This is a genomic window from Providencia sp. wls1943 (assembly GCF_009706275.1).
GTDB classification, from domain to species: Bacteria; Pseudomonadota; Gammaproteobacteria; order Enterobacterales; family Enterobacteriaceae; genus Providencia; species Providencia zhijiangensis.
Genome location: NZ_WLTU01000007.1, coordinates 403,700 through 519,042, shown reverse-complemented (window position 1 = coordinate 519,042; position 115,343 = coordinate 403,700). Strand labels below are relative to the sequence as shown.

General features: G+C 41.9%; 113 protein-coding genes, 1 tRNA gene and 1 pseudogene (2 of these 115 running past the window's edge). 62 read left to right on the top strand and 53 right to left on the bottom strand.

What is annotated here, in order from left to right; all coding sequences use genetic code 11:
• The 11 genes from tssH to GKR48_RS04490 all read right to left on the bottom strand — a co-directional run.
• Positions 1 to 275 carry the beginning of a type VI secretion system ATPase TssH gene (gene tssH, locus GKR48_RS04540; RefSeq protein ID WP_154627181.1) on the bottom strand. The gene continues 2,389 nt to the left of window position 1, outside the view, so 275 of the gene's 2,664 nt are visible here — the first part of the coding sequence; its start codon is at positions 273 to 275; its stop codon lies off the left edge, out of view.
• 212 nt (positions 276 to 487) lie between these two features.
• Positions 488 to 979, bottom strand: coding sequence for an Hcp family type VI secretion system effector (locus GKR48_RS04535; RefSeq protein WP_006660409.1), 492 nt, complete (start codon positions 977 to 979; stop codon positions 488 to 490).
• Between the two features lie 2 nt (positions 980 to 981).
• A complete protein-coding gene (locus GKR48_RS04530; RefSeq protein WP_154627180.1) occupies positions 982 to 2,721 on the bottom strand; it encodes an OmpA family protein in 1,740 nt (579 codons plus the stop codon).
• Between the two features lie 2 nt (positions 2,722 to 2,723).
• The gene (gene tssL / locus GKR48_RS04525; protein WP_154627179.1) at positions 2,724 to 3,380 is read right to left on the bottom strand and encodes a type VI secretion system protein TssL, short form; all 657 of its coding nucleotides are present in this window, start codon (positions 3,378 to 3,380) and stop codon (positions 2,724 to 2,726) included.
• Complete coding sequence (gene tssK / locus GKR48_RS04520) at positions 3,377 to 4,714, bottom strand: type VI secretion system baseplate subunit TssK (RefSeq protein WP_154627178.1); 1,338 nt, start codon at positions 4,712 to 4,714, stop codon at positions 3,377 to 3,379. The genes tssL and tssK overlap by 4 nt, the downstream gene beginning before the upstream one ends.
• 22 nt (positions 4,715 to 4,736) lie before the next feature.
• Complete coding sequence (gene tssC / locus GKR48_RS04515; protein ID WP_154627177.1) at positions 4,737 to 6,281, bottom strand: type VI secretion system contractile sheath large subunit; 1,545 nt, start codon at positions 6,279 to 6,281, stop codon at positions 4,737 to 4,739.
• A gap of 19 nt (positions 6,282 to 6,300) precedes the next feature.
• Complete coding sequence (tssB, locus tag GKR48_RS04510) at positions 6,301 to 6,798, bottom strand: type VI secretion system contractile sheath small subunit (protein WP_036952987.1); 498 nt, start codon at positions 6,796 to 6,798, stop codon at positions 6,301 to 6,303.
• Positions 6,799 to 7,321: 523 nt separating this feature from the next.
• The gene (locus GKR48_RS04505) at positions 7,322 to 7,864 is read right to left on the bottom strand and encodes a YcxB family protein (protein ID WP_154627176.1); all 543 of its coding nucleotides are present in this window, start codon (positions 7,862 to 7,864) and stop codon (positions 7,322 to 7,324) included.
• 141 nt (positions 7,865 to 8,005) lie between these two features.
• Positions 8,006 to 8,082: transfer RNA gene (locus tag GKR48_RS04500), tRNA-Pro, on the bottom strand.
• Between the two features lie 107 nt (positions 8,083 to 8,189).
• Complete coding sequence (gene yejM, locus GKR48_RS04495; protein ID WP_154627175.1) at positions 8,190 to 9,905, bottom strand: LPS biosynthesis-modulating metalloenzyme YejM; 1,716 nt, start codon at positions 9,903 to 9,905, stop codon at positions 8,190 to 8,192.
• 21 nt (positions 9,906 to 9,926) lie between these two features.
• The gene (locus GKR48_RS04490; protein ID WP_108477939.1) at positions 9,927 to 10,154 is read right to left on the bottom strand and encodes a YejL family protein; all 228 of its coding nucleotides are present in this window, start codon (positions 10,152 to 10,154) and stop codon (positions 9,927 to 9,929) included.
• Between the two features lie 238 nt (positions 10,155 to 10,392).
• On the opposite strand from GKR48_RS04490, the gene yejK reads away from it, so the two are divergent.
• The gene (gene yejK / locus GKR48_RS04485) at positions 10,393 to 11,394 is read left to right on the top strand and encodes a nucleoid-associated protein YejK (protein ID WP_108477940.1); all 1,002 of its coding nucleotides are present in this window, start codon (positions 10,393 to 10,395) and stop codon (positions 11,392 to 11,394) included.
• Between the two features lie 153 nt (positions 11,395 to 11,547).
• Here the strand turns inward: yejK and rplY are convergent, their stop codons facing one another.
• Both rplY and GKR48_RS04475 read right to left on the bottom strand, forming a co-directional pair.
• Entirely contained in the window at positions 11,548 to 11,829 is a 282-nt protein-coding gene (rplY, locus tag GKR48_RS04480; protein WP_006660420.1) for a 50S ribosomal protein L25, read from the bottom strand.
• A gap of 209 nt (positions 11,830 to 12,038) precedes the next feature.
• Positions 12,039 to 13,811 carry a DEAD/DEAH box helicase gene (locus GKR48_RS04475; protein ID WP_154627206.1) on the bottom strand — a complete coding sequence of 591 codons (1,773 nt, stop codon included), beginning with the start codon at positions 13,809 to 13,811 and terminating at the stop codon, positions 12,039 to 12,041.
• Positions 13,812 to 14,033: 222 nt separating this feature from the next.
• Between GKR48_RS04475 and rsuA the strand changes: the two genes are divergently transcribed.
• The 3 genes from rsuA to GKR48_RS04460 all read left to right on the top strand — a co-directional run bounded on the left by rsuA (position 14,034) and on the right by GKR48_RS04460 (position 17,012).
• The gene (gene rsuA, locus GKR48_RS04470) at positions 14,034 to 14,738 is read left to right on the top strand and encodes a 16S rRNA pseudouridine(516) synthase RsuA (protein ID WP_154627174.1); all 705 of its coding nucleotides are present in this window, start codon (positions 14,034 to 14,036) and stop codon (positions 14,736 to 14,738) included.
• 24 nt (positions 14,739 to 14,762) lie between these two features.
• Positions 14,763 to 15,947 carry a Bcr/CflA family multidrug efflux MFS transporter gene (locus GKR48_RS04465; RefSeq protein WP_036953002.1) on the top strand — a complete coding sequence of 395 codons (1,185 nt, stop codon included), beginning with the start codon at positions 14,763 to 14,765 and terminating at the stop codon, positions 15,945 to 15,947.
• A gap of 723 nt (positions 15,948 to 16,670) precedes the next feature.
• Positions 16,671 to 17,012 carry a hypothetical protein gene (locus GKR48_RS04460; RefSeq protein ID WP_181477266.1) on the top strand — a complete coding sequence of 114 codons (342 nt, stop codon included), beginning with the start codon at positions 16,671 to 16,673 and terminating at the stop codon, positions 17,010 to 17,012.
• 132 nt (positions 17,013 to 17,144) lie between these two features.
• On the opposite strand, the gene mepS is transcribed toward GKR48_RS04460, so the two are convergent.
• The gene (gene mepS / locus GKR48_RS04455; protein ID WP_154603557.1) at positions 17,145 to 17,732 is read right to left on the bottom strand and encodes a bifunctional murein DD-endopeptidase/murein LD-carboxypeptidase; all 588 of its coding nucleotides are present in this window, start codon (positions 17,730 to 17,732) and stop codon (positions 17,145 to 17,147) included.
• A 1,053-nt stretch (positions 17,733 to 18,785) separates the two neighbouring features.
• Between mepS and GKR48_RS04450 the strand changes: the two genes are divergently transcribed.
• Positions 18,786 to 19,130, top strand: coding sequence for a hypothetical protein (locus GKR48_RS04450; protein WP_224057880.1), 345 nt, complete (start codon positions 18,786 to 18,788; stop codon positions 19,128 to 19,130).
• Between the two features lie 154 nt (positions 19,131 to 19,284).
• On the opposite strand, the gene yeiP is transcribed toward GKR48_RS04450, so the two are convergent.
• The 3 genes from yeiP to GKR48_RS04435 form a co-directional block, all read right to left on the bottom strand.
• Positions 19,285 to 19,857: an elongation factor P-like protein YeiP gene (gene yeiP, locus GKR48_RS04445; RefSeq protein ID WP_154603558.1), complete on the bottom strand. Its 573-nt coding sequence runs from the start codon at positions 19,855 to 19,857 to the stop codon at positions 19,285 to 19,287.
• A gap of 141 nt (positions 19,858 to 19,998) precedes the next feature.
• Positions 19,999 to 21,243: a tryptophan permease gene (mtr, locus tag GKR48_RS04440; RefSeq protein WP_154627173.1), complete on the bottom strand. Its 1,245-nt coding sequence runs from the start codon at positions 21,241 to 21,243 to the stop codon at positions 19,999 to 20,001.
• A 147-nt stretch (positions 21,244 to 21,390) separates the two neighbouring features.
• Positions 21,391 to 21,831, bottom strand: a complete 441-nt coding sequence (locus tag GKR48_RS04435) for a nucleotide triphosphate diphosphatase NUDT15 (RefSeq protein WP_154627172.1) — start codon at positions 21,829 to 21,831, stop codon at positions 21,391 to 21,393.
• Between the two features lie 182 nt (positions 21,832 to 22,013).
• On the opposite strand from GKR48_RS04435, the gene fruK reads away from it, so the two are divergent.
• Complete coding sequence (gene fruK, locus GKR48_RS04430; RefSeq protein ID WP_036953017.1) at positions 22,014 to 22,949, top strand: 1-phosphofructokinase; 936 nt, start codon at positions 22,014 to 22,016, stop codon at positions 22,947 to 22,949.
• Positions 22,950 to 23,047: 98 nt separating this feature from the next.
• Here fruK and nfo read toward each other — a convergent pair whose 3' ends face one another.
• Both nfo and GKR48_RS04420 read right to left on the bottom strand, forming a co-directional pair.
• On the bottom strand, positions 23,048 to 23,893 hold the full coding sequence (gene nfo / locus GKR48_RS04425; RefSeq protein WP_154627171.1) for a deoxyribonuclease IV: 846 nt from the start codon (positions 23,891 to 23,893) through the stop codon (positions 23,048 to 23,050).
• Positions 23,894 to 24,026: 133 nt separating this feature from the next.
• The gene (locus GKR48_RS04420; RefSeq protein ID WP_154627170.1) at positions 24,027 to 25,106 is read right to left on the bottom strand and encodes a YeiH family protein; all 1,080 of its coding nucleotides are present in this window, start codon (positions 25,104 to 25,106) and stop codon (positions 24,027 to 24,029) included.
• A 190-nt stretch (positions 25,107 to 25,296) separates the two neighbouring features.
• Between GKR48_RS04420 and yieE the strand changes: the two genes are divergently transcribed.
• Positions 25,297 to 26,160 carry a DNA-binding transcriptional regulator YeiE gene (gene yieE / locus GKR48_RS04415; RefSeq protein ID WP_154603562.1) on the top strand — a complete coding sequence of 288 codons (864 nt, stop codon included), beginning with the start codon at positions 25,297 to 25,299 and terminating at the stop codon, positions 26,158 to 26,160.
• Between the two features lie 145 nt (positions 26,161 to 26,305).
• A complete protein-coding gene (locus GKR48_RS04410) occupies positions 26,306 to 27,793 on the top strand; it encodes an amino acid permease (protein ID WP_154603563.1) in 1,488 nt (495 codons plus the stop codon).
• A gap of 76 nt (positions 27,794 to 27,869) precedes the next feature.
• Here the strand turns inward: GKR48_RS04410 and GKR48_RS04405 are convergent, their stop codons facing one another.
• Entirely contained in the window at positions 27,870 to 28,505 is a 636-nt protein-coding gene (locus GKR48_RS04405) for a TetR/AcrR family transcriptional regulator (protein ID WP_154627169.1), read from the bottom strand.
• Positions 28,506 to 28,606: 101 nt separating this feature from the next.
• Between GKR48_RS04405 and GKR48_RS04400 the strand changes: the two genes are divergently transcribed.
• The 6 genes from GKR48_RS04400 to dld all read left to right on the top strand — a co-directional run bounded on the left by GKR48_RS04400 (position 28,607) and on the right by dld (position 36,521).
• Positions 28,607 to 29,392: a DJ-1/PfpI family protein gene (locus GKR48_RS04400; RefSeq protein WP_154627168.1), complete on the top strand. Its 786-nt coding sequence runs from the start codon at positions 28,607 to 28,609 to the stop codon at positions 29,390 to 29,392.
• A gap of 383 nt (positions 29,393 to 29,775) precedes the next feature.
• Positions 29,776 to 31,755: a ligand-gated channel protein gene (locus GKR48_RS04395; RefSeq protein WP_154627167.1), complete on the top strand. Its 1,980-nt coding sequence runs from the start codon at positions 29,776 to 29,778 to the stop codon at positions 31,753 to 31,755.
• Between the two features lie 188 nt (positions 31,756 to 31,943).
• Complete coding sequence (locus tag GKR48_RS04390) at positions 31,944 to 32,501, top strand: hypothetical protein (RefSeq protein WP_154627166.1); 558 nt, start codon at positions 31,944 to 31,946, stop codon at positions 32,499 to 32,501.
• A 325-nt stretch (positions 32,502 to 32,826) separates the two neighbouring features.
• On the top strand, positions 32,827 to 33,036 hold the full coding sequence (locus GKR48_RS04385) for a hypothetical protein (RefSeq protein ID WP_154627165.1): 210 nt from the start codon (positions 32,827 to 32,829) through the stop codon (positions 33,034 to 33,036).
• Positions 33,026 to 34,408, top strand: a complete 1,383-nt coding sequence (locus GKR48_RS04380) for an APC family permease (protein ID WP_132495302.1) — start codon at positions 33,026 to 33,028, stop codon at positions 34,406 to 34,408. Before GKR48_RS04385 ends, GKR48_RS04380 begins: the two co-directional genes overlap by 11 nt.
• 385 nt (positions 34,409 to 34,793) lie before the next feature.
• Positions 34,794 to 36,521: a D-lactate dehydrogenase gene (dld, locus tag GKR48_RS04375; protein WP_154627164.1), complete on the top strand. Its 1,728-nt coding sequence runs from the start codon at positions 34,794 to 34,796 to the stop codon at positions 36,519 to 36,521.
• Between the two features lie 194 nt (positions 36,522 to 36,715).
• On the opposite strand, the gene sbcB is transcribed toward dld, so the two are convergent.
• Positions 36,716 to 38,155 (bottom strand): exodeoxyribonuclease I, encoded by a 1,440-nt coding sequence (gene sbcB, locus GKR48_RS04370; protein WP_154627163.1) that lies wholly within the window; start codon positions 38,153 to 38,155, stop codon positions 36,716 to 36,718.
• A gap of 353 nt (positions 38,156 to 38,508) precedes the next feature.
• Between sbcB and GKR48_RS04365 the strand changes: the two genes are divergently transcribed.
• From GKR48_RS04365 to GKR48_RS04350, 4 genes are all read left to right on the top strand, one after another.
• Positions 38,509 to 38,790: a type II toxin-antitoxin system ParD family antitoxin gene (locus tag GKR48_RS04365; protein ID WP_036953050.1), complete on the top strand. Its 282-nt coding sequence runs from the start codon at positions 38,509 to 38,511 to the stop codon at positions 38,788 to 38,790.
• Positions 38,756 to 39,055: a type II toxin-antitoxin system RelE/ParE family toxin gene (locus tag GKR48_RS04360; RefSeq protein ID WP_154627162.1), complete on the top strand. Its 300-nt coding sequence runs from the start codon at positions 38,756 to 38,758 to the stop codon at positions 39,053 to 39,055. The genes GKR48_RS04365 and GKR48_RS04360 overlap by 35 nt, the downstream gene beginning before the upstream one ends.
• Positions 39,056 to 39,140: 85 nt before the next feature.
• Positions 39,141 to 39,473 carry a PTS system regulator TmaR gene (gene tmaR / locus GKR48_RS04355; RefSeq protein WP_036953053.1) on the top strand — a complete coding sequence of 111 codons (333 nt, stop codon included), beginning with the start codon at positions 39,141 to 39,143 and terminating at the stop codon, positions 39,471 to 39,473.
• 241 nt (positions 39,474 to 39,714) lie between these two features.
• Positions 39,715 to 39,999, top strand: a complete 285-nt coding sequence (locus tag GKR48_RS04350; protein WP_230088583.1) for a colicin E1 family microcin immunity protein — start codon at positions 39,715 to 39,717, stop codon at positions 39,997 to 39,999.
• A 27-nt stretch (positions 40,000 to 40,026) separates the two neighbouring features.
• On the opposite strand, the gene GKR48_RS04345 is transcribed toward GKR48_RS04350, so the two are convergent.
• Both GKR48_RS04345 and rne read right to left on the bottom strand, forming a co-directional pair.
• Positions 40,027 to 40,623, bottom strand: coding sequence for a colicin-like pore-forming protein (locus GKR48_RS04345; protein ID WP_230088581.1), 597 nt, complete (start codon positions 40,621 to 40,623; stop codon positions 40,027 to 40,029).
• 490 nt (positions 40,624 to 41,113) lie between these two features.
• Positions 41,114 to 44,302: a ribonuclease E gene (gene rne / locus GKR48_RS04340; protein ID WP_154627159.1), complete on the bottom strand. Its 3,189-nt coding sequence runs from the start codon at positions 44,300 to 44,302 to the stop codon at positions 41,114 to 41,116.
• A 616-nt stretch (positions 44,303 to 44,918) separates the two neighbouring features.
• Here rne and rluC point away from each other — a divergent pair.
• Positions 44,919 to 45,875, top strand: coding sequence for a 23S rRNA pseudouridine(955/2504/2580) synthase RluC (gene rluC / locus GKR48_RS04335; RefSeq protein ID WP_036953062.1), 957 nt, complete (start codon positions 44,919 to 44,921; stop codon positions 45,873 to 45,875).
• A 50-nt stretch (positions 45,876 to 45,925) separates the two neighbouring features.
• Here the strand turns inward: rluC and GKR48_RS04330 are convergent, their stop codons facing one another.
• Positions 45,926 to 46,510: a Maf family protein gene (locus GKR48_RS04330; protein WP_154627158.1), complete on the bottom strand. Its 585-nt coding sequence runs from the start codon at positions 46,508 to 46,510 to the stop codon at positions 45,926 to 45,928.
• A 142-nt stretch (positions 46,511 to 46,652) separates the two neighbouring features.
• Here GKR48_RS04330 and yceD point away from each other — a divergent pair, with 142 nt between their 5' ends.
• The 23 genes from yceD (at position 46,653) to GKR48_RS04215 (ending at position 67,647) form a co-directional block, all read left to right on the top strand.
• Positions 46,653 to 47,177: a 23S rRNA accumulation protein YceD gene (gene yceD, locus GKR48_RS04325; protein WP_036953067.1), complete on the top strand. Its 525-nt coding sequence runs from the start codon at positions 46,653 to 46,655 to the stop codon at positions 47,175 to 47,177.
• Positions 47,178 to 47,189: 12 nt separating this feature from the next.
• Positions 47,190 to 47,360 carry a 50S ribosomal protein L32 gene (gene rpmF / locus GKR48_RS04320; RefSeq protein ID WP_006660802.1) on the top strand — a complete coding sequence of 57 codons (171 nt, stop codon included), beginning with the start codon at positions 47,190 to 47,192 and terminating at the stop codon, positions 47,358 to 47,360.
• A gap of 11 nt (positions 47,361 to 47,371) precedes the next feature.
• Entirely contained in the window at positions 47,372 to 48,412 is a 1,041-nt protein-coding gene (plsX, locus tag GKR48_RS04315) for a phosphate acyltransferase PlsX (protein WP_071992158.1), read from the top strand.
• Between the two features lie 3 nt (positions 48,413 to 48,415).
• A complete protein-coding gene (locus GKR48_RS04310; protein WP_154627157.1) occupies positions 48,416 to 49,366 on the top strand; it encodes a beta-ketoacyl-ACP synthase III in 951 nt (316 codons plus the stop codon).
• 18 nt (positions 49,367 to 49,384) lie between these two features.
• Positions 49,385 to 50,317, top strand: coding sequence for an ACP S-malonyltransferase (fabD, locus tag GKR48_RS04305; protein ID WP_154627156.1), 933 nt, complete (start codon positions 49,385 to 49,387; stop codon positions 50,315 to 50,317).
• An 8-nt stretch (positions 50,318 to 50,325) separates the two neighbouring features.
• Positions 50,326 to 51,060 (top strand): 3-oxoacyl-ACP reductase FabG, encoded by a 735-nt coding sequence (gene fabG / locus GKR48_RS04300; protein ID WP_154627155.1) that lies wholly within the window; start codon positions 50,326 to 50,328, stop codon positions 51,058 to 51,060.
• A gap of 156 nt (positions 51,061 to 51,216) precedes the next feature.
• On the top strand, positions 51,217 to 51,450 hold the full coding sequence (gene acpP, locus GKR48_RS04295; RefSeq protein ID WP_006660807.1) for an acyl carrier protein: 234 nt from the start codon (positions 51,217 to 51,219) through the stop codon (positions 51,448 to 51,450).
• A gap of 78 nt (positions 51,451 to 51,528) precedes the next feature.
• Positions 51,529 to 52,779 carry a beta-ketoacyl-ACP synthase II gene (fabF, locus tag GKR48_RS04290; protein WP_272521746.1) on the top strand — a complete coding sequence of 417 codons (1,251 nt, stop codon included), beginning with the start codon at positions 51,529 to 51,531 and terminating at the stop codon, positions 52,777 to 52,779.
• A 148-nt stretch (positions 52,780 to 52,927) separates the two neighbouring features.
• Positions 52,928 to 53,755 (top strand): aminodeoxychorismate lyase, encoded by an 828-nt coding sequence (pabC, locus tag GKR48_RS04285; RefSeq protein WP_154627154.1) that lies wholly within the window; start codon positions 52,928 to 52,930, stop codon positions 53,753 to 53,755.
• Between the two features lie 60 nt (positions 53,756 to 53,815).
• On the top strand, positions 53,816 to 54,838 hold the full coding sequence (gene mltG / locus GKR48_RS04280; RefSeq protein ID WP_154627153.1) for an endolytic transglycosylase MltG: 1,023 nt from the start codon (positions 53,816 to 53,818) through the stop codon (positions 54,836 to 54,838).
• An 8-nt stretch (positions 54,839 to 54,846) separates the two neighbouring features.
• Positions 54,847 to 55,473, top strand: a complete 627-nt coding sequence (gene tmk, locus GKR48_RS04275) for a dTMP kinase (protein WP_154627152.1) — start codon at positions 54,847 to 54,849, stop codon at positions 55,471 to 55,473.
• 10 nt (positions 55,474 to 55,483) lie between these two features.
• Positions 55,484 to 56,476, top strand: coding sequence for a DNA polymerase III subunit delta' (gene holB, locus GKR48_RS04270; protein ID WP_154627151.1), 993 nt, complete (start codon positions 55,484 to 55,486; stop codon positions 56,474 to 56,476).
• Positions 56,477 to 56,488: 12 nt separating this feature from the next.
• On the top strand, positions 56,489 to 57,271 hold the full coding sequence (locus GKR48_RS04265) for a metal-dependent hydrolase (RefSeq protein WP_154603581.1): 783 nt from the start codon (positions 56,489 to 56,491) through the stop codon (positions 57,269 to 57,271).
• Between the two features lie 33 nt (positions 57,272 to 57,304).
• Positions 57,305 to 57,655 (top strand): purine nucleoside phosphoramidase, encoded by a 351-nt coding sequence (gene hinT, locus GKR48_RS04260; RefSeq protein WP_006660814.1) that lies wholly within the window; start codon positions 57,305 to 57,307, stop codon positions 57,653 to 57,655.
• 6 nt (positions 57,656 to 57,661) lie between these two features.
• Positions 57,662 to 58,081 carry a YcfL family protein gene (locus GKR48_RS04255; RefSeq protein ID WP_154627150.1) on the top strand — a complete coding sequence of 140 codons (420 nt, stop codon included), beginning with the start codon at positions 57,662 to 57,664 and terminating at the stop codon, positions 58,079 to 58,081.
• Positions 58,078 to 58,671 carry a penicillin-binding protein activator LpoB gene (lpoB, locus tag GKR48_RS04250; RefSeq protein WP_154603583.1) on the top strand — a complete coding sequence of 198 codons (594 nt, stop codon included), beginning with the start codon at positions 58,078 to 58,080 and terminating at the stop codon, positions 58,669 to 58,671. The genes GKR48_RS04255 and lpoB overlap by 4 nt, the downstream gene beginning before the upstream one ends.
• A complete protein-coding gene (locus tag GKR48_RS04245) occupies positions 58,664 to 59,548 on the top strand; it encodes a phosphotransferase (protein ID WP_154627149.1) in 885 nt (294 codons plus the stop codon). Before lpoB ends, GKR48_RS04245 begins: the two co-directional genes overlap by 8 nt.
• A 53-nt stretch (positions 59,549 to 59,601) precedes the next feature.
• The gene (nagZ, locus tag GKR48_RS04240; protein ID WP_442959361.1) at positions 59,602 to 60,639 is read left to right on the top strand and encodes a beta-N-acetylhexosaminidase; all 1,038 of its coding nucleotides are present in this window, start codon (positions 59,602 to 59,604) and stop codon (positions 60,637 to 60,639) included.
• 931 nt (positions 60,640 to 61,570) lie between these two features.
• Positions 61,571 to 62,920, top strand: a complete 1,350-nt coding sequence (locus GKR48_RS04235; RefSeq protein WP_154627147.1) for an OprD family outer membrane porin — start codon at positions 61,571 to 61,573, stop codon at positions 62,918 to 62,920.
• Between the two features lie 17 nt (positions 62,921 to 62,937).
• Entirely contained in the window at positions 62,938 to 64,557 is a 1,620-nt protein-coding gene (locus GKR48_RS04230) for a bifunctional metallophosphatase/5'-nucleotidase (protein WP_154627146.1), read from the top strand.
• Between the two features lie 297 nt (positions 64,558 to 64,854).
• Positions 64,855 to 66,159, top strand: coding sequence for an NAD(P)/FAD-dependent oxidoreductase (locus GKR48_RS04225; protein WP_154627145.1), 1,305 nt, complete (start codon positions 64,855 to 64,857; stop codon positions 66,157 to 66,159).
• A 511-nt stretch (positions 66,160 to 66,670) separates the two neighbouring features.
• Positions 66,671 to 67,273, top strand: coding sequence for a UmoD family flagellar biogenesis regulator (gene umoD, locus GKR48_RS04220; protein WP_154627144.1), 603 nt, complete (start codon positions 66,671 to 66,673; stop codon positions 67,271 to 67,273).
• An 11-nt stretch (positions 67,274 to 67,284) separates the two neighbouring features.
• The gene (locus GKR48_RS04215) at positions 67,285 to 67,647 is read left to right on the top strand and encodes a tetratricopeptide repeat protein (RefSeq protein ID WP_154627143.1); all 363 of its coding nucleotides are present in this window, start codon (positions 67,285 to 67,287) and stop codon (positions 67,645 to 67,647) included.
• A gap of 81 nt (positions 67,648 to 67,728) precedes the next feature.
• Here GKR48_RS04215 and mfd read toward each other — a convergent pair whose 3' ends face one another.
• The gene (gene mfd, locus GKR48_RS04210; RefSeq protein WP_154627142.1) at positions 67,729 to 71,175 is read right to left on the bottom strand and encodes a transcription-repair coupling factor; all 3,447 of its coding nucleotides are present in this window, start codon (positions 71,173 to 71,175) and stop codon (positions 67,729 to 67,731) included.
• 226 nt (positions 71,176 to 71,401) lie between these two features.
• On the opposite strand from mfd, the gene lolC reads away from it, so the two are divergent.
• The 3 genes from lolC to lolE are packed head-to-tail and all read left to right on the top strand — an operon-like array spanning position 71,402 to position 74,545.
• Positions 71,402 to 72,604: a lipoprotein-releasing ABC transporter permease subunit LolC gene (lolC, locus tag GKR48_RS04205; RefSeq protein WP_154627141.1), complete on the top strand. Its 1,203-nt coding sequence runs from the start codon at positions 71,402 to 71,404 to the stop codon at positions 72,602 to 72,604.
• On the top strand, positions 72,597 to 73,298 hold the full coding sequence (lolD, locus tag GKR48_RS04200) for a lipoprotein-releasing ABC transporter ATP-binding protein LolD (protein WP_154627140.1): 702 nt from the start codon (positions 72,597 to 72,599) through the stop codon (positions 73,296 to 73,298). Before lolC ends, lolD begins: the two co-directional genes overlap by 8 nt.
• On the top strand, positions 73,298 to 74,545 hold the full coding sequence (gene lolE / locus GKR48_RS04195; RefSeq protein ID WP_154627139.1) for a lipoprotein-releasing ABC transporter permease subunit LolE: 1,248 nt from the start codon (positions 73,298 to 73,300) through the stop codon (positions 74,543 to 74,545). The genes lolD and lolE overlap by 1 nt, the downstream gene beginning before the upstream one ends.
• A 54-nt stretch (positions 74,546 to 74,599) precedes the next feature.
• Here lolE and GKR48_RS04190 read toward each other — a convergent pair whose 3' ends face one another.
• The 3 genes from GKR48_RS04190 to GKR48_RS04180 all read right to left on the bottom strand — a co-directional run bounded on the left by GKR48_RS04190 (position 74,600) and on the right by GKR48_RS04180 (position 77,137).
• Entirely contained in the window at positions 74,600 to 75,151 is a 552-nt protein-coding gene (locus GKR48_RS04190) for a class IV adenylate cyclase (RefSeq protein WP_154627138.1), read from the bottom strand.
• A 164-nt stretch (positions 75,152 to 75,315) separates the two neighbouring features.
• Complete coding sequence (locus tag GKR48_RS04185) at positions 75,316 to 76,497, bottom strand: SGNH/GDSL hydrolase family protein (protein ID WP_154627137.1); 1,182 nt, start codon at positions 76,495 to 76,497, stop codon at positions 75,316 to 75,318.
• Between the two features lie 31 nt (positions 76,498 to 76,528).
• The gene (locus tag GKR48_RS04180; RefSeq protein WP_154627136.1) at positions 76,529 to 77,137 is read right to left on the bottom strand and encodes a TetR/AcrR family transcriptional regulator; all 609 of its coding nucleotides are present in this window, start codon (positions 77,135 to 77,137) and stop codon (positions 76,529 to 76,531) included.
• Positions 77,138 to 77,324: 187 nt separating this feature from the next.
• Between GKR48_RS04180 and GKR48_RS04175 the strand changes: the two genes are divergently transcribed.
• The gene (locus tag GKR48_RS04175) at positions 77,325 to 78,302 is read left to right on the top strand and encodes an alpha/beta fold hydrolase (RefSeq protein WP_154627135.1); all 978 of its coding nucleotides are present in this window, start codon (positions 77,325 to 77,327) and stop codon (positions 78,300 to 78,302) included.
• A 73-nt stretch (positions 78,303 to 78,375) separates the two neighbouring features.
• On the opposite strand, the gene GKR48_RS04170 is transcribed toward GKR48_RS04175, so the two are convergent.
• A complete protein-coding gene (locus tag GKR48_RS04170; RefSeq protein ID WP_154603597.1) occupies positions 78,376 to 78,873 on the bottom strand; it encodes a TIGR00645 family protein in 498 nt (165 codons plus the stop codon).
• A 289-nt stretch (positions 78,874 to 79,162) separates the two neighbouring features.
• Between GKR48_RS04170 and cobB the strand changes: the two genes are divergently transcribed.
• Complete coding sequence (gene cobB / locus GKR48_RS04165; RefSeq protein WP_154627203.1) at positions 79,163 to 79,987, top strand: Sir2 family NAD+-dependent deacetylase; 825 nt, start codon at positions 79,163 to 79,165, stop codon at positions 79,985 to 79,987.
• Positions 79,988 to 80,050: 63 nt separating this feature from the next.
• Here the strand turns inward: cobB and GKR48_RS04160 are convergent, their stop codons facing one another.
• The gene (locus GKR48_RS04160; protein ID WP_154627134.1) at positions 80,051 to 80,761 is read right to left on the bottom strand and encodes an SDR family oxidoreductase; all 711 of its coding nucleotides are present in this window, start codon (positions 80,759 to 80,761) and stop codon (positions 80,051 to 80,053) included.
• A 231-nt stretch (positions 80,762 to 80,992) separates the two neighbouring features.
• Between GKR48_RS04160 and pepT the strand changes: the two genes are divergently transcribed.
• On the top strand, positions 80,993 to 82,237 hold the full coding sequence (pepT, locus tag GKR48_RS04155) for a peptidase T (protein ID WP_154627133.1): 1,245 nt from the start codon (positions 80,993 to 80,995) through the stop codon (positions 82,235 to 82,237).
• A 103-nt stretch (positions 82,238 to 82,340) separates the two neighbouring features.
• Here pepT and GKR48_RS04150 read toward each other — a convergent pair whose 3' ends face one another.
• The 9 genes from GKR48_RS04150 to GKR48_RS04110 all read right to left on the bottom strand — a co-directional run bounded on the left by GKR48_RS04150 (position 82,341) and on the right by GKR48_RS04110 (position 91,026).
• Entirely contained in the window at positions 82,341 to 83,465 is a 1,125-nt protein-coding gene (locus GKR48_RS04150; protein WP_154603600.1) for a ribosomal protein uL16 3-hydroxylase, read from the bottom strand.
• Between the two features lie 135 nt (positions 83,466 to 83,600).
• Complete coding sequence (gene phoQ / locus GKR48_RS04145; protein ID WP_154627132.1) at positions 83,601 to 85,058, bottom strand: two-component system sensor histidine kinase PhoQ; 1,458 nt, start codon at positions 85,056 to 85,058, stop codon at positions 83,601 to 83,603.
• 1 nt (position 85,059) lies between these two features.
• Positions 85,060 to 85,734: a two-component system response regulator PhoP gene (gene phoP, locus GKR48_RS04140; RefSeq protein ID WP_154627131.1), complete on the bottom strand. Its 675-nt coding sequence runs from the start codon at positions 85,732 to 85,734 to the stop codon at positions 85,060 to 85,062.
• 189 nt (positions 85,735 to 85,923) lie between these two features.
• Positions 85,924 to 87,294, bottom strand: coding sequence for an adenylosuccinate lyase (purB, locus tag GKR48_RS04135; RefSeq protein WP_154627130.1), 1,371 nt, complete (start codon positions 87,292 to 87,294; stop codon positions 85,924 to 85,926).
• Positions 87,295 to 87,311: 17 nt separating this feature from the next.
• Positions 87,312 to 87,938, bottom strand: a complete 627-nt coding sequence (gene hflD / locus GKR48_RS04130; protein ID WP_132495244.1) for a high frequency lysogenization protein HflD — start codon at positions 87,936 to 87,938, stop codon at positions 87,312 to 87,314.
• A 2-nt stretch (positions 87,939 to 87,940) separates the two neighbouring features.
• Positions 87,941 to 89,062, bottom strand: a complete 1,122-nt coding sequence (gene mnmA / locus GKR48_RS04125; RefSeq protein ID WP_154627129.1) for a tRNA 2-thiouridine(34) synthase MnmA — start codon at positions 89,060 to 89,062, stop codon at positions 87,941 to 87,943.
• An 83-nt stretch (positions 89,063 to 89,145) separates the two neighbouring features.
• Positions 89,146 to 89,595: an NUDIX hydrolase gene (locus GKR48_RS04120; RefSeq protein ID WP_154627128.1), complete on the bottom strand. Its 450-nt coding sequence runs from the start codon at positions 89,593 to 89,595 to the stop codon at positions 89,146 to 89,148.
• The gene (rluE, locus tag GKR48_RS04115; protein WP_154627202.1) at positions 89,588 to 90,238 is read right to left on the bottom strand and encodes a 23S rRNA pseudouridine(2457) synthase RluE; all 651 of its coding nucleotides are present in this window, start codon (positions 90,236 to 90,238) and stop codon (positions 89,588 to 89,590) included. Before rluE ends, GKR48_RS04120 begins: the two co-directional genes overlap by 8 nt.
• A gap of 134 nt (positions 90,239 to 90,372) precedes the next feature.
• Complete coding sequence (locus GKR48_RS04110; RefSeq protein ID WP_154627127.1) at positions 90,373 to 91,026, bottom strand: hypothetical protein; 654 nt, start codon at positions 91,024 to 91,026, stop codon at positions 90,373 to 90,375.
• A gap of 545 nt (positions 91,027 to 91,571) precedes the next feature.
• Between GKR48_RS04110 and icd the strand changes: the two genes are divergently transcribed.
• Both icd and GKR48_RS04100 read left to right on the top strand, forming a co-directional pair.
• Complete coding sequence (icd, locus tag GKR48_RS04105; RefSeq protein ID WP_154627126.1) at positions 91,572 to 92,825, top strand: NADP-dependent isocitrate dehydrogenase; 1,254 nt, start codon at positions 91,572 to 91,574, stop codon at positions 92,823 to 92,825.
• A 380-nt stretch (positions 92,826 to 93,205) separates the two neighbouring features.
• Complete coding sequence (locus GKR48_RS04100) at positions 93,206 to 93,964, top strand: YnfC family lipoprotein (protein WP_154627125.1); 759 nt, start codon at positions 93,206 to 93,208, stop codon at positions 93,962 to 93,964.
• An 81-nt stretch (positions 93,965 to 94,045) separates the two neighbouring features.
• On the opposite strand, the gene GKR48_RS04095 is transcribed toward GKR48_RS04100, so the two are convergent.
• Both GKR48_RS04095 and GKR48_RS04090 read right to left on the bottom strand, forming a co-directional pair.
• Positions 94,046 to 94,426, bottom strand: coding sequence for a DUF805 domain-containing protein (locus tag GKR48_RS04095; RefSeq protein WP_154627124.1), 381 nt, complete (start codon positions 94,424 to 94,426; stop codon positions 94,046 to 94,048).
• A gap of 395 nt (positions 94,427 to 94,821) precedes the next feature.
• Positions 94,822 to 95,391, bottom strand: a complete 570-nt coding sequence (locus tag GKR48_RS04090) for a cytochrome b/b6 domain-containing protein (protein ID WP_154627123.1) — start codon at positions 95,389 to 95,391, stop codon at positions 94,822 to 94,824.
• Positions 95,392 to 95,615: 224 nt separating this feature from the next.
• On the opposite strand from GKR48_RS04090, the gene GKR48_RS04085 reads away from it, so the two are divergent.
• Positions 95,616 to 96,005, top strand: coding sequence for a nuclear transport factor 2 family protein (locus GKR48_RS04085; RefSeq protein WP_154603612.1), 390 nt, complete (start codon positions 95,616 to 95,618; stop codon positions 96,003 to 96,005).
• A gap of 82 nt (positions 96,006 to 96,087) precedes the next feature.
• Here GKR48_RS04085 and GKR48_RS04080 read toward each other — a convergent pair.
• A pseudogene (locus GKR48_RS04080) lies at positions 96,088 to 96,931 on the bottom strand (MBL fold metallo-hydrolase).
• A 208-nt stretch (positions 96,932 to 97,139) separates the two neighbouring features.
• Between GKR48_RS04080 and GKR48_RS04075 the strand changes: the two are divergent.
• Both GKR48_RS04075 and GKR48_RS04070 read left to right on the top strand, forming a co-directional pair.
• The gene (locus tag GKR48_RS04075) at positions 97,140 to 97,478 is read left to right on the top strand and encodes a GlpM family protein (protein WP_154627122.1); all 339 of its coding nucleotides are present in this window, start codon (positions 97,140 to 97,142) and stop codon (positions 97,476 to 97,478) included.
• Positions 97,479 to 97,643: 165 nt separating this feature from the next.
• Entirely contained in the window at positions 97,644 to 98,039 is a 396-nt protein-coding gene (locus GKR48_RS04070) for a hypothetical protein (RefSeq protein ID WP_154627121.1), read from the top strand.
• A gap of 62 nt (positions 98,040 to 98,101) precedes the next feature.
• Here the strand turns inward: GKR48_RS04070 and GKR48_RS04065 are convergent, their stop codons facing one another.
• Positions 98,102 to 98,881, bottom strand: coding sequence for a class I SAM-dependent methyltransferase (locus tag GKR48_RS04065; RefSeq protein ID WP_154627120.1), 780 nt, complete (start codon positions 98,879 to 98,881; stop codon positions 98,102 to 98,104).
• A gap of 163 nt (positions 98,882 to 99,044) precedes the next feature.
• Between GKR48_RS04065 and GKR48_RS04060 the strand changes: the two genes are divergently transcribed.
• Positions 99,045 to 99,389: a DMT family protein gene (locus GKR48_RS04060; RefSeq protein WP_154627119.1), complete on the top strand. Its 345-nt coding sequence runs from the start codon at positions 99,045 to 99,047 to the stop codon at positions 99,387 to 99,389.
• A 69-nt stretch (positions 99,390 to 99,458) separates the two neighbouring features.
• Here GKR48_RS04060 and GKR48_RS04055 read toward each other — a convergent pair whose 3' ends face one another.
• Positions 99,459 to 100,610, bottom strand: a complete 1,152-nt coding sequence (locus GKR48_RS04055; RefSeq protein ID WP_154627118.1) for a pyridoxal phosphate-dependent aminotransferase — start codon at positions 100,608 to 100,610, stop codon at positions 99,459 to 99,461.
• Positions 100,611 to 100,887: 277 nt separating this feature from the next.
• Between GKR48_RS04055 and GKR48_RS04050 the strand changes: the two genes are divergently transcribed.
• Positions 100,888 to 101,397, top strand: a complete 510-nt coding sequence (locus GKR48_RS04050; RefSeq protein WP_154627117.1) for a DUF1543 domain-containing protein — start codon at positions 100,888 to 100,890, stop codon at positions 101,395 to 101,397.
• Positions 101,398 to 101,465: 68 nt separating this feature from the next.
• Here GKR48_RS04050 and GKR48_RS04045 read toward each other — a convergent pair whose 3' ends face one another.
• The gene (locus GKR48_RS04045; protein WP_154627116.1) at positions 101,466 to 101,813 is read right to left on the bottom strand and encodes a hypothetical protein; all 348 of its coding nucleotides are present in this window, start codon (positions 101,811 to 101,813) and stop codon (positions 101,466 to 101,468) included.
• A 338-nt stretch (positions 101,814 to 102,151) separates the two neighbouring features.
• Between GKR48_RS04045 and GKR48_RS04040 the strand changes: the two genes are divergently transcribed.
• Positions 102,152 to 102,523 (top strand): hypothetical protein, encoded by a 372-nt coding sequence (locus tag GKR48_RS04040; protein WP_154627115.1) that lies wholly within the window; start codon positions 102,152 to 102,154, stop codon positions 102,521 to 102,523.
• A 298-nt stretch (positions 102,524 to 102,821) separates the two neighbouring features.
• Here GKR48_RS04040 and GKR48_RS04035 read toward each other — a convergent pair whose 3' ends face one another.
• Positions 102,822 to 103,070, bottom strand: coding sequence for a DinI-like family protein (locus GKR48_RS04035; RefSeq protein ID WP_036953155.1), 249 nt, complete (start codon positions 103,068 to 103,070; stop codon positions 102,822 to 102,824).
• Positions 103,071 to 103,731: 661 nt separating this feature from the next.
• On the opposite strand from GKR48_RS04035, the gene GKR48_RS04030 reads away from it, so the two are divergent.
• Complete coding sequence (locus GKR48_RS04030) at positions 103,732 to 105,189, top strand: alanine/glycine:cation symporter family protein (RefSeq protein WP_154627114.1); 1,458 nt, start codon at positions 103,732 to 103,734, stop codon at positions 105,187 to 105,189.
• A gap of 207 nt (positions 105,190 to 105,396) precedes the next feature.
• Positions 105,397 to 106,281, top strand: a complete 885-nt coding sequence (gene yddG / locus GKR48_RS04025) for an aromatic amino acid DMT transporter YddG (protein WP_154627113.1) — start codon at positions 105,397 to 105,399, stop codon at positions 106,279 to 106,281.
• On the opposite strand, the gene GKR48_RS04020 is transcribed toward yddG, so the two are convergent.
• Both GKR48_RS04020 and GKR48_RS04015 read right to left on the bottom strand, forming a co-directional pair.
• A complete protein-coding gene (locus GKR48_RS04020) occupies positions 106,249 to 106,713 on the bottom strand; it encodes a DMT family transporter (protein ID WP_154627112.1) in 465 nt (154 codons plus the stop codon). The two genes, yddG and GKR48_RS04020, sit on opposite strands and share 33 nt — an antisense overlap.
• Before the next feature lie 3 nt (positions 106,714 to 106,716).
• Positions 106,717 to 107,169 carry a DMT family transporter gene (locus GKR48_RS04015; RefSeq protein ID WP_154627111.1) on the bottom strand — a complete coding sequence of 151 codons (453 nt, stop codon included), beginning with the start codon at positions 107,167 to 107,169 and terminating at the stop codon, positions 106,717 to 106,719.
• A 101-nt stretch (positions 107,170 to 107,270) separates the two neighbouring features.
• Here GKR48_RS04015 and GKR48_RS04010 point away from each other — a divergent pair, with 101 nt between their 5' ends.
• Entirely contained in the window at positions 107,271 to 108,197 is a 927-nt protein-coding gene (locus GKR48_RS04010) for a LysR family transcriptional regulator (protein WP_154627110.1), read from the top strand.
• Positions 108,198 to 108,274: 77 nt separating this feature from the next.
• Here GKR48_RS04010 and brnQ read toward each other — a convergent pair whose 3' ends face one another.
• The 3 genes from brnQ to GKR48_RS03995 all read right to left on the bottom strand — a co-directional run bounded on the left by brnQ (position 108,275) and on the right by GKR48_RS03995 (position 111,184).
• Complete coding sequence (gene brnQ / locus GKR48_RS04005; RefSeq protein WP_154627109.1) at positions 108,275 to 109,606, bottom strand: branched-chain amino acid transport system II carrier protein; 1,332 nt, start codon at positions 109,604 to 109,606, stop codon at positions 108,275 to 108,277.
• 219 nt (positions 109,607 to 109,825) lie between these two features.
• A complete protein-coding gene (gene yidA, locus GKR48_RS04000; RefSeq protein ID WP_154627108.1) occupies positions 109,826 to 110,635 on the bottom strand; it encodes a sugar-phosphatase in 810 nt (269 codons plus the stop codon).
• Between the two features lie 165 nt (positions 110,636 to 110,800).
• A complete protein-coding gene (locus tag GKR48_RS03995) occupies positions 110,801 to 111,184 on the bottom strand; it encodes a helix-turn-helix domain-containing protein (RefSeq protein ID WP_154627107.1) in 384 nt (127 codons plus the stop codon).
• A gap of 248 nt (positions 111,185 to 111,432) precedes the next feature.
• Here GKR48_RS03995 and mgrB point away from each other — a divergent pair, with 248 nt between their 5' ends.
• Positions 111,433 to 111,573, top strand: coding sequence for a PhoP/PhoQ regulator MgrB (mgrB, locus tag GKR48_RS17995; RefSeq protein WP_071992159.1), 141 nt, complete (start codon positions 111,433 to 111,435; stop codon positions 111,571 to 111,573).
• A gap of 186 nt (positions 111,574 to 111,759) precedes the next feature.
• Positions 111,760 to 113,124, top strand: a complete 1,365-nt coding sequence (locus tag GKR48_RS03985; RefSeq protein WP_154627106.1) for an amino acid permease — start codon at positions 111,760 to 111,762, stop codon at positions 113,122 to 113,124.
• Between the two features lie 117 nt (positions 113,125 to 113,241).
• Here the strand turns inward: GKR48_RS03985 and pagP are convergent, their stop codons facing one another.
• Positions 113,242 to 113,817 carry a lipid IV(A) palmitoyltransferase PagP gene (pagP, locus tag GKR48_RS03980; RefSeq protein WP_154627105.1) on the bottom strand — a complete coding sequence of 192 codons (576 nt, stop codon included), beginning with the start codon at positions 113,815 to 113,817 and terminating at the stop codon, positions 113,242 to 113,244.
• Positions 113,818 to 114,145: 328 nt separating this feature from the next.
• Here pagP and thiD point away from each other — a divergent pair, with 328 nt between their 5' ends.
• Positions 114,146 to 114,943 (top strand): bifunctional hydroxymethylpyrimidine kinase/phosphomethylpyrimidine kinase, encoded by a 798-nt coding sequence (thiD, locus tag GKR48_RS03975; RefSeq protein WP_154627104.1) that lies wholly within the window; start codon positions 114,146 to 114,148, stop codon positions 114,941 to 114,943.
• Positions 114,944 to 115,297: 354 nt separating this feature from the next.
• Here thiD and trhP read toward each other — a convergent pair whose 3' ends face one another.
• A protein-coding gene (trhP, locus tag GKR48_RS03970) for a prephenate-dependent tRNA uridine(34) hydroxylase TrhP (RefSeq protein ID WP_154627103.1) crosses the window boundary here: on the bottom strand, positions 115,298 to 115,343 show its end. Its footprint extends 1,331 nt past the window's final position; the window shows 46 of its 1,377 coding nt (coding positions 1,332-1,377); its start codon lies off the right edge, out of view; the stop codon is at positions 115,298 to 115,300.

Below are 115,343 nucleotides of genomic sequence, written 5' to 3'. Positions count from 1 at the left end.
AGGAGTGATTTTGAGAGGGATGGGCGGCTATGGATAGAGCGGGGCAGGTTGTCGATGTCTGTTAACAGGCTTTGCCAAAGTGCAGAAATATCCCATTCATAGCGGCGCGCTAACACAGTGATATCACTTTCTCCTAGCTCAAGTAGCTTGAGTAACCAATGTTCGATGGTCACCTCAGCATGGGCGCGTGTTTGGCACAAGGAAGCGGCTGCCTCTAGTGCATTTGCACAGAAAGGGTTTAGGCGACGCAATAACATAACTGAAGAATTTTCCATGTTCTCTCCCTAGATAATCTGGTGGATATCAATGTGTTTAGGCACGCTACCGCCCCTAACCGTTAACCGAGGTTCATAAGGTGATATTCGCGATGGGAATGCGCGGTTGAAAGCGCGTATAGCTTGTTTAATGGCAAAATGTGTTGTGTGTGAGTGAGGTTGCGCAAGGGGCGCAAGAAAAAAGCAGACGCCGAAACGCCTGCTTGTCTTAATTAAGCGGTAGCACGCTCATTCCAAGAATCGGAATGGATGATGTTGCCGTCTTTGTATGTCCAAGTGATTTTTTCATAGCGCAGCTCAATCTCTTCGAGATGGTTGTGCTTCTCTTTACCTGGATCTTTGATGTCGTGCATTTTTGGAGCGACTTTCACGACTTTGACGTTTTCAAGTTTGGTGTTGAAATATTCGACTTCTTGTCCTGCGTCATCAATGCGATACCATTTGAATTCAGCTTCTTTCAAGGTTTGACCCGTGGTCACAGCCTTGTAAAGGTAAGGGCTTGAAGCATCAATTTCTTTAACGAAAATGAATGGCGTATGGATACGAGTACCTGTTAATTTACCGGTATTGTTATCCGTTGGGATGTACAGGTTATGGTCTTGAGCAACCACTTCGATGCTGCCTTCACGGTCTTGTACGTCGACAGAACCTTTAATTTCAGCACCGCCATCATCTTTCAGCCATAAATAAACTGGAATAGCCATAACTACTTCTCCTTTCGTGTGGAATGTGTACCACCATCCATCGATGGTACGGTGTTGACGCCTAATATCTGACAAGCTTCAGCTTGCGGTATCAGGCGAATTTCTACGCGGCGATTGCGAGCTCGTCCGTCAGCGGTGTTGTTGTCGGCAACAGGATTATTTTGCCCGTATCCCTGCACGGCAAAGCAGGTTGGTGAGATATCGCTGGTTTGGATCATCCAATCACGGACAGACTCTGCGCGTTTTAAAGACAGTTTTTGGTTTTGTTCTGGATTCCCGGTGTTATCGGTATAGCCAGAAACCATAATTAACCAGCCGGGTTTGGCTTTGATATTGAGTAGCGCATCAACTAACACTTTAGTTGCACCCGTTTTGAGTGTGTATTGCCCAACATCGAATAAGGACAAACTATCTAAAGTGACGATTTGAGGTGGTGCAGCTGGCGCTTCAGGGGCGATTTCAGGTTGAGACGGCGCCCAACTTCCTAGCAGAGTATGTAAGTAAGGCAATATTCGATTACCTTGATATAACGCTAAAGAGTAAGCGCTTGGGATCCCTTCGCGCTCCCAACGTGCAAGCTCAGCGGCATCATCTTGTAGCTGCTGATAAGCGGTCAATTTGGGTGCGAGTGGAACTTCTGAAAGCTGAGAGAAACGAGCAATATCTTCACCAATATGGCGAATGAGTTGCTGGTTGTGGTGGTAGCTACCGATTAAAGCACCCACTAAGAAAACCCCAAAAATGACGCCAATTGCACCGAGGCTTTTTTCTGTTCGGCTTAAGCTAATATCATGATGTAAGCGGCGTAGCATGACATCCGGTAAAGGGAGTAAATCCGTTGTTTGTACTGAGGAGCGCAATGGCAATGTGGTTTTTTCTTGGATGAATTGCTGCCATAAATTGTTCGGTTGACTCGTGATATCAATCCACTGAATGGCCCATGCGGAAGGGATTTGCTTCGGTGCTCCTGCTTGAGGCGTTGTGAACTGAGGGACTAAAACCTGATTTAACCAACTCTGTAAGGTATCTAGCCACAGGGAAAATTGCAGGCTTTGTTCTGACTGTCCGAAATGTGTAGGTAGCCACACGGAGTAAGGGACTGACATCGCCCCTTCTTGCTCTACTTGAAATTCAGTTTGGTGGCTGAGTAATGTCATCCAAGGGGTATGTTCATCATCAACATGCATAGTGGTCTCAGCATGATGAGGTTTAGAAAGGTATACCGTTACCCAAAATGGCAATTTAGCACCGATTTTTTGACGGCCTTCCCCAATCGCTCGACGCCAGTTGAGTAGCGCTTGTGTCAGGGCTTCTTGCTGGGTAAGTTGCTCGGGTAATACAACGTAAAGTAAGGATAAGTGCCCAGATAGTGAAGGGGCATATTCCACCAATGCGGCAATCAGTTTAACAAGCTCAGTGGGTGCGGATACACGAATATACCAACCTTGATTTGTTTCTCTGTGTAATTGGTCATCCAGAAAGAGTGCTTGAGATTGGCCACAGACTAAAATGACAGGTCCCTGATAATTATCAGCCGGAAATGCACCCGTATAATCATGTTCAGTGGATAACACTTGGCGTCGTTGTTTATATTGCCAAAACAACATTCCACCCGTCAGTACTATGACGAAGGCGGAAACAAAAATGGTGACACTTTGCCCTAGAGACCAAAACCCCCAGAGTAGCCACAAGAAAAGCCCTGTAGCAAAAAGCGTCAGACACTGTCTGATTGGATTTTGCATGCCTATCCCTGTGTCACCCACTGTTGTAGTAAATGTTCTAGCGAAGCACTGAATCCCCACCACATGGCGGCGAGTATTAGGATGCCACCTACCCAACCAAACCAGTAAAGTCTGCGACGGCTAAACCGTAATTTAGGTTTTACGACGAGAGGTAATTCTGAAGCGATCAGATAGTCTGGAAGCTGAGCATTGAGTTGAGCGACGATGTGCTCACGCTCTGGTGCCTCTTTTTGGCGAAACTTACCGACAAACCCGAGGGTAAGCACGCGATGAAAACAGAGCAAAACATCAGGGTTAGGGGCGGTTTCATTTAAAATGCTGCGTAGGCGATCCCAAAGTTTGTCTCCCGCTTCTAATGTATTGAAGTAGCGTGCTTGCAAAGGAGATTGGATCCATGTGTTGTAGCCATCATCTTGGTGTTGGCGATTCATCACAGATTCATCAATTAGGGCACATTGAGCGTATTGCATATGTTCAATGGCGGATTCAGGGTAGCCATGCTCGAGCAGTTTTTGACGTGTTTCATCAATGAGTTGGCAAACGCGACGATAAAAATTATCCCCTTGAGTGATGGCGGTGCCTTGATGTAATTGACAAACCATCAGCCAAGTTTGGGCGAAGATCATGTCGATAGTATGGTGCGATGTTGTATTGTTCATGAGCGAAGTACCGCAAACAGCTCTAATTGAATGTCACCTAACGTGCTCGGAACATAGAACGCACATTGCCCAGAAGAGAGCATGGCTTGACCCGCAGGTGTTTCAATATCTAGCGCAAAATATTGATTTTCTAAGCGAAGAGGAACTGCCGTTGGGACATGGCTGAGCGGTTTCAATGGAATACCATTGAGTGCCACATTAACGACGTCAGCCACATCATCACTGCTACCCGCTTTGCAAAGGAGTGGAAATTGGGCGATCAATAAGTGAGCAGGCAATGATGAGCGAACCGATAAGTAAAAATCGGCTTCTTCACGTAATCGACCATCATGGAGTTGACCTTTCCAGAATGGACCTTCTTTCGCCAATTCAATGCTAATAACGCGAGAAGGCAAACTGGCTTCAAGCAGTGTATTTAACAAGGCAAAAAGAGGTGGAAAAACGAGCTCTGGCTGCTCATGTTTGTATAGCGGGATATCTTCCAGCTTACTCTCTAAGGAAAAAGTTAATAAGCTGCCCGCTAAACGAGCTAGCTCCCGATAGAGTAATTCAGGATGACGATGTAATGCCGTGCTGAGCTCATTGAGGACGGGTTCGGCACTATTGAGTGAATTCAGTAACCAAAACAGTGAAACATCAGCGACCACAAAGTCGGCCATTTTTTCATTACTTTCGCGACGTAGCGCCATTAAACGACGGCGCTTAGCCACTAAACGGTGCATAAACTCAGAAAGCAATGTTCGTAATTCAGCACTTCCTTGACAGGAAAGTAAGGGAGGAATGAAGTGGCTATCAAATTCCCACATTCCTTGAGCGTTGCGAATAAGGCGCGCAACAGGGCAGGTCATATAGGCTTCATTCTCATCATGAGCAAAACGCAGTGTTGCCACGTGACGTAACACGGCAATGTCTGTTTGCTCATGCCCTAATAAATCTTGGACTTTAACCCATTCTTGGCTAAATCGGCGTGGGCGATCGGTTCCTGTTTCGGGAACTAAGTTTCCGCCATTGGCTAACATTAAAGGCAATGCCAGAACGATATCCAATGACTGGCGATCCGCATAATCATTGAGGGACAATACCGGAGGAAGGGCATCAGCTAAGGTTGTGTCAATCAGTGTGCCATCGTGAAAGCGCACCACGATTTTTTGGGCGCTTACGCGAGAGAGCGTTAATGCACTGACATCAAACTCGGTACTAATGACGCCCCACGTGGAGGCGATACCCATTTGTGCGACCACTTCAGCAACATGACCGTCCCAACGGGCTTGCTGTTGAAATTGCTGAGGGGCCAAAAAGGCCCCGTCTGTCCATAGGGGACGGTAGATTTTCATCCTGAATGACCTTTAATAACCGTTAGGCTTTTGCTTTAGGCATTTGTGAAACTAGCGATAAATCAACATCCATACCTTCGACTTGGAAGTGTGGAACCGCGTACAGTTTCACACGGAAAAAGCCCGGGTTATCTTCGATATCTTCAACAACCACTTTTGCATCACGCAGCGGGTGAGAAGCTTGTAAATCATCGCCTGGGTCGGTCATTTCAGTGACTAAGCCACGAACCCAGTTGTTGAGTTCTAATTCAAGTAAGCGTCTGTCTTTGGTCGTACCAATGTTTTCGCGTTGAATCAGCTTCAAGTAATGGGCGATACGGGACAGTAAGAAAATGTATGGCAAACGAGCGTTGATACGGCTGTTTGCGGTGGCATCAGCCGTATCGTATAACGCAGGCTTCTGCGCCGAGTTAGCAGAGAAGAAACAGGAGTAATCACGGTTTTTGTAGTAAGACAGCGGGATAAATCCAAGATTAGCGAACTCAAATTCACGGGTTTCAGGGATCATCACTTCGGATGGAATTTTGACCTGACTGCCCGTTCCTAAATCAAACAGGTGGATCGGAAGATCTTTAACAGCACCACCGGCTTGAGGTCCGCGAATTTGGACACACCAGCCATTGTTGATAAAGCTTTTTACCATGTTGGCAGCAAAGGCAAATGTGGCATTCGTCCACAGGTATTTTTCGTGATCTGGACCTTTCACTTCTTCAACGTAATTGAAGCTACGAACAGGGATTGTATCTGGACCGTATGGCAGACGACCAAGCACACGAGGCATGGTTAAGCCAATATAACGCGCATCATCAGAGTCACGGAAAGATTTCCACTTAATGTACTCAGCGCGGTCAAAATAGTTACCAATATCTTTGATTGCCGCGACTTCTTCCATGGTTTCTTTGCCGAAGAATTTAGGTCCCACGGAGCCAATAAATGGCATATGAGCTGATGCAGAGACTTTAGAGATACTGCGTAATAAGGCGATATCTTGTGGGCTACGGTCAAATTCATAGTTAGAGATCATCGCTGCAATAGGTTCACCGCCTGGGGTGTCATATTCCGCAATGTAGGTATGGTGGTAAAGACCACTTTGGATGATTTCAGGACTATCTTCGAAATCTTGTCGCAAATCATCTTTGGCGATATCAAGTAACTCAATTTTGACGTTTTGACGAAAATCGGTGCGATCAACGAGGAATTTTAAACCACGCCAAGTGGATTCGACTTTTTGGAAGTCTTGATGGTGCATCACTTCGTCAAGTTGTTGGCTGATTTGCTTATCAAGTTCAGCAATATGATGATCAAGCAGGTTGCGGTCTAAGCGCTCGACTTTTTGACCGGATGATTTTAAGCGGTCTAAAAAGACTTGAACAGCGACGGTGACACGCTCGTCAGCTGTTGTATCCGCTAGCGCAGCGTTATCTTGAAACGCATTAATATCACTGATTGATGCGACTGGCGTTAAATTGATTTTTTCAAATAATGAAGCATAAACACCGTGATTAGAGGTGTCGTCAAGTACAGTGGTTGCACCTTGGGTTGATTCAGTTTTTACAGACATCAGCATAATCCTTTAGTAATCCAAATTAATCTTTCTTCGGTGCCAGTTGAGCTAGCTCTTCGCGAAGTTCATCACTGAGTTCTGGATCCTTAAGGATGTTTTCCAATTCACGGCGGAACGTTGCGTTATCGAGGAGATTAGATTTCAGGTCGCGCAGCAGATTACGCATCGCTAACATTGCGCGCAGTTGTGGGATTTGGCGGGCGACTTGCTCAGGTTCAAAATCCTTCATATTTTTGAAAGAGAGGTTGATGCTTTCTTCACTTCCATCACCGGCAAGGGTGTTTTTCACCGTGAGGTTAATGGTTGGCGCAAATTCAGTGAGTACACTATTAAAGTTATTTTTATTGATATTCACTTTTTCGCGCTCAGATAATGCTCGATTATCTTGTCCATTGCTGTAATCACCCACCGCTAATAATTTAAGTGGTAATTCCACTTTTTTCTGCGCACCACCCGTGTGCAAGTCTAATTTGATATTAACCCGAGCCTTCGGTACTTCATTTTGGAAGCTATCTGACATTTTAGGAGTCCTTTAGTGGTATTACTCGCTTTAAATATGAATTATTGGTAAATGAAATATATTCTTAAACTTTAATTTGGCTTAAATCAGTTTGCTATTTTATATAATTTTAAGACTGATAGATCAAGGTTTCTAATGGATATGATTTTATGTTTGAGTACGACGTAACGTATTTTTACGTATTAGCAGCTATTCAATTAATTAAAAACCATTTAAAATCATAGTTGATGTGTGTTTACAATGAATGTGAGTGAATAATTGGCAGGAGATCTAGAAGGGTAAAAATAGAGAGTATTCTTAAGAAATTTAGAATATATAAATAATTCTACACATAAATAGAGTGATATCGGACGATAATATAGACGAACTACTATTCGTGGAGTTATTTCTAATTTTTAATATAAATCGTTAATTAAAGCTAAAAATAAAGTGTAAAAAAATGTGTAGTGAATATAAATGACTCGCAAAATTTAAAATAAAGCATAATGGATGATTATGCTGAATTAATTTGGTTTACTAAGATTTATTCCGGATTATTTAAAAAATAATTTTGTTGAGTGAGGTATTGCACAAAATTTAGATAGTTTTCGTGTGAATCAAACGCTCGTTTTGGGAAAATAAAGGCGCTAGTTCTATCAATAAATAGATAATGTGTATCTCCATTTTGTTTTATAAAACGCATTGAATTCCAATTGTAGTGCCATAAACCATAAGCACTCTCAATGTGTAATCCATTCTCATCTGCTGTGAATGTTTTTGTGCAGAAAGTCGAGCTATCCGCATCAGGAATCGCTTTGTTCAATGTTTTAAACAAACGTATTGCAAAGATGGCATAAAGTAATATCGCCATCAGAACAGCGACAATAAATTGCCCCATATTAAGCTCGATATCAAAATGCTGGAGCAAGGTGAATACCCCTCCCATGATGGCAAAGAAAGCCAAATAGAGCAGAGTATAAGTGAGCAAACTGCGGTTTTTGGGTAAAAAGTAGTTATTTTTATGGCAGTAGCGGCTAAAGGCGATAAATTCTTGGCGTGATAATGCAACTGTGACGGATAGCGACATGCTGTATAACTCAATAAAAGGTTAAAAGAATAGTGGCTATTATTCCGATAGCAATGCAATTTGGCTATCAGATAATGGTTAAAGAAAGGGAAACATTGAATAACAAAAAGCCAACCGAAAAGGCTGGCTTGAGTGAGAATTTGGTCGGCACGAGAGGATTTGAACCTCCGACCCCGGACACCCCATGACCGTGCGCTACCAAGCTGCGCTACGTGCCGATTAATGAATACACGCCTTTACAACAAGGGCTTTAGGCAAAAAATATACTACTCAAAACATTGGCAAAATCAAGAGCAAATTCATATGACTGATTGAAATTTAAGCGCTAATTTTCATTGAAGCGTTTAAGTTCAGTGAAGATTTTCAGTAGCTCAGCAAGGTCTGGTTTGTCGTCAGTCTGCTCGTTGCCTTGTGGGTCATAGATATTAAATTGACCATTATGATCCATATACATGGTTGCGCTGTTGGTGGTAATAACGACATCGCTTTTATCGCCAGTGATCACCCACGGATAAGTGCGCTGCGCACTGAAGAGATCTTCACCTTGGCTGTAATCATCAGGCGGGTTATTAACATGTAACACACGCTGCATGAGGGTGGTCATTACGTCTTGATGGCTAGTCAGCTTATCAATTTGTTGTGCTGGAGTATTCGGCCAGTAGATAAATAACGGAACTTGCATACTGTCACGGTTAAAGTGTTTCTTATTCACCCAATCAGTCTCTTGCGAACCGTTACTGTTGTAGTTTGCTGTGATCACTACAATGGTATTGTTAAGCTTGTTCTGGCTCTTTAACGTCTCAATGACTTGACTGATTTGGTTATCCGTTTGATGACTTCCCGGCGTTCCCTTGATATTTAAGAATGAGAACCAAGGAGAGCCATGTTTCACGTTATCTAGCCATAAATTCCACTGTGCAATAGTTTGTTTGTCACTGTCCGATGCTTTTGTTGGCAAAGAGTAATCAGACAAAATCGCTTGTCGGAATAATGGTGAGCTAAACCCATCAGTGGAGAATAAACCAAACTGATAGCCTTGATGCTGTAAAGCTTCAATCAAGACAGAAGGGTGGCGTCCATTGAGAATATTATCAATATAACTTGAGGAGATACCGTAGAACAGCCCAAATAGGGCGGTGTCATTACGTAACCCAGAAGTATAGTGATTGGTAAATTGGGAGCTGATATTTTTGAACTCTTTCAGTGAGTTCATTTGGTTTTGCTGAGAAACATTACCTAAATCATCGACAACCAATAAAAGTAAATTGTAACCCGTACCTTGGTCTTGGTAGCTAAGTGGCTTCAATGGGTACTGAAGTTTCAGTGCAGTTGGGCTACCTTGCTGGAAGACACGATTTTGATGTGCAGTCAGGTCGAGTAGCCCATATTTATCAAGAAGTTTACGCGCTGTCATTGGTTGAGACAGCGGGTAGTTATAGCGTTGCATCGTGATCGGGCGATAAAAATTGGCATCCGCCCACGCATACATTAAATGCGACATCACAAACGTTGCGATGAATAGGCCTGCCAGTGGGCGCCCAAATGTTTGACGACTTAAGCTGCGTAATTTTTGCCAGCTCCAGGTCGCAAATAGCATCTCAACCAAAAAGATAATGGGGATACTGATGAACATCAGTTGCCATTCGCGTGCCATTTCACCTTTGGCGGGGTTAATCACTAAATCCCAAACCTGAGGCGTAAGATGGAGGCCAAATTGGCTAAAGACGCGAATATCAAAGAGTAATAAGGTGAGTCCCGCGGTGGCTAGCGCCACACAAATAACCCTCAACAATCGTTGGGACATAACGATAAAGGTCAGTGGAAAGATGATTAGCAAGTAAGTGGCGAACACCACAAAACTGAAATGACCCAACCAACTGACGAAGGCATAAGCGCGACCAGCGAAGGTGTCTGGCCAGTCAAAAATAAACAGATAGCTGCTACTTAGCAAAAGGCAAAGTAGTATATTAAAAAGTGCAAACCAGTGCCCCCAACCAATCATGTTGGAGACTTTATCACGGTAGCGCTGATGGGTGACCATGCTGTTTATTTATCAACCAAATTAGTGTGATTTATCTTCTTGTACAGAAGAAAGTAATGCATTGGCAAAAGACTCTGCAATCATTTTACGCTGAGCAGGGGCGACAGACGTATTGAGCAGATTGGTAACCATGTTACCAAGTACCATTAATGATAGATCAACGGGAGTATGGTTTTTTTCTAACACACTAACAAGGTCAGACAGTAAACCTTCAACTTTTTCATCACTATAGCGAGATGATTGTGGCATAAATTATGACATCCTAAATTAATGAAAGCTCCATATGATAGCCCATTGTGGGTGACTTTTCTTCTTTCTTTAAACAAATTTTCGTTTAATTGATAATAATGTTTATTTAGATCACCGAAGTGGATAATAGTTCGCCACAAAAGTAATAAAAAAATGGCGGTTAACGGTTTCAGTTGCAGACAAATACTAACAGTGTTTGAATACGCGACATTATTTCTGCTAGCGAAAGGAGCCAACAATGAGTCTGGAAATTACCCAGATAGCGTTACACCAGTTGATTAAACGAGATGAACAGACCTTAGAAGTCATGTTGCGTGATTCGTTATTGACGACAGACAATGTTGTGCAAGACATGATGGCAGAATTACATCGTGTATACAGTGCAAAAAGTAAGGCATTTGGTGAGTTTAACGAAGAGAGTGAACTTGCTGAAGCGTTAACGTTACTGCGTAAGGGCGAAGAAGAGTTTTTAGGCTTTAGCCGCGCAATGACCGTGCGTTTAAAAGATGAGCTGGCAAAATACCCGTTTGCTGAAGGCGGCATCGTTCTTTTTTGCCAATATCGTTACTTGGCAGTGGAATACCTGTTGATTGCCGTACTGAATAGCTGCGATAGCATGTTTGTGACCGAATCCCTCGATTTAGGTACGACTCATTACTTAGATATTCCGCATGCGGATATTGTGGCGCGTATTGATTTGACTGAATGGGAAACCAATCCAGAATCGAAGCGTTATCTGACTTTCCTTAAAGGGCGAGTAGGGCGTAAAGTATCTGATTTCTTTATGGATTTCTTGGCTGCATCTGAAGGTTTGAATGCGAAGGTGCAGAATAAAGGGTTAGTCCAAGCATTGGATGATTTTTGTGATAATGCACAAATGGATAAAAACACTCGCCAAGCCTATCGCCAGCAAGTCCATAGCTATTGCAGTGAGCAATTGCAATCAGGCGAAGAAATTGAGTTGAAAGAACTCTCGAAAGAGTTACCGATGGTGGAAGAGCAAAGCTTTGAAGATTTCACTCGCCAAAATGATTATCAATTGGAAGAGAGTTTTCCTGCTGATCGCGGTACTTTAAAGCAGTTGACGAAATTTTCAGGTAGTGGTGGGGGAATTACGATTAGCTTTGACGCGATGTTAATGGGAGAGCGTATTTTCTGGGATCCTGTAACAGACACATTGACTATTCGTGGAACTCCGCCAAATTTACGTGACCAGTTGCAACGTCGCGGTAATAAATAGTGAACGATAGATTTTCTATAGAAATCTTACGTTAGAAATCTTACGTTAGAAATCTTACGTTAGAAATCTTACGTTAGAAATAAATAACGCCGCAATTGCGGCGTTATTTACTCGGCGTCCCGAAAAAACTTTAAAGCTCGGCTATGGGCTTAATTAAGCGCGCAGGAAGTCAATGTGCGTCACTTTTGGCTTAAATGGGTGACGTTGAACAGCCTGAACTTTTACTTTAGTTTCTTTACCATCGATAACCAGAGTCAGAACTTCGTAAAATTCTGCTTTGCTTTCTTGGTTAATGATTTCATCGTGGTTCAGAGTAACAGAGATAGCTTCTTGGTTGCCACCGTAAACGATAGCTGGCAGTTGGTTAGCTCTGCGCAGGCGGCGGCTCGCACCCTTACCCTGCTCTTTACGTTCAATTGCATTGATAGTTAACATTACAATTTCTCTATAAAAGAAAAAATAAAAATCCTGCTACAGGCGACCCAGCAGCAGGTTCGAGATTTGGCCCTGTAACATCATTTCGCGAAGCGAGACATACAAAGGCGGGCGGCATTTTAACGAAAAAACGGCTAGCGGGCAATCATTAAGATCATTATCTTTCTGACTTGGCATGATTTATTCATCATTAATCGCGTTTTTTCTGATTATCTTAATGATGCAGCAAGACGGAAACGTCCCTGATAATCAAAGATTTTTTCTCTAATCTCCCAGTAGCTTTCTTTTTTTCGCGCAACAATAAATTGCGGGTAACGTAATAATGCTTGTTGTGAAATTATGTCGTTCGCATTATTCCAATGGAAGGGAACGCCAGGGGCACGGTGATGCTCGCGTAAAAATCGGAATTCAAATGCGCGTTTTTGAGCGGAGGTGGTGAGTCTAAAACGCTCAGACACCGACGTGCCATCCTCATCATAGTAAGTGATTTTCAGCCATTCGCCTTTTGCATCCGAGCCTGAAGTGAGTTCCATTCCCCCGCAGCGTAAAATTAGCGCATCTTTAAGCCGTAAAGCGGCTTTAAGCATATCATCGGGGTCAGTAAGGACTTCTTGGCATTTATGGCAACGCCGTGCGGCAATGTCATTTTCAGCACCGCAATGAGGGCATTGTTTAAATCGAAAGCGAAACTCGCATTGTTGTTTTCGCCCATGCTCATCTTCTTCCCATCCCTGACAACGGCGCCCGTAGTGCTCGACAATTTGACCATCTGCAGTACATTTTCCCCAAAAAACATTGGCAAATTGACACAGTGGACAGAAAACTTGGACTGGAACGCTGGTGGAGTTGGGTTTGCTGCTACCTACTTCGGGGCGAAAGAGGTCATGAGGATTTCCGGCATAGTCCAGAATTAGGCACTGTTTCTTTCCTTCACTCAAACGTAAGCCACGTCCAACGATTTGCTGATATAAGCTGATGGACTCTGTTGGACGTAAGATGGCAATTACGTCTACGTGTGGCGCATCAAAACCTGTGGTCAGTACTGAAACGTTGACAAGATAATGTAATTGCTTGTTTTTAAATTGCTGAATGATGTTTTGGCGCTCAAGGGATGGTGTCTCTGCGGTGACTAATGCCGCGGTATCTTGAGGTAAATAACTTAGGATCTCTTTAGCATGTTCAACCGTAGCGGCAAAAATCATGCATCCTTGTAACGGTGTGGCATACTCAATAATCTGCGTCACAATTTTTGGTGTAATTCGCTGCTGTTTTTTGAGGGATAAATTGAGTTCTTGCTCGCTAAAAATTCCCGATTGGTTAACCGATACCTGACTAAAATCATATTGCAGCACTGGCATATCAAGGCGTTCAGGGGGAACCAAAAATTGGTTTTTGATCATGTAATGCAGCGGCAATTCATAGATACAATCACGGAAAAAACAGCGTTCATCCCCTTTAACCATTCCGTGGTAGTGGTATTGGTAAATCCACCCATGCCCTAGGCGATAGGGAGTCGCGGTCAAACCTAAAATGCGCAGTGCAGCGTTATGCTTTTGTAAGCTTAGGATAATTTGTTGATACTGACTTTCTTCGTTTAAGCTGATGCGATGACATTCATCGATGATAACTAAAGAGAATTTGTCGTCAAAGTGTTCAAGATTACGCGCTACCGATTGTACGCTCCCAAAGACCACTTTACTGTGGGATTCTTTGCGATTGAGGCCTGCTGCGAAGATATCAGCTTCTAGACCATAAGTTAGATATTTGGCGTGGTTTTGCTCAACTAACTCTTTGACATGGGCTAAAACTAATACGCGCCCACGAGCCAGCCTCGCTAATTCTGCGATCACTAAGCTTTTTCCTGCTCCTGTCGGGAGCACAATCACCGCAGGTGTAGTGTGACGTCGAAAGTACTGGATTGTCGCGTCAACGGCTTCTTGTTGGTAAGGGCGTAAAGTAAAACGGGATGAGGCTGCAGGCATATGAGTTAGTTTTTTCAAAAAAGTCAGATTATTAATGTTAAATTTAAGTTAGATCCGTGGCTAGGTCTAAATTTAAGCGTTCCCTTTGCTGTGCTATCACTTGTAACAGGTTATTGGTATAATAAATTATGTGATAGTAATCACAGCAATCCATCTTTCTATCTTATGACAGCGCGGTGCTATTGTACCTCTCGCTGACATTCCATCAAGTTAAGAGAATCTATGCGACTGGATAAATTTTTGTCCCAGCAACTTGGGATAAGCCGGAGTTTGGTGGCGCGTGAGCTGCGTGCTGGTAATGTCATGGTTGACGATGAAGTAGTAAAATCAGGTTCGATGCAGGTGGGTCTTGATAATGAAGTTGCCTATGATGGCAATGTGTTAGTGCAAGTTACGGGGCCTCGCTATTTTATGCTCAATAAGCCTGAAGGCTATGTTTGCTCAACCGATGACCCAACGCACCCAACTATTCTCTATTTTATTGATGAGCCCATCGCCCAAAAACTGCATGCAGCAGGTCGCTTAGATATTGATACGACTGGGCTAGTGTTATTAACGGATGATGGTCAGTGGTCTCATCGCATCACCTCACCAAAACATCATTGTGAGAAAACCTACCGAGTTCAACTGAGTGAAGATATCGCGGATGATGTCGCGGCACAGTTTGAACAAGGCGTCATGTTAAATGGCGAAAAATCACTCACGAAACCTGCGCAGCTGGAAATTATCTCTCCACGTGATGTCCGACTGACAATCAGTGAAGGGCGCTATCATCAAGTTAAACGAATGTTTGCGGCAGTCGGAAATCATGTGTGTGGTTTGCATCGTGAGCGAGTGGGGGAAATTCGTTTAGATGAGCAGTTAGAGCCGGGTGAATACCGTCCACTGACGGAAGCAGAGATTGAAAGTATTACGGTTCCCCGTTAATGATGTCATAGCAGGAGTTAATAAGTGCAACAACAGCGTTCATCCTATTTGGGGCTGATTTTAATTTTAGGTTTGCTATCAATGCTAATGCCATTAGCGATTGATATGTATTTACCGAGTTTCCCTGCAATGACCGGTTACTTTAATGTAGATGAAGGGCGCATTCAGATGACCCTGAACAGCTACATTTTTGGTTTTGCAATTGGTCAGCTTTTTTATGGTCCGATGGCGGATAGTTTAGGACGCAAACCCGTCATTTTAGGTGGGGTGATTGTCTTTGCACTAGCCTCTGCGGCTTGTGCTGTTGCAGAATCTATCGATACATTTATCTGGCTGCGTTTCCTTCATGGATTTGCGGCAGCCGCAGCCAGCGTCGTGATCAACGCCTTAATGCGTGACATGTTTACTAAAGATGAATTTTCCAGAAGTATGTCTTTCGTCGTGTTAGTGATGACCATTGCACCGTTGATGGCACCTATCATGGGCGGCGAAATGATGCGCTGGTTCTCATGGCATGCCATTTTCTGGAGCATTGCGATTGCAGCTGTCATCGCTGTGGTGCTGGTTAGTTTATTTATCCGAGAAACGCTACCGGTTGAAAGGCGACAAAAATTCCATATCGGAACTACATTACGCCAGTTTGCGACGTTATTTAGAGCCCGCCAAGTGTTGTTCTATATTTTGGCCAGCTCATTTTCGTTTTCCGGTATGTTTTCTTTCTTGAATGCAGGGTCATTTGTCTATATCGACCTTAATGGGGTATCGCCTCAACATTTTGGCTATTACTTTGGCATTAATATTGTCTTCTTATTTATTATGACGACGATTAACGGCAAATTTGTAAGGCAATTTGGCGCTGAGCGAATGTTATATTTTGGGATTATTGTTCAGTTCGTTATGGGAATATGGTTATTAACGACGACAGCATTGGGTATGGATTTCTGGACATTGGTGATTGGCGTCGCGATTTATGTGAGTGGGATTGCCATGATCACCTCAAACTCGATGGCAGTGATCCTCGATAATTACCCTCATATTGCAGGAACAGTTTCTTCACTTGCAGGCACAATTCGCTTTTCTATTGGTGCATTGGTGGGAACGCTGTTATCAATGATCCCAGCTAAAAATGCATGGCCGATGGTAGGCTCGATGGTAGGCTGTGTGGCACTTTCCATGTTATTTGTGCTTTTAGCGAAACGCGCAAAATAGCACTCCTTATTGAATCAGTTTCAAGGATGAAACTGATAAATCCATTAGTTTCCTTCAATGACTTATATCATTCTGATTTATCTCACGAATGCACTATTCACAATACCTATAGATTAACCTGCTTGATACATCGATAAAACTGACTAATTACGCAAAGTAATTAAAGTATTTATCAAGAAATGATCCATATCAATTATCTTAAGTCGAATATTTGTTAAATTTCTGTTTTCAATGAAAGGTGGGACTCACTTTCTAATGATCCGAAATAAGGTTACATGAGCTTAAAAAATAGATAATTGTTAATATATTTGAGTAATAATGTAAAAAATAAATTGATTTATTATGGTTTGTTTTGAAGGTTATTCTCAAAATTTGTTTAAAAATTAACTTTTTTGTCAAAAAAATTCGTATGCAATGATGTGTGTCACAAAAATTTAACGACATGCTACTTTTTTAATGTTATATTTAAGTTCTTGCTTTTAACATTCATGTTACTTTTGGGATGAGTTAAAAGTTCGGTTTGAACGAGGATTTCTTTAAGACTTATGTAGCTCTATTCGCTCTCTAATATAGAGAGAGGTACAAGGAAGAGAGACGTTGTCTCTTGGGGGAGTTTCAGTATCTAAAAGAATCGATATTCATTGAGTGAAATGTAAATTAAATGGCGATTTAGCTAGTCAATTTACTTGGCAAAATGATGACATATTTTAATAGGAAATTTTTGTGGAAAAATTAGGTCTTTCGGTGGTGCACAGGCTGCCGCAAAGCTATCGCTGGTTATCGGGAAAAATAGGTACGGATGTTGAGGTTGTGCCTATGAATGATATTAATAGCGATAAGCTAGTGGGGCTAAAATTGCTGAGCCACGACTGTGCAACAGATTGTATTGCAATGAAGCATTTGTCTGAATCGTTATCGGAAATGCAGATCGATAACGCCATTTTAGAATGGCAAAAAGAGATGTGTTTATTTATCCGAGCGAGTGATGAGCTAACAGCAATGTGCCGTTTAAAAGCATCGGGTGTTGCTATCGCAGAAATGGCTTCTGGTTTCTATTGTGCCTAACGGCATTGAGACTATTTAATATTAAGGTCGTCTTTATGATATTCGGCCCAATAAAAAAGCTTCCGGTTTAGAGCCTGGAAGCTTTTTTATTGGCAAGGTATCTATATATTACTGCATTAATGTTTCTGGGTCTTAGGAACCATTAACAACACGGCGGCTTGCGTAATAACGCTTGCTCCAATAATCGTTAGTCATTTCAGAAACGATAACGCCATTGCTTGTAGAGGCGTGAACAAATTTATTGTCCCCGATATAAATCCCTACATGCTTCATCGTGCGACCTGTTTTAAACAGAACTAAGTCACCCGCTCTTAAATTATTGCGTTTTACACTTTTACCTGAAGATTCTTGTTCAGAGGTAGTACGTGGTAATTGCACGCCAAATTGCTCGAGGAAAGTACGTTGTACAAAGCTAGAACAGTCAATACCACTTTTAGTGGTTCCACCTAGACGGTAGCTTACGCCTTTCCAGCTTGCATATTGATCCATGATTTTGGATTTGGTATCAACACTTCTGACTAAATCTTCGAATTCATCTTGAGATGCCATTGCGAGTGAGTCATTCGATGTTGCGTTTAACATGCGAACATCTGAAGATCTTGCGGTAGTTTGACCATTCTTCGATGTTTTCGGTGCCGTACATGCTGAAAGCGTTACGGCAATTGCGACTGCCGGAACAATGCGCCAGACATAGCGCTTAAATTTTTCAGAAGTTAACATTAATAGAATATCCCTTGCCATTTTATTTATTGCTGTGTGGAAACTACACAACACACTTAAACTGATCCCTGTGAAAAACGCATTTTAACGACTGAGTGTATTTTTCGCAGAAAGTGTTTATGTATTGAACAAATTATGCTCTAAATTAGCAGCTGTCTTGTGCTCTAACACCTGTTGATTATAAAAAGATAATCAGAAGCTGCTAAAAATCGTACTTATTTTATATATTTGGCTGATGAATATTGAGTTCTTTAACCAAACATAAAGAATATACATAAACAACGCTGAAATGGCGAGTTAATAGGGGGATAATTTACAAAACATTATATAAAACGAGAGATCCATCATTAACTTGCCTTCAGAATGCGAATAATCCAGTTTTTTTGCGCCCTTACAGAGACCGTTCTCAAAGAAAATATGATCATAGTCACATTTCTTATCTAATATCTTTATAAAAACAGTGGGGATTTTTTAAATTTCAATCTGAATTGTAAAGAAGTTTAAATTTATATTATTTGTCACCTAAATGTAAAAGCAATTGGCTGTATCCGATAGGTATATGTTGCGGATATTCTTACTACATTATCGTGTGTTTTTTATGCATTAGTCTTCAAGTTAAGAAAGCTAAACAGCTATGTTCACCATTAGGTGCTATGAAGTTTCACGCTTTTAATAAGTGAAAGGAATTAAATAGATTAAATTTTCACTAAGAAAATGAATTTATATAGAGAGTTGTTTATAGCTGTTCTGATTAATAAATATCAAATTTGATTGTTGGAGTAGATGACTGGTTTTAATAAAATACAGAGTGATTTGTTATATAAATGAAATTAGTTTCAATGGGATTTATTGCGTCTAAGTTAAATTAAAGGCGTTAAAGGTCGTGTCCATCCTTTGGGGTTATTTGAAAATAAAAAATAGCGACCATAAGTGGAATAACTATTCCCCTCCGCAAATTAAGCTTATATCCGAAATTTATTAAGTAATGCATCAATTAGATGTAAATAAATTTTAGTAATTGACGATAACTTAATTTTAAGCGGAGAAATTCTTGTGGATCACTCAGTAAAAAAAATAACATTAGCAGTATTTTCTTTAATGGCATTAACATTCGGTATGCACGCTAAGGCGTCTACGCACAGCGAAGCAAAACCCGTTTCATCAGGCACAATCCACTTTGTTGGCGCAATTGTCGCATCACCTTGTGTTATCACGAGTATTGAGCAGAGCATTGATACAAAATGCTGGAATGATGATGGCGTCGTTAAAACGACCTCAGTAAAGTTTAATAAATTAAGTGAAAAAGGGACTGTGCTTCCAAATCAAAAAGGAACTCAAACATTTAAATGGATTAACAAGGAAAATAAAATAGGGGTTTACACGGTTATTTATGACTAATAACTAAATTTTCATATTTATATTAATTTTTGAATATTAAATGGAATGCTATTCTAGGATGAATTGGTGATGTTTATTTATAATGATGCCTATGGGCGGAATGCCCATAGGTAATGTAAGCTTATTTTCTTATTAAGAAAATAGGGCGAAATAATTAATCACAACGGCCCATATAACGGCGTTCAGGAATATGAATACGGATTTTTTCACCGGTCGTTATATATTCAGGAACTTGAACGGTTAAGCCTGTCGGCATTGTTGCAGGTTTAGTACGAGCACTCGCAGAAGCGCCTTTAATTCCTGGTGTTGTTTCAGCAATCACCATATCGACAGTTTGTGGTAATTCAAGTGCTAGAACTTGCCCATCCATTGTTAAAACCTGCATTCCTGGTAAACCTTCTTCAGGAATAAATAACAGCTCTTCTTCAATATCAGATTTTTTAAAGATATATGGGGTATAGTCTTCATTGTCCATGAACACATACTCATCACCATCAATATAAGAGAAGCTTACCGCACGGCGAGTGAGTGAAATTGTGTCTAAAATATCATCACCTTTGAAGCGCTCTTCAACTTTTTGGCCAGTTTTGATATCGGTAAAGCGCATTTTATACAGTGTACTTGCGCCACGAGCGCTTGGGGATTGGATATCAATGTCTTTAACCAGCAGTAATTTCCCGTTGTAGTTTATTGCAAAACCACGTTTGATTTCGTTGGCCTTGGCCATAAATAACCTTCTTTGTTATTGTCAAAAAGAGTTCGACAAAATTACTCGCAGATAAGGGATTAGGCAAGATGTTAACATCAAAAAAATCCCTAGTTTTCACGCTAGGGATCTCTTTTTAACCAATGATTGTCTTTGAATAACTTAATAGACAGGTAATAAACCTAACAGAGACAAAATATGTGCTGCTGCGTTAATCAAACCAAATAAGATGACGAACCCAATCACAAAGCTTCCGCCGGGTGTTCGATAGCTATTATTGGGAAAACGCTTACGGCTTGCTCTTGCCATCATGGCAGGGACAATGACCGCCCAAATAGTGGCTGCGAGTCCTGCAAAACCAATGGCATAAATAAAGCCGTTAGGGAACGCTAAACCTAAAATTGTTGGTGGTAAGAAGGTAATAATAATCGATTTAAAACGCCCTTGATGGCTATCGTTAAATTTAAAGAAGTCAGCGATAAAATCAAATAAGCCAAGGGAAACGCCTAAAAACGAACTTGCTAATGCCATGTAAGAGAACAGCGTTAAAAATTGCGAAATAAAGCTACTCTGTGCGGAAATATTCATTTGATTCAGCAACGCGCCAATATTGTTACCATTTTCTCTGATCGCAATAAAAGACGAACGTGGAATATTACCTTGGATAGCATACTGCCATAAGATGTAGATAGTGACAGTAATTCCTGCGCCGTACACTAAGCTCAACATGACACTACGGCTGTCTTTATTGTAGTACTTCACTAATCCCGGCACGTTACCGTGATAACCAAAAGAGGTTAGTAAATAAGGCAACGCAGCTAATGCATAAGGTAAATATTCACTTTGACTATTTTCATATTGGTCGAAAAGAATCAACGGTGAGGCGGTAGTGACCATGCCGCCGATGGACATCACAAATGTGATCACCATCCCGCCAATTAAAATCGTACTTAACCTATCAACTGCACGGGTAGATAACCAAACAAAAAACGCGATAACGACTGCAAAAACAAAGCCAGAAAGCGCTTGTGGAACTTGAACATATTTTGAAATGTTCTCAGTAATGATCGAGCTACCCGCCGAAATATAGGCATAGGTTAAAATATACAACACAAACGTGATGGAGAGAGTGTTAATGGTATTCCAGCCAGAACCTAATAAATCCTTCACCATGGTATGAAAACTAGCACCTGCTGGGTAATTCATATTGGCTTCTAAAATCATTAATCCTGATAACAACATACAGATAAATGTGTAGATCAGTAAGACAACTGAACCGGAAAACCAAACACCTGAAGTCACCATCGGAATAGAAAACATACCTGCACCGACTGCGGTACCGGCTATGATCATTGAGCCGCCTAAAATAGAGGGGCGCTTTGGTGGTTTTGTTACATCGGCTTCCATGATGACTCCTGAATGATTGTTTCACTGTACTAGCTGAACGATACATCAGGTCGGAAATAATGTAAACATCTAAAAGATAATAAAATAAAAAATAGTTAAGAGTGGTTATTATATGCGCAAGCAGTGTGATGTCTGTGCATATTGGGTTTAGATATGCGGCTGATAGAAACGTTTACTGAGCCATAATTCGACTGCATTACGGCTAGCTTCAAAATGAGGTTCTGGTAATGGGGCAGTTGGGGAGATCCACAACAGACTTTCGCATTTATCCGCTTCCATGATCTGCGGGGCAACTTTCCCGTTATATTCCACATGCATACAGATAGAAACCGTATGTTTACCTTCTTGTCGGAACGTTTCGATATTATTGCTGAGACCAAATACAGTTGGGGCATCGATATCAATACCAATCTCTTCTTTTATTTCACGGATTGCGCAGGCTTCAAAAGATTCTCCAGGGTCAACGTGGCCTCCGAAAATAGACCAGTAAGGCGCATGTTGGCTGCTACGTTTACCCAGTAGAATTTGCCCTTGGCCGTTCGTAATCAGTACACCGACACCAACAACAACATATTGAGGATCCGACATTATTTTTCCTTCTTCTTATTTTTATAAAGAAAGGAATTTTGCCACGTTACTTTCAAATTACAATCAGGAAAAAATACAAATATCACTGAAACCAACAGTTATTAATGTTATAACTATGCCCTGAAAATCTTGTGATAAGACTGTCTGCACGAAGACAATAATGATAAGGGAGATAAGTGGTTATGACTCGCCGGGTTGCTACAATTACATTAAATCCTGCTTATGACCTTGTGGGGCTATGCCCTTCCATCGAAGTCGGTGAAGTCAATTTAGTTAAGACCGCTAGTCTCAATGCTGGAGGTAAAGGGGTCAATGTGGGGAAAGTCCTGCGAGACCTTGGTATTGATATCACTGTTAGCGGCTTTATGGGTAAGGACAACCAAGAAGAATTCCAACACTTCTTTAGTGAAAATGGCATGGCAAACCGTTTTAGCATGGTGCCAGGTCGTACACGCATTAATGTTAAGCTCACAGAAAATAACGGTGAGTCGACAGACTTTAATTTCTCTGGTTTTGATGTCAGTAAAGAAGATTGGAACCGTTTTTCCACGGAATCCCTTAATTGGCTTGGTCATTTTGATATGGTGGTGGTCAGCGGAAGTTTACCTAACGGGATTGAACCTGAAGAGTTCACACGTTGGATGACTCGTCTGCGTCAGTTATGCCCTTGTATTATCTTTGATAGCAGCCGCGAAGCATTAAAGGCGGGTCTGAAAGCATCACCATGGTTAGTTAAACCTAATCGTCAAGAGCTAGAAACATGGGTAGGGCGCAAATTACCGGATTTAAAAGATGTTATTGCGGCGGCACATGAGCTGCGCGATAAAGGCATTTCTCACGTGGTTATTTCCCTCGGTGAAGAAGGCGCTCTTTGGGTAAATGCTTCGGGGTCTTGGCTTGCTAAACCGCCTCAATGTGAAGTTGTCAGTACGGTAGGTGCTGGTGATTCAATGGTTGCAGGGTTAGCTTACGGTTTATTAAATGGTGAGACTAGCGAACATACACTCCGTATGGCAACTGCAATTTCTGCGTTATCAGTTTCTCAGCCTGATGTTGGTTTGAAAAACCGTAATAAACTGGCCGATATGATGGCAAAAATTGAGATGAAATCGCTGTAACTATTTTACGATTATTTCATTGAGAAGGCGGCTTATAGACGGCCGCCTTTTTATTTGCGATGGTTCTAGTTTATTGGCAGTCTTATTTATTGAAAGCGTTAGCTATTTTGTTGCGATTTTAACCATGCAATTTCTTGTGGCCAAATATCGGGATTGATGGTTTCTAAAATCAGCGGAATACCATCAAAGCGCGGGTCTTTCATAATATAGCTAAATGGCACATAGCCAATATTGCCTTCACCTAAGCTATGATGGCGGTCAACACGACTGGCAAATTCACTTTTCGCATCATTAAGATGCATACCTTTTAAGAATTCAAAGCCCACAATATCAGAAAATTGCTGGAATGTTTTCTCGCAATCTTCCGCTGTGCGCAAGTCGTAACCTGCGGCAAAGGCATGGCAAGTATCAATACAAACACCGACACGGCTTTGATCTTTCACGCGCTCGATGATTTTAGCTAGATGCGTAAAATCAAAACCAAGATTTGTCCCTTGTCCTGCGGTATTTTCAATGACGGCGATAACGCCTTCAGTTTCTTCTAAGGCGATATTGATCGATTCTGCAATGCGGGCTAGGCAATCATCAACGTCAATTTGCTTAAGGTGGCTGCCGGGATGGAAGTTCAGCAGGTCAATCCCCAATTGCATGCAACGCTGCATTTCATCAATAAAAGCGACGCGAGATTTCTCTAATGCTTCAAATTCAGGGTGTCCCAAATTAATGAGATAACTGTCATGCGGTAAAATTTGGTGTTTCCCATAACCGTATTTAGCGCAGTTTTGTTTGAAGCTTTTAATTACTTCGTCGCTAAGGGGGGCTGCTTTCCATTGACGCTGATTTTTGGTAAATAAGGCGAATGCGGTGGCTCCAATTTCATGGGCGCGAATCACTGCTTGGTCAACGCCGCCAGAGGCGCTGACATGTGCTCCAACATATTTCATGATTGACTCCTTTTTTCAGGAGTATGCCATTAATAATTAAAGAAATGAAACCAATAAAAAAATGCCGCTTATGAAAAGCGGCAATCGGAGGTGCTCAAAAAAGGAGACAAATTTAGCAAGTAGAAAATGAGGGTTAAAACACCGACTGGATAACAACGTTAATTACAATACCGCCAAAAATTAACCAAGCGAACAAGATAGCAGCCATCAGTAAAGGTTTGATCCCTGCTTGTCGAATCGCACTGACATGGGTGGTTAACCCTAATGCCACCATCGCCATCGCTAATAAGATGGTATCTAACGTAATAATTTGTTTAACCAGTTGTTCAGGTAATAAGTTGAATGAGTTAAACGCGGCGACCAAAATAAAAATCACGGCAAACCAAGGGATCGTAATTTTACTTTTCTGAGCGCCTTCTTGTGTGCTGGCCGCATTTTTACGACTAATAAATGCAGACAAGATAATTAAAAACGGCGCCAGCATCATGACACGCAACATTTTCGCTATCACAGAAGCATTTTCTGCATCTGGACCAATAGTATGACCTGCGGCAACCACTTGGGCGACTTCATGAACGGTTGAGCCGATATAAACCCCGAACGTTTCTTGAGTTGCAGGGATCCAGCCGAAATGTGCATTTAACTGATATAACCATGGGTAGACAAAAATACCGATGGTACCGAAGATCACCACGGTTGAAACGGCAACAGCGACTTTACTTGCAGACGCTTTAACCACGGGCTCGGTTGCCATTACAGCGGCGGCACCACAAATACTGCTACCTGCACCGATTAACATGGTGGTTTCATCATCAAGTTTGAATACTTTTTTACCAAGCCAGTAAGCTAAGAAAAAAGTGGAGGCTAATGTCAGGGCATCAATAATTAATCCTGTGGCTCCCACGTCGGTAATTTGCTGAAAAGTAAGGCGAAAGCCATACAGAATAATACCGGCACGTAAAAAATAGTGCTTAGCAAATTTGATCCCTGCATCGCTACTTGTACTAATAGCAGGGTAAACGGTATTTCCCACACAAATACCAAGAAGAATAGCCAAAGTGAGCGCACCCAGCCCAATATCCATAAACCATGACTGTTCCCCAAGGTATATGGCAATGGCTGTTAAAATTCCCGCTAAAATAATCCCCGGAACAAGTTTTAGAATAGGGAATGAATTATTTTGTGTGATTGCTTTGGTTCCAGTTTTATCCATGACTACACTCTTTATGACGACTTAGATTAAGTTGGAATAAGCATATAACAAAAAATTCAATAATATAAATTGATTGCTTTTGTATTATTTATCTAAAAAATAGATTAAGAGTTTCTTCTGGTATATTGCTAATAAATGATTAATATTAACAATATTATTACAACTACATAATCATCTTGGAGCTTTCTGTATGCGTATTACACTGAGGCAGCTTGAAGTATTCACGGAAGTATTGAAAAGTGGCTCCACGACGCAGGCATCGCAATTATTAGCGTTATCGCAGTCCGCAGTGAGCGCTTCACTGACTGACTTGGAAGGGCAGCTAGGCGTGCAACTTTTTGACCGTGTAGGTAAACGACTTGTTACTAACGAACATGGGCGCCTACTTTACCCAAAGGCATTAGCGTTATTAGAACAAGCATTTGAAGTCGAGCAACTGTTCAAAAAAGAGATGGGCGCAGTTCGTTTGGCGGCTAGTACCACAATCGGTAACTATATGTTGCCTGAAATTTTAGCTGGGTACCGTCATGATAATCCTGAAATTCCACTGGAGTTATTCATTGGGAATACTGAGGAAGTCATTAAAGGTGTGATGGAGTTTCGGGCGGATGTGGGGCTGATTGAAGGGGTCTGTCATAGTCCAGAACTCATTTCAAAACCATGGTTAAAAGATGAGTTAGTGGTGTTTTCTGCACCAAGTAACCCATTAGCGCAGAAAAAAGTGACTTTAAAAGAGTTAAAAGATGCGCCATGGATCTTGCGTGAAAGGGGTTCTGGTACGCGCGATGTTCTAGACCAACTACTATTCGCACACCTTCCAGGCTTCCATATTTTGATGGAATTAGGTAATTCCGAAGCGATTAAACATGCGGTACGTTTTGGGATGGGTATCAGCTGTTTATCTCGACGCGTGATTGCGGAGCAGTTAGAGAATGGCACGCTGGTGGAGCTTGAAGTGGAAGAGTTACAACTTGAGCGTACGTTATACCTGATTTATCACCGTCAGAAGCATCTTTCTAACGCGATAACCAATCTGCTGGATTATTGTCATTGACGTTTTGTTCACCATAACGTGTTTTGCTAATAATTATCGCTGGATTATGAAGGTATCTTATAACAGCAAAGAGTTGCTTAGTTCTGCCGTTTGAGTTTGTTAGAATCCCCCGCGTTATTGACTGAAAATAAAATACAGGGAACAGATGGCAGAACAACATACAACGACATCGATGAGCGGCGGACCAAGATTACGTCGAGAACTAAAAGCTCGCCACCTCGCAATGATCGCAATTGGCGGCTCCATCGGAACCGGTTTATTTGTGGCATCTGGTGCCACGGTAGCGCAAGCTGGGCCGGGTGGAGCGCTCCTCTCATACGCCATTATTGGTTTAATGGTGTATTTCTTAATGACCAGCTTAGGTGAATTAGCGGCATACATGCCAGTCTCTGGTTCCTTTGCGACTTATGGCGCAAAATATGTCGATGAAGGCTTTGGCTTCGCATTAGGTTGGAACTACTGGTACAACTGGGCGGTGACTATCGCGGTTGACCTTGTGGCGGCGCAATTAGTGATGACCTACTGGTTCCCTGATACCCCAGGTTGGATCTGGAGTGCTATCTTCTTAGCAATCATTTTCTTACTGAACTACATTTCCGTTAAAGGCTTCGGTGAAGCCGAATATTGGTTCTCGCTAATCAAAGTGACCACGGTGATTATTTTTATCGTCGTCGGCGTGCTGATGATTTTCGGCATTATGAACGGTGCAGAAAACGCAGGTTGGCATAACTGGGAAATTGGTGATGCACCATTTGCAGGTGGTTTCTCTGCAATGATTGGCGTGGCGATGATCGTAGGGTTCTCATTCCAAGGTACTGAATTAATCGGTATTGCGGCGGGTGAGTCAAAAGATCCAGCAAAAAATATCCCACGTGCAGTACGTAAAGTTTTCTGGCGTATTTTGCTGTTCTATATCTTCGCGATTTTAATCATCAGCTTAATTATTCCTTACACTGATCCAAGCTTACTGCGTAATGACGTAAAAGACATTAGCGTGAGTCCATTTACGCTAGTATTTGAAAATGCAGGCTTACTATCAGCGGCAGCGGTGATGAACGCCGTTATTTTAACCGCAGTTCTCTCTGCGGGTAACTCAGGAATGTATGCCTCAACGCGTATGCTGTACACCTTGGCTCGTGAAGGTAAAGCACCGAAAATTTTTGCTCGCCTGTCAAAAGGTGGCGTACCTCGTTATGCATTGCTGGCAACCACGGTTGTGGCGGGTCTATGCTTTTTAAGCTCAATGTTTGGTAATCAAACCGTGTATTTGTGGTTATTAAATACATCAGGTATGACTGGATTTATCGCATGGTTAGGGATTGCTATCAGCCATTATCGCTTCAGAAGAGGCTATATTGCACAAGGTAGAGACCTTAATGACTTGCCATATCGCTCAGGTTTCTTCCCAATTGGGCCAATTTTCGCCTTTATCCTGTGCTTAGTGATTACACTGGGTCAAAACTATCAAGCTTTCTTAGAAGATAAAATTGACTGGGTAGGCGTCACCGCAACCTATATCGGTATTCCTTTATTCTTAGCTATCTGGTTCGGATATAAAATCGTGAAGAAAACCTCGATTATCCGTTATAAAGAGATGAGCTTCCCGTCATATAAAGAGAATTTAGAGAAGTAATTTTCTCTTAAAATTAAGATGTTAATGGGTAATGTGAGTCAGTTAGTTTGCTGACGACATTACCCATTTTTGTTTTCTAAGAGGATGACGTTGATTGGATGTTTTCCGGTGTAACTAGCGTTGCACGCAGCACCATCTCTCCCGCATCAATTAGCGCGGATAATTCCTCTTTTGTTTCGCCCGCTCTCGCTCGTAGCGATACTGAATGCAGTAGTGCGATAAGCGTTTTTACCAGTAATCGCGCATTTTCAGGTTCACGTAAGGCCGATTTTTCTTTTTCGATACAAGCGATAAGCATCGTCTCCTGTGCAAGGATAACGTCTTTTAGGAAGGCTTGTACCTGTGGGTCATCGGTTTCTGCTACGGCAGTGGAGAGCACCATACAGCCCGTTTTACCGTCTACGCCGTTATACAAGGAGACGGTGGCACGAAGCCAACGGTTAAGTCGTACGAACAACGGCTCATTGGGCGATTGCTCAGCCAGCGCTGCTGTGTAATGTGCCTGCGCGATTTCACCAAACCGTGCCATTGCTAATTCATACAGTCGCGCTTTGTTTCCAAAAGCGGCGTAGAGACTGGGTTTTTTCATCGCAGTGACGTCAACCAAATCTTCAAGTGAAGTCGCGGAATACCCCTTGCGCCAGAATAACGCCATGATGTTGTTTAGCGCTTCATGGCTATCATAATTTCGTGGTCTACCTTTTTGTGCCATTTTATTACCATTCAGTACAAAAATAGTTTACTTCATTGTATATCATATATTATCTTACCGATCAGTATAATAATGATGATTAAATAACCAATGGTAATAGAATGAATAAATATGATTATGCCATTAGCACGGACGCAGGGTTGACAACACCGTCAATTCAGGCGCTGATTGCAGGGGGAAGGGCGCAACAATCTTCTTTACTTAAAGTGGGTATTTTTGTTTGCCCAGGATTTATGCCAATGGACATTAATGGGGCACAATCCGTTTTTACTATTGTGGGCGCTGAAATTTATTTTATCTGGAAGCGTAAAGAGTTGCTTGAGGGCTACATAGGGTGGCCAACTATGCCAACAATGACATTCGATGAGTGCCCTGATGATTTAGATGTTTTAGTCACGGGTATTGTGCCTCCAGAGGTTATTGAAGATCCTGAAGTGATTCAGTTTTTTGCTCGGGTTGGGCATACCGCAAAAACGGTGATTGGTACTTGCTATGGCTCGTTAATGCTAGGAACAGCAGGGTTATTGCGGGGTAAGCGGGCAACCAGTAATAGTAATGTTGTCCCGATGCTACCAGACGTAGGGGCAATCGCCGTAGGGGGCAGTGATGTCGTCATCGATGGTTCGATTTATACCTCTGGACCCGCAACCGGTTCATTTGACGCCTCACTGTTGGTGCTCAAAGCCTTGCGGGGGGAAGAAGTTGCCTCCCTTGTCGAATTGGCAATTGAGTATGATCCTCGCCCACCGTTTCGTACCGGTTCACCTGAACTCGCAGGCCCTGAAATGACAGCAATAGCACAGCAGATGACTGCACCACTAAACCAACAGTATTACGCTGCGGCAAAACGCGGTTACGCACAGTTTAGCCAGAATATTAATCAATAACCTTCCGTATCTACTGTCTTTTCGCGCTTGTATTTAGTCTTCTTTTGGCAAGCGCTCACCTTTTTTCGTTTTTAATAGGATCTACGACTGATGAATAATCAGCCGCAGATCTTGATTCAAAAGATTTAACCTTTGACTTAAGTCACACAATTCATCACGGAAAGTCATGAAACATCTAATAATGGTATTGATAAGTATTACCATTTACATTATTGTTACCGACTGCGAATGAGAGTTAATTACTTAATTGATTTAACTTCAAAAGTGGTAAACCTCAGAAAGTATCATGTCAAAAAAATAATAAACCTTTGGGGCGTTAGACGACCCATGCTGAGCATAGAAAATTCATTGTTAAGATAAAGAAATCTCTTGGAGAATTGGGAATGGTTGTTTTTACTAAAAGAAAAATAGCAGTTAGCATTATTGCGGCTATCAGTGCGGTACCTGCTTTTGCGGATGACAGCAGCGATAAAATTTTTGTAACAACTGCATCAGGTTATCAGCAAAAGATTGAAGATGCGCCAGCATCAATTTCCGTAGTGACACGTGAACAGCTAGAAACGAAAGCTTATCGCGATGTGACGGATGCCCTGAAGGATGTTCCAGGTGTTCTTGTTACTGGTGGTGGTAGCAGCTCCGATATTAGTATCCGAGGGATGGATGCAAAATACACCATGATCCTTATCGATGGGAAACGTGTTGATACACGTAGCATCCGACCAAATAGTGATGGAGCAGGTATCGAACAAGGCTGGTTGCCACCACTACCTGCCATCGAACGCATCGAAGTGGTTCGCGGTCCAATGTCCTCTCTTTACGGCTCTGATGCTATGGGCGGGGTTATCAATATTATTACTCGTCGTGTTCAGCAAGAGTGGACAACGAGTTTACGCGCAGATACTACCATTACAGAACGCAAAAATTCAGGTAATACAGGGCAAGGTAGCTTCTATACATCGGGACCATTAGTTGATGGTTTATTGGGAATAAAGTTACAGGGTCAATATTCACACCGAAGTGAAGATAAAATTATCGATGGATTTGGTCGCCAAATTATGACCAGTGGTGGCGGTACATTATCACTGACACCCAATGAGCAAAATGCCTTTGATTTAGACTTTAAAAAAGATAACCAGCATCGTGACTATCGTGAGGGTTATACCGCTGCTTATGGTGATGGTAGCGGATTTAGTAAGTACGATATGACTCATATGGCTTTAACCCACACGGGTACTTATGATCTTGCATCGACAGACACTTATGTTCAGTACGATGAAGCGAAAAACCCAGGTCGTAAAATGACGGCGGAAGATTTAGTCTTCCGTAACCAAAGTGTTTTCTTACTGGGTGATCACAGTGTCAGTATTGGTGGTCAGTACCGTAAGGAAAAGCTAAAAGATCAAAGTAATAAGCTGCCGGGAAATAGCGAGTTAGACAGATACAGCTGGGCATTATTTGCAGAAGATGAATGGTTAATGACAAATGACTTTGCATTAACGGGTGGTCTGCGAATGGATAATGATGAAAACTATGGTGCTCATTGGACTCCTCGTTTATATGGTGTTTGGCATGCAGATGAGCAATGGACGATTAAAGGTGGTGTATCTACAGGTTATAAAGCACCAAGTTTACGTGAATCGTCGGCAAATTGGGGACAAGCAACGGGTGGTGGTAAAGGAAATGCCGTTATTTACGGTAACCCGGATCTGAAACCAGAGAAAAGTATCACTGAAGAGATTGGTGTTATTTGGAATAATCAAGATAACATAACTGCAGGGGTTACTATTTATAATACTGATTTCAAAGACAAAATTACGGAAATCAGACGTTGTGACAATAGCATTGACACAATCAGAGACTGTACATTAGCGGATGGTGAAGGTGATACCCCAGGTAAACCGTACCGTTTTGTTAGCGATAAAGCCAACGTTGACAAAGCAAGAATGCAAGGTGTTGAAGTGACTTTCAACTGGGGAATTCTTGATAACCTCGAATTTGCAGCGAACTATACCTATACGCACACAGAACAAAAAAGTGGCGTAAATAAAGGTAAACCGTTGAGTAAACAGCCTAAGCACATGGTAAATACCACCTTGACTTGGGATACAACGGAAGATTTACAAACTTGGGGTCGTATGAATTTCCGTAGTGAAACTTCAGATTATCAAGGTCGTGGTCAGCAAATGAGTAAAGGGACGCCATCCTACGCACTGTTTGACCTTGGTACGAGTTATAAACTCAGTAAAAATGCCAATATTGTTGGTGGTGTTTATAACGTGCTAGACCGCCGTGTCGATAAAGGAACTTATGGTGCCGAGTTAGAAGGCCGTCGTTATAATATCGGCATCAACTATAACTTCTAATTAAACCATTAGTTTTTGTTTATCTAAGCCCTTTGGTTAATCGCCAAAGGGCTTTTTTTTGTACTATTATTTAAAAGAAAATAGGTATTCAAAAAGAAAATCAGTAATTCGGAAATAAAGATATAGTTATTTACCTCTAACTGCGTCAATCTTCCTCACCGCGATATGGAGCCGAGCAGGAATAGACTATGCCCAAATTTAACCGTTATTTTAGAGCTAGTTGTCTGAGTTTTTTACTATTTATCGGCGGTATTTCCCATGCCCTTGCAGGTGACCCTGGACCTTACCGATTAGTTTTTCTCGATATCTCGCAATCACCGTATCAAGATGGTCAAAAATTATTAATCGAATTACGCAAAATGGAGCGGCTTTCTTCAGTTCAAAGGGATGCCTGCTTTATGTGTAATGGAAATGATGAAGGTGATTCTGAGGTAGAAGTCTTATATGTCTACTCAGTTCCGGTGGGATTATCCATCGAAGCACTTCGCAAAGCTGTCAATGGTGATGTTGAAGCGAGAAACAGTATGCAATCGGTACTGGGTAATTTTAAAGATCAATATGATTATGGCGTGGATGGTTTATTGATTTACAACCATCAAGAGGGAAAAGTAACGGTCTATACGATGGATAACAAAGTCGGTAGTCCATTGCAGTCAGAAACCAAAGCCGTAAAAAGTAAATTACTGCACTCAAGTTTAGATATGTTATTGGAAAAAAGTGCCGCGAAATTAGACCGACCGGTTTAGCATTTTATTAAGGATAATCAATCGGCTTTAGTGCCATTTATCGTCTTAAAAGCATGCCATATTAGCTATCAGAACGGAAAGTCCAAAATTATCAGAATTTCTCATCGAAAAGGGGGCGTTTTGTTAACAAATTGGCTTGCTATTTACAGGTATGACGTGCAAAATGCGCGGACTAAAAAATGACTGATGCCTGATAAAAACCGGCATCGGTTTTTTTGCTTTTTAGGGTTCTTTCATTTTAACGGGGCCGGATATCAGGCCGGATAGATAAATAAATATTTACGTGTAGCTAATATTTCATGCTACAGCTTTGAGGAATGCTTTTATGGCTTACTTTTTCGCACTGGCAGCAGGGCCAAGCGGTCGTCGTTGCCGCATTGATGACTACGGAGCAAACACCGGCTTCGCACAGGCGCTTTTCCACTTCTCTTCTTTCTTCTCTGCTTATAGGCAGATGCAAAGTCTTCCCAGTAACTGTCGATTGAGTCGAAGTACGCAATCGAAAGTTATGGGAGGGCTTTATCATGCAAAATAATTCCGTACCTTTAGATATCGGCCACAACCAAACTGGCGCCAATAACCGTGTTCAACTTGCGAAGACATTAACGCTTGTACAAGTTGTTATGATTGGTATTGCGTATATCCAGCCAATGACTATCTTTGATACTTTCGGAATGGTATCAGATAAGACGGGTGGTCACGTCCCGACTTCATACATTATTGCACTTGCTGCGATACTGTTTACTGCACTGAGCTACGGTAAGCTGGTTAAACGCTTCCCATCTGCTGGTTCAGCCTATACTTATGCCCAGAAATCAATGAGTCCACATATTGGTTTCCTTGTGGGTTGGACATCTTTGCTGTCCTACATTTTCATGCCAATGATCAATATCTTATTGGCAAAGATTTATTTGCAAGATATTTTCCCGAACGTTGAACCTGCGTATTTTGTTATTGGCTTGGTCATTTTAATGACGGCTGCCAACTTACGAGGCATCAACGTGATTGCAAACTTAAGTACCGTAATTGCGATTATCCAAATGGGGGTAATGGCGGTATTTACAGGTTTAGTGATCCACGGGGTTTCAAATGGTGAAGGGACAGGGGAGATCTGGACATTCAATCCATTTGCGAATGAAAAAACTGAGATGATCCCACTGATTGCTGGGGCAACCATACTCTGTTTCTCATTCTTAGGTTTTGATGGGTTAAGTTCACTGTCAGAAGAGACTCCAAACGCAGGTAAAGTCATTCCTCGTGCAATTTTCTTAACTGCACTGATTGGTGGCGTGATCTTTATTACCGTTTCGTTCTTCTTACAGCAATTTTTCCCAGACGTTTCACGCTTTGCGAATATTAACGAAACACAGCCTGACATTATGCGATTTGTGGCCGGGTCATTCTTCCAAGCCATTATCCTTGTGTTCTCCTGTGTCACGGTATTAGCATCTGGTATGGCGGCTCATGCGGGTAGTGCGCGTTTAATGTATGTAATGGGTCGTGATGGCGTATTCCCAGAAAAAGTGTTCGGCTACGTTAGTCCAACATGGCGTACTCCAGCGTATAACGTTTTATTAGTAGGCTTCTTAGCCCTCGGCGCTATTTGGTTTGAGATGGACTTTGCAACCGCATTAATTAACTTCGGTGCGCTGATTGCATTTACATTCGTCAATATTTCAGTCATCAGCCAGTTCTTTATCCGTGAACGCCGTATTAAAGGCTTCAAGAACATCATGAACTATTTGATATTACCGATCATCGGTACGCTAACAGTCTGTGTGCTGTGGCTGAATATCGAAGAAGATTCAATGGTTTATGGTTTGATTTGGACGGCGGTTGGTCTGGTGTATATGGCAGTGCTTACTCGTATGTTCCGTAGGCCGATGCCGCAGATGAGCGACGTTTAGATATATTCTTCATTCTTCGTGCTGTAGCGTTGTTAGCTACCACAATGAAATAGTTAGAGAAAGCAATTCTTCATTCTTCGCGCTGTAGCGTTGTTGGCATCATAAAGTCACCCGAATCACATACTCATGTATGCTCATCGGGATGACTTTATTTGCCGCCTAGCTACAACACGAATTATTTTGAATGTATGCAAGCATCGAAATAATTTAACGGCAAACGGCAAACGGCAAACGGCAAACGGCAAACGGTAATTGAAGACTAATAAAAACAGCGCCTTTGGGTGCTGTTTTTGTTTTTAAAGGGTATTAATAATTTCTTAACATATTAATCTTATGTGATATTGTGGATGGGTTTAATGACAGGACCCTGACAGGAAGGCATGAGATGAATGATGTAAAAAATCCTGAGAACCAACGATTATTACTCACACTCAGGAACATTGTTGGCAAGAAAAATATCCTTACCGAACCCCATAAAACAGAACGTTATCGCAAAGGCTTCCGCTCAGGAGTGGGTGATGCTATTGCCGTTGTATTCCCAACCACGTTACTCGAACAGTGGTATGTATTTAAAGCCTGTGTTGAATCTGACAAAATCGTGATCATGCAAGCGGCAAACACGGGGCTCACCGAAGGCTCAACTCCAAGCGGGTATGATTATGATCGCGATATCGTCATTATCAGCACGTTACGCCTAAACCAAATTCAAGTGCTACCCGAATTTAACCAAGTGGTCGCGATGCCTGGTAGTACGCTCTATGACCTCGAGAAAATCCTCAAACCACTGGGGCGTGAACCTCACTCTTTAATTGGCTCTTCATGTATTGGTGCATCCGTTGTGGGAGGAATCTGTAATAGTTCTGGTGGCTCCCTTGTCCGTCGTGGCCCTGCCTATACTGAGTTGGCTTTATATGGACGCGTCAATGAAGATGGCAAAGTTGAACTGGTAAACCATTTAGGTATCGAATTGGGGAAAACCCCAGAAGAGATCTTAACCAACCTACAAAACCGCCGTTATAGTAGCGAAGATATTGTAAATAGCGAAAAGTTGGCATCCGACCATGATTATGCAGAACGTGTGCGTGATGTCGACGCAGACACACCCTCGCGCTTTAATGCGGATGAGCGTCGTTTGTTTGAGGCCTCTGGCTGTGCGGGTAAATTAGCTGTTTTCGCTGTTCGCTTAGACACTTTCCCTGCGGACAAAGCCACCCAAGTTTTCTATATTGGTTCGAACAATCCAGATGTCCTTGAAGACATTCGTCGCCATATCTTGAGTAAGTTTGAAAACTTACCTGTCGCGGGTGAGTATATGCACCGTGGCTGCTTTGATATTGCAGAAATTTATGGCAAAGATACGTTCTTAATGATCGATAAATTTGGTACCGACAAAATGCCAACATTCTTTACCATTAAAGGGCGTATGGATGCGGTATTGAATAAAGTACCACTGCTGCCATCAAACTTAATTGACCGTACCATGCAGCTGCTAAGCAAGCTGTGGCCTTCTCATTTACCACCGCGCATGAAACAGTTCCGTGACCAGTACGAGCATCATTTAATGCTCAAAATGGCGGGAGACGGTATTGATGAAGCAAAAGTCTGGTTGAAGTCCTTCTTCGCCACAGCGGATGGTGGCTATTTTGAATGTACACCAGAGGAAGGCGCAAAAGCATTCTTGCATCGTTTTGCCGCTGCGGGATCTGCCGTTCGCTATCATGCCGTCCATAATAATGATGTAGAAGATGTCCTGCCGCTAGACATAGCATTAAGACGCAATGACCGTGATTGGTTTGAAAAACTGCCACCAGAAATTGAAAATCTGATTGTGCATAAATTATATTGCGGACATTTTATGTGCCACGTTATGCATCAAGATTATGTCCTGAAAAAAGGCGTGGATCCGAAAGAGTTAAAACAGAAAATGTTGGAGTTGCTAGATGCGCGGGGCGCTCAGTACCCAGCAGAGCACAATGTTGGGCATTTATATAAAGCACCGGAACAATTGAAATCGTTCTATAAAGAGTCCGACCCAACAAACACGATGAACCCAGGACTCGGAAAAACCACCAAACGGAAACATTGGGAAGGGGACTGCGGCTGTGATCACTAGATCGCTAGATCAATGAAAGATAATAAAAATGGGCAGATTTTCTGCCCATGAGGTTGATAACAAAGAGGGATAAAAGCGTGGTTTTTCCCTCTTTGTGTTATCCGGCGAAAATCAATAAATTGATTTTCCTCGTTAATGTTACAACCCAAAAGAGCCATATTCATCTCTATCTCTGACTATTAGTTCGCTAACTATCAGCTTGCTAATTCGGCGGCATAGTTCACTAAGGCTTTTAATTGTTGGCAGCGTTTTTCATCTTCATGATGAACTTCCATGAGCAATTGAATTTGCTGTAGATAATCCGTTAAACGACTTTCAGTAAAATAATCGCGGCGATGCTGTAACCAACGCTGTTGCTCTTCATAAGAGAGTGTTGCAGGGAAATTGCGTGCCTTATAACGGAAAAATAGCTCCTTCATACGCTTATCTTCAAAGCTAAGATCTAATGCGGGTAAATTTTGGGGGGGCGTTTCGCGAATAATGTCCATCGTAGAGCGGTCGGATGGGCTGAAAAAACCATTATAGATTTGGCTATCCACGTCATTCGATTCTTCAAATTGTTGGGCGACGCTAAACAACTCAATCAGTTTATTACGCACATCAGGATTCTTACGCAACAATTCTAAATTACGCATACACCGGTCACGGTCAATACCTGTACGCTCAGCATCCACCGTTCTCAAGGTCTTTTCAGGGGCAAGGATTGGGCATTTATTGATATGCACAAGTTTAACTGGGACGGGGAGCTCATCACCTAATTCGGCTTTCGGTGTGTATAAGCGCTCACGAAGTTCATCTGCATTTAACGTGAGAAGCGGCGACATATCGGCAGACAGGTCACACATAATCACCGCATTTTTATTCTCAGGGTGCCACGCGAGAGGAGCAACTAAGCTAATATAAGAGCGTACCGCGCCAAACATCCCTGATACATGAACTAACGGGGTCATATCCACGATATCGATCAGCTGGTTAACTTTGTTTTTATTTCGCAGTTGATAGAAATAATCAAACATGCGGGGTTGAGCTTGTTTTAGCAATTTAGCCATATTGATGGTCGCTAAAACGTCAGACATCGCATCATGGGCATTTTCATGGGCTACGCCGTTAGCTTTGGTTAAATGTTCAAGGCGCAAGCTAGGTAGCCCGTCATCATTTTCTGGCCAGTTGATCCCTTCAGGGCGTAATGCAAAACACGCGCGTAATGCATCCAACAAATCCCAGCGAGAATTACCTTGTTGCCAGCTATAGGCATAAGGATCATAAAAGTTACGATAGAAAATATTTCGCGTCACTTCGTCATCAAAGCGAATATTGTTGTAACCCATAATGCAGGTATTAGGTACGCTGAATGCGTTATGAATACGCTTCGCAAATTCCGCTTCATTCACGCCGTTCGCCATCGCGATTTGCGGGGTAATGCCAGTTATCATTACCGCTTCTGGCTGAGGAAGATAATCATCCGTAGGTTTGCAGTAAAATACTTCAGGTTCATCGATGATGTTGAAATCTAAGTCTGTCCGCACACCCGCAAACTGAGCAGGGCGATCCAGAGCAGGATGCTTACCAAATGTTTCATAGTCATGGATAAAGAAGGTCGGCTGATTATGCTTATTTTTCAAAATGAGGTCCATCGTCGATTTAGGTGAGTAATGCAAACGCATAACGGTTTGATGCTATGGTAAACCATCTGGCAGAAAATCTAAACTTATGTGGGGGATAGCGATTGCATTATATGGGATAGATACTGAATAAGAGCCTCTTGGCCGCCATCTTCATTAGCTTCAAGCAAAGCGTGCTCTAAATAACATTTAATAAGGTGGGGTTCATTTCGTAGAAGCTAAGCGATGGCATCGCTATGAAGGCGTGTTTTATCCATATTAACCTCAAAAGTAGTCTAGAAAAATTGAGTATAGAAAATAATCTGGATCAAAAAAATAGATGAACCTATACTAGATGTAAGAATATATCTTATACGAGAAAGCTTATGGCAAGAACAATGACAGTCGATCTCGGTGATGAACTTCGTGATTTCATCGATTCATTAGTTAATTCAGGTGATTACAGAACGCAGAGTGAAGTTTTACGTGATGCCTTGCGTTTACTTAAAGAAAAGCAAGCGCAATCCCATGTGCAAGAATTAAAAGATCTTATTGCTGAAGGGTTGAGTAGTGGAACGCCAATCGCTTGGGATCAAACCAAATTCCTTCAACGGATGAAAGATAAGGTTAAAAATGAAAACGATAAATCTGACCCCAAAAGCGAATGAGGATTTAGAAGCTATTTGGTGGTATAGCCAGAAGCATTTTGGGACTAAAAAGGCGGAAGAGTATCTCATTCGGCTCACTAACAGTTTTGAGTTGTTAGCTCACCATTATATTGGTGTACAACGACGAGAGTTAGGACGAAATATATTCTCGTTACCCGTTGAGAATCATACTGTCTTTTTTATTCCTTCCAAATACTTCAAAACAGTGATCCGTGTATTGAATCAATACCAAGATGTTATGAGTAACATTAAATCAATAAAATAGCGAATGTATCTTGTAAGGTGACCCTAGAAGAAGGTATTGTGTTAATAGGCAATACATTTTGATTATTGAATAGGGGATTTTAAACATGGACAACGCCAACAAACCAACTTTCCAGAATGTACTGGAATTTGTGCGTATGTTTCGTCGTAAAAATAAAATTCGTCGCGAAATCACGGATAACGAAAAGAAAATTCGTGATAACCAAAAGCGTGTTCTGCTGTTAGATAACTTGAGTGAGTATATCAAACCCGGTATGTCTATTGATGATATCCATGGCATCATTGCAAACATGCGTAGCGACTATGATGATCGTATCGATGATTACATCATCAAGAACGCTGAGTTATCTAAAGAGCGTCGTGAGATCTCTAAAAAGCTTAAAGAGATGGGTGAGCTGGCGCGACCTGAAACTAAGTAATTATCACCTGACTTAATTTTAAGGAAGCTGAGCTATGTCTCAGCTTTTTTTTTAGTAATAAAATGAGATGGTTTACTTAATGATTAGTTGATTGGATTTAAAATATATATATATTAATAACTTAGTTTTATTATGAGTTTTCATTCGCATATGTGTTTTGTTATCATTAACTCTTTAGTTGGTAAGAAAACACGCAATGAATAAACGATATTATATTAAAAATATGTGCTGGGGATGGTTTATGGGTTCATTATTTTTATACTCTTGTTTAGATAATGAGCTTAAATATAAACCATTAATTATACTGATAAGCATTATTGGTATTGTAATTTTCCCGCTGGCTAAATGGGCTGTGGAAAGCTTTTTTTTAATTTTTACTACTAAAGAATTTTGGAGTAGAGGCTTGTTGATGGACACTCCAAGTAAGGCTGGAGGATTAGCTTTGTATCATGGTGTTGTTTTTTCCTTCGCAATTCCAATAACGTTAATATTTATAATAACTATATTTATAAAAAGATGGCAGTAATCAAATGAACTGCCTTCTTGTGGCTTACTATAGACCAACTAGCTTATTTGCTTTTTCTACCAAGCTATCATCAATTAGAGACCCTATTCCGGCAAGTATGAGTCCATAGCCTAATATACCAACTGGTCCACCTAATAAAAAACTAAAACCTAAACCAGCAATACCCGTAGCACTAATTCCTATTAATATAGTTTCTACTTTCACAAAAAATGGTCTCCAATTATCAGTTTCTACGGCTTTAACCAATTCAATTCTTAGGTCGTTAGCATCAATTGAATAGCTTACAAGGCCCATGCCTTTACTGAATTTTTTCAAGTTTTTTGCAATCTCATCAACGTTGAGTGATTCTAATGCTGATGCAATAATTTTCCGGTTTTTAGTATCGATTTTTTTATTAATATTAGTTTTATATTTATCATAAGCTCTTAATGCATCTTCAACATTACGAATCCTTTTTCCTCTGGATTGCTCCGCTATAGTTTTAGCCAGTTTTTCTGCTTTTTCTCCATAGGTATTAAAAACGTCTTTATAAAAATCAGTTGTAAATTTAACTGACTCCTTAATCTCCTCTGACTCTATTTTATTTATTTCATTTAAATCCTGCTCTATTTTCGGTTTCATCATTGGGTACAACCCGCCAAAAGAGCGCCAATAAATGGTATACATTAATTCAAGTTGTCCACTGTGATAGGCGCTTAACATTTTTTTTATAAGGAGATGTCTTTTCGAAACAGCAATTACCGATCCCACAAACTCCGCATAATCCTTTTGCCATCGCATTCAGAATGTGGTCAGGCAGAATTCTGTTGTAACTTACATGAAGGGTTGGGAGTAGTAATACACCATCGCTTGCATAGGCATGGCCTGGCCATTTTTCCAATGGTCTATTTGTGTATAATCATAATCCATAGAAATATCCTCATTAAGTGTGCTTTCCCACGGTACATATGTCTTTTATGCAAATGTACAATGCAGTTATCTACGATATTTCGTCAAAGGCTTTAAGATGATAAATTTCGTTAGTATTTAATAAATTACAACAGGCCCAATTTTTTTTGGCAAAAAAAAGCCTTGATAGTTTCCCATCAAGGCTTTCGTCAGTGACTTGCTAAAATCAGACGCTAGCAGGTTTTGCCATTTCTGATGTCGCAACATTGGCTGCCACATGCCCACCTGCACCTTTAGATTCAAAGGTTGATGGCTCACGTTGATACTCTTTAATTTCAAAGTCTGACGCCATTACAGCAGGCGCTGGGGCTTTCGTCATTGGTGAGTATGCATGGCGCTTATGTAAGCTAACTGTATTTGTTGTTGGAGCGGGTTCAATCACGGCAGTTTCAACGACTGCTGCAGTCACTGCGGTTTCAATTACCACATCTGCAACGACAGGTTCAACAACCGTTTTGATTTCTTCAGCGACAGGGACTTCAACCAGAGTTTCAACGACAGCTGATTTTGTCTCTTCGATAACGTCTGTTGCTATATTTTCAGCAACAACATTCTCAACAACATCGCTTTCCATTGCAGCGGCTTCAACAACAACGCTGGATTCAGTTTCTACTTTCGGTGCTTCGATAACAGTTTCAGTAACAACTGGGGCTTCAGTGAGCTCGGCTTTCACTTCAACATGTTCAATCGGTGCAGCTACCACAGGCGCTTGAACGGTATTTTGTTGTTCCAGCATCTCTTCATTGGTCATGATAGCCATGCTTTCTTGTTGAGGCTGAACAACAGGGTAGCGAATAAACACTTTACCAGAGGCCAATTCAGGGGAGGCTACAGCCGCCGCTAAAGGCATTGGTGATTTATTCAGATGACGCTCATCACGGTAACGGCGGCGACGCTGACCACTCACACGCAGATGACGAGGTGAACGACGAGAACGGCGTGGAATGATGGTGTCTTGTTTTTCATCATCATCTAATTGTTCTGAGTTAGTCGCTAAGTTGTCACCTTCGTCCAGAGAAACATGAGATTGTTTTTTCTCAACATTCACTGCTACTGGTAATGCCGCAATCGGTGCAGATTTTTCTGCAACAATGGCGGTATCAGCAACCAGTGAAGTTTCTGCTGCTTGGTCATTGTCAGTCACACGAATTTTTTGTGTTAATTGACGGCGTTGACGACGAGGAGCAACAGGGCGTTGTTCTTCTTCATCTTTCTCTACAGCGGCATTATCAACAGCGTTTTGCTGGTTATCTTGCTGCATTTTTGCAGTTTGTTGTTGACGTTTTTCATCTTGACGACGGCGACGTTCTGCACGCTGATCACGACGTTGCTGCTGATTTTCGCGGTTTGCACTGTCAGTAGTTTGCTCTTCAACTTGGTTCGTATTCTTGTTATTACGTCCCTTGTTGCGGTTTGCAGCATCTTCAGATTGTGCATTGCGATTATTACGGTTATCGCGATTGTCGCGGTTATCACGATTTTCGTAATTATCATCGCGGTCGCGACGATTGTTATTACGGCGGTCGTTATTATTGCGACGACGATCATTATTGCGGCGACGGTCATTGTTATTCTGACGTGGTTTCTGCGCTGGTTTTTCAACGGCTTTTTCTTCTTCAGCAAAGAGGCCTTTAAAGAAAGCCGCAATTTTGCTAAATAAACCAACTTTAGGTTGCTCATCCACTTTGGCACGAACGGGTGCTTTAGCCGGAGCTTCTTTTGGTTTCAGTGCAGGAACTTCAACTGGCTCTTGCAGTGCAAATGCTGAAATAGCAGGTTGTTCAGGTACTTTACGCTCAGTCGTCGCTTCTTCACCGTGGTTTAAGGTTTCAGTTTCATGATACTGGGCTAAGTTGTAGCTCAGGGTTTGAACTTCTTCACCTTTACGGATACGGATGACGTGGAAGTGAGGCGTTTGCATCTGGTCATTCGGTACAATCACAACGCGAACGTTACGCTGACGTTGTTCAATTTCCGTAACGGCTTGGCGTTTTTCGTTTAACAGGTATGACGCGATTTGCACAGGGACAATCGCATGCACTTCATGGGTATTTTCTTTCAGTGCTTCTTCTTCGATTAAACGCAGTACTGACAGTGACAGCGATTCGTTATCACGGATAGTACCCGTACCTGTACAGCGTGGGCAGACGTGATGGCTGGACTCACCCAATGATGGGCTAAGACGCTGACGAGACATTTCTAACAGACCAAAGCGTGAAATACGCGCGATTTGAATACGCGCGCGGTCTTGGCGAACGGCTTCACGTAGGCGGTTTTCAACTTCACGCTGGTGGCGAACTGGAGTCATATCGATAAAGTCGATAACAATCAGTCCACCTAAGTCACGTAAACGTAATTGACGTGCAATTTCGTCAGCGGCTTCAAGGTTTGTGTTGAATGCAGTTTCTTCGATATCACCACCACGGGTTGAGCGTGAGGAGTTGATATCAATAGCCGTTAATGCTTCGGTTGTATCGATAACTAACGCACCGCCAGAAGGTAAACGCACTTCACGTTGGAACGCAGATTCGATTTGAGATTCGATTTGATAGTGACTAAACAGAGGAACATCGCCACTATAATGTTTAATTTTGCTAGCAAAATCACCACGACCAATCGCTTCGATATGGTTACGTGCCATCTCAACCACTTTCGGGTTATCGATGAGGATTTCGCCGATGTCAGGACGTAAATAATCACGGAAAGCACGGACGATCACATTACTTTCTTGGTGGATTAAGAATGGAGCTGGACGGTTTTCAGCTGCTTTTTGAATCGCTTCCCAGTGGCGTAAGCGGTACAGCAAATCTTGTTGCAGGGATTCTGCTGATTTACCCACACCCGCAGTACGGACGATTAGCCCCATGCCATCTGGAATTTCTAAGCAAGATAATGCTTCTTTTAATTCTGTACGGTCTTCACCTTCGATGCGGCGAGAAATACCACCGGCACGTGGGTTGTTTGGCATCAGAACTAAATAACTACCCGCTAAGCTGATGAATGTGGTTAAGGCTGCACCTTTGTTACCACGTTCTTCTTTATCAACTTGAACAATAACCTCTTGGCCTTCTTTCAGCACATCTTTGATGTTAGGACGACCTTGGGAGTGATAATTGCTAGGGAAGTATTCGCGAGCGATTTCTTTGATAGGCAGGAAACCGTGTCTTTCAGCGCCATAATCAACAAAAGCAGCTTCGAGGCTTGGTTCAATACGGGTGATTTTACCTTTATAAATGTTGGCTTTTTTTTGCTCATGACCTGGGCTTTCAATATCCAAATCGTAGAGTCGTTGCCCGTCAACAAGGGCAACACGCAACTCTTCCTGTTGAGTTGCGTTGATTAGCATTCTTTTCATGTTATTACTTACTCATTATTTTTTAAATAATAGAGCAGCGAAAGAAGGAGCTACTGTAAACCGATGGCCTCATGATTTTTACAAAGCCGTCTACCTCTCGGCAGTCGTTCGTATAGAGGCGCGCAGTATTCGGTGAACCTGATTTTTAGATTAAAAATTCAGCGTTCTTAATCAGGATGCCGTAGATTTCTTAGAAAACGGAGACTCCCAACCCAATAAGCTAAAATTCGTTGCTCGCTAATTTATTTGATTTAGTTAGATGTCTTACGCCATTGCAGCATCGTTACGCCATCAAATAATAAATTCCTACAGTATTACGTCTAACTTGTATTCTACTAGCTAAAAATAATTATAGCCGAAAGTGCAAAAACACCTAAAGCTAACATAGCAAAGCCAATTTTCGTTTTTAAACATCTTGGCACCGCTTATTATTCCATTGCCAAGTGCATTATAGCAAGTGCAACGTAAGTTATATGGAAATTTTATTAAGAAATTGAGCCAATCATGCAGAAATTGACCAATTTAAAAAAAAACATAAAAAAATTCGTGGAGTCGGTATGATATACCGATGTAAGTGAGACTATTTATTCATCAATCAGAGTTAACGCATTCCCGAATGAAAACAGAAAACCAAGTCCAATTTATTGATATTAGCGATGACGAAGCAGGGCAACGCATAGATAATTTCTTGCTGAGCAAGTTAAAAGGTGTTCCTAAGAGCATGATTTATCGCATCATCCGTAAAGGTGAAGTGCGCGTCAACAAAGGGCGAATTAAGCCTGAATACAAATTACTCGAAGGGGATCAAGTTCGCGTCCCGCCAGTGCGTGTTGCTGAGCGTGAAACTGCACCAGTTTCAGCGAAATTGGATAAGGTAGCAGCATTAACGGACTGCATTCTATTTGAAGACGAATCCATTTTAGTCATCAATAAGCCATCAGGCACCGCAGTTCATGGTGGTAGTGGCTTGAGCTTTGGGGTTATTGAGGGACTGCGTGCGTTACGTCCTGAAGCACGCTTTCTGGAGCTAGTGCATCGTTTAGACCGAGATACTTCGGGGATATTGTTAGTCGCCAAAAAACGCTCAGCTCTACGTGCGCTTCACGAACAATTACGTTTAAAACAGATGCAAAAAGATTATTTAGCGTTAGTGCGTGGCAATTGGCAGTCACATACTAAAGTTGTACAAGCTCCCTTATTGAAAAATATTTTGCAAAGCGGTGAGCGTATTGTTCGAGTCAGTAGTGAAGGGAAGCCGTCTGAAACGCGTTTTAAAGTCGAAGAGCGATTTGAAAATGCGACGCTAGTTAAGGCGAGCCCTGTGACTGGACGTACTCATCAGATCCGCGTACATACTTTACACGCAGGTCATCCAATTGCTTTTGATGATCGTTATGGAGATAGGCAATTTGATAGCCAGCTGGCAGATACAGGACTGAAGCGCTTGTTCTTGCACGCCTATTCACTGAAATTTACTCATCCAAAAACAGGTGAAGAGATGCGAGTCGTTGCACCTCTACATAATGATTTGAATCAGTGCCTGAAAGTCTTGAGAGCGAAAAAAGCACAGTAACAGTAATAATAAAGGTTAGCGATTCCCAGCAGGTTAGCTAACCTTATTCTTTAGTCTAAGAGTGGATTGACGCCATGCTGGCGTAACATTTCCAGCAATAAAATAGTTGGCAAACCAATCAACGTGTTTGGATCTCGCCCCGAAAGCTTATCAAACAGGCTAATGCCTAATCCTTCCGATTTAAAACTCCCCGCGCATTGATAAGGCTCGTCTTTATTCAGATATTGTGTGATCTCTTCATCAGTGAGCTGCCTAAAATAGACATCGAAGGGTTCGCACTGAAGATTAAATTTACCTGTCGCACTATCTAATAAGCAAAGTCCAGTATAAAAAGTCACCCGATGACCTGACGCTGCTTTGAGTTGTTTAAAAGCATTATTAAAATTATGCGGTTTTCCGACGATTTTATCGTCAATGACGCAAACTTGGTCAGAGCCAATAATTAAATGCTGTGGATATTGTTGAGCCAAAGCATTGGCCTTTTCGTGAGATAAGCGCAGCACTAAAGCTTGAGCCGATTCCTGTAGAACTGGGGTTTCATCAATGTTGGGCGCAGCAGCAAGAAATGGGATGCCCAGCTTCTTCAGTAAGGCTTGTCGGTATTCAGAGGTTGACGCCAAAATAATCGATTTCATGATTTTTCTCGAAACTCATAGCCAAAAGGGTTAACTCATTTTAAACTATATCCGCTTAACCGGCGATTTTTTGGTGAAAAGGCGAGTTTATCCCGCCTTTTTCTTTGACTATAGTTCATTACAAAGTTAATATGCGCGCCTTATGCAAAAGGTAAAATTACCCCTGACTATCGATGCGCAGCGTGCAGCTCAGAAAAACCTCGACTATGTCGGGAGTTACACACCTGAGCAAGTTACACGAATTGCCGAATCAGTAGTCAGTGTAGATAGTGATGTTGAAAGCAAATTATCATTTAAAATTGATAATCAGCGCTTGACGGTCATAGAGGGGCATTCTGAATTGGATGTCACCCTACAATGCCAACGTTGCAGAAAAGATTTCAAACATCATGTCTACGTATCGTATTGTTTTAGTCCTGTCGTCAGTGACGAAAAGGCCGAAGCATTACCGGAACAGTATGAACCAGTTTATGTAGATGAATTTGGTGAAATAAATTTGCTGGGAATGTTAGAAGATGAAATAATTCTATCCCTACCAGTGGTTCCGGTTCATGATTCTGAACACTGTGAAGTGTCCGAAGCGGACATGGTGTATGGTGAACTACCTCCTGAGGTAGAGAAACCAAATCCATTTGCCGTATTAGCCAGTTTAAAGAAAAGTACTTAAGGAGTAAGGTCAATGGCCGTACAACAGAATAAACCAACTCGTTCAAAACGCGGTATGCGTCGTTCACATGATGCACTGACTGCTACCCTAGTTTCTGTAGATAAAACTTCCGGTGAAACTCACCTGCGTCACCACGTGACTGCAGATGGTTACTACCGTGGCCGTAAGGTTATCAGCAAGTAATTGTTGATACTTTGGCTAGTCTAACCATCGCGTTAGATGCCATGGGCGGGGATGTTGGTCCCCGCGTCACGGTGCCTGCTGCATTGCAGGCACTGGCATCTAATCCAGCATTAAAATTACTGCTTGTCGGTCAACCCGAAGCCATTCATCCTTTGCTTGCACAACAAAGTGCGGAGCAAATTTCGCGTATCGAAATTATCCCTGCCGAAAACGTCATTGCTAACGATGCCAAGCCATCCCACGCAATTCGCCAAAGCAAAGGGACATCAATGCGAGTGGCATTAGAGTTAGTGAAGACAGGCCAAGCACAGGCTTGTGTGAGTGCGGGTAATACTGGTGCACTGATGGGCTTGGCAAAATTGATGTTAAAATCAATTGAAGGCATTGAACGCCCAGCGTTAATGACCATTTTGCCAAATCAGAAAAAAGGAAAAACCGTTGTCCTCGATTTAGGGGCTAACGTGAATTGCAGCAGTGAAATGCTCGTGCAGTTTGCAGTGATGGGTTCAGTGATGGCGGAAGAAGTTGCCAACATCAATCAACCTAAAGTCGCTTTACTCAATATTGGTGAAGAAGAGAGTAAAGGGCTGGACAATATCCGCGAAGCCGCCGCTATGTTGAAAGAAACGGCGTCAATTAATTACATTGGTTATGTTGAAGGCAACGAGTTGCTGACAGGTAAAACAGATGTATTAGTGTGTGACGGCTTCGCAGGTAATGTCTCACTAAAAACAATGGAAGGGGTGATTCGTGTCATTCTTTCATTGTTAAAATCAGCCGGTGAAGAGAACAAAAAAAGCAGTTGGTTTATGCAACTCGCTAAGAAATGGTTGAAAAAACGGCTAATGAAGCGTTTTGGGGATATGAACCCCGACCAGTATAACGGCGCGACTCTGTTAGGATTAAAAGGGATTGTTATCAAAAGCCATGGCGCAGCGAATGAAAATGCGTTTAAAGCCGCCATTGAGCGTGCGGTACAGGCTGTTGAACGACAAGTTCCCGAAAGAATAACAGCTCGACTTAATATTGTTTTACCCAGGAGTGATCAATAACCTATGTACAGTAAAATATTAGGAACAGGCAGCTATTTGCCATCGCAAGTTCGTACCAATGCTGATCTGGAAAAAATGGTTGATACTTCTGATGAATGGATTGTAACGCGTACGGGTATTAAAGAGAGACGAATTTCAGCTGCCGATGAGAACGTGTCCACAATGGGTTTCCAAGCAGCAAAAAATGCGCTGGAAATGGCACAGGTCGACAGCAGTGAAATTGGTTTAATTATTGTCGCGACAACCTCCGCAACTCACGCATTCCCAAGCGCAGCGTGTCAAATTCAGCAAATGCTGGAAATTAATGATTGCGCGGCATTTGATGTGGCAGCGGCTTGTGCTGGTTTTACTTATGCTATCAGTATCGCTGATCAGTTCGTTAAAACGGGCATGACCAAAAAAGCACTGGTAATTGGTGCGGATGCGTTATCTAAAACTTTAGACCCAAATGATCGCGGAACCATTATTCTATTTGGTGATGCCGCGGGTGCTGTGGTGATCGGTGCTTCTGAAGAACCCGGGATCATTTCTACGCATCTACATGCCGACGGGCGTTATGGGGATTTACTCTCCTTACCAAACCGTAGCCGCTGTTCAGATGACCAAGCTTACTTGTCCATGACAGGTAATGAAGTATTCAAAGTTGCTGTGCGTGAATTAGCCCATATTGTCGATGAGACATTGGCACAAAACGACATTGCAAAAGAAGAACTTGATTGGTTAGTACCACATCAAGCAAATTTACGAATTATTTCCGCGACCGCAAAAAAATTGGATATGACCATGGATAAAGTGGTTGTTACGCTGGATCGTCATGGAAATACTTCTGCGGCATCAGTCCCAACAGCACTCGATGAAGCAGTGCGCGATGGTCGCATTCAGCGTGGCCAATTAGTGTTATTAGAAGCATTTGGTGGCGGCTTTACTTGGGGCTCCGCACTGGTTCGTTTTTAATTTACTGAGAAAACAGACATGACACAATTTGCTATGGTATTCCCGGGACAAGGTTCCCAATCTTTAGGGATGTTAGCTGATTTAGCAGAACAAAATCAGCTGGTTAAAGAAACATTCGCTGAAGCGTCTGAAGCATTGGGTTACGATCTCTGGGCATTAGTTCAAAATGGACCAGAAGAAGAATTAAACAAAACATGGCAGACTCAACCTGCATTATTAGCAGCGTCAGTGGCTATCTTCCGTGTTTGGCAAGCAAAAAATGGCAAAATGCCTACGTTGATGGCGGGTCACAGCCTTGGCGAATATTCAGCATTAGTTTGTGCGGGCGTTATCGACTTCAAACAAGCCATTAAATTGGTAGAACTGCGCGGCAAACTGATGCAAGAAGCGGTTCCTGAAGGCACTGGCGCAATGTATGCAATCATCGGTTTAGATAACGAATCTATCGATAAAGCATGCAAAGAAGCAGCGCAAGGGCAAGTGGTTTCACCTGTGAACTTTAACTCACCGGGCCAAGTAGTTATTGCCGGCGAAAAAGCTGCTGTTGAGCGCGCAGGTGCTGCTTGTAAAGAAGCTGGCGCAAAACGTGCGTTGCCACTGTCTGTTAGCGTGCCTTCCCACTGTGCATTAATGAAACCAGCTGCAGATAAATTAGCTGAAGCATTAGAAAAAATTGAATTTTGTGAGCCGGCCTATCCTGTTATCAACAACGTTGATGTTAAAATGGAAACGTCTGCGAAAAATATCCGTGATGCGTTAGTGCGCCAATTATATAATCCGGTGCGCTGGACTGAAACAGTCGAATTCATGGCGGAACAAGGTATTGAGCAATTGGTTGAAATGGGTCCAGGCAAAGTTCTGACTGGTCTAACCAAGCGAATTGTCTCTAATTTAACTGCCGTTGCAGTCAATGATCCTGTATCATTAGACTCGGCTTTAGAAACTATCTGAGGACGACAATGAGCTTTGAAGGAAAAATTGCACTGGTAACTGGTGCGAGCCGTGGGATCGGTAAAGCAATCGCTTTAACCTTAACTGCACGCGGTGCGACCGTTATCGGTACGGCAACAAGCGAAAAAGGCGCGGAAGCGATTACGGCCTATTTAGATGGGAAAGGTAAAGGCTTAGCGTTAAACGTGACAGATCCTGCATCAATTGAAGAAACATTGACCCAGATCCGTGCGGAATTTGGTGAAATTGATATTTTGGTCAATAATGCAGGTATTACGCGTGATAACTTATTGATGCGTATGAAGGATGATGAGTGGCAAGATATTATTGACACGAATCTTTCATCCGTTTACCGTTTGTCTAAATCCGTTTTGCGTGCCATGATGAAAAAGCGTTGTGGACGAATTATTTCCATTGCATCTGTTGTGGGTGTTATGGGAAATGCGGGACAAACAAACTACGCGGCAGCGAAAGCTGGGCTGATTGGTTTTAGTAAATCATTAGCTCGTGAAGTCGCTTCTCGTGGTATCACTGTTAACGTTGTAGCGCCTGGTTTTATCGAAACTGATATGACTAAGGCATTGACAGACGAACAACGTGCAGGCATTTTATCTCAGGTTCCTGCGGATAGACTGGGTGATGCACAAGAAATTGCCAGTGCTGTAGCATTTTTAGCTTCTGACGAAGCTGCTTACATCACAGGTGAAACATTGCATGTCAATGGTGGCATGTACATGATCTAAAGAAATGAGGGAACCATTTGCATATTTTTGTGTTGCCTAATGCAAAATTATGCAAAATAATGGTTTCCACAGCCGGGATTGGGTTGTATCTTTTCCTGTATTTCATAAACTACGAAAACCATCGCGAAAGCGAGTTTTGATAGGAATTTTAATAGTATGAGCACTATCGAAGAACGCGTTAAGAAAATCATCGTTGAACAACTGGGTGTTAAAGAGGAAGAAGTTGTGAATACAGCTTCATTTGTTGATGACTTGGGCGCTGATTCTCTTGACACAGTAGAACTGGTTATGGCTCTGGAAGAAGAGTTCGATTGCGAAATCCCTGACGAAGAAGCTGAAAAGATCACTACAGTACAGGCTGCAATTGACTACGTCAAAGCATCTGAGTAATAGCGGTAAAACTTATCTAGGCGATCATTCGATCGCCTATGTTTCTTTTGTAACTAATTCCCTCCTTGGAGGACATACGTGTCTAAGCGTCGTGTAGTCGTAACCGGACTGGGCATGTTATCTCCTGTCGGCAACGCAGTTGAGTCATCATGGAAAGCTGTTTGTGACGGACAGAGTGGTATCAGCCTAATCGATCATTTTGATACTACTAACCACGCAACTAAATTTGCTGGCTTAGTAAAAGATTTCAACTACGAAGATTTTGACATCTCTCGCAAAGATGCGAAGAAGATGGACCCATTTATTCAATACGGTATTGCTGCGGGCTATCAAGCTATCAAAGATGCTGAATTGGAAGTAACAGAAGCCAATGCTACTCGTATCGGTTTGGCGATTGGTTCTGGTATTGGCGGGTTAGGTCTCATTCAAGACAACTGTGAATCTATGTTACACGGTGGTCCTCGCAAAGTGAGCCCATTCTTTGTACCTTCAACAATCATCAATATGGTTGCTGGTCACTTAAGCATTATGTATGGCTTCCGTGGTCCTAGCATCTCAATCGCTACTGCATGTACTTCTGGTGTTCATAATATTGGGCACGCAGCACGTATGATTGCGTACGGTGATGCTGATGTGATGTTGGCAGGTGGTGCCGAAAAAGCAACGACACCATTAGGTGTAGCGGGCTTTGGTGCAGCACGTGCATTATCAACCCGTAATGATGACCCACAAGCGGCTAGTCGCCCATGGGACAAAGACCGTGACGGTTTTGTTCTTGGTGATGGAGCAGGGGTTATCGTGCTTGAAGAATATGAACATGCTAAAGCGCGTGGTGCGAAAATTTACGCAGAAGTCGCGGGCTTTGGTATGAGCAGTGATGCTTACCACATGACATCACCACCAGAAAATGGTGAAGGCGCTGCATTAGCGATGGTCAATGCGCTAAATGATGCAGGCATTAAGCCAAGTGATATTGGCTATATCAATGCTCACGGCACATCAACACCAGCAGGTGACTTAGCGGAAGCGCAAGCGGTTATCTCTGTATTTGGTGAAGACACAAAAGTATTAGTCAGTTCAACAAAATCCATGACAGGTCACTTATTAGGTGCTGCGGGCGCGATTGAATCTATCTTTACTATTTTGTCTCTGTGTGACCAAATTATTCCACCAACAATCAACTTAGATAATCCTGATGAAGGTTGCAAGCTTGATTTTGTTCCGGGTGAAGCCCGTAAAGTTGAAAACATGGAATATGCTCTGTGTAACTCATTCGGCTTTGGTGGTACTAACGGTTCCTTAATTTTCCGTCGCTATCACGCGGAATAATCAATAATACCGTGCATTTCTAAGCTCCAGTGTCTTTGATGCTGGGGCTTTATTTTTGCCTTCTTTTTGCAGTACTCTTTGCTTTAGTTTATGATATTACACACTATGTTACTGCCTGATTTATCAGCTTTTATTATAAGAAATGGTCATGACTTATTGGGTTAACGGGGTTTCTTGTCAACAAATTGATATTACCGATCGCGCTATTGCCTTTGGTGATGGCTGCTTTACGACTATCCATGGCATGAATCAACAAGCAAAAATGTTAGAGAAGCATATTTTACGTTTACAACAAGATTCCGCTCGACTCAAATTACCAGTGATAGATTGGCCACAACTGACGCAACATATTGAAGAGGTTTGTGAACAACAAACTGATGAAGAGTTTGTGGTGAAGGTTATATTAAGTCGTGGGCAGGGTGGTCGAGGTTATAGCTCTCAAGGGTTTGAACACCCGACAATCATCGTAATGGTTTCGCCTTTCCCAAAACACTACGCCGCATTACAGTGCCAAGGGGTATCGTTATTGCTCAGCCAAATTCCATTAAGCCGCAATCCTCTCTTAGCAGGTATGAAGCACTTAAATCGCTTAGAGCAAGTGTTGATCCGCCAAGAAATTGACGATGCTAAATTGGATGAAGCCGTGGTGTTGGATACGAATGGCGTCATTGTTGAATGCTGTAGCGCCAATATTTTTTGGCGTATAGGGCGTGATGTTTATACGCCTATTCTTAGTCACTCCGGCGTTAATGGATTAATGAGACAAAAGATCATAGCGCAGCTCAATAATAGCCAGTACCATCTGGCAGAAGTCGAGCGCTTTCCTGCCATTTTGACTCAATGTGATGAAGTCATTATTTGTAATGCTTTAATGCCGGTTTTACCGGTGAAAAGCATCCGATTTTCAGAAGATAAAACAATCAGTTATCAATCAAGAGAACTGTTTGAGTATTTACTATTACAGCGACAAATTTAAAGCTGATAACCATTTAACTCTTATCATTCATCGACAAACAATACATTTAAGTGACCCATAATGAAATTAGCGAAAAAAATAACACTGATTGTCTTTGTCCTTGCGGTTATCGGCGTAATTGTAGTGTATCTGCAATATCGCCAAGTTCTTGATTATGCGAAAAAGCCTATTAACATTGTCCAAGAGACGATCTTTACTGTGCCTGCTGGGACAGGGCGAGTGGCCTTAGAAGGGTTGCTTATCAAGGAAAAATTTATTGAAGAGGGGCATAATTTCCAACTTCTTCTAAAAGCGCGCCCCGAATTAGCTCAGTTCAAAGCGGGAACCTATCGCTTACAGCCAAACATGACGGTGGAGCAATTATTAGCGTTGATCGCCAGTGGCAAAGAAGCACAATTTAGTATTCGTTTTATTGAAGGTAACAAACTGGCGGATTGGAGCAATATTTTGCGTGATGCTCCTTATATGCAACATAAAACTCAAGATGCAACACCAACTGAGCTCTATGCCATACTGGATTTTAAAGAGGGCGATAATCTTGAAGGTTGGTTATACCCTGATACCTATTTATACACTGCGGGCACCAGCGACGTTGAAATACTCAAGCGTGCTTATAAACGAATGCAAGCCGCTGTGGAAGAAGAGTGGAAAGGTCGCGATAAAGATCTACCCTATAAGAATGCTTATGAAATGTTGATCATGGCATCGATTGTTGAAAAAGAGACTGGCGTGGACAATGAACGTGCACAGGTTGCCTCGGTGTTTGTGAATCGCTTGAAGAAAAACATGCGCTTACAAACAGACCCTACGGTTATTTACGGGTTAGGGGAAAATTATCGTGGTAAAATTTATCGCAGTGACTTAGATAACTACACTGCGTATAACACGTATAAAATTGATGGTTTACCACCAACGCCAATTGCCATGCCGAGCCTTGCCTCAATAAAAGCGGCGGCTCACCCAGCAAAAACAGATTATTTATACTTTGTCGCCGATGGTACAGGTGGACATACTTTTAGTCGCAATCTTAATGACCATAACCGCGCTGTTAAGGTTTACCGACAAATAGAGCAAAAGAATTGATAAACGAAATGAAAAACCAATTTATTGTTATTGAAGGATTAGAAGGTGCGGGTAAAACGACGGCAATCAACACCGTTGTTGACACATTAAAGCAAGCTGGCATCCATGATATGGTATTTACCCGAGAACCGGGTGGTACGCCGCTCGCAGAAAAACTACGTGAATTGATAAAGCAAGGCATTGAAGGTGATAGAGTCACCGACAAAGCTGAACTATTAATGTTGTACGCGGCACGTGTTCAGCTAGTTGATACAGTAATCAAGCCCGCACTTGAAGCTGGGAAATGGGTCATTGGCGATAGACACGATTTATCCTCCCAAGCTTATCAAGGTGGTGGTCGTGAAATCGATCGCCACTTAATGGCCTCATTAAGAGATTTAGTGCTTGGTGAATTTAAACCAGCTCTGACTCTTTATTTAGATTTACCGCCAGAATTGGGTTTACAACGCGCTCGTTCTCGCGGTGAATTAGACCGTATTGAGAAAGAATCGCTGGCTTTCTTTGAACGCACCCGAGCGCGTTATTTAGAACTGGCTGCGGCAGATGACACTATTTTAACCATCGATGCGAGCCAAAATATTGAACAAGTGCAAGCCGATATTCGCAGCACATTACTGACATGGCTGACAAAATAAGGCGCTAATGATGAATTGGTATCCATGGCTTAATGAAACTTACCGTCAATTAATTAGCGCTTATCAAGCAGGACGTGGGCACCACGCGTTGTTGATTCACTCAATAGCGGGCAATGGGGCTGAAGCATTAAGCTATGGTGTGAGCCGTTGGTTGATTTGCCAAAATAAAGATGGTTTAAAAAGCTGTGGAGAATGCCATAGTTGCCGCTTAATGTTGGCAGGCACACATCCTGATTATCATGTTCTAGAACCTGAAAAAGGGAAAACGACCATCAGTGTTGATGCGGTTCGTAAGCTAACTGATACATTAAGTGGTCATGCGCAGCAAAGTGGTGCAAAAGTCGTTTCCATTCCCGATGCACAAGTATTGACGGATGCCGCGGCTAACGCGTTGCTCAAAACCTTAGAAGAACCCGCAGGGCAGACCTACTTTTTATTAGGCTGTGAAAAATTAGATAGCTTGCTGGCGACATTAAGAAGCCGCTGTTTAACTCACTTTTTACCTGCGCCTGATCAGCAAGTTGCGTTGTATTGGCTGCAAAAACAGCAGGCGGGTTTATCTGTAGAGGATGCCGTGACTGCGTTAACCTTGTGTCAAGGCGCGCCTGTTGCCGCATTACAGTTGCTTGAGCCGGCGCAGTGGCAACGACGTCTGCTATTGTGCAACGAGTTAGAGCAGAGCTTACGTCAGAAAGATTTTTTAAAGCTTCTGCCAGCGTTAAATACCGACAATGGGCCTGAATGCATTAATTGGCTACTCGGGTTAATTGCCGATGGCATAAAATTGCAGCAAAAAGCAGGGCAGTATGTTGTTAACCAAGATAAAATGGCGTGCGTCACTTTGTTGGCAACATCCATGAGCAGCTCGCAGCTATTGGATGTGTATAGCCAGTGGCAAGCGTGTCGTTACCAGCTATTAACCGTGCCTGCGCTGAACCAGGAATTGATCCTGACCAACCAATTATTACACTGGGAAGCGTTATTCGCTTCGCCTTCAAGATAAAAAGAGTAGACTATGTTTGTTGTTGATTCACACTGCCATCTCGACTGTTTAGATTATGAAAAATTACACACTAACGTCGATGATGTTATCGCAAAGGCATCTGCACGAGATGTCGGCTTTATGTTGGCCGTGGCAACCACCTTGCCAGGTTTTGAAAGCATGAAACAGTTAATTGGAAAGCGCGACAATGTCGCGTTTTCTTGCGGTATTCATCCATTAAACTTGGATGAAGGTTATGATTTTGAAAAGTTGGCGCAATTAGCGGCGGGGAGTGAAGTGGTCGCGCTCGGTGAAACGGGCTTAGATTACTATTATCAGCAAGAGAATGCGGCACTGCAGCAAGAGTCATTTCGTCAGCATATTCGCATTGGTCGTCAAGTGAATAAGCCAGTGATTGTGCATACTCGTTCCGCTCGAGAAGATACACTGTCTATTTTACGCGAAGAGAAAGTTGATGAGTGTGGCGGTGTGTTGCACTGCTTTACGGAAGACCAACAAACGGCTATCGATTTACTGGACTTAGGGATGTACATCTCTTTTTCCGGTATTGTCACGTTCCGTAATGCTGAACAGATCCGAGAAGCTGCGCGAGTTGTGCCATTGGATAGAATTTTAGTGGAAACAGATTCACCTTACTTAGCCCCAGTACCGCATCGTGGTAAAGAGAACCAACCTGCGTATGTACGTGATGTGGTGGAGTATATGGCTGTATTGAAAGGAGTGAGTGTTGAGGAAATGGCACAAATCACCACCGAAAACTTCAACCGTTTATTCCATTTACGCGCTGGGCAATAAATAGATAACTATTAAATTATTAAGGAATTTGTCATGGCAGAAGAGACTATTTTCAGTAAAATTATTCGACGTGAAATTCCGTCTGAGATCGTATATCAAGACGAACTGGTCACAGCATTTCGTGATATCGCGGCACAAGCGCCGACGCATATTTTGATCATTCCGAACAAATTAATTCCAACCGTAAATGATGTGACGGTTGATGATGAGCTGGCATTAGGGCGCTTATTTACCGTGGCGGCGAAAATTGCGAAAGAAGAAGGGATTGCAGAAGATGGCTATCGCCTGATTATGAACTGCAACAAGCATTCAGGACAAGAAGTCTTCCACATTCATATGCACTTAGTGGGTGGACGTCCATTAGGCCCATTATTGGCTAAGTAATTCATCATGAAACGCGCTGCATCAACCTTAAAATACATCGCCACACTGGGCTTGCTCATGCTGTTTCTCAGTGGTTGTGCTTGGAACAAAAAAACAGGGTTATCATTTAATGATCAGCAGCGCATCGTGATGGAGCCTTCCGTGCTAGCCGCGGGCGTGATTGTAGAAAAACCAGTGATCAAGGTCGGTAGCGTAACGGCGACCGCAACGATCAATATGAGCAATATTGAAAAGAAACCGGTCACTGTGATGTATCGTATCTTTTGGTATGACGAGCAAGGACTGAGAGTGGATTCAACAAAGAGTCAACCTCAAGTCATCCCTGCTAATTCGTCAGTGATGCTAAAAGAGGTCACGACATCCCCGCTTGCACGTAATGCGCGTATCTATGTTTTCTTACCTTCAATGGCTGGAGAGTCACAATGAAACGGATCTTATTGGTCGCAGCAGCAGCATTTATTTTGGCAGGTTGTCCGTCAGTCCCTCAAGGGCCTAAACCCCCAATTGTTCCTGTTGAACCAGGTGGAACACCGAAACAGCCTGAAAAGCAGCCGGAATTAACGCCACCACCACCAACGGATACAGTACCGATGCCACCAAAGCAGCAAACCATTGATTGGGCTGGGGCATTACAGCCATTAGTCAATAAAATGGTGGCGGATGATGGCGTTGAAAGTGGCAAAGTCTTACTGGTCGATTCTGTCAAAAATAATACCAGCGGAAGCTTGCCTTCACAGGCAGTAACGGCAGCATTAACCAATGAAGTCATGAAAACCAATAAGTTTAAAGTGGTTCCTCAAGGCGTCGTCAGTGCTGCTCGTAAAACGTTGGGATTGTCACAGGATGATAGTCTGGTAACTCGCAGTAAAGCGATTGGTTTAGGGCGTTATGTCCAAGCTCAGTATGTGATTTACAGTGTCATGTCAGGCTCTACCAAAGAACGCAGCATTGAAATGCAGTTAATGGAAGTGCAAACCGGTGAAATTGTGTGGTCTGGAAAACAGAGTATTGAGTAATCAATTATCACTGTTTGCATTACTTTCTGAATGCTTCCCAGCAGTTTTAGCATCATGCTGGGAAGTCTCTCCATTAGCAGGGTTATCGGGTGGCAGCTATTTAGTTGAATATCGAAACTCTACTCAAACCCAAGACACGGTTCCTTCCATTAAATTAATCGCCCGCTCAGATGGGCAAGCGCAAAATGCGTTGTATGTTAATCGCCGTAAAGAAGCGCATGTTCTTAAGGAACTGAAAGATTTTTCTTATTCCCCACAAGTCATTGGGCGGAATGCCCATTGGTTATTATTGGAATGGGTTAATGGAGACCATCCTAGCCGCGAACAATTTCTTTCCTTTGAATTTCAAAAAAACTTGGCAGGGATCGTTGCTAAGCTCCATAATCATGACGTATTAAATTACCGGCTATCGTTACGTAATGAGATTGCTCATTATGGCTATTTAATTGATAATAAAAGAGTCTCTGCACACTGGAAGCGAATACATCGTCGCTTCCTCCGCACGCCAATGCCAAGGGTGTTAAAGCTCGCTCCCGCCCATATGGATATTCATCCGGGCAATGTGCTGTGTGAGCAAGGGGTACCAAAAATGCTAGTGGATTGGGAATATGCAGCAAATACCGATATTGGTTTGTCTCTAGAAACCTATTTTCAATTCAATAGCCTGACGGTAGAACAACGAGATTATTTCTTGACGCAATATTGTCACACCTATGGTGCCTATAAAGATAAACCCCGTTTGGCAGAGCACTGCATACAATGGGAGCCATGGGTCAAATACATGACGTTAATGTGGTATGAAGTTCAGTGGTGCCAGCGTCAAGAAGCGCAGTTTTTAAATGATTCTTCCCCATTACGAGACTATTTTGGTCTTTGATTGGGCAATATAAAATCTCAGTGAATACACAAGAATTTGTGAAAATTAATCAAGTGAGGCATGTTATGGGTCCGATAATGCTGGATGTTCAGGGTTATGAACTGGACAATGAAGAGCGTGAAATTTTAGCTCATCCACTGGTAGGCGGGTTGATTTTATTTACCCGTAACTTCCATGATGCGGCACAGTTGCGTGAGTTAGTGCGACAAATCCGTGATGCATCAAGACACCGTTTATTGATTGCTGTGGATCAAGAAGGTGGCCGTGTACAGCGTTTTCGTGATGGATTTACCGCACTACCTTCCGCGCAAGCTTTTGCTGCACTGAACAACCAGATGGATGGTGCTAAATTAGCACAAGAAGCAGGCTGGTTAATGGCCGCAGAAATGATTGCTATGGATATCGATATTAGCTTTGCCCCTGTGTTGGATTTAGGGCACGAAAGCATCGCCATTGGTGAGCGTTCATTCCACGCAGATCCTGAAATTGCAATGGTGATGGCAGAGCGTTTTATTCGCGGTATGCACAGCGCAGGAATGAAAACCACAGGTAAACACTTCCCAGGGCACGGCGCCGTCAAAGCCGATTCCCATAAAGAAACGCCACGAGATGACCGCCCACTTGAGCAAATTCGCGGCAAAGACATGTCTATTTTTAAAGACTTTATTCAGCGTGAATTGCTTGATGCTATTATGCCAGCCCACGTGGTTTATACTCAAGCGGACGATCGTCCTGCGAGTGGTTCACCATTCTGGCTAAAATCGGTATTACGTGAGCAGCTTGGTTTTGATGGCGTTATCTTCTCTGATGATTTATCGATGGAAGGTGCTGCCATTATGGGCAGTTATCCAGAAAGAGCGAAAGCATCATTGAATGCGGGCTGCGACATGATCCTTGTTTGTAATAATCGTGAAGGTGCTGTGAGCGTATTGGATTACTTACCGAAACAAAATCACAGCCGCGCTTCTAAGCTGTATCACAGTGGCCGCCAGTATTCATTGAATGAGCTACAATCTGTGGATCGTTGGAAGCAAAGTCACCGTCAATTAGTCGAATTACATGAAAAATGGCAAGAACACCGTAGCCGCTAATTAAATCGTGTTGAAAATGAACCGATGGGATAATAACCCATCGGTTTTTTTTATCTTAAATTCACTGAATAAGTTACGGGTAACCTTATTGGTATAAATTAAATAGGAACAAGGAAAGAGATTGTCCTATTTGATTAGTAATACTGTATCTATATTTAATATATGTGTAAAAAATACGCATCAATATTGGCTGCTACATGGAATTAACCAGGAATAATTCCTAGTCCAAATAAAAATTTTGCGTTAAATAATCTATCTATATGTGATAAATACTCTCCATTGTGACGGAACAAACCAGTATATTGCTTAAAAACAGAATGATTGACTTGGCTATTTATTTAAAATGGAGAGCTAGGCCATGCTTCAATATTATTGGTTTAAATAAAAATATTATTTTACTTTAGTAAATAACATTTCATTAAAATATAGGCGATTAAAATAGCAAAATTATTGTTTAAATATGAAGTTCAATTAATAGATGCAATAGCCAATAAAGTGATTGATATCACATCGAATGATGTGTGATTTGCAATCTATCTGGTTTGTTGTGACTCTGATCGTGTTAATTGACACAAAATTACGTTAGCATACTTTTTCATTATGAATATCAACTCAAAACGCTCCTTAAGAGTGCGGTTGAATATTGCCCAAATAAGTCTGAAATCATAGTGTGAACTTAAATCAAATCCGTATGTTTGGATTAATTATTTCGACTTATAAAATAATTAAATTTTATTCTTAATGCCCAGAAAATAAATTGTGCTTAAAGAATAGAGGGTGCAACTTAAATTAAATAATCATTAAAGACTATTGCAGTAATTAAAGCTAAATAAAATTGTTACTTATTGAAAGATAGCAAGGTGTCATAACGCCCAATAAAAATTGGGTGCGGGTAGTTATATTCTAATAATCACGACTAGGTTTAATTTAAATGAAAGTCAAAAAAATAGCGTTAATATTGTTTCCATCTTGTTTCGTTGCATTTGGGGCTAATGCTGGCGATTGGGAAAATGCCATCAAGGAAAACTCATTTGTTGCAGACTCTGAGTTAGAGCTTTCTACACGAAATATGTGGAAATACCTGAAGTCAGAAAATCGTTACGATGCCAATGAGCAGCGTTACAGAAAACAAGTCGCACAAGCTTGGGGTCAGAATATTCAGTTAGATTACCAATCCGGATATTTTGCCGATTTTATCGGGTTTGATGCCTCTTATTATGGCGCGATCAAATTGGCGGCAAGTAAAGACTTCGCCTCCCGAGCGATTTTATATAACGATGATGGTGAAGCGAAAGGCTATAACAAAATTGGTCAACGTTACGCTAAATTCAAATTAGACTTTGAACCCGTTAATTTCAAAGGTAAAGCGGGTTGGTTCACGTTGAAAAATAAAGGTATTTTTACCAACTCCCAGCGTTTATCTTTAAACACCTATAATGGTTATTATACCAACACCGCAATTAGCGATTGGAACTTAGATTTACTCTATCTTGATGGCAAAGTAATGCGTCGAGATAGTCCGAACATTGACAGAATGTATTTCCGTGACGGAAATGGTGTTAATCATGATATCAACCATGTGGTTACGGGTGGCATTAACTACAATACCAAACCATTGAAAGCCTCTTACTTTATTGGTCAGGCCGATGATGTTTTCCGTCAACAAGGCTTAGAAATCAAATATAAGCTAAACTCAGATATCACCTTATCTTCTCAAATTTATGGTCATGAATACGGTAGCGATGGTAAGCGTACATCGACAGATACCAAACGTGGCAAACAAAACTTTGATAAGCGTGCTTGGCACTATGCGGGTGAAATTGAGTGGCGTGTCCCAGAAACGCCGTGGACTTTAATGACGGGTATCACGCATACCACAGCACATAAAACCAATGGCGTAGGGCAATTTGCACGTAACCCAATTGGTAACACCCGTGGACGTTTTAATTCACCAGCTTATGCAGATATCGACTATGTGCGTGATGGCGAAACCATGCTGGCGTTAAAAGCAGAATATCAAGTTAATCCAACTTGGTCTGTCGGGGCTAACAGTAACTACAGTGAATTCTCTTACTCAGGTGAGCGTTTAAAACAAGGTCAGGTTGGCTTATTTACTTACTGGAAACCAACTGAGAACCTGTCAGTCTCATTAAGTGGCGGTATGGGTTGGCACCATCAGCAAGAGTCTGATAACTCCACACCAAAACTGTATGACGGTGAGTCACGTCGTGCGCACTCGTTGTCCGGTTCGATGACAACCACTTATCGCTTTAAAATGTAATTGGGGGCAATGAATAGATGAATCATAAAATCAGTTTAGTGACATTGCTGGTATCAGGTGCTTTATTAGCAGGCTGTGCCACGAAACAGAGCGATACCGTAAAAGTTCAAGTCATTGGTATTAACGATTTCCACGGTGCATTACAAGCGCCGGGGGATGGTAAACTCGGTGGAATCGAATCCATTGCGACACTGGTCAAGCAATTAAAAGCAGAAAACGACAACACCATTATTGTGGGCGCAGGGGATTTAGTGGGCGCGAGTCCATTACTGTCATCCATGTTCTACGATGAACCCTCCATTGAAGCGCTTAGTGCAATTGGTCTTGAGACCAGTGCTGTCGGTAACCATGAGTTCGATAAAGGCAAAATCGAGTTACTGAGAAAGCAAAATGGCGGATGCCATCCAACCGCAGGCTGTGTGGGTAAAGAGTCTTTTGCCGGTGCTGATTTTAACTATTTAGCCGCGAACGTGATTGTCAAAGAGACCGGTGAAACACTATTCCCATCTTACTACGTTAAGAAATTTGATGGTGTGCCAATGGCATTTATTGGTTTAACGCTGGAAGGTACGCCTGCCATCGTAACGCCAAGTGGTACTGCAGGCTTAGAGTTTAAAAATGAAGCCGAAACCATTAATCAACAGGTGAAATTGCTTAAGGCGCAAGGTATTCGTAGCATTGGTGTGTTGATCCACGAAGGGGCAACTCAGCAAGTGGATACCAAGGTGAAAGATATTAACCGTTGCGATAACATCAAAGGACCTATTGTTGAGATCGTTAAGCAGCTCGATGCCGATGTGGACTTTGTGGTGAGCGGGCATACGCATCAAGCGTATAACTGTGATATTAATGGTAAAAAAGTCATTTCAGCACAATCGAACGGGACATTACTGTCTCAATTAAATATTGAAATTGATAGAAAAACCAACGATATCGTCAGTATTAATGCGAAAAACATTCCGGTTGAAACCAGCCGTTATGAAAAAGATCCACAATTAAGCCGTTTTATCCAAAACTATGAACGCATTTCTAAACCGATTGCTGAGCAAGTCATGGGGACGTTGAGTGCGCCTGCGGATAAGAAATTAGCGGCGGGTGGCGATTCAACATTAGGTAAGATTATCGCGGATGCTCAATTATATGCTGCTGCTACTCCAGATGCAGGCGGCGCACAAATTGCCTTTATGAACAGCGGTGGTATTCGTGCTGATCTTAAAGCAGGGGAACTGACCTACGGCGATATCTTTACGGTACAGCCATTCTCGAATGTGGTCGTTACGCAATCATTAACTGGAGCACAAATTAAACAAGCGTTAGAGCAACAGTGGGATCGTGAACGCCCGCAAGTCATGCCAGTTTCCCACGGTTTTTATTACGAATGGGATGATAGTCGTGCGGTAGGTGACAAAGTGATTGCAGGCTCCATGAAATTAAATGGCAAGCCAATCGATATGAAAAAAAGCTATCGTGTAGCTGCCAATGAATTTCTGGCAACTGGTGGTAGCCGTTTCTCTGCCTTTAAACAAGGTAAAGATCGTATCTATAGCTTGCCGGATAACGAAGCGCTGATGAAATACTTCAAAGATAATTCGCCAATTCAGTTACCGACGGACGAGCGTATTAAGAAAGTGAAGTAAAATACCCTCACAAAATGTTAGGTTTCCAAGCCCGAGAATAACGCCATTCTCGGGCTTTTTTGTCTCTAAGTGAAATAAAGCTGACTCGTTTCTTTTTTTTCAAAAAATGATTTGACGAGCGTGATCGTTGTCATAATAATCAACTAAATTGATTTGCATCAACATTTGGTATGACCAAATACCCAAGCGTGGTATTCTTCAAACCCAAACAAAATAAAACATGGTGAATTAGTGTTATTTAAGTTTTTTGTTATTAGAAATCTTAAATAACATTAATATATTTTATATGAGGGGCGTATGACCTTAACTCAACCTAAAATCGTTGTTGTAGGCGGTGGTGCTGGTGGTTTAGAACTGGCAACACGTTTAGGACGTAAATTAGGGCGTAAAAAACGTGCGGATATCACGCTGATTGACCGTAATCCAAGTCATTTATGGAAACCATTACTTCATGAAGTCGCAACAGGCTCACTGGATGATGGTGTTGATGCTATCAGTTATTTAGCCCATGCTCGTCACAATGCATTTCACTTCCAATTAGGCTCCCTCACGAATATCGACCGAGAAAATAAAAAAGTGGTTCTCGGTGAATTGCGTGACAAAGATGGCGAGTTGTTAGTGCCATTGCGTGAAATTGATTACGATATTTTAGTCATGGCGTTGGGAAGTGCCTCGAATGATTTTGGTACCCCAGGTGTAAAAGAAAACTGCATTTTCCTTGATAGTCCTGCACAAGCTCACCGTTTTCACGATGAAATGCTGAATTTATTCTTGCGTTATTCAGTACGTGATAATGCGGAAGAAAAAGTGAATATCGCCATTGTCGGCGGTGGGGCAACGGGGGTGGAGCTTTCTGCTGAATTGTATAATGCGGTGGAGCAGTTAACGAGCTATGGTTTTAAAGGGTTAGACACTGATGCGTTAAATGTGACGTTAGTGGAAGCGGGTGAGCGTATTTTACCTGCATTACCACCGCGTATTTCAAGCGCTGCACACCAAGAACTGAATAAATTGGGCGTGAAAGTATTAACCAAGACCATGGTGACCAGCGCGGATGCCGATGGCTTAAATACCAAAGAAGATGGCAAAATTTATGCGGACTTAATGGTATGGGCTGCAGGGATCAAAGCACCTGATTTTATGAAAGATATTGCAGGATTAGAAACCAACCGTATCAATCAGTTGGTGGTTAAGCCGACACTGCAAACCACGTTGGATGATGGAATTTTCGCGATTGGTGACTGTGCGTCTTGCGCAAAACCGGAAGGCGGCTTTGTTCCACCGCGCGCGCAATCTGCTCATCAAATGGCAAGCCTTTGCTATGACAATATCGTGGCATTAATGAAAAATAAGCCACTGAAAAACTACATTTACAAAGATCATGGTTCACTCGTTTCGTTATCTCGCTTTAGTACCGTGGGTAGTTTGATGGGGAACCTAATGCGCGGAGATATGATGGTGGAAGGGCGCATAGCTCGTTTCGTCTACATTTCCCTATATCGAATGCACCAAATTGCCTTACATGGCTATATAAAAACGGGCTTAATGATGTTGGTTGGCAGTATTAACCGTATTATTCGGCCTAAACTGAAATTACATTAATCGGTGGTTATTGTTTTTTCGCTACTGCAATCGTAAGAATACACACGGTTATCAGTGAATAATCGTGTGTATCCTCCAATCAGAATAAAGATGTATTTAAAATAATGGTACCCAGTTAAAGCGGTACATATATTTTAAATATTTATTCATTAAATAGACGCCATAAAATCAGCTAATTACCCTAATGAGTTTGGGTTAAGTGTGATTTAATACAAAAAGGCGGCATATTTTTAATTTAAATCACTCATGATACCCATTTATTGGTAGGGTTTGGTTTTTTGTTAAAAAACAAGGAAATAGAAAGAATTTTAATATACTGCAATATATTGAAATTAATTTAGTTAATTATTTACGACTATTCGCGATAAACTTATTACGCGTAAGTAAATAAGATGTATGTCTCATACTCAGACTAATCTAAAAAACCATATTTATTGTATGTAATTAATGTAGTTGATACTAGATAAGCTACAATAGCTAACACACTCACTATTTAAAAAAAGGGCAAGCGATGAAGCTAAAAATTAAGTTGTTGTTAGCCGCATTCGTTGTTGTTTGCCTAATTGCTGTTGTTTATTTCTCTTTTGTGCGCAGTGACGAAGTGAAAATTGCCACTGTTTTATCTACCGAACCCATTAGAGCAACGCGTATGGTGGAACATGAAAACTGTTCGGTAACGGGTATTTTAGGCATATTCACGCAAGAGTCATTATCTCGTTGGCACCCCGCACAACGCGAATGCAGAACCATTTTGATGATCCAATCCTTACAAGGAAGGTCGCTACCGCCATTTTCGAGTAATGAACCAAGAACATGCGTGATCACCAAGAGCCTAGAGCAGATTATTGTGGGGTATGATGTGATTTACCGTATTGGCGATACGATTGGTAAAGTGAGAATGCCATATGAGCCAACCGTGTTTATTCCTCTCAATGAAAATGGGCAGTTAGATTTAACCATGTCCAGTAAAGCGGCATGCGAAACTCTGCGAGAAGGGGCAAAAAGCATTTTGCCATTCTACTGTATGAAGCCAGATGACCTACCAAAAGCTTACCAGCCGTCTACCGTACTGGAAGTCAAAACGGGCAAAAATACCTTTGGAATGTTTGAGTAGAAAGGGAAACTATGCTTAAAAAATTACTGGAATTTTTAGGTTTCACCTCGCGCAATATCCCCTCATTTAATGAACTCATGTTAAAAGCCAAAAGTGGCGACCTCGATGCGCAGTACGCAATTGGTACTCTGTATGATGTGGGGGAAGAGGTTGAAGAAAATGAGGAAAAAGCCATTGAGTGGTATCTGAAAGCCGCTAACCAAGGGCATGCTCAAGCGCAATATATGATGGGAATGATGTATGAAACCAGTGAGCATTTATCTGATGACGCTCACCACTCCTTAGCATGGTTTCAAAAATCTGCGGAGCAGGGCAATAGCGATGCACTGGGGCACTTAGAAGCGATAGGTCGTTCGTTCGATAATAAAAAATAGTGATTTTATTGGGTAACACGATATAAAAGAAAGCCATCGAAACATCATGAATCGATGGCTTTTTTGTGTTCAATTGCTGGCTTATGACGCTAGCTGATGCTCATCAAAATCAGCGACTAGCTGCTTGATAAAGTCTAAACGCGTCGCTCTGTCGGCTAAATCGTGGAAGAATTTCAAACGGACGGGGCCTTCCATGCGGAACGTTTTTGGCTGATTTTGTAGTAAGCTGATTAAGAACATCGGGTCGACTTTGTTGCGTTCATTGAACTCAATAAACCCGCCTTTTTCATGAGCTTCAATACGCTTCATGCCCAGTTTTTGTGCTTGTAAACGAATGCCTGCGGTAGATAGCAAGAATTTACCTGCATCAGGTAAAGTACCAAAGCGGTCAATGAGCTCGATACGCAGCTCATCCAGTTCGGTCTGATCTTTAGCACTGGCAATACGTTTATAGAAAGACAGGCGGATATTCACATCGTGGATATACTCATCAGGCAGTAGTACTGGCATACGCAGTTCCACTTCAGTTTGCTGGCTGGTGAGATCCTCAAGGGATGGCTCGCGTCCTTCTTTCAGTGCATCGACCGCACTTTCGAGTAGCTCCATATATAAAGTGAAACCGATGGTGGTCATCTGCCCACTTTGGTCTTCACCTAATAGCTCGCCAGCACCACGAATTTCAAGGTCATGGGTCGCGAGTGCAAAGCCAGCCCCTAAATCTTCAAGGGAAGAAATGGCTTCGAGGCGTTTCTGTGCATCGGTGGTCATGGCTTTTGGATGCGGCGTCAGAAGGTAAGCATAAGCTTGGTGATGGGAACGACCCACACGACCGCGTAGCTGATGCAACTGTGCTAAACCGAAGTGGTCAGCACGTTCAATAATGATGGTGTTCGCCGTTGGGATGTCGATACCCGTTTCAATAATCGTAGTGCAGATCAGGACATTAAATCGTTGATGGTGGAAATCTGTCATGACTCGCTCAAGTTCGCGCTCACGCATCTGCCCATGACCGACAACAAATCGTGCTTCAGGCACTAAGGCTTCAAGACGTGCTTTGGCTTTTTCGATATTTTCCACATCATTATAAAGATAATAAACCTGACCGCCGCGTAACGTTTCCCGCAGAATCGCTTCGCGCACGACTAAATCATCATATTGGCGAACAAAGGTTTTTACGGCTAAGCGGCGAGCGGGTGGGGTCGCGATAATCGATAAATCCCGCATGCCACTCATCGCCATATTCAGGGTGCGTGGAATTGGTGTCGCCGTTAAGGTTAGAATATCCACATCAGCGCGCATCGCTTTAATGCGCTCTTTATGACGAACCCCGAAACGGTGCTCTTCATCCACCACCAGTAAACCCAGATCTTTCCACTGAATATCGCTTTGTAGCAATTTATGGGTACCAATCAAAATATCCACTTTACCTTCTGCGGTATCGCTAATAATTTGTTGCTGTTCTTTGGCCGTTTTAAAGCGAGATAGCATTTCGATACGAACTGGCCAATTGGCAAAGCGGTCGCGGAAATTATCATAATGTTGCTGAGCTAATAGCGTGGTAGGAACCAGTACAGCCACTTGCTTATTATTGCTGATCGCTAAAAATGCGGCACGCATGGCGACTTCAGTTTTACCAAAGCCTACATCGCCACAGACTAAACGATCCATCGCCAGCGGCTGGCACATATCACTCAATACTGCGTTAATCGCCATTTCTTGATCAGTGGTGGTTTCGAATGGGAAACCTTGGCAAAACTCCCGATACTGCTCTTTATCATGTTTGAAAGCGAAGCCTGCTTTCGCGGCTCGCTGAGCATAAATATCCAGAAGTTCAGCGGCCACATCCCGCACTTTTTCTGCCGCTTTTTGGCGGGCGCGTCCCCAACTGTCACTACCCAATTTATGCAGCGGCGCATTTTCATCGGCACCACCCGCATAACGGCTAATTAAATGTAATGAAGAGACAGGGACATACAGTTTATCTTCGCCTGCGTAGGTGAGGATCAAATACTCCGCGGGAATACCCCCTGCTTCTAAGGTGATTAAGCCTTGATAGCGGCCGACACCATGTTCAATATGAACCACGGGTTGACCCGGGCGTAACTCTGCAAGGTTACGAATGAGCGTGTCGGTATTGATGGTGCGGCGTTGGTCACTGCGGCGGCGTACGACTCGCTCACCCAGTAAATCACTCTCACAAATTAAGGCGCGGTGGCTTTCTGGTTGAATAAAACCATGTTCAGCTGCCCCAATCGTAATGGCAAAGCGGTCTTGGGTTTGACCAAAATAGTTGCTGATAATTTCAGGCCGAATTTTTAGACGTGCGAGTAATTCACTCACCGTTTCACGGCGTCCTTCACTCTCCACGGAGAACACAATCGTGCCATCAAACTGTTCGGTGAACTGACGCAGTTTTTCCAGTGGGTTTTTACTTTGCCCTTGAGTGCTAATATCCGGAAGTGGCTGATAGTCTAAATTGGTATTGGCGGCTTTCTTCGGTAATTTTTCCGTAGACAGCTGTACCCGAGGCCAATTTTTTAAGTTCTGATTCAGTTGTTCGACGGTTAACCATAACTCGGCAGGGGGAAGTAATGGGCGCATTGGGTCAACGCCACGGCTTTCATAACGCTGTTGAGCGTCTTGTTGGAATCGTTCTGCAGGTTCTTGTAGATTTTGCGAAACAAATAGGGTGTTAGCGGGTAAATATTCAAATAAAGAAGGCAATGGCTCAGCGAAAAACAGTGGCTGCCAATACTCAATCCCACTTGGTAGGGTATTTTTACTCACTTGCTGATAGATATGTTCGGGATCACGGCGAACTTCAAAGCGTTCGCGCCACTGGCTTCGAAAACGCTCGATAGCGTCTTTATCGGTCGGAAATTCGTGAGCAGGCAATAAGTTGATTGCACTAACTTCTTCTAAGGTGCGTTGGGTATCAACGTCAAAGGTGCGTAAGCTGTCAATTTCATCATCAAAAAAGTCGATACGAAATGGCAGGTCGCTACCCATTGGGAATAAGTCAAGTAATGCCCCGCGAATGGCATATTCACCGTGTTCAAGTACTTGCTCAACATGGCGGTATCCGGCTTTATCCAGCTCGTCTCGTAGACTATCGCGCGAGAGTTTATCGCCTTTAGCCATCACCAAGGCATGCCCCGTTAGAAAATCAGCAGGGCACACTTTCTGCATTAAGGTATTAACGGGGAGGATCAACGCCCCTTTTGGCAGGGTTGGCAATCGGTATAGAGTGGATAAACGGTGAGAAATGATTTCTTGATGCGGCGAAAAATTATCGTAGGGTAACGTTTCCCAATCCGACAGTGTCTCTATAGGATGTTGGGTAAACTGTTGCAGCTCATCACGAACGCGTAATGCGTTTTGCATATCACGTGTGACAATCACGACAGGACCTTGATGGCGTTCAATCATTTCTGCGCATTCTAAGGGGCCTGCAGCACCAATTAAGCAGCCTAAATGGCGGACATCTCCAGCACGACTGGGCAGTTCATAACGATAATTTGACGACATAGAAATATTCAGTTTCTCATAGCTAACTAGTTAATTAATGATTAGTTAGGCAATTAAAAATTAATTAAACGACCCACAGAACTCATTGAGTAGTCTGAAAGTGATCTAAACAAATAGTATTTATAATAAAAAAACCACAAAAGCGCGGTTGGGTGGTTCCATTCATCAATCGTACCCTTTATTATCCCTGAACACTTCGCTTTGGCAACAGGGACATTACGTTTTCATGCATCAATCTGTCTCACTCTTTATAGGTCTGCGCTATATGCGTGGGCGCGCGGTCGATAAATTTGGACGTTTTGTGTCCAGCTTGTCGGCGATAGGCATAACCCTGGGTGTTGCGGCATTGATTACCGTGACGTCTGTGATGAACGGTTTTGAACGTTCGTTACAAGATAGCATACTTGCTTATATGCCACAGGCCATATTGACCTCAAATACCGGAAATATCGATCCCAATCAACATCCCATCACGGACTTGAAAAACCTCAAAGGCGTTAAGAAAATCGAGCCGATTGTTCAGTCGGAAGTGGTTTTACAAAGCCGAACTAACGTGGGGGTGGGCATGATGGGGGGAATTCGTTCCGATGAATCTTCCTTGTTACTCGATAAGCTGATAAGCGGGGATCGCCGTGATTTAATCGATGGAGAATACAACGTTTTTCTCGGTAATCGATTAGCGGAAACCCTCGGCGTAAAACGCGGTGACCAAGTGCGCTTGATTATCCCCGGGGTGAGCCAATTAACCCCAATGGGGCGTATACCCAGCCAGCGTTTATTTACGGTTGCGGGTATTTTTCAAACCAATGGCGAAGCGGATACGAGCGAACTGATTGTTGCTCAGCCTGATGCAGCGCGAATGCTACGTTATCCAACCGGAAATATTACGGGCTGGCGTTTATATCTGGACGAACCTCTGCAAGTGGATGTGGCAAGCAAACAGATACTGCCGGAAGGGTTAGTTTGGACAGATTGGCGTGAGCGTAAAGGCGAATTTTTCCAAGCAGTAAGAATGGAAAAAAACATGATGGGCCTGCTGCTGAGCCTGATCATTGCAGTGGCGGCATTTAACATCATTACGTCGTTATCCTTATTAGTCATGGAAAAACAAGGTGAAGTGGCGATTTTGAAAACCTTGGGACTCAAGCGTAGCAAAATTCTAACTATCTTTATGATTCAAGGTGCGGGCGCAGGTATTATCGGGACATTGATTGGTACCGTGTTGGGTACGCTGCTATCGAGCCAATTGAATGTGATTATGCCGTTAATTGGCTTATTACCGCGGGGAGTGGCACTCCCAATTGTACTCGACTATCCGGGTATTTTAATTATTGCGCTGTGCGCGATGCTGATTTCTTTGCTGGCGACGCTTTATCCTTCTTGGCGTGCGGCAGCGGTACAACCTGCTGAGGCTTTACGATATGAATAACCAACCACTTCTGGTCTGTGAACATTTAAGTAAGATTTATCAAGAAGGCGCACTTTCCACAGAAGTGTTAAAGAATGTCAGCTTCACGATGAATGAAGGCGAAACCATGGCTATCGTGGGTAGCTCAGGTTCCGGTAAAAGTACCTTATTGCACCTACTTGGCGGGTTAGATACGCCATCTCAAGGTAATGTTATTTTTCGTGGGCAGCAGATTAACCAGCTTTCTTCTGATGCGCGTGCGGCTATTCGTAATAAAGACCTTGGCTTTATTTATCAATTCCACCATTTATTGCCTGATTTTACGGCATTAGAAAATGTGGCGATGCCACTGTTAATTGGCGGTGTGGCGAAAGCAACGGCATTGGCGAAAGCCACCGAAATGTTAAAAGCGGTAGGGTTAGAGCACCGAGCCAACCATCGCCCATCTGAATTATCCGGTGGTGAGCGTCAACGTGTTGCTATTGCTCGTGCATTGGTAAATGACCCTGCGTTAGTACTGGCGGATGAACCTACAGGTAACCTCGATTTGCGTAATGCGGATGCTATTTTTGAATTACTGGGTGAATTAAACCGTAAGCAAAAAACCGCATTTTTAGTGGTCACCCACGATATGAAACTGGCGAGTCGTCTATCCCGCCGTTTAGAAATGCGTGATGGTCATCTGCAACAGGAAATTACGTTGGGGGCAATGTAATGATTAAAATGCCTCTGACGCTATTAGCGGCATTGCGATTTAGCCGAGGACGTCGCAGGACAGGGATGGTGTCTTTGGTGTCGATTGTCTCGACCCTCGGGATTGTTTTAGGTGTTGCGGTATTAATTATCGGCTTAAGTGCCATGAATGGCTTTGAGCGAGAACTGAATAACCGCGTGCTCTCGGTGGTGCCTCACGGGCAAATTTATGCCGTTGAAGCCCCTTATCAAGATTGGGAGTTCGCCCAAAATGTGATCCGCAAAACGCCAGGTGTGCAAGGAGTCAGTCCCTATGTGAATTTTACGGGGCTACTTGAGCGTGGCGCGAACCTGAAAGCCATCCAGATTATGGGCGTGTCTCACGAGACCGAATCCCAAGTCAGTGCATTGCCTGAGTTTATCCTAAATGATGCGTGGCAACATTTTGAGGCTGGCAAGCAGTCAATCATTTTAGGGCAAGGGGTGGCGAATTCGCTGGGTGTGAAAGTCGGGGATTGGGTGACTATTATGATCCCGAATACCGATGACAGCATGAAAATTCAGCAGCCTAAGCGTATTCGTGTCCAAGTAACGGGGATTTTCCGCTTAAGTGGGTTACTCGACCATCAGCTCGCCTTAGTTCCGCTGGCGGATGCGCAAGAATATCTCGGTTATGGAAACGGTATTAGCGGTTTTGAGATTAAAGCTAAAGATCCTTTTGAAGCGGATAAAGTGGTGTATGACGCTGGGCTGAAAACCATGCATCATGTGGTGGTGAAAAGCTGGATAGGTGATTACGGCTATATGTACAACGACATTCAAGTGGTTCGCAGTGTCATGTACTTGGCGATGATTTTAGTCATCGGGGTCGCTTGTTTTAATATCGTCTCCACGCTCGTGATGGCCGTCAAAGATAAAAGTAGCGATATTGCGGTTCTGCGGACATTAGGAGCAAAAGATAGGCAAATTCGCGCTATCTTCTTGTGGTATGGGTTAATAGGGGGGCTGGTTGGTTCACTTATCGGCGTGGTGCTGGGGGTATTAATCTCCCTGAATTTAACCACGATGATTAAGGGACTTGAAGTGATTATCGGTCATCCTATCTTATCAGGGGATGTCTACTTTATTGACTTCTTGCCTTCCGAACTGCATGTGATGGATGTGATTTACGTGCTGTTCACCACGGTTGTTCTGAGCTTATTAGCCAGCTGGTATCCAGCAAGACGCGCAAGTAAGTTAGACCCAGCCCGTATTCTAAGCGGTCAGTAATTAACAAGGCGCGAGTGGAAACAGTCGCGCCTTATTTCATCATGTTATCTAAGGCTATTTCATCAAACTCTCTAGGTACATCTGCTTGTAGCTGCGGGTTTCAATTAATGCTTCCGTAAAACCATAGTGCTGCGCAGTAGACAGTAATTTTGTATACAAGCTGTCTAACTCACTCTCATCGTCTGTCATAATCGCAAATTCAGCAAACCAACCAATACCTTCTAAATAATCAATGGTGATATGAATATCATCCAGAAAATAGATGCTGCGCTGTTTCGCAATCGTTAGGTAACATTGATATCCCAAGGTGCTCAGCATGTTTTTGACATGTTGGCAGTCTGCAATATCAATCGCTTTACACTCGGAGCTACTAGGGCCTTTGACTATCCACAACTTAATGCCAGAGGGTGTCATTTCTCGCACGGACATACTGATATTTTGCGCGGCTAATTGCCCATCTTGATAGTCAAAAAAATCATCAACTTCATGATTATTTACAGTAAATGCTTCAGCATTATCATTGATAAGCTGCTTAAGAAAAGTGTCAGAATTGGGTAGTTTGAACTTAATTTCGGCTTCAAATTTCCCAACAAAATGGTCACTCATTCTGTTATCCAAGGTTGTTTTAGATGATGAATTAGGTGAGTGGATAGTAGCATAGGGAATGATGGCGTGGCTGAAGATAATGTTAAGCTGTATCAAAAAATAGCGGAGTCACTAGGCACAAAAAGCGATTACCGTGCCTAGGGTTTTCAATGCTAATAACTGTTTTAAACTCCAATCACAGTATCAAGGGAAATTGAATTCGCAACCCACTGATGTCCTGCGTGGTTAAGGTGGAGATGATCCCCAGAATCATAGATTAATGCTAATTGCTGAGGATTTTGTGAGTCGCGCACAAGTTGTTCAATGTCAATTAATGCGTCAAATTCACCACGGGTGCGTATCCATTCATTCACTTCTTGGCGAATAGCGTCTTTTTCGGGGGTATAGAAGTTATCTAATCCATATTCGTCGGTACAACGTAGCGGAACAAGAGTGACGCCGACAACGCAAATATTATGCTGATGTGCTATATCAAGTAATTGGCGATAACCTTCAATTAACTGGCTAGCGGAAGGCATCATATCCGCAGGCGCTAGGGCGGTTTGTGCAAGCCCAATATCATTGAGACCCACTTGTACAACGCAAGTGGTTACGCCAGCTTGCTCAATAACATCCCGAGTAAAGCGAGATAATGTACTGATGCCAATTCCATCTTTGAGTAAACGGGAGCCCGATTGCCCCGCATTGATCACCGCAGTGTGTTGAGAAACGGCACGCTCAGCAAGAAAATCCACCCAACGGTGATAAGTTCCCATTTCGACACCATTGCCATCCACCATGGAATCGCCAATGACAACAATCGCTTGGCTTGGCGCCTGATTCTGGATTTCAACAGCCTCTAATAATAAACGCGAACTCATTGGCAGGCTTTCTTTCGTCGTCTTGGAATGAACGCCGTTACCCGATGTTAATTGAGAATAATGTCGTGCATCCCAATGAAAGGTCTCTACAAGCGTAGGGCCCGGTAGATAGGTTCGTAGGGTGACTTCAGACAAATCGTCAATAGGATGGATGATTTCATCACTGTACACCACTTGTCCTACGGGGATAGAAACACCAGATTGCCCATTAAACAGAACAGGCGCACTCCATGATTTTCCAGATGGTGAGTTTACAACAATGGCATTTTCACCCAGCACTAAGGGTTGAGAGCCATAACGATTCGAAAACACAAGGCGTAATTGTTGTCCGCCTAATGTGATGCGCAGCGTTTGCTGTAGGGTTTGGTTATTCAATAAGGTTGGGATCTCCAATGGAAACGGAAACGCCTCACCGGTAGTGGGTTGAGATGTTGAAAGCCATGTGCAAACCCATGCACGACTGGGAGATGAACCGAATGAGGACATTGCGATTTTTTCCTAAAATTGAAGCGGATAATCAATGGGCAGTTGATGCTGAGATAAAGGAATCAAACCCAGTCATCGCAACGTCAACCATTGCGAGTAAATGCGCTTTACTCACCCCGTCGCGAGCTTGAATCGAAATGCCGTGAAATAGTGTCGATATATAATCGCCAAGTGCTTGGGTGTTCGTTTCCTTGGGTAAATCCCCTTGAGTTACTCCCTCATTTAAACGTTGTATGATGGCGGTGGTACGGGCTTTCCGGTAATTCGCCAGCCAAGACATAATGTTTTCATTTTCACTGGCATAGTTGGTCAGTGACAAAACAACCATACACCCCTGTGGATGCGTTTGTTGGGTGTAAGTTTCGACAGCTTGGGTTAATAACTGTGTTATTGCTAGACGCGTATTAGGCTCTTGTAACGCAGTATCAGCAAAAGCGCCTTCTTGGCTTAGATACAGGGCGATAGCTTCGCGAAATAGGTTTTCTTTCGAGCCAAATGCCGCATAAATGCGAGCAGAAGCGATGCCCAGAGCAGAGACTAAATCTGACATCGACGTACCTTCATAACCTCTTTGCCAAAAGACTAATTTAGCTTTATTCAATGCCGCGTCTCGGTCGAACTCTCTCGGTCTTCCCGCCATAACTATTGCTCCTCTAAGTGGTAATGCATTCATACTATCACTTCTTTGTCGAATGACAAATAATTATTGTTTATCGATTGACAAAGAATTAAAAAAACCTTTAACCTATTTATTGTTGATCGACAAACAATTAATGCGACTCGTGAATGAGTGGCTTTTTACTCACATAAAAGTGTATGGAACAAATATGAATTCGGCATTTAAAAAGGTGTTGCTCGTCTCCTTGATGACGCTCTCTTTGCAAGCAACAGCTACGTTAGCAGCAGAAAATCTAACTCAAACAGCCAAAAGTGCTGCGCTTCCAACCATTGAGGCGAATGAAGCCAGCTTTCAACATCACTATGTGAAAGTGAACGGGCAGCGCCTTCACTATGTTACCGCAGGGGAAGGGGAACCAGTCTTATTGATCCCCGGCTGGCCACAAACGTGGTATACATGGCGCTATGTGATGACGGAGCTCGCTGCTAATGGTTATACCGCTATTGCTGTCGATCCACTGGGAACAGGGTATTCTGATAAGCCAGACAATGGCTATGATACGGGCGCTGCCGCAACCACATTGCACGAAATGATGAAACAACTTGGTCATACTCACTATTCGGTAATAGGGCATGATATTGGCATGTGGGTGGGGTATGCGCTGGCCAGTGATTATCCCGCCGACGTGAAAAAGATAGCCTTAACAGAAGCGGTTATTCCAGGATTAGCGCCAGCACCAACGATTTTTGTGGATCCTGAGGAGAATATTTTCCTCTGGCATTTTATGTTTAACCAAGTGCGAGATTTACCAGAAATGCTGACGGCAGGTAAAGAGCGTGAGTATCTTAACTTTATTTTTGATCATTGGGCTTATCGTCGCGATCGCGTTGCCGCGCAGACGTATATTGATGCGTATGCTTCACCGGGTGGGCTGCGGGCTGGTTTTGCCTATTACCGCGCTATTCCACAGACGATCGAGCAAAATAAACTGCGAGCACAAAAAAAGCTCACTATGCCGGTGTTGGCGATAGGGGCAGATCAGGCAACCCGAGATGCACCGCAATTGACATTACAGGGGCGGGCAACCCAATTACAAGGGGCGATGCTTGGGGAGTGTGGTCACTTTGTGACGGAAGAGTGTCCTGAGCAGTTAATGAGCCACATTTTACCGTTTTTGAAAAAATAATATCTGAAACAAAAAGGGAAGCTACAGTGAGCTTCCCTTCAGATTGATGACGAACCGCGTGTATTGAGAATGATTAATACTTGGCTTTCTTGGTCATTTTATCCAAATAACCCATCACAAACGCTGATAGCACGAAGGTTAAATGAAGGATCACATACCACATCAACTTATCGTTTTCGACGTTTTTGAGGTTCATGAAAATCTTCAATAAGTGGATGGATGAAATGGCGACAATGGAGGCTGCCACTTTATTTTTCAGTGACGTTGCATCCATGGTTCCAATCCAATTCAGCTTTTCATGATGATCAGACAAATTTAATTGGGAGACGAAGTTTTCATAACCTGAGAACATGACCATCACCAGTAATCCACCCACCAACGCCATATCAATGAGCGATAGCAACGTGAGGATCAAATCAGATTCTGGAATGTTAAAAATATCGGGCAGAATATGAAATACTTCTTGGAAAAATTTGATGGTTAACGCCAGCAATGTCAGTGATAGCCCCAAATAAATGGGCGCCAGGATCCAACGTGAAGCATACATCATTCTTTCAAAAAACTTTTCCATGCAAATCCTTCAAATAAGAGAAATCAAAATAGTGAGATGGCGGCTATTTTAGCTGTTAGGTGTGATGGGGATAAAGTTTTTTGTCATCTGAAAGTGAAAAAAATGTCTTTTTGATGATAAAAAAGTTATTAAATCGAGGTTATTGAGATATTTGTTTTACTTTGCAGTAGGTGAAGGGTTTTAGTATGTTACTATCCAAATTATGTATAAATAACATAATTTACCATGTTTATACTTTCACTTTTTATACCGACAAATTCACTGCAAGGATGAAAGGAAATTTCCGATGTTGCGATTTCGCCGTAGATTGAAAAAAATAAGTAAAAATAAATGTAAACGCCGTCAGCGACTTCGTAATCGTTCTTACTACATTGATAATAGACTGCTCAGTATGCAAAACATTAACGTGGTTGTATTAACCGGTGCGGGTATTTCTGCAGAGTCAGGGATCCAAACCTTCCGTTCGGCAGAGGGGTTATGGGAAGAGCATCGTGTGGAGGATGTGGCAACGCCTGAAGGCTTTGCCCGTGATCCGCAATTAGTTCAGCGCTTTTACAATGAGCGTCGTCGACAGCTGCAACAAGAGAATATTCAACCTAATGCAGCGCACTACGCATTAGCAAAATTAGAACAAGCGCTCGGGGATAGATTCCTGCTAGTGACGCAAAATATTGATAATTTACATGAGCGTGCGGGTAGCAAGCGCGTGGTGCATATGCACGGTGAATTACTCAAAGTGCGTTGTAATTGGTCAAACCAAGTCCTCGAATGGAAAGGGGATTTATCCGTAGAAGAGCGTTGCCACTGCTGCCAGTTCCCGCAGCCATTACGCCCGCATATTGTATGGTTTGGTGAGATGCCGTTTGAAATGGACAGAATTTACCAAGCACTAGGGGAAGCCACGCTGTTTATTTCCATCGGGACATCGGGGCATGTTTATCCTGCGGCAGGGTTTGTACATGAGGCACGTTTACAAGGTGCTCATACTGTACAATTGAATTTAGAACCAAGCCAAGTGGAAAGCGAATTTGAAGAGCGCCATTATGGGTTAGCGAGTAAAGTGGTTAGTGAATATGTGGATGACTTACTGGCAAAGTTAACTAACGAAGAATGAAGAATAAATATGAAAGGGAGCTTTAGCTCCCTTATTTTATGCACTGAGCAAATTAGGCTGATATCACACGTTTTCATCCAACATGGCAGGCATGGTAATTTCTTTCACGCAGGTGGCGCTGCTGGTACTCAGAATAAAGCGCACTGCATTCACCACATCTTGCAGCGGAATTGACGCCCCTTCACTTTTTGCAATTACCTCATCAACAGGCATGGATAACGGATATTCCGTGGCAAGATAACCTAAGTTTAAAATTGAAATACCGATATTATCTTGGCGCAAGGTTTCTCTTAGTGATTGAACAATCCCGCGCAGGGCATATTTGGTCGCGCTAAAGGTGACTTCTTTACCGTTGTGATTATCCAGTCCCCACGTAGAGCCAATTAAAATAATTTTACTATTGGTGCCTAAACGCAAGTTATTGAGTAGTGCTTTCAAATTTAACAAGCAGGCACTGATATTGGTCTGGATCATGGTGAGTAATTCAATATCGCTGGTGGACTCGAAATCATACTCTTCAGTAAAGGCGAGTTTTTCCCAAATGCCGACATTATAAATGAGGGTATCAATGGGTTTTTCACCTAGATGCTTTTTGATGATTGAAGCCGATTGGGTGTCACTAAGATCAGCGGGTATCCAGTGAAATTGCGCATCACCAAAAGGTGGTTCAGTGCGAGAAACACCGTACACAGTATCAGTTTGGTTAGGCACTCCTTCAACTAATGCTTTACCTAACCCTTTACTGACACCGTAAATTAAAAATGTTTTTGCCATCGTATTCCCACCTTAGAAATCATGCTATAGCGTATTTAGTTATATAAAATAGTCATTATATAACATGGTAATTAACGCATTGCGTTATCCAAAAAGTGCAGCTCAAAATGAACAATAAATTAAATTAATTAGTTATCTTGCTCACTCTTTAGCTGCAAATCTGATTTGAAACAATAATTGTTTCTGTGATCTTTCCCATAATATGTCCATTGATATTAAGGGGGAGGAAGTATGGACAAACTCTTGGAGCGGTTTTTTGAATATACTGCGTTTGATACACAATCAAAACTGAATGCAAAAACAGTACCTAGTAGCACTGGCCAGCTAAAATTTGCCCGCGCGTTAGCTAAGGAACTGAATATCCTTGGCTTTGAAAAAGTGACGCTGTCGGAACACGGCTGTTTAACGGCTATCATGCCATCCAATGTTGATTGGGATGTGCCTGCGATAGGTTTCATTTCGCATTTGGATACCGCCCCAGATTATTCGGGCAAAAATGTGTGCCCGCAAGTACTTGAGAATTATCGTGGTGGCGATATTGCTCTGGGCATTGGTGATGAAGTTTTATCCCCCGTTATGTTCCCTGTATTGCACGAAATGATTGGCAAAACGCTGATTATGACCGATGGCAAAACCTTATTAGGGGCGGATGATAAAGCGGGTATCGCAGAAATTATTACCGCGATTGTGCGTTTAGAAGGGCAAAATGTTCCACACGGAAAAATCTGTATTGCCTTTACGCCAGATGAAGAAATCGGTCGTGGTGCACAACATATTGATTTTAAAGAATTTGATGCTCGCTGGGCGTATACCGTTGATGGCGGTGGCGTGGGGGAGCTTGAATTCGAAAACTTTAACGCGGCCAACGTCTCGATCAAAATTGTGGGGAACAATACCCATCCCGGTAGTGCCAAAGGCGTGATGGTCAATGCGCTAGGTTTAGCAACGCGAATTCACGCCATGTTACCGCCGGATGAAACCCCTGAAAATACGGAAGGTTATGAAGGTTTTTATCACCTAACGTCCATTAAGGGGAACGTGGAAAAAGCGGAAATTAACTACATTATCCGTGATTTTGACTTAGCCAATTTTGAAGCGAGAAAGAAAAATATCATTCGTATCGCGGAAAAAGTAGGTGAAGGGCTGCACCCAAGCTGCTATATCGAACTGACATTGGATGATAGCTACTACAATATGCATAAAGAAGTGATGAAATATCCGCATGTTGTTGAATTAGCTAAACAAGCGATGCTGGACTGCGATATTGAACCTGTTATCAAGCCCATCCGTGGAGGAACGGATGGTGCGCAGTTATCATACCGAGGCTTACCATGCCCGAATATTTTCACTGGTGGCTATAACTTCCATAGTAAACATGAATTTATTACTCAAGAAGGGATGGAGCAGGCGGTGAGTGTGATTATGCGAATTGCGGAATTAACGGCTATACATGCAAAACGTAATACTGATAAATAGTTTTAATACGTTCTTAATATAAAAATTAGCAATAAAAATGCCCCGATGTGAGGTGATGACATTCGGGGCATTTGCTGTTTTGGGTTGTTAATTATAGGAATAATTAGTCGTCAAAATACCAATATCCACTATTAATCAATGCTGTCATTAAGGCGATAAAATTGACATCGTCTAATGCGTCACCAAGATTGGCATGGTTGACGGAATCGAAACGGCACAGGCTATCTGCGGCTTCATAGCATTTAGTCTCTAAAGACTCACCATTAACAAAGAATTGGTCACCAACACGAAGAGCGCGCAACCCATTGAGTTTATATAGGGTTTCTTGCTGGTCTTTCAATAAATTATAAATCTCATCTTGTTCATAAGGCGGCTCTGGCGGTGCCAAATCCAGCTCGTGACGTGATTGAGAAATGAATTCACCTAACCATTTACGGAATAGCTCTGGATCATGAATCAGTGATTCCATCATTTCGCGCAACTTAATTTGTTCGCCTTGCAAAATTTCAGCCGGATTATCACGGAAAGAAAGATCAGGGTCGCTGTAACGGTAGCTACCTAACTCATTGGAGATTAAATGATCAGCAAAGCTGCTCATTAATTCACGGGCATTGGGTGCACGGAAACCGACAGAATAATTCAGTGATGGCTCAATCGCATAACCTTCGTGTGGGAATCCAGGCGGGATATACAGGATATCGCCGGGTTCCATCTCTTCATCGATAATGGCGTCAAAAGGCTGTACTTGCAGTAAGTCAGGATGTGGGCTGTGTTGTTTCATTGGGATTTTTTCCCCAACACGCCAGTGGCGACGACCTTCGCCTTGAATAATGAATACATCATATTGGTCGAGATGAGGGCCTACACCGCCACCCGGAACGGAGTAGGAGATCATTAAATCATCCATACGCCAATCAGAAAGGACACGGAAAGGTTTCATCAGTTGGGCACTTGGGTGGTGCCAGTGGTCAACCGCTTGAACCAAGATTGACCAGTTTTCTTCACCTAAATGATCGTAGCTCTCGAATGGGCCGTGGGCGACTTGCCAGAGGCCGTTTTGATGACTGACTAAACGGCTATCAACCTCATCTTCCATCGCTAATCCCGCGAGTTCATCAGGCGAGATAGGATCAATAAAACGCGTAAAACCCTGTTTGATAAGCAGAGGTCGTTTCTGCCAATGACTGTCCAGAAAACTCTGCCAGTCAAGATTCAGTTTATAATCCATCTTATTGTTCCCTAGTTATGACAAAACTTCCTAAATAGTATACCGGAAATGGATTGTAAAACAGGGCTTAGAGGGCGTCAGTTCACAGATTAGCCATCTTCATATACGGATGACCGAATTATCTTCATCAATAACCTAGCTATCTTCAATCACCGCTTGCTGCCTAAAGGTGACGGCAACGCGAGCACCACCAAGTGGACTATCCGAAATAGTGATTTCGCCGTCATATTGGTCGATGATATCCACTGCAATTGATAGCCCTAAACCTTGCCCCGGTCGCAGGGTATCAGCGCGTTGCCCACGCATAAATATCATGCTGCGTTTACTTTCGGGAACGCCAGGACCATCGTCATCCACAAAAATGGTTAGGCTATCATGATCAACAAGCGCGGTGACTTCCACAAATTCAAGGCAATATTTACAAGCGTTTTCCATAACATTGCCCATCACTTCCATAAAATCATTAGGCTGACCTAGCCATGTAATTTCAGGGGAGATATCGACGGTGATGGAGACACCTTTGTTGAGATACACTTTATGCAGTGCGCTAGAGAGGCTATCTAAGATAGACGGCACCGATGCAATTTCCCGTAGCATCAGGTTTTCATCCCCTTGGTTCGAGGCGCGATGCAAATAGTAGCCAACTTGCTGAGAAATACGTCCTATCTGTTCCAACATGATAGGCTCTGCTTGTTCGATGGTCATTTGCTTACCGGAACGTAGGAGCCGCAATGTGGACTGTAACACCGCCAAAGGCGTTTTTAGGCTGTGGGTTAAATCGGACAATGTAGTGCGATATTTGCTATAGCGTTTACGTTCGTTGCTCAGCAAAATATTCAAATTCCGCACGAGGCCTCTCAGCTCTGCTGGCGGGTTTTCATCCAGCGTTTCTCGTTCCCCTTTTTCAAGACTACTAATTTGCGAAATCAGTGACTTAATGGGGCGCACACTCCAATAGGCTGCGAGCCATAACAGCGGGATCACCAGTATAAAGTTGGCGAGTAACACGTAACCAAACCAGTCCCAGACAACGCCAGTGCTTTGTAAGTCTTGAGGTAACGTATCGACGACGACAATCGTCAGTGCTGGCATAGTTTCAGTTTCTAAATACTGGTTAACTGAAACGGAGTGAGTTAATGGCTCATCGATATTATCAATATCATTGAGTCGATGGCTGTAGTCTGGGTTATTGTTCATCAATTGACGCGTTTCATCGAAATCAGTATCAATTTCGTATAACCCATTCTTTTTTAACCAGTCGAGTTGAATAAGACGTTCGACGCTGGGAACTTCACGTTGGCGCCAGACGGTTTGCCCATTCTTATCATAAATAATGATCAACGAGGGGTTGTTCAACGTAAAGTTAGGGGGAACGCGAATATCTATTTTATTATCTTGCCACTGAGCAAGGCTGTAAATTAGGTTACTTTGGCTACGTAGTAAGGTGTAGGTGGTTCTGTCAAAACTGACTAAATAACCCACAACAGCCACAATTCCATAGGCGAGGGTTAGCGCAAGGATGACGGCTGACGTTGCACAAATAAAACGCGCCTGTAAAGAGAGGGGCTTGAACCTAAATTTACTCAGTTTCATATTAGCTATTCACATCGAAACGGTAGCCTTGACCGCGAACAGTCACAATCACCTCTTGGGAATGGAACTGTTGGATTTTTTTACGTAAACGCCCCATAAGCACATCGATGGTGTGGCTTTCGCGTAATTCTGCGTCTGGATAGAGTTGGCGCATGAGGGAGTCTTTACTGACCACTTTTCCATTATTACGCAGCAAGGTTTCAATAATTGTGTATTCAAATGCGGTGAGTTTGACCGACTCGCCGTTAACCGTAAATTCTTTGCGGGAAAGGTCAATAACAAAGTTTTCAAGTTCAAGCACTTGGGAAGCTAACCCGCTGTTACGGCGCATCAACGCTTGCATCCGCGCGACCAACTCTTCTAATTGAAAGGGTTTGGTGACATAGTCATCTGCGCCACTATTGAGCGCTTGAACCTTTTCTTGCCAACTTTCTCGTGCGGTTAAGACGAGAAGCGGAATGCTGATATGGTTGCTGCGCCAGCGTTTGATCATGGAAAGCCCGTCTTCATCAGGAAGACCTAAATCCACGACTGCAATATCGGGATGGCTTTCATTCAGAAAATAGTCCGCTTCTTTTGCATCTTCAGCAGAATCCACTTGATGACCTAATTCTTTGAGTTGAACCGTTAAATGGTGACGAAGTAGGGCGTTATCTTCGACGATAAGAATGCGCATCTGAGAACCTCACATAAAGAAAGCATGTAAATGATAATATTATAGTGAGTATGGTAGAAAGAGATGGGATAGGGAACAAGATCTTAACTAAATATAAGTCAAACAGATCGGAAAAATAGTCGAATCTGATATTTTTTGGAAAGGAAAAAAGCAGGCGACACGAATGCCGCCTATTTTAATGACTATTGATTACTTGATTTCATCAATAAAATTAACTGCATAGCCAATATAGTTAGCTGGCGTCATTGCTTTCAGACGCTCTTTTTCGCTTTCTGGAAGCTCTAAACCATCGATAAACTGTTTCATGCCTTCTGCGGTAACGCGTTTACCACGCGTCAATTCTTTCAGTTTTTCATACGGTTTTTCGATACCATAACGACGCATTACGGTCTGGATTGGCTCAGCCAGGACTTCCCAGTTTTGATCTAATTCATCCAGTAAGTGCTGTTCGTTAACTTCTAACTTGTTCAAGCCTTTCATTGTGGACTGGTAAGCAATCAGGGCATAGCCTAAACCGACACCTAAGTTGCGCAGAACAGTTGAGTCAGTCAGGTCACGCTGCCAGCGTGAAACGGGCAATTTGCTTGCTAAATGACCTAATACTGCGTTTGCTAAACCTAAGTTACCTTCTGAGTTTTCGAAGTCGATAGGGTTAACTTTGTGCGGCATGGTGGATGAACCAATTTCACCGGCAATGGTTTTTTGCTTAAAGTGATTTAAAGCAACATAGCCCCAGATATCACGGTCAAAGTCCAGCACGATCGTGTTAAAACGTGCAACACAATCAAACAGTTCTGCGATATAATCGTGCGGTTCGATTTGCGTGGTGAACGGGTTCCATTGAATGCCCAATGAGGTCACGAATGTTTCACTGAATTCGTGCCAGTTAACTTCAGGGTAAGCGGCAATGTGGGCGTTATAGTTACCAACGGCACCGTTGATTTTACCTAAGATTTCCACTTGTTCTAACTGGCGGAATTGGCGCTCTAAACGGTACGCAACGTTAGCAAATTCTTTACCAATAGTGGATGGTGTTGCTGGCTGCCCATGAGTACGTGACAGTAAAGGTAAAGTACGGTATTCGTGCGCCATCGCTTTAACTTTATCAATGATTTGACGCCATTGTGGCAGTAAAACTTCTTCACGAGCAGTTTTCAGCATCAATGCATGGGACAGGTTATTGATGTCTTCAGAGGTGCAAGCAAAGTGAATAAACTCAGAGACCGCATGTAGAGCAGGGATATGCGCCACTTTTTCTTTCAGGAAATATTCTACTGCTTTAACATCATGGTTAGTTGTGCGCTCAATTTCCTTGATACGCATTGCATCTTTTTCGCAGAAGTTCGCGACGATTTCATCTAAGTAAGCGATTGCGTCGGCATCAAATGAAGGAACTTCTTTGATTTGAGCGGTTGCAGCCAGTTTTTGCAGCCAGCGAACTTCAACTTGCACACGAAATTTCAGTAAGCCAAACTCGCTAAAAATAGTGCGTAAAGCGCTGACTTTATCACCGTAACGGCCGTCAATCGGGGATACAGCGGTCAGTGAGGATAATTCCATTGGTAGCAACTCCAGATTTATAGGTGAGACAAAATTTGTTTCGCCTGATTAGACAGACGGCTTCGAGAAAACATCAGTTGGAGGCGACTTCCGCCAACTTGCTGCCAGAGAACTGCGCAGCGAATACCTGCGAGCAATGTGGCTCTAACTTTGGCTTGAACAACGGTATTTTTCAGAATATCAGGGGAGCCAGTCACTTGAATACGGGGGCCTGCTGGACTGACGACATCCACATAAATTCCGGCGAGTGCGTTAAAAACACCTTCAGACATCGGTTCGAAATAGCTGGCTTGACGCTCAAATTGCTCAATTCGTTGACCGAGTTGGTTCATGGCATTGTCATCTTTGCTTAAGCGGCGCTCTAACGCCATGATGCTAAGCATATAGCGGGTCATCTCCGCAGAGATCCCGCTATTACCCCCGGTCAACATGCCCAGCAGGGCAGTTAAACCGGTTTTTAAATTCGCTTCGTCATTACCGAACACATCCAGCGTGGTGGATGGATTCATGTTGGTCAGGCTATTGACCATGGTTTTACCATCTTGCTCATTAAAGGTACCTTCATGAGCGAGCTTTTGTACCATCAGACTTGCTTGGCAGATACCCGCTAAAGCTAGCGTGATATCGTAATAGTTTTTAGCCACATTTACTCCTGAATACGGGCTTCAATAACGCCGCCACCGAGGCAGACTTCGTCGATATAAAATACCGCAGATTGTCCCGGAGTAACAGCCGCAACCGGATAATCGAAAATGACTTGGATTTTCTCGGCGCTCAATGGGGTGATTGTACAAGGGATATCCGCTTGACGGTAACGGGTTTTCACCACGCAGCGCAATGGCTCCGTTAGAGTTTGTCTATCGACCCAATCTAATTGCTGAGCAATTAAGCCAGTAGACATTAAACGTGGATGTTCATGACCTTGCGCCACAATCAATTGATTGTTTTCAACGTCTTTATCCACTACATACCATGGTTCTTCAGAACCGTCTTTTGTGCCGCCAATGCCTAACCCTTTGCGTTGACCTAATGTGTGGTACATCAAGCCTTCGTGCTGGCCAATGGTTTCACCGTCAACGGTGACGATAGGACCCGGTTGAGCAGGGAGGTAGCGACCAAGGAAGTCACGGAATTTACGCTCACCAATAAAGCAGATTCCGGTAGAATCTTTTTTCTTCGCGGTCACTAAGCCGATTTCTTCGGCGATGCGGCGTACTTCTGGTTTTTCTAATTCGCCCACAGGGAATAAGCTTTTTGCTACTTGTTCATGGCTGAGGGTATACAGGAAGTAGCTTTGGTCTTTGTTGTTATCTAAGCCGCGTAATAGCTGGCTTTTGCCGTCAACATCACGGCGACGAACATAGTGACCCGTTGCGATATAGTCTGCGCCCAGATCTTCGGCAGCAAACTCTAAGAAGGCTTTAAATTTGATCTCTTTGTTACACAGAATATCCGGGTTTGGGGTGCGACCCGCTTTGTATTCTTCTAAAAAGTGTTCGAATACATTGTCCCAATATTCAGCGGCAAAGTTGATAGTGCGTAGCTCGATACCGAGTTTGTCACATACCGCTTGCGCATCTGCAAGGTCAGTCGCTGCGGTGCAATATTCTTCGTTATCGTCTTCTTCCCAGTTCTTCATAAACAGACCGACCACCTGATACCCTTGCTGTTTGAGCAGGTAAGCGGAAACGGATGAATCAACACCACCGGACATACCGACGATGACCTTAATTTGGCTGTTATCTGATTTGGTACTGTTATTTGACATGGGAAATAGTCTCAATGCGGAAAAATCAAGCCCCATACTTTAGCACGTTGCCCCCTTGTTGCACCAGCGTTAGGAGAATAATGTTACTCGTAATGATCACCGAAGGCGGCTAAGACGCTTAAAGGATAGCGAGTCCCTTCTTGATAGCAGCGGATACTTTGGGCAACTAAAGGGGAGCGAAGGTATTGGCTAGTCAGAATTTTCTCTGCGCTAACCCAATGACAAGCGCTGATATCATCATCGTGAGGATGAGTTTCACATGGAGCATCCAGTTCAAGGGCGAATAAGACACGAATAAATTGGGTTTTATCGGGGGCTATCCATTGATGAATTTTAATTAATGTCTGAGGCTCACCAATAATGCCAGTCTCTTCATACAGTTCACGAGCGGCAGCTTGTACTAACGTTTCATTGGCTTCAAGGTGTCCTGCGGGTTGATTCCATGTGGGTTTGTTATTAATCCACTCTTCGACCACTAAAAAACGCCCTTGTGCATGGACAATGGTGGCAACGGTAACATTGGGTTTAAACAACAGTGACCTCCTTCCATTCGCCGGAAGATAAGTTATCGAGCGTAAAATTCCCCATGGCGTAGCGTATTAATCGCAATGTGGGAAAACCAATATTGGCAGTCATACGACGAACTTGCCGATTTCTTCCTTCATAAAGCGTGATCTTCAACCAAGAAGTAGGAATGTTCTTCCGCTCACGGATCGGTGGAACTCGCGCCCATAACCATTCTGGCTCACTGACTAATTCGATGCCTGCGGGTAGGGTGGGTCCGTCATTTAGGGTTAATCCTTGACGAAATTTTGCGAGCGCGCTCTCATCGGGAATGCCTTCTACTTGAGCATAGTAGATTTTTCCTGTTTTTTTCTGCGGCTGGGTAAGCTGAGCTTGTAATTTGCCATCATTGGTGAGCACTAACAGACCTTCACTATCCCTATCTAAACGCCCTGCGGCATAAACATCAGAGATGGGAATATAGTTTTTTAACGTTTCCCGTCCTTGCTCATCTGTAAATTGCGGTAGTACATCAAATGGCTTATTGAAAATAATCACTTTACGTGGCTGGGTTGGACGTGCCACGCGAGAAGATGAATTCGTTGCCAATGAACGACGTGGTTTTGACAGTGAGGATGTGTGCTTGGTGCGGTTACGGTTAGGTGCGTTCATCATTCTTTATTGAAAGTCATTTAAGTCATGCGCAATAGAATAACGATATTTTGACGATAAAGTAAGGCTGTTTTGGGGAGCATCTAAGGGATAAACATGACCAAGCAGCAGGCAGCTCTCCCTTAATTTATAGCTTATTGATTTATTTCATCGATAAAATGAGAAAAAGCGATAAATATTCGCTCTATCAAATGCACACAAAGAGCGTGTTCTTCAGTCGTATAATTAATGGTATCAATTAGTTCTGCATCACTACCCATGGCATGACCGGATTCGTGAGCCAAATGAATCTCACCGCAATATTTCAGTGGTATTGGTGATAATTTAGCGAGTTGATTGACGTAAGTGAAGAATGTACGCCCTGTTGCTTCCATGCACTCAATGACAGCCAAGCGAATTTTAGCTGGTTGATTGACAATGGCGCTGATTAATTCATAAACGAGCTTACGGTTAGCTTCCACTTGTGGCGACCATAACCATACTAAGGTATCCGTAATAAGTTGTGGCTCATTCATACGCAATGTGCGGAGATCATCGATATACCAATACCAATGGTCGGAATCTTCTAAAGCATGATTATTGACCGCTATCTCTAAATCATCTTGAGGATTTTCAAAGGGAAGAATGTATTTATTAATGTCCCCAAAGGCCAAAATAAAGAATGTAAGTTTCGGTAAAAATGCAAGTGACTCCTTGACGGGTAAGGATGGGTTGATGGGTTTTAGAAAAAAAGGATGCTGTGAAAATACTTTTTGCTTGAGATTGATTAAGTCCGATAACTTTTCCATATATTCACCTTTTATATTATCTTGAATTAATAATTATATTTTTAATAAATAAAAGTTTATCTTTCTTAATCTATTACGGTGTTTCATTATTTATTTAAATAGAATTCAATCAAATTGGCAATAATTTAAAATTGTTTAAAATCAATGCAATTTTGGTTTGTGTACATTAAAACCATTAAGTACGAATAATTTAATTAAATCTATTAAATCATAAAGATAATATGACAATATATTAATTTCTGTGAGCAGTACGAATGTTTGGATAGAGTATTTTAGATAAGCTATGGAATAAGGCTGTTCAGTATTTAGGTGGTTATTTAGCTTAGGATTTGACTTTTTAGAGTATTGATGTTTGTTTTAATATTATGATTTAATTGAAGTTGTTTTGATTTCATTGAGTGTTTGGACACGACGATAATGCGTTAAATGCGATCTGCATAAAAGCTTAGCTTAGTAATCATTGGCGTTCGACGCAGATTGCAGTAGTATTGACAGGTCTCTTACAAAAAATTAACAAGCAAAATACGCAAGTGAAGGAGAGGTTAATGGATAGCAAAGTAGTAGTTCCGGCAGAAGGCGCTAAAATTACCATTGATACAAAAGGCAAATTACACGTTCCGAACAACCCAATTATCCCTTTCATTGAAGGTGACGGTATTGGGGTTGATGTTACTCCAGCAATGTTAAAAGTTGTCGATGCAGCAGTTAAAAAAGCCTATAACGGTGAGCGTAAAATTTCTTGGATGGAAATTTATACGGGCGAAAAATCCACTCAGTTATATGGCAAAGATGTTTGGTTACCGCAAGAAACCCTCGATTTAATCCGCGATTACCGCGTTTCTATTAAAGGCCCATTAACCACTCCAGTTGGAGGCGGCATTCGTTCCCTCAACGTTGCACTTCGTCAACAGCTTGATTTATACATCTGCCTACGTCCAGTTCGTTACTACAAAGGGACACCAAGCCCAGTTAAACAGCCTGAACTCACTGATATGGTGATCTTCCGTGAAAACTCAGAAGATATCTATGCTGGTATCGAGTGGAAAGCGGGCAGCGCAGAAGCAGACAAGGTGATCAACTTCCTGCAAAATGAAATGGGCGTGACGAAAATTCGTTTCCCACAAGATTGCGGTATTGGGATCAAGCCATGTTCTGAAGAAGGCACAAAACGTTTAGTTCGCGCGGCAATTGAGTATGCGATCGATAATAACCGTGATTCAGTGACTTTAGTTCATAAAGGCAACATTATGAAATTCACTGAAGGTGCATTTAAAGATTGGGGTTACCAATTAGCACAAGAAGAATTCGGCGGTGAATTAATCGATGGCGGTCCATGGGTTAAAATCAAGAATCCAAAAACTGGCAAAGATATCATTGTTAAAGACGTTATCGCGGATGCATTCTTACAACAAATCCTGCTGCGTCCAGCAGAGTATGATGTTATCGCGTGTATGAACCTGAATGGTGACTATATTTCTGACGCATTAGCGGCACAAGTTGGTGGTATTGGTATTGCACCGGGTGCAAACATCGGTTCTGAATGTGCACTGTTCGAAGCAACTCATGGGACTGCACCGAAATATGCAGGCCAAGATAAAGTAAACCCAGGCTCTATCATTCTGTCCGCAGAAATGATGCTGCGCCACATGGGTTGGGTTGAAGCGGCTGACTTAATCGTTAAAGGTATGGAAGGCGCAATCGCGGCTAAGACCGTAACTTACGATTTCGAACGTCAGTTAGAAGGCGCTAAGTTACTGAAATGTAGCGAATTTGGCGACGCAATCATCAAACACATGTAATTTATTACGTGATGTAATTAAGAACGGGAGCCTAAAAACTCCCGTTATTTTTTTGTCTAAAAAAATTTTTCTGCAAAACTCCTGCAAAACCGGCTGCAAAATAAGCGCTATTTTATTAAATTTAAATAATCAAATAGGTATAAATACGTGTAAATCTTATTACCTAAAGATTATCTTAATGCAATGTGAAGAGATTTAACAAATAAGTGTTTATACGTATTTATTGTTTTTTATAAAAAATGGCGCTGGAAGTTAGTTTGATAAATGTTAATATGACTAGGATTATTTATAGTGAAATTAATGATGTAAATAAAAATTAGAAAAGAATCGTTGTAAAATTTAGAACACAGCAAATTAGCAATTTTGAGGTATGGAATTATATGAATAACAAATGCTTATCTTCAATTGTTCAATTGGCACTATTTACCGTCTCTTTCCAATCTGCTGCATTTCAAAAAAATGAGTATAACCCAGTCATTTTTAATTTTGCTCAACTCTATGATTTTAATCCAGTTAAAGGCAATATTAAAGAACTGAATACCTTTGTCTATAATGAAGACGAAACCATTAATTACCAATCTGTGTTAAAGATTGGTCGTGATGGTTGTGTTGATAGTTTTACAATGAAACAAAAAAAAGATGAGTATTTAAATAGCATTGATAACTGGCTTTCAATCAAACGAGAAAAAAATAAATTAGTGGGTTCAGATGCGAATGGGCCAGTTGAAATGGAAGTAGCTGGGAATTGCTTGATTATTTCAAGAACTGATAGTAACGGAAAGTTAATATATCAGTACAATAATGATGGAATAATTATTGGCTCAATGAATGCTGAACCTAAAGTCCAATACAGCGAAAACACGTATAACGAGAATAATCTTCCTGAGACGATAAAATATTATAAAGATAATATTGTGTTCTCTGAGAGTATTATTAGTTACGGCAAAGATGTAACAAAGCCATTTGATCTCCAAATGGAAATTAAAGCGCTAGGTCTGCCTATTCTATTTGTCGATTCTAAATGTGATTATGACAAGCAAAATATTGCACACAAATGCAATTTTATACTCACAATCGTATCAAATGGAAAAACAATAAAGTTACCGAAAAGAAGTATTACGGAAACCGTATTTTACTAGCGGGTAGATAGATTAAAGCTGTTTTGAAAGAGTTAAAGAAGGTAGTTAAATAAGCCCCTTACTGAATAAGGGGCACTATTTTTATGCTTTTGGATCCGCACCAAAACGGTTTTCGCCTTTAGTACCTTCTAAGCACATGAAGACGAGCAATACGATCGCACCAAATGGGATAAATGAGATTAAATACCACCAGCCTGACTTTTCAGTATCATGTAAGCGACGTACAGATACAGCAATAGAAGGGACGATAGTGGCTAACGCATAGATCCCCAATAAAATTCCTGCAATAACACCTAACATACCCATTCCGCCTGTTGTGTAATCAACAGATGAAATGATCAATGCATATAGAACCATAATGATGATCATGTTAATAAGAGTAAACATCCAATACTCTTTACGTCTAGCACGACCTTCGAAATTAGCATAGTTATTTTTGATGACTTCTAAATACCAATTCATGTTTATTCCTTAACGAAAAATTCAGTGGTGAGTATAAGAAGAGCTTAAATTTGTGTAAATCAGCATTATCTGTATATTTCAATGTAACAGTAAGATAACTCTCAATAAAATAATCCATTCATAATGAGATAATCTGTTAAATATAGGCATACTTGCGAAACTTTACATTAATTCTAGCAGCTTATTTCACTTTGCTAAAAGATTCTGCTGATTTTTATGAATTCATAAAACTTTGAGTTATATAATGCATTGCCAAAATATCCGGGGAATGAAGTCGCTAAACGAAGAGGAGGTGACATCTAAGTGCCAATTTGTTTTGACACTTATTTCGGATGGAAAGCAAATTACATTGAAGAAACACGGTACGACGGATGCTTTATTTTATTAGTCGTAGATTAATGGGGGGCTTTTCTCCATAAGATAAAATGCAATAATCCCATGAGACCATGCCCCACAATATAAGCTTCGATTAACCCCGTGAGTGTTTTATGAATATTTCTCACTTCAGGGGCTAATGGTGAGTTTTGCCACCATAAAATAAACCAAGTCACACCAGAAAGGACAACTAGCGTCAATGCACCCAATCCAAGCCCTTGAACACTTGTTGCTAACCCTTTTGGTGAGCTGTCGGGAAGCTTTAAATTAAATAAGCTTTTGACATCATTTTTTATCTGAGTGAGATCCCCCCATAAATAAGGATAGAAGTATTTAAATCCTCGATTTGAAAGGCAGATAAAAATGAGAATAGCCGCCAAAAATAATAAACAAAACCCAATGATAATGTGTAGCCAAGTAAAATAATACGCAAGCCCACTTGCTGGGATCGCGCCACTTTTACTGACAGACATCCAATTGCTGATGATAATTTGGCCAATGACCAATAAAAATATCATGCAATGAGTTAAGCGAACTGCGGGTGTTTGATAAATACCAAAAAACTGCCAAATAGATTTAAACAGCTTCATATTATTCCTTAAAAGAAATCTTTCTTGATTACTCTACGTTGTAGTCTTTCTACTTATGAAATTCAATAAGTTTGTTTTGATGATAAGAATTAGATGAATAGATTTGCTTAATGTAAATAATAATTATTTTTATTCTAATAAAAGGCAGTGTGATTGAAAGTCATGTGAGTTTGCCAAATATAATATTAAGAAATTAAAAAATAATATTATATAGAGGAATAGGCATGAATAAGATGGTATTTGTGGAACAGGCATTGAAAGCCGTTCTTGGTAAACAAATTGGTGATTTGGTAGTAATTAAACAATTTTTTTCATCGGATTATGTACAAGTAGTTGATGGGAAATTGATTGATTTCACTGAGTTCTGCACGCATATGCAAGTGTTAAAAGAAGCCACCGAGAGCATCACGATAGACATTAAGTCGATTGCAGAAGGTGAAAACTGTGTTCATACACAACATATTGCGAGAGCAATAAAGAAAGAGGGCACAGTGAGTGAATTTGAAGTATTTGCTTGTTTCCATTTGATGAATGGAAAAATTATTCGATGTGAAGAGCTGACGAGAATGTTATCAGGCTCAAAACACGATAATGATCTGGGCTCAAGAACATAAATATATTTGTAAAGGCAATCAGTATGAAGCCATGTAGTTAATATAAGTGCTATTTCAATTAGCTACATGATTAAGTGTTATTTTATGCAGGGTAGATGAGTTGCATGCCGGTTCCGACCTCTTGAACAGGGGCATGTTTCGCTAAATTAATTTTGGCAGCCAAGTCAGTGCAATGGCATGGGTGGATCTGCAATAAATTCTGTTTTTTAAAATAGTCACTGGTTTGGTTTAACAGCTCATCGGAAGCTTGTTGTAAATGAAATCCGCCAATGACAGTCACAATTTTGTCTATTTTGGTGACTCGCTTAGCATGCTCGACAATATTACAGATCCCCGAGTGTGAGCATCCCGTAATAACAATCAGCCCTTCGGAGGTTTTAATCGCGAGGGCGCTATCATCAAGAACATAATCATCAACGCTGTTGTTATGTTCATCGATAGTTTTACCTACCGGCTCTTTCCCTTCAAATGTATTATTTCTTGGGATCTCACCTAAGAAAATCACATTCTCAGAAACAGAGTAAGCACCTTTGGTTTCAACAGTATCAAAGTAGGCTGTTAAAACATTTTTGGGGGTATTCGCGCCAATAACTTTTGAGTGATAACTTTTAGGTTGCAAGGCGTCTGGGTGATAAATCAATTTTTTGGATTGCTGGGATTCAACGTTTCGGCGGTCTAAATATTGAATCAGGTGATTAATTCCCCATGAGTGATCATTATGACCATGGGATAAAACGAGGTCAGTAATTTGAGCAAGGTCGATATTGAGGATATTGGCATTGTTAATGAAAACGTCGGAATAGCCAGTATCAAATAGGATTTTTTTTACCGTCAGCTTCAATGTGGTAGCAAACGGCGGGTTCACCACAGAAATAGCTGTCAATCAGGGTGTTGTTATCAACGAGTACAGAAATTTTTATTGTCATTTTTATCTCTTTGGTTGTTTCATTATACAAAGAAGTTATATCAGAATAATGGCATGAAATATTCAACCATTAATAAACATATAGGGTGTAAAAAATTGCAGTCTTAAATATGTGATCAAGAAAGGATTGTTTATGAAAGCTCACTAGTCAATGAGAGTGATTTAGAGTGATAATCAGTATAAATACTCTTAATCTTGTTGAGATTGCTATGTTTTCTTTGCTGATAAAATGTCTATTTGGGGCGCTTGCTGTTTTAGCGATTGCAATGCTATCTCGTAGTAAAGTTTATTATATTGCGGGATTAGTTCCTTTGTTTCCCACTTTTGCATTAATTGCTCATGTGATTGTCGTTCAGGAGCAAGGTACGGAGGCATTAAGAAAAACAGCATTATTTGGTTTATGGTCATTAATCCCTTATGCAATGTATTTAATCACTGTTTATGTCTTTGCAACCAAGTTAACACCATGGATTTGTTTAAGTTTAGCGACGTTGATTTGGATAGTCACTGCAGCTGTTTTAGTGTATTTCTGGCAGCTTACCCAGTGAAATTTATCAATTTAACGCCTTCGTGGCGTAAACCAAATAAAAAATGCGATTTTTAGCATTTAAATTTATATACAACATTTCTGTGTTAGATTTGTACTCGAATTATTTTTTAGACGATTTATAATAATACTTAGTGTGTTCTAATTCGCCATTCTATAGAGAAAAATGTTACTAAGAGTCCTTGTATTATTATTAGTTGCTGGCTGTTCCTACATAGCAGGTGTGATGACGGAAGTTTCTTCAGATACTGAGATGGACGCAGAGAGTAAAGTCAAAAGCGCCGTTGAAGATTTTCTGGTATATCCATCAGCCGCAACATACAAAAATGTGAAATATCATATCCTAAATCAGAATGAAGAGGGCGATGAGACTGGCTACTATTGTGGTGAAGTTTTTGGGTTTGAAGATGGTTTACCTCATGGATATAAACGATTTATTGTTCGTTTACATAAAAACAAAGATGGTAAAACAGTGGTATCTATTCCACTGGTTGAAACAGTTGATGACATTGTCCCCGTTGAACAATTTGATCCGATCTGGGAACGTTATTGCAATCGATAGTCATAAATCATAATAATTAAAAGGCAGATTAGTCTTTGTATTATCAGCTCTGCCTTATGATCTTATGGTTTTATTGCCAGTGTCGCTAGGAATGTCGGCAAGAAATTATCGATAACAAAACGAGGATTCGGCTGCCAATCTTCTTGAAAACCTGCAATGTTAAAGCCCGCCTGTATTTGCCCACCAATTAAGTCAGTCAGTGAATGACCAAAGACAAACGCTTCTTGCTTCGCTTGTTTTAATGCCATTTGTTCTGGAGATAAATGATCTAATTCTGAAAATGGCATGGTATATCGAGGTCGAATAATGGTATTTTCAGCAGAACTTTTTTCTCTATCATCAATAAATACGACAGGGTTAAAAAAGCTTGAGAGTAATCGACCTTGCGGTTTAAGTACCCGAAAGCATTCTTGCCATACAGGATTAACATCAGGAATATATAAGTTTGAAATTGGGTGAAAAATAATATCAAATGTATTGTCTTCAAACATAGGGAGATAACGCATATCTCCTTGAATTGTTGTCAATGTTAAATTATCTCGCTTAGCCACCATACTGTCTTGCTCTAACTGTTTTTCTGACAAATCAAATACTGTCACGATGGCACCCGCAGCGGCCAGAACAGGCGCTTGCTGTCCACCGGCAGAAGCTAAACAGAGAATTTTTTTCCCTTTTACATCCCCAAGCCAAGCTTTATTTAATGGTGTTGGCGTTAGATGAATTTCCCAATTTCCTTTTTTTGCTTCTTCAATTGTTTGGCTGTCAACCGGAGTAGACCAAGGCTGTTGAGATGCCGCTTGTTTATCCCATGCTTTTTGATTTGCAGTAATAAAATTCGTCATAAAGTGTACCAGTGAGTACGGTTTATTTTTATTTTGAGAAAAAATGCAGGCTATTTGGCTGGCTATCAGTGAGTGTAATAGTGAACATATATGGGGAGATGATTGAAATTAATGGGAGTTATTCGCATAATATATGCATATTTGAACTTTCCATTGGCTTATCATGCTAGCAAAAATTTATCCTGTCATCTTATTGGTTATTTCCAATGTATTTATGATGTTCGCTTGGTATGGGCATCTAAAATTTACGAATAAGCCATTATATATTGTCATATTCTTTAGTTGGTTAATTGCATTTGTAGAATATTGCTTCGCGGTACCTGCAAATCGCTTAGGGCATCAATATTACAGCGCTGCTGAATTGAAAACGATGCAGGAAGTGATTACGTTATGTGTGTTTGTTGGGTTCTCTGTGCTTTATCTAGGTGAGAGCTTTACAATAAACCATATTATTGGCTTTATTCTTATTTTTGCAGGCGCATTTTTTATTTTTAAAGGCCCTTTTTAGTTATCAGCATCTTCTACTTTATAGAGAATGGTAGGGTAGAAGATGCTTGGTAAAGAAGGGCGTTTTTACTTACACCCAACCTTTTTGACGAAATTCTTTAAGTACCGCAACGAACTGTTCCATTTCTTGTGGGGTACCTAAGGTTAAACGGTTCCAGCCCATAACAGGTGGAAACTCTCTGCCAACCATAATATTGGCCTCTTTCATGCGCTGTTTATAGGTTTTCACATCGCCTTTTACTTTGTGGAAAATAAAGTTAGCTTGTGATGGCGCATATTCTAAGCCTAATTCATTGAGCGCGGTTTCAACGATTTTACGCGAAAGATTATTAGATCTAAGGCTATATTCTAAGAATTTTTTATCTTTTAATGAAGCAATGGCAGCGACTGCTCCCGCAGTATTGGTGTTATCAATCGAGATAAACTCATCGACTGCTTCAATGATTTCTGGGGTAGCAATACCGTATCCCACGCGCAAGCCTGCTAATGCGTAAATCTTCGAGAAAGTCCGTGTCACGATCAGATTTTTTTGTCCTGCTTTGACTAATTCGATTGCGCTCACAAATTGTGGATCTTCAACAAACTCAGCGTAGGCTTCATCAACAATAAAAAACTGTTTGTCTGAAATTTTTTTCATCCAGCTATCGAGCGGAGTCTGTGGCGTTATCATTGCCGTTGGGTTATTTGGATTACAGATATAGATAATGGACAAACCATCGAAATCATTCGCGATTTGCTCCATTTTTTTCAGGTCAAAACTCAAATCTGATTTTAGTGGCACTTTAGTAATTTCTACACCGAGTGGGAGTGCATAGAGTTCAGCATAGTTAAATGTAGGATCTGGAGTGACAAGTTGAATTTTTATGCCTTCTTTTCTTGCCTTATTTGCGAGCATGCTGACAGCCGCCTGAATGGTTTCTGATGAACCATTTCCGAGGGTCACATTCTTGCTGTCTAGGTTATGCAGTGTGCCAATATTTCCGATGAGCTCGGAGCGTGCATCATCAGGATAACGGAATGAACCTGGTAAGGCTTCGATGACCGCTTTTTGTGCATTAGGTGACATTCCTAATGAGTTCTCATTGAAATTGAGTAATAACGGATGTTGAGCATTCGGTTTGATGAGGGCGTTAGTATTTGCACTTGCTTGATTTAAAAGTGAATTTAGTGCTAATCCACCAGCAACAAGTGAGCTTGATTTTAGAAATGAACGACGATCCATAATGAGTCCCTGAAATATATTTACTTTGTGTGATTAGATTACTAGAAATAATTCAATTGTAAATAAATATATGGTTAAAGTGATTTTTTATTCATTTTGTTATGTTTGCAAGGGGTGATTTTAGGTAGTGTTAATTTTCTAATTGATCTAATAATTTGATTTTAAATGGTAATTTATTTTAACGGTTATTTTTTGCAATAATGTTAATTATTGCATGTTGAATTGATATGGTTGTATATTAAAATATACAACGATAACTAATCACAGAGAGATAATAATGAAGCTATTTATGTTTTATGTTGGTGGTAATGCCGGAAAATCCAATATTGAAGTACATGATGTGCAGTTTGTCGCGGTCAACACACCAGAAGAAGCTTGGCCATTATTGCGAGATGCTTGGTTTGGGGATAAAGATAAAATCCATGTGGATGGGTATGCAGACATCAATTGGGCAGATGGATTCGACATCAGTTTGAGCAAAGAACAATCAGACAGTGAATACAAACTCTATTTTATCAATGTAGGCGGATATATTTCATCTACACTTGCGGAGCTGCATGAGTTTGATCTGTTTGTAGCAAAAAATGCCCAAGAAGCTAAACAAAAAGCAATTAGCCAACTTTTAGTTAATAGCCAGCAACAGCATAAAGATAATTTAAAAGATGTCGATGATTGTTTATTGCTACAAAAAATTGGTGAATATTATATTCACCTAAATAAAAATAAGAATGGAAGTAAATATCAAGCATTATGGCAAGGATATTTACCAATAGGTATAAATAGCTAATTTTTAGTTAATACGTAATAGCCAGCATTATTAAAGATATTACTGGCTATTATTATACAGAGTAAAATTTATTGGACTTCCTGTGTGGCTAAGCTTGGTGAGATTTCAATCACCGCTACTTTCACCATGTATTTTTTGTTATTCTCACCTTTTGGCACTTCCGCTGTAATTTTCTTTAACGCCTCTTCCGGTTGAGTGGTTTGTACAACTGTGGAGTATTGCATCATGCCTTGATGACGCCCCATGTATTGCCCACGGTAGTTACCATCGCATGGTCTATCATACTGAGCTTGGTTAGATCCGTTACACCAACTTCCATTGCCATTTCGGTGATAACCATTACCATGATAAGCAAATGTAGAGAAACTCACCGCTAATAAACTACCGACTAAAATAAGTGATTTTAAATTTTTCATTTTGATTCTCCTCTTTATTTATTATCAGTTTGTCATTGTGGTTTTTTATTTCAATCTGATTTACTTAAATATAGAGGAATTTCATATTTCAAACACAGTTATTCATTATTTCTTCACACTGATAAATATTTGTTAAATAAGTTTTGATCGTATTGTAAAGGCTGGGGGTCAATATTATATAAATCATAAATTTTTAAATGTAAAATAAATTCATTTTTATTTTGTCAATTAGATGGAGCTTTTTGTGCGGCATGAATATCGAGATACTTATTATTGACAGGGTAAAGGTGTTAACATAATCGATAAGCCCATAAGTTTAGTATGAGAAGGATTTGAGATTGAAACGTATAAAAAGCAAGCTACTGATAGTAATTCTATTGGCCTTAGGCGTATTTGCTTATCAGTTTTATACAACAATCAGTGATAGCGATGTCACCAAGCAAGCTGAAAAGCTTATCGAGAACAAGTTAAGTTCAGGAAGCCCTTTGACTTTTGATGATGTCAAAATTGTTCTGAAAAGCGAATTCAAAGAGGGTGAAAGTTACCGAGTCTGTGGTTTTTATCAAACCAGTGAGCAAAGTGAGAAATTACCGTTTGTTGCTAGCGTCAGTGTACAAGGTGGAAAATTCTCTGAGCATCATCAATTGATCACCAGTGATACACCGGAACTACGCACTGCCATTGTGTCATTGTGTGAAAAATCGCAGTAGTTTTCTCTACGAGATTGATGGCATATCAGAGTTCTCAATTCAGGCGTTCCCCTAAATTTTTCCCATAAAAAAAGCCAGTAATAGATACTGGCTGCTATAAATTAGCAAAAGCAATGTAAATGAAAATTCGTTATATACATTATCATATAGCGATTAAAAGAAAAGGACTTTTATACAAAGTTGACTAACATCATCATTAACTATGATCTTGATCAGGGTTTGAAATAGGGAGAAGGGCGAGAGCGATGAGTTCCAGCCTAGCGGTTATCGCGAGAGGCTGGAAAATAGGGCTAGAGTATTATGCTTTTAACCAGTGACCATGATGGAAAACATCTTCAACCAGTTCATGGAGAACGATATGCGCTTCTTTATCATCATGGAAGCCTTTGGTATTGAAGGTGGTTGCACCACTGTCATGTGTAATGAAAAGGTTACTACCTGGGTATACTTCTAAAACTCTGGCGTGCAATTCAGCAGTGAACGCGTCGTAGGATTTTTCAGAGAGCGTTGAGACTAAATCGTCAGAAACTTTGATGTGGATTTCCATATATTACCCTTTGATGTAGAAAGCAAATTAGCGATAAGTGTATTGGTATCATAAAACATTAGCAATAATCTTATTATGATGATTGCAAAACGATTATTTCAATCTGAAATAGGTTTGAGCGGTAGATTTAAAATAAGTAAATATAATTCAATAAAGACGTATCAAACTATATTTAATATTTATCTTCAATGATTATTCAAAAGAGTAATGATTAAAAATCATCAATTAGTTATTCAATTTAAAAAACACGGAAGGTTATTTTAATTAAATACGCTTTCAGTTAATTAAATTTAATGTTTTTTTACTTATAACTGTAAATTCTGGTTAAAAATTGTCTTGTTTTTAATCAATTGATTGAGATTGTTCTTAAAGTAGCCAGTAAAGCCGTATCGTTTTGTTTTAACTATTATTTAATTTCATTTTTTTATTCTGGCTTGCATGATTTTTCGCTGTCTTAAGTATTAAATAGGCTAATAGCCAGAAAAAAATTTACAGAGAAAGTAAAAAAAATATAATTCATGGGTCTTGTTTAATAACATTGATTATTCATGATGAACCATCATGGTTTATATTTTTATGTGTTTAATTACTTAAATAATATGGAGCTAAATAACTCACCAACTAATACCTCTATTAGTGGATATAATAAAAGGAGCATAATTTGATAGAATTTATAAACTCAATCAGCAATCTTATTTGGGGCTCGTTATTAATTTATTTATTACTGGGAGCCGGTTTATATTTTACAATACGATCTAAATTTATTCAGTTCAGACATTTTGGTCACATGTTCGGAGTACTGAAAAATAGCACTCAATCGGACAGTTCAGGTATTTCTTCATTCCAAGCATTATGTACCAGCCTAGCGGCTCGAGTCGGTACTGGAAATCTAACGGGTGTTGCTATCGCGATTACGGCAGGCGGCCCTGGCGCTATATTCTGGATGTGGGTTGTTGCATTACTAGGAATGGCAACGTCATTTGTTGAATGCACATTAGCGCAGCTTTATAAAACCAAAGATGACCAAGGTAACTATCGCGGCGGGCCTTCTTATTATATGGAGAAAGGCTTAAAACAACGCTGGATGGGTGTACTGTTCTCTATCTTTTTAATCATTGCATTTGGTTTGGTTTTTAATGCAGTTCAAGCGAACTCCATTGCACAAGCAACTGCTGTGGCATTTGATTTTAACCCACTCTATGTTGGAATCGCCTTAGTGATCCTCAGTGGCACCATTATTTTTGGTGGATTAAGATCAATTGCTAAAGTTGCCGAATTTGTTGTGCCAATTATGGCTGTCGCTTATTTAGTGCTGGCTTTCTGGGTAGTTGGTCAAAATATTGAGCGTTTACCTGATGTCTTTATGCTGATTTTCCGTAGCGCCTTTGGTTTACAGGAAGCCGCAGGCGGCGCCATTGGTTATGGTATCGCTCAAGCGATGACGCAAGGTATTCAGCGCGGATTATTCTCGAATGAAGCCGGAATGGGTTCTGCACCAAATGCCGCGGCGTCTGCGTCACCTTATCCACCGCATCCTGCTTCCCAAGGCTACGTGCAAATGTTGGGTGTATTCATGGACACCATTGTGATCTGTAGCGCTACAGCCATTATTATTTTGGCTTCTGGTGTGTTAGATGGTCCAGTGGGTAAAATCAATGGTATTGAGCTGACTCAGCTAGCTTTATCTTCTGCGGTGGGCAGTTGGGGGAGTATCTTCGTTGCGATTGCGATTTTCTTCTTTGCCTTTACATCAATCATTGCCAACTATGCTTATGCAGAAAGCAATATGATTTTCTTGGAAAATAACCATACAGCCGGGCTGTTTATTTTCCGCTTAGCAACATTGGGGATGGTGATGTTCGGGGCACTCGGTGAAATGCCACTGATTTGGAAGCTTGCTGATGTTTCGATGGGCTTAATGGCAATTACAAACTTGATTGCCATCCTCTTGTTGTCCGGCGTGGCATTCAAACTCGCGAAAGATTACAACCAGCAGTTAGGTGCTGGAAAAATTCCAACATTTGATATTAATGAACATCCAGAGCTGAAAAAACAGCTCAATGAAGGAATTTGGGAAAAAGAGTCAGTTGAGCAGTGGGTTAAGAACGAAGCCCATTAATTTTACGATAGCTGGCCGCAATTAACCTCAGTTGAAAGTTAATAGAAATGTAGATGGAAGGCGCTTGGATTTATTTTTAAGCGCCTTTTTTATTCTTCATTCTCTGGTCAATAAATATAAAAAACTTGCTTTATTGCCTTTAGAGCGTAAGGTTTTGGAGGAAAATAATAACCAAGATAAATATGAAATAAGGTGTTGATCAGGAAGATGAAACTCGGACGATATGCAGCAACATTTTACGGGGTCGTATCCATTTTATTGTGGAGCACGATGGTAGGCCTTGTTCGCAGTACGAGCGAAAACTTTGGTCCTATTGGTGGTGCGGCACTGATCTATTCGATAGGCAGCCTGGTTTTGGTTGTTGTAATGGGATTACCGAAAATTCATCTTTTCCCTAGACGCTATTTGTTTTGGGGGGCATTTTTATTTGTTAGCTATGAAATCTGCTTTATTTTAGCCTTAGGGCTTGCCAATAACCGCCAGCAGGCCATTGAGCTTGGCATGGTAAATTACTTGTGGCCTAGCTTCACAATTGCGCTAGCGGTTTTATTTAATCGGCAGCGTTTTAGCCTATTACTGATTATTGGGCTTATTTTAGCGTTTGCAGGTTTATTGTGGGTTATCTCTGGGGATCAACCTTTGTCCCTGAATGCGATTCTTTCAAATATTCAAAGCAACCCGCTTAGCTACACTTTAGCCTTTGTTGGTGCACTGCTGTGGGCTTTTTATAGCAATATTACGAAACGAATGTCGAATGGCTGCAATGGTATGGTGCTGTTTTTTATCATGACATCGGTCGGATTGTGGATCTTATTTATCTTCTCGACGCCAGCGCCATTTAATATCAATGTGAATAGTGTCAGTTTGTTATTTGTCACTGCCATTGCAACCGGTGGGGCAAATGCGCTTTGGACGGTGGCAATCATCAAAGGCAATGTGGCTTTTCTTGGGACATTGTCCTATTTCACTCCAGTGATCTCTACGGCATTCTCTTCAATGTTATTGAGCACAGCATTAACTTTGGGCTTCTGGCAAGGAGTCTTGATGGTAACCATAGGGTCAATCACTTGTTTTATTGCCACAAGGCGCTGAGTTATATTTGGGGGTATAGCGCACAGCAATAGCGCCAATAATGAAAATCACACCGAGTAGTTGCAATACCCAATGTTCTGGTAAGCCATGTTGAACGTCATCAATAATGACGCTGGAAAGTACTTGGCCACTGATAGCGAAAATAGTGGTGAGTGTGGCGCCAAGTAAGGGTAAAACATAGCTGTTTATGATGACAAAACAAGCACCAATGATGCCTCCTACAAACGCAATGAGAGGAATATTTTCAAAGGTAATGTTAAATGAGTCTTGGGCGAACCCAATAATCACGCTTAAGAATAAAAATCCCACAACATGATTAATTAGAGAGGCATTAAAAGCATTGGTGACTTGAGATAGCTTCCCATTAATGCTTCGGCTCAGAATAATACAAATCCCATTAGACAGTGCGATCATAATAAAAAACAGTAGCATAGATTATTTTCCCAGAATGATTAATGTTGAGCCAATCAGTAGTAGCAACACAGTGATCCCATCCTTCAGCGTTACTTTTCGTTTGGCTAACCCTAAAAATCCCATATGGTCAATGAGTAGCCCAGTCACGATTTGCCCTGTTAACATCAATACAATGGAACCTGAAAGTGAAAGTGGGCTGTTGACGGTGATCGCAGCGAGTAACACCGTAAAGGCACCAGGGATCCCGCTGAGATAGCTCCAGCGGGGAATTTTGTGAATTTTTTGTGTTTTTCCCAATCGATTTTTGACCGTCAACCAGATCAGCAAAGCAACCATGCTACCTATTCCGTGAGTCAACCACGAAGCCTGAAGCGCAGAGGTAAAGGTAGATAAATAGCTATTACTCATGATCATCAATGTGAGTAAAACACCGGAAAACACGGCGATCAGCGAAAGTAAAATATCTTTTTTCATCTTGATTAATTCGGTATGAATGATTTGCGAAGTATAGGGATTGTCGACGATGAGAAAAACCGCTATAAAAGAAAAACTGTATTTCCATTAAGTTGACAATAATGAATGTTGATTACGCGCTACTCCCTGTTTTTATCGCGATCGTCGAGCAGGGCAGCCTAACAAAAGCAGCAGAATCACTGCATATGACAAAATCGGCGGTGAGCAAAAAGCTGATAGCGTTAGAAGCGCAAACGGGGATCCGTTTAATTGCGCGCTCAACTCGCCACCTGCAACTGACAGAAGCGGGTGAGCTTTACTATTTCTACCTGAAAAAAGCCCATCAAGCGATTAACGAGGGTAATGAAACGCTCTCTCGTTACAGTGGTTCGGTCGATGGAACATTAAAAATCAGCGCCCCAATGGTATTTGGTCATTTGCATTTAACCGCACTGCTTCCCGAGTTTTTGAAACGCTGGCCACAATTGCATGCTGAGATCGTGTTTGACGATAAGCTGGTGGATTTAGTGGGCGATGGCTTTGATATGGCGGTGCGGATAGGCGAATTACAGGATTCTTCGTTAATTTCTCGAACGTTATCACCTTGTCATAGTGTTTTATGTGCTTCTCCGAAATGGCTTGAGGAATATGGAAACCCGAATAATCTTGATGAACTAGCAGAGCATAACTGCCTTTTGTACAGTTATTTTCAAGCAGGACAAACATGGTCGTTTACCTATCAGGGAAAGAAAGTTCGATTTACCCCGACGGGAAGTTTTCGGGCGAATAGCAGCCTCGCATTGCACCAAGCCGCTTTACAGGGGCTTGGTATTTGCCAGTTACCTCAATTTATTGTGGCGCAGGATATTCTCGCAGGGCGATTGGTCACTGTGCTACAGGAGTATCACTTGCCGCTGCATCATATTTATGCGGTCTATCCAAACCGGGAATTTTTACCTAAAAAGGTGACGACTTTTCTCGATTTCTTACAAGAAAAGCTCGGAAGTTCAGGGGATTATCAGAAAAATTATGAGTTGAAATTATTGTGAGTTTTCTGGAGTAAGATCGCTAAATAAAAAAGCCGAATGTCAGTGAGATGCTAACATTCGGCTTTTTAATATCAAGATTAAGCTAAGTTTTGCTCTGCGACAGGCTCGCTTTTCGCGGTCAATTTGCCGATAAACATCGAGATAATAAACGCGATAATTCCAGGGATTAACCAACCCATACCTTGCTCAAACAGTGGTAAGTAGGTGATCAGGTTTGCTTTCACCGTGACGTTTAAGAGTTCCATATTATTCAGCGTATCGAACAAGCTCATCAGCACAACTACGCCAATGGTGATCCCATAAGTGACCCGAGGAGCAGCCATAAATTTGCGTGCAAATTGCAGGAATACGATAGTGACTGATGAAGGGTAAATCATCAGCAGCGCCGGAATGGTGACACGTAATAAAGTGTCGAGACCAAACGTGGACACGACGGTGGTTAGCATTGTGAAGAAAACCACCCAGAAGCGATAACCTAAACGGTGATGGAAAGTCGCAAAGTAATCCGCACAGGCGCTGGTCACACCCACTAACGTGGTCATGCTTGCCAGTAATACAATTCCGCACATGATCCACGTACCGATTGAACCAAATAGGACATCGACGTAACGAGAGAAAATTTGCCCGCCGTTGGTTGCGGTATTCGCGACTTGTTCACTGGTCGCGCCTAAATAGAACAGGCAGATATACAACGCCGCGAGTAAGCTTACTGAAATTAAACCCGCTTTAATGGTGATAGTCGCGACTTGGCGTGGTTCAGTGATCTGTTTCGATGCTAATGCGCGCGCCACAATCCCACCAAACGCCATCGCAGACAGTACATCCATAGTTTGATAGCCATCAATCACGCCGCCAAAGAAGGCAAACTCAGCATACTGTTTAACAGGCGGATTCATGTCAGAAAGCGGGTTAATGACTACGGCAATTCCCACAACCACTAACAAAATAAGTAACGCTGGAGTCATAAACTTACCAATTGCACTGATCATAGTGCCTTGCTTCAACATGAAGAACATCGAGGTAAAGTTAAAAATGAGTGCGAAAGTGAGATGCGAGAATGTACTTTTTTCAACAAAGCCTAATGGTAAGAAGCCCATTTCAAACGCGGTATTCGTTACCCTTGGCATCGCAAATGTGGAGCCGACGATTAAGTAGAGTGCAACCCAAAAAATGACGGCAACCCATTTGGGTAAATCAACAGACAGCTTTTCACCACGCCCTTTTACTGCAACCGTTACCAAGGTTAGGAAAGGTAACAGAACCCCCGTGATCAGAAAGCCTACTGAGGTATCAAACCAGTCTGTCCCTGATTGATAGCCAGCCATCGGTGGAAAGATGATATTTCCCGCGCCTAGAAATAAGGCGAATACCATCATCCCCAGAATTAACATATCTTTAGTCGAAAACATTTTACTACCTGTTAGTGATGTGGGTTTTATTGTACTTATAGTTGAATGACAATTTTTGAAAGAGGCAGATAGTATCAAATTTGGAAGGGTAAGTAAGGTGAAGGATAAAATAGTTCTAAAAGGAGTGCAGGAGATGGATATGCCTGAATGGGGATGTCTAGGCATATCCCGTTAAATTGTATTTTGGTCTAGAGATTTGAGCTTTAAATTAGCCGACCACTAGATAATAAATTTGTTTATTGCGACAGCAACGCCATCACAATCGTTGGTATCGGTGACAAATTTCACTATTTCACGAATATGTGGTGCAGCATTTCCCATTGCAACCGAAACGCTCGAATACTGTAGCATGGCAACATCATTATTTTGGTCACCGATGCTCATGACTTTGTCTGGCGTGAGGGATAATTTTTCACATAGCACTTTCAGCGCAGAGCCTTTGCTTGCATCCTTATTCGAAACTTCGAGGAAATAAGGGCTGGTTTTGATTAGCGAATAGTTTTCAAAGGTATTTTCAGGAATATAGCTAATACCCACATCCAGTTTCTCAGGATGGTCAATAATCATGATTTTGGTAAAACTGAGCGAGCTATCCATTTCGTTAACGGGGCAATAGACCAGAGGTGTATTGGTGAAATAGGCATCATGAATGGTATAGCGGCTAATATGGCGATTAGCGGTGAACATGGTGTTATCTGCAAGGGCGTGCATATGGACCCCCACGTTGTTAGCCAGATCAGCAAAATATTGATAATCTTCAAAATCTAACAGATTTTCATACAGGTGGCTGCCATCATTGGCTTGATGGATCACGCTGCCATTGTTACTGATGCAGTAGTTGCTGGCAGTATCTAATCCAAGCTCTTGAAGGTAAGGTAAAATGCCAGAATAGGGGCGACCTGAGGCAAGGACAATTCGCACACCTTGTTTGTGCGCGCGGGTAATGGCATCTTTCACTGCGGGAGAAATTTGGTGCTGCGAATTGAGTAACGTGCCATCTAAATCAATGGCGACCAGTTTGATTGACATCAATGCCTCCTAAAATAGAACTTTTACACGTACCTTACTCTGATTATCGAGAATGTAAATTATCTAAGAGGGCAACGAATAAGTTGCTCAGTAAAAAGGATGAGAATGCCCATGTTTTATCGCATTAAATCTGAAAAAATGCAGGTTAATGCGCGTAAAACAAATTCACTCATCATCCGAGGTTAGGTGTAATGGCTCTTTGACATCCAAATGAATTTGGTCATTTTGACGGAAATCAAACGGTGTAATGCCATATTCTTTGCGGAACATATAGGTAAAGTGAGATTGCGAACCGAAGCCGAAATCTAACGCAATATCAAAAATGCTTTGGCTGCTATTTCTTAATAAATTTACGGCGCCAGCCAGTCGACGTTGGCGGATATATTTTCCTAAGGAGATCCCTGTGACTTCCTTAAAGATTTTTTGCATATGCCAAAGGGAATACCCAGAATAGGCAGCGAGTTCTTCCAAGTGGATGACTCGACCTAAATGCTCTTCAATCCATTTACTTAGAGCATTAACAAGTGCTACGTGGTTATCTTGTGCCATCTCAAATTCATTCTTATTTTACGGTAACTGAAGTATACACAACTTCATTTCACCATGACAAAGGTTGGTTGTGCGGTATTACTGATTTATGTATAAAAATCACACAACAATAGCCAGTTATTTATCAAGAGCTGCAAAAATAAACAATTATTTTCTTGAAAACGATGAATAGCCCATTTTACGCAACTAAAGACGATAATATCGATTAATATTGCCAGATGATGTGACTATTAAGAACCCCATTATCTATGCGAAATATGCTATTAATCATCAGCATTGTAATTATTTGTGCTTTTTTATACCTCTTGGCGATGAATAATCTCTGCGATCAGGGTGGGGATGACTTTCAACTCGGCGTTTGCCGCGTGACGGGTTTGTTACCATTTTGAGTTTGCATTTTGCAACGTCTTACTGGATATTAGTTTGTCATTATTTGGAAACATTAGAAGACAGGCAGAAAGCCAGCTTTACAGTGGTGTAATTGCGAGTGGAGTTCATGCAAAAATTCAAATAAACTTGCGTGATTATCACAACTGTGGACGATAACAAAAAGCTAGAGGACGAAGGGTAAAGATATGGCGCAACAGACGTTAAAGCGCGGATTGAAAAACAGGCATATTCAGTTAATTGCCTTGGGGGGCGCTGTCGGCACAGGGCTATTTTTAGGGATAGCAACCACTATCCAAATGGCAGGTCCGTCGGTATTACTCGGGTATGCATTGTGTGGATTTATCGCTTTTCTGATCATGCGTCAGTTAGGTGAAATGATTGTTCAAGAGCCTGTTGCAGGGTCATTTAGCCATTTCGCATTCAAATATTGGGGCGGTTTTGCCGGATTCCTCTCGGGTTGGAACTACTGGGTAATGTTTATCCTCGTGGGGATGACAGAACTGACTGCGGCGGGTAAATATATGCAGCATTGGTGGCCAGAGTTACCTATTTGGGTTTCGGCGCTGGTGTTTTTTATTGCAGTTAATGCGATCAACCTGATTAACGTTCGCTCCTACGGGGAAACAGAGTTTTGGTTTGCGCTGATTAAAGTTGTTGCAGTTATCGCGATGATTTTATTCGGCTGTTACTTGCTGTTTAGTGGCCATGGCGGCCCTCAAGCCAAAGTGAGTAACTTGTGGGAATACGGCGGCTTCTTTGCCAAAGGTTATAACGGGCTATTGGTTGCGCTGGCGATTATTATGTTCTCATTTGGTGGATTGGAGTTGGTAGGGATTACTGCGGCAGAAGCGGAAGATCCAGATAAAAGCATTCCAAAAGCCATCAACCAAGTAGTTTACCGTATCTTAATATTCTATATCGGCTCACTGGCGGTATTACTGGCGCTGTATCCATGGGTACAACTGGATGGTAAAACTAGCCCATTCGTACTGATTTTCCATGAGCTGGGTGACTTGCTTGTTGCCAACGCATTGAACGTGGTGATTTTGATTGCTGCGCTGTCGGTTTATAACAGTGGTGCTTACTGTACTAGCCGCATGCTGTATGGCTTAGCACAACAAGGCAACGCACCGCGCTTTATGGCAAAAGTGAATAAAGGCGGCGTGCCTGTAATGGCGCTGATTGTTTCGGGTATCGCGACTTCTGGCGGGATCTTGATTAACTTTGTGATGGAAGGTAAGGCATTTGAATTACTGATGTCCTTAGTGGTCACTACGCTAGTTTTAAACTGGATTATGATCTGTGTTTCTAACTTGAAGTTTAGAGCCGCAATGAATAAACAGGGTATTGAAACGAAGTTTAAGAGTATTTGGTATCCGTTTGGTAACTATCTGTGTTTAGCGTTCTTGTCGCTGATCTTGATTATTATTCTGACAATGGATGGGTTACGCGTTTCTGTGCTGATTATGCCTCTCTGGGTCGCGGTTCTGTGGGTTGGTTATCAATTCTCAGGTGCCAAAAAACAAGGTGTAGAGAGCAAGGCGGCATAAGTAAAAAGTCTTGATAAATAAAAAACAAAAAACCGGTAAGATGTTTAATCTACCGGTTTTTTTATGCTTATTTTCTGTTAAATCAGTTTCTAGCGAGATGAGCGCAAGCTCAAGCGCTTACCACTGCCAACGTAACCAAGCAAACAGGACGTTACCGTTATTGTATGTTCCTGGAATATAGGTCGCTTGAACAGAAAGCTTATCATATTCAATAGAAACTAAAGGCAGCGGCGCAGGGAGTGGAATATAGCTATATTCTTCACGTGCGGTGATACCTAACGTGAAACCCGCCCCCATACGGAAGCCATCAATATCCCCTGGGATCCACATTTTTTGGAAACCATAACCCACGATTGGCTCGACTTTATTATGGGAATCCATAAATGCCATCGCATAGAGTGCATGCCAGTCATTATCTTCATCATAACGATATTTACCGATACCAAAGCCCCATGGCTCTTCATTATAGGTATCTGTTTTTTCTTTATCGTACATAAGACGGTTATGCCAAGTGAAGAACGGGATATACAGCTCATATTTGTCAGAATCCCAGGTGGTACTGATATTATTGGTGAATTTATCCCATAAACCGACTGACTGCTCTTCAGCCAACGCAGATGATGACATGCAGATTGAAGCGCTCAGAATTGCCGATGCGCCTACAACCAACTGTATGTTTTTATTAACTCTCATTGTGGATCCAATCTAGTTTTATCTGATAGATGAGTCATGATAGACATTAACAATGATGACATCATTATCGTAATTGTAATAATTGTAGTGTGAATTATTTTAATAAAGATAAGCTAAATAGGACAGCAATAAATGGTCAAATTAGGATAATGACTTATTGGGATCGTAATCTGTTGTAAGGAATTATTTCATTATTAGTATAATCATTGAATATTAAATAAAACGAAAACTATGTAACTTAATGATTTTTATTAACTTAAAAATGCAATAATTGGAGTGGGCTTTTTCAAGGTCAATTATTTTTCTGAAGACAAAGGAGAAAGTATTAATGAGAGTGAATGCATTAACGATTGCGGGAACGGATCCATCAGGTGGAGCCGGTATTCAAGCAGACTTGAAAACATTTTCCGCACTCGGTGCGTATGGAACCAGTGTAATGACTGCGCTGGTGGCACAAAATACGCAAGGTGTTCAAGCCATCCATAATATCCCTTCAGACTTTGTTGCGGCTCAATTGAGCTCTGTTTTAAGTGATGTCCGTATTGATGCCGCGAAAATCGGTATGTTATCTAATCGCGATAATGTCCAAGTGGTCGCCAGTGCGTTGAAAAAAACACCCGTACCTTATGTGGTACTCGATACGGTGATGGTGGCCAAAAGTGGAGACCCGCTATTATTACCAGACGCCGTAGAGACCCTAAGGCGCGAGCTTTTACCCATGGTTTCGTTGATCACGCCAAATTTACCCGAAGCAGCCGTATTACTTGATGAGCAAATGGCACAAACTGAAGAACAAATGCGTGAGCAAGGACAACGTTTACTGCAATTGGGTTGCCAAAGTGTCTTGATGAAAGGTGGACACTTGATCGATTCTCAAAGCCCTGATTGGTTGATCACCCCAGAAGGCGAGTGGCGTTTTACGTCGGTACGTATCGATACCAAAAATACCCATGGTACAGGATGTACATTATCAGCAGCGTTAGCCGCACTGAGACCGCGTTTTGCGAATTGGCAACAAACGGTTGTAGAAGCAAAAGCCTATTTGCAAGGGGCGCTGGAGCAAGCGGATAGTTTAGAAGTCGGCAGTGGCTTTGGACCTGTACACCATTTTCATCGCTGGTGGTAAGAATTTGGGGGGCTAGAAAAAAGAAATGGCTAGCTCAAGGGAGATTGAGCCAGCCAAGGAGGTGGTTCCTAGTCTTAATTTATGACTTTCTAGTTCTTCGTTTTCGACAGTGACTATACGATATAGAATAACCAATTGATGTGATCTGTTGCATAAATTTGGATATTGAGTGCACTTTTTAACGAAACTGTCAATAACGAGAATGATTCTCAACTAAAATAAAGCATAAAATGACCGTTTTTTACACGAATACCTAAGAAAAAACCCATAGTCATTGACCATGGGCTTCTATTTAGTAAAACGTATTTAGCAATAAGGGATGGAATACTTAGCCAGTTTACGCTTTTTCAGCTTTTATGCTTTTTCTTCTTGGGCTTGATGCGGGTCTCGAGTAGTCGTT

Excerpts from the sequence above, each read along its gene's own strand:
- GKR48_RS04535 (WP_006660409.1), bottom strand. The coding sequence starts at position 979 with ATGGCTATTCCAGTTTATTTATGGCTGAAAGATGATGGCGGTGCTGAA.
- GKR48_RS04530 (WP_154627180.1), bottom strand. The coding sequence starts at position 2,721 with ATGCAAAATCCAATCAGACAGTGTCTGACGCTTTTTGCTACAGGGCTT.
- tssL (WP_154627179.1), bottom strand. The coding sequence starts at position 3,380 with ATGAACAATACAACATCGCACCATACTATCGACATGATCTTCGCCCAA.
- tssK (WP_154627178.1), bottom strand. The coding sequence starts at position 4,714 with ATGAAAATCTACCGTCCCCTATGGACAGACGGGGCCTTTTTGGCCCCT.
- tssC (WP_154627177.1), bottom strand. The coding sequence starts at position 6,281 with ATGCTGATGTCTGTAAAAACTGAATCAACCCAAGGTGCAACCACTGTA.
- tssB (WP_036952987.1), bottom strand. The coding sequence starts at position 6,798 with ATGTCAGATAGCTTCCAAAATGAAGTACCGAAGGCTCGGGTTAATATC.
- GKR48_RS04505 (WP_154627176.1), bottom strand. The coding sequence starts at position 7,864 with ATGTCGCTATCCGTCACAGTTGCATTATCACGCCAAGAATTTATCGCC.
- yejM (WP_154627175.1), bottom strand. The coding sequence starts at position 9,905 with ATGGTCACCCATCAGCGCTACCGTGATAAAGTCTCCAACATGATTGGT.
- GKR48_RS04490 (WP_108477939.1), bottom strand. The coding sequence starts at position 10,154 with ATGCCACAATCATCTCGCTATAGTGATGAAAAAGTTGAAGGTTTACTG.
- yejK (WP_108477940.1), top strand. The coding sequence starts at position 10,393 with ATGAGTCTGGAAATTACCCAGATAGCGTTACACCAGTTGATTAAACGA.
- rplY (WP_006660420.1), bottom strand. The coding sequence starts at position 11,829 with ATGTTAACTATCAATGCAATTGAACGTAAAGAGCAGGGTAAGGGTGCG.
- GKR48_RS04475 (WP_154627206.1), bottom strand. The coding sequence starts at position 13,811 with ATGCCTGCAGCCTCATCCCGTTTTACTTTACGCCCTTACCAACAAGAA.
- rsuA (WP_154627174.1), top strand. The coding sequence starts at position 14,034 with ATGCGACTGGATAAATTTTTGTCCCAGCAACTTGGGATAAGCCGGAGT.
- mepS (WP_154603557.1), bottom strand. The coding sequence starts at position 17,732 with ATGTTAACTTCTGAAAAATTTAAGCGCTATGTCTGGCGCATTGTTCCG.
- yeiP (WP_154603558.1), bottom strand. The coding sequence starts at position 19,857 with ATGGCCAAGGCCAACGAAATCAAACGTGGTTTTGCAATAAACTACAAC.
- mtr (WP_154627173.1), bottom strand. The coding sequence starts at position 21,243 with ATGGAAGCCGATGTAACAAAACCACCAAAGCGCCCCTCTATTTTAGGC.
- GKR48_RS04435 (WP_154627172.1), bottom strand. The coding sequence starts at position 21,831 with ATGTCGGATCCTCAATATGTTGTTGTTGGTGTCGGTGTACTGATTACG.
- fruK (WP_036953017.1), top strand. The coding sequence starts at position 22,014 with ATGACTCGCCGGGTTGCTACAATTACATTAAATCCTGCTTATGACCTT.
- nfo (WP_154627171.1), bottom strand. The coding sequence starts at position 23,893 with ATGAAATATGTTGGAGCACATGTCAGCGCCTCTGGCGGCGTTGACCAA.
- GKR48_RS04420 (WP_154627170.1), bottom strand. The coding sequence starts at position 25,106 with ATGGATAAAACTGGAACCAAAGCAATCACACAAAATAATTCATTCCCT.
- yieE (WP_154603562.1), top strand. The coding sequence starts at position 25,297 with ATGCGTATTACACTGAGGCAGCTTGAAGTATTCACGGAAGTATTGAAA.
- GKR48_RS04410 (WP_154603563.1), top strand. The coding sequence starts at position 26,306 with ATGGCAGAACAACATACAACGACATCGATGAGCGGCGGACCAAGATTA.
- GKR48_RS04405 (WP_154627169.1), bottom strand. The coding sequence starts at position 28,505 with ATGGCACAAAAAGGTAGACCACGAAATTATGATAGCCATGAAGCGCTA.
- GKR48_RS04400 (WP_154627168.1), top strand. The coding sequence starts at position 28,607 with ATGAATAAATATGATTATGCCATTAGCACGGACGCAGGGTTGACAACA.
- GKR48_RS04395 (WP_154627167.1), top strand. The coding sequence starts at position 29,776 with ATGGTTGTTTTTACTAAAAGAAAAATAGCAGTTAGCATTATTGCGGCT.
- GKR48_RS04390 (WP_154627166.1), top strand. The coding sequence starts at position 31,944 with ATGCCCAAATTTAACCGTTATTTTAGAGCTAGTTGTCTGAGTTTTTTA.
- GKR48_RS04385 (WP_154627165.1), top strand. The coding sequence starts at position 32,827 with ATGGCTTACTTTTTCGCACTGGCAGCAGGGCCAAGCGGTCGTCGTTGC.
- GKR48_RS04380 (WP_132495302.1), top strand. The coding sequence starts at position 33,026 with ATGCAAAATAATTCCGTACCTTTAGATATCGGCCACAACCAAACTGGC.
- dld (WP_154627164.1), top strand. The coding sequence starts at position 34,794 with ATGAATGATGTAAAAAATCCTGAGAACCAACGATTATTACTCACACTC.
- sbcB (WP_154627163.1), bottom strand. The coding sequence starts at position 38,155 with ATGGACCTCATTTTGAAAAATAAGCATAATCAGCCGACCTTCTTTATC.
- GKR48_RS04365 (WP_036953050.1), top strand. The coding sequence starts at position 38,509 with ATGGCAAGAACAATGACAGTCGATCTCGGTGATGAACTTCGTGATTTC.
- GKR48_RS04360 (WP_154627162.1), top strand. The coding sequence starts at position 38,756 with ATGAAAACGATAAATCTGACCCCAAAAGCGAATGAGGATTTAGAAGCT.
- tmaR (WP_036953053.1), top strand. The coding sequence starts at position 39,141 with ATGGACAACGCCAACAAACCAACTTTCCAGAATGTACTGGAATTTGTG.
- GKR48_RS04350 (WP_230088583.1), top strand. The coding sequence starts at position 39,715 with ATGGGTTCATTATTTTTATACTCTTGTTTAGATAATGAGCTTAAATAT.
- GKR48_RS04345 (WP_230088581.1), bottom strand. The coding sequence starts at position 40,623 with ATGATGAAACCGAAAATAGAGCAGGATTTAAATGAAATAAATAAAATA.
- rne (WP_154627159.1), bottom strand. The coding sequence starts at position 44,302 with ATGAAAAGAATGCTAATCAACGCAACTCAACAGGAAGAGTTGCGTGTT.
- rluC (WP_036953062.1), top strand. The coding sequence starts at position 44,919 with ATGAAAACAGAAAACCAAGTCCAATTTATTGATATTAGCGATGACGAA.
- GKR48_RS04330 (WP_154627158.1), bottom strand. The coding sequence starts at position 46,510 with ATGAAATCGATTATTTTGGCGTCAACCTCTGAATACCGACAAGCCTTA.
- yceD (WP_036953067.1), top strand. The coding sequence starts at position 46,653 with ATGCAAAAGGTAAAATTACCCCTGACTATCGATGCGCAGCGTGCAGCT.
- rpmF (WP_006660802.1), top strand. The coding sequence starts at position 47,190 with ATGGCCGTACAACAGAATAAACCAACTCGTTCAAAACGCGGTATGCGT.
- GKR48_RS04310 (WP_154627157.1), top strand. The coding sequence starts at position 48,416 with ATGTACAGTAAAATATTAGGAACAGGCAGCTATTTGCCATCGCAAGTT.
- fabD (WP_154627156.1), top strand. The coding sequence starts at position 49,385 with ATGACACAATTTGCTATGGTATTCCCGGGACAAGGTTCCCAATCTTTA.
- fabG (WP_154627155.1), top strand. The coding sequence starts at position 50,326 with ATGAGCTTTGAAGGAAAAATTGCACTGGTAACTGGTGCGAGCCGTGGG.
- acpP (WP_006660807.1), top strand. The coding sequence starts at position 51,217 with ATGAGCACTATCGAAGAACGCGTTAAGAAAATCATCGTTGAACAACTG.
- pabC (WP_154627154.1), top strand. The coding sequence starts at position 52,928 with ATGACTTATTGGGTTAACGGGGTTTCTTGTCAACAAATTGATATTACC.
- mltG (WP_154627153.1), top strand. The coding sequence starts at position 53,816 with ATGAAATTAGCGAAAAAAATAACACTGATTGTCTTTGTCCTTGCGGTT.
- tmk (WP_154627152.1), top strand. The coding sequence starts at position 54,847 with ATGAAAAACCAATTTATTGTTATTGAAGGATTAGAAGGTGCGGGTAAA.
- holB (WP_154627151.1), top strand. The coding sequence starts at position 55,484 with ATGAATTGGTATCCATGGCTTAATGAAACTTACCGTCAATTAATTAGC.
- GKR48_RS04265 (WP_154603581.1), top strand. The coding sequence starts at position 56,489 with ATGTTTGTTGTTGATTCACACTGCCATCTCGACTGTTTAGATTATGAA.
- hinT (WP_006660814.1), top strand. The coding sequence starts at position 57,305 with ATGGCAGAAGAGACTATTTTCAGTAAAATTATTCGACGTGAAATTCCG.
- GKR48_RS04255 (WP_154627150.1), top strand. The coding sequence starts at position 57,662 with ATGAAACGCGCTGCATCAACCTTAAAATACATCGCCACACTGGGCTTG.
- lpoB (WP_154603583.1), top strand. The coding sequence starts at position 58,078 with ATGAAACGGATCTTATTGGTCGCAGCAGCAGCATTTATTTTGGCAGGT.
- GKR48_RS04235 (WP_154627147.1), top strand. The coding sequence starts at position 61,571 with ATGAAAGTCAAAAAAATAGCGTTAATATTGTTTCCATCTTGTTTCGTT.
- GKR48_RS04230 (WP_154627146.1), top strand. The coding sequence starts at position 62,938 with ATGAATCATAAAATCAGTTTAGTGACATTGCTGGTATCAGGTGCTTTA.
- GKR48_RS04225 (WP_154627145.1), top strand. The coding sequence starts at position 64,855 with ATGACCTTAACTCAACCTAAAATCGTTGTTGTAGGCGGTGGTGCTGGT.
- umoD (WP_154627144.1), top strand. The coding sequence starts at position 66,671 with ATGAAGCTAAAAATTAAGTTGTTGTTAGCCGCATTCGTTGTTGTTTGC.
- GKR48_RS04215 (WP_154627143.1), top strand. The coding sequence starts at position 67,285 with ATGCTTAAAAAATTACTGGAATTTTTAGGTTTCACCTCGCGCAATATC.
- mfd (WP_154627142.1), bottom strand. The coding sequence starts at position 71,175 with ATGTCGTCAAATTATCGTTATGAACTGCCCAGTCGTGCTGGAGATGTC.
- lolC (WP_154627141.1), top strand. The coding sequence starts at position 71,402 with ATGCATCAATCTGTCTCACTCTTTATAGGTCTGCGCTATATGCGTGGG.
- lolD (WP_154627140.1), top strand. The coding sequence starts at position 72,597 with ATGAATAACCAACCACTTCTGGTCTGTGAACATTTAAGTAAGATTTAT.
- lolE (WP_154627139.1), top strand. The coding sequence starts at position 73,298 with ATGATTAAAATGCCTCTGACGCTATTAGCGGCATTGCGATTTAGCCGA.
- GKR48_RS04190 (WP_154627138.1), bottom strand. The coding sequence starts at position 75,151 with ATGAGTGACCATTTTGTTGGGAAATTTGAAGCCGAAATTAAGTTCAAA.
- GKR48_RS04185 (WP_154627137.1), bottom strand. The coding sequence starts at position 76,497 with ATGTCCTCATTCGGTTCATCTCCCAGTCGTGCATGGGTTTGCACATGG.
- GKR48_RS04180 (WP_154627136.1), bottom strand. The coding sequence starts at position 77,137 with ATGGCGGGAAGACCGAGAGAGTTCGACCGAGACGCGGCATTGAATAAA.
- GKR48_RS04175 (WP_154627135.1), top strand. The coding sequence starts at position 77,325 with ATGAATTCGGCATTTAAAAAGGTGTTGCTCGTCTCCTTGATGACGCTC.
- GKR48_RS04170 (WP_154603597.1), bottom strand. The coding sequence starts at position 78,873 with ATGGAAAAGTTTTTTGAAAGAATGATGTATGCTTCACGTTGGATCCTG.
- GKR48_RS04160 (WP_154627134.1), bottom strand. The coding sequence starts at position 80,761 with ATGGCAAAAACATTTTTAATTTACGGTGTCAGTAAAGGGTTAGGTAAA.
- pepT (WP_154627133.1), top strand. The coding sequence starts at position 80,993 with ATGGACAAACTCTTGGAGCGGTTTTTTGAATATACTGCGTTTGATACA.
- GKR48_RS04150 (WP_154603600.1), bottom strand. The coding sequence starts at position 83,465 with ATGGATTATAAACTGAATCTTGACTGGCAGAGTTTTCTGGACAGTCAT.
- phoQ (WP_154627132.1), bottom strand. The coding sequence starts at position 85,058 with ATGAAACTGAGTAAATTTAGGTTCAAGCCCCTCTCTTTACAGGCGCGT.
- phoP (WP_154627131.1), bottom strand. The coding sequence starts at position 85,734 with ATGCGCATTCTTATCGTCGAAGATAACGCCCTACTTCGTCACCATTTA.
- purB (WP_154627130.1), bottom strand. The coding sequence starts at position 87,294 with ATGGAATTATCCTCACTGACCGCTGTATCCCCGATTGACGGCCGTTAC.
- mnmA (WP_154627129.1), bottom strand. The coding sequence starts at position 89,062 with ATGTCAAATAACAGTACCAAATCAGATAACAGCCAAATTAAGGTCATC.
- rluE (WP_154627202.1), bottom strand. The coding sequence starts at position 90,238 with ATGAACGCACCTAACCGTAACCGCACCAAGCACACATCCTCACTGTCA.
- GKR48_RS04110 (WP_154627127.1), bottom strand. The coding sequence starts at position 91,026 with ATGGAAAAGTTATCGGACTTAATCAATCTCAAGCAAAAAGTATTTTCA.
- icd (WP_154627126.1), top strand. The coding sequence starts at position 91,572 with ATGGATAGCAAAGTAGTAGTTCCGGCAGAAGGCGCTAAAATTACCATT.
- GKR48_RS04100 (WP_154627125.1), top strand. The coding sequence starts at position 93,206 with ATGAATAACAAATGCTTATCTTCAATTGTTCAATTGGCACTATTTACC.
- GKR48_RS04095 (WP_154627124.1), bottom strand. The coding sequence starts at position 94,426 with ATGAATTGGTATTTAGAAGTCATCAAAAATAACTATGCTAATTTCGAA.
- GKR48_RS04090 (WP_154627123.1), bottom strand. The coding sequence starts at position 95,391 with ATGAAGCTGTTTAAATCTATTTGGCAGTTTTTTGGTATTTATCAAACA.
- GKR48_RS04085 (WP_154603612.1), top strand. The coding sequence starts at position 95,616 with ATGAATAAGATGGTATTTGTGGAACAGGCATTGAAAGCCGTTCTTGGT.
- GKR48_RS04075 (WP_154627122.1), top strand. The coding sequence starts at position 97,140 with ATGTTTTCTTTGCTGATAAAATGTCTATTTGGGGCGCTTGCTGTTTTA.
- GKR48_RS04070 (WP_154627121.1), top strand. The coding sequence starts at position 97,644 with ATGTTACTAAGAGTCCTTGTATTATTATTAGTTGCTGGCTGTTCCTAC.
- GKR48_RS04065 (WP_154627120.1), bottom strand. The coding sequence starts at position 98,881 with ATGACGAATTTTATTACTGCAAATCAAAAAGCATGGGATAAACAAGCG.
- GKR48_RS04060 (WP_154627119.1), top strand. The coding sequence starts at position 99,045 with ATGCTAGCAAAAATTTATCCTGTCATCTTATTGGTTATTTCCAATGTA.
- GKR48_RS04055 (WP_154627118.1), bottom strand. The coding sequence starts at position 100,610 with ATGGATCGTCGTTCATTTCTAAAATCAAGCTCACTTGTTGCTGGTGGA.
- GKR48_RS04050 (WP_154627117.1), top strand. The coding sequence starts at position 100,888 with ATGAAGCTATTTATGTTTTATGTTGGTGGTAATGCCGGAAAATCCAAT.
- GKR48_RS04045 (WP_154627116.1), bottom strand. The coding sequence starts at position 101,813 with ATGAAAAATTTAAAATCACTTATTTTAGTCGGTAGTTTATTAGCGGTG.
- GKR48_RS04035 (WP_036953155.1), bottom strand. The coding sequence starts at position 103,070 with ATGGAAATCCACATCAAAGTTTCTGACGATTTAGTCTCAACGCTCTCT.
- yddG (WP_154627113.1), top strand. The coding sequence starts at position 105,397 with ATGAAACTCGGACGATATGCAGCAACATTTTACGGGGTCGTATCCATT.
- GKR48_RS04020 (WP_154627112.1), bottom strand. The coding sequence starts at position 106,713 with ATGCTACTGTTTTTTATTATGATCGCACTGTCTAATGGGATTTGTATT.
- GKR48_RS04015 (WP_154627111.1), bottom strand. The coding sequence starts at position 107,169 with ATGAAAAAAGATATTTTACTTTCGCTGATCGCCGTGTTTTCCGGTGTT.
- GKR48_RS04010 (WP_154627110.1), top strand. The coding sequence starts at position 107,271 with ATGAATGTTGATTACGCGCTACTCCCTGTTTTTATCGCGATCGTCGAG.
- brnQ (WP_154627109.1), bottom strand. The coding sequence starts at position 109,606 with ATGTTTTCGACTAAAGATATGTTAATTCTGGGGATGATGGTATTCGCC.
- yidA (WP_154627108.1), bottom strand. The coding sequence starts at position 110,635 with ATGTCAATCAAACTGGTCGCCATTGATTTAGATGGCACGTTACTCAAT.
- GKR48_RS03995 (WP_154627107.1), bottom strand. The coding sequence starts at position 111,184 with ATGGCACAAGATAACCACGTAGCACTTGTTAATGCTCTAAGTAAATGG.
- mgrB (WP_071992159.1), top strand. The coding sequence starts at position 111,433 with ATGCGAAATATGCTATTAATCATCAGCATTGTAATTATTTGTGCTTTT.
- GKR48_RS03985 (WP_154627106.1), top strand. The coding sequence starts at position 111,760 with ATGGCGCAACAGACGTTAAAGCGCGGATTGAAAAACAGGCATATTCAG.
- pagP (WP_154627105.1), bottom strand. The coding sequence starts at position 113,817 with ATGAGAGTTAATAAAAACATACAGTTGGTTGTAGGCGCATCGGCAATT.
- thiD (WP_154627104.1), top strand. The coding sequence starts at position 114,146 with ATGAGAGTGAATGCATTAACGATTGCGGGAACGGATCCATCAGGTGGA.